This window comes from Margalitia sp. FSL K6-0131 (assembly GCF_038008735.1).
Lineage (GTDB): Bacteria > Bacillota > Bacilli > Bacillales > Bacillaceae_C > Margalitia > Margalitia shackletonii.
In genome coordinates this window covers 3,459,359-3,574,701 of sequence record NZ_JBBOZS010000001.1, presented here as the reverse complement: position 1 = coordinate 3,574,701, position 115,343 = coordinate 3,459,359, and the positions used below count along the sequence as shown (strand labels likewise).

Sequence of the window (115,343 nt, the reverse complement as noted above, 5' to 3'; positions counted from 1 at the left end):
AATTATGTTTTTGATTTCAACCAAACTAAGGAAAAAAATCCGTATGGCCTGGCAATATATGCGCTTAAAGCAATCAAAGCTTAATTCACATTTAAATGAAAGTATTCAAGGGATACGCGTAACACAGGCATTTACTCAGGAAAAGGAAAATATGGCGTTCTTTGATGGTGTCAATTATGAGAATTATGATGCTTGGAGAAATGCTACTAGAAGATCAGCCATGTTTAGACCGATGGTAGACCTTACAAATGCGGTTGGTTCAGCGGTTCTTATATGGTACGGTGTCCATTTAATTCAACATGACCAACTACAGTTGGGTGCCTTTGTATCTTTTGCCTTTTACTTAGGGATGTTCTGGCAGCCAATTTCTCGGATGGGGCAAGTATACAACCAGCTATTGCAAGCGATGGCATCCTCAGAGAGGATATTTGAATATATGGATGAGAAGCCGCTTGTAAATGAAAAAGGTAATGCGACTTCTTTAACAGACATTAAAGGTCACATTGTTTTTGAAAATGTTGAATTTGCATATGATACAAGACGTAAAGCATTAAATGGTATTAATCTTGAAATGAAGGCAGGGCAAACCATTGCACTTGTCGGCCACACTGGTTCTGGAAAAACAACTATTGCCAATCTAATCAGCCGGTTTTACGATCCAACCGCAGGAAGCGTGAAAATTGATGGTTATGATTTACGTGAGATTACATTGCGCAGTTTAAGAAATCAAATTAGTGTTGTACTTCAGGATACTTTTATCTTTTCCGGAACCATTATGGAAAACATAAAGTTTGGGCGTCCTGATGCAACAGATACAGAAGCAATAAATGCAGCTAAAGCAATTGGAGCTCATCATTTTATAGAAAAGCTTCCGAATGGATATGAAACACAGGTAGAGGAACGAGGAAACATCCTTTCCGTAGGGGAACGCCAATTATTATCATTCGCTCGTGCGTTACTTGCGGATCCGAAAATTATCATTTTAGATGAGGCAACAGCAAGTATTGATACGGAAACAGAAGTTCAAATTCAATCCGCATTAAGAACTTTATTAAAGGGGAGAACATCTGTTATCATTGCTCACCGTCTTTCAACGATTAGGGAAGCTGATAAGATCTTTGTTCTGGATCATGGAAACATAATCGAAGCGGGAAATCATGATGAACTTATGAAGCATCAAGGTGAATATTTCCGTTTGGTGAAAGCTCAATTTAAAGTATTAGAAGAAAAATAAGAGGCAAGAAGGAGAACGACTTCGGTTGTTCTCTTTTTTTGTGTAATTATTATACGTCTTAGGTCCTATTAAAAAATAAAGCTTGAGATTGTTATGCATTCTAACGATTTTTTTTAAGATAAGTATATCGAAAGGAGGAAATAACATGAAAAAGGTTTTGATGTTTAGTTTGGCGGTGATTTTAGCCATTGTCGCTTTAGCAAGCTTAGGTCACATCATTGGTCTTGCGATTAGCTTGGTTGTCGTCTATATCTCATTTAAACAATTTTTAAAATCCCATTCCTTCTGGGGTAAATTGCTTTGGGCTTTAATTGGTATTGCTGGCCTAAGTGCTGTATTAGCAAGCCTTCCAGCATTAGCAGGGATTTTGGCAATCTACTTACTCTATGTAGGATATAAACATTGGAAAAAAGATGAGAACGTAGAAGGGACAAAAGGCAATCCATTTGATAACTTTGATCGCCAATGGGATGAACTAAAGAATAAATTATCTTAAAGATGTAAAGGAGTAATGAAAATGACAAACCTATTAGAAAGAATCAAAAATACTGTAATGGCAGATTTACATGAAGTATTAGATAAAAAAGAACAAAAGAATCCAATCTCTCTCTTAAATCAATATTTAAGAGAGAGTGAAAATGAAACAAAAAAAGTCGCAGGCTTAATAGAGCGCCAGTACATGTTAAAGGAAGAATTTCTTAAAGAGTGGAAGCAAGCAGATTACTTAGCAGATAAGCGCAAAAAACAAGCGGAGGTAGCAAAATTAGCGAATGAGCCGGCACTGCATGAAATGGCCATCGAAGAAGAAGCACAGTACAGAGAGCAAGCTGATAAACTTCGCTTAGCTTATGAGCAAGCAGCTAATCAATTAGAAGAATTGGAACGTAAGCACCGTGAAATGAAACTTAGATTGAAAGATATGAACATTAAAAGATTGGAACTAATGGGCCGTGAAAATGTAATAAAGGTAAATGAAAAGATTCATCATGTTCTAGATGATTCTATAATGGGAAAAGCAGCATCCAGATTTGATGAAACAGAAAGGTATATGGAGCATCTTGAAGCACGCATTAATACTGGTTATGAAAAAAGCATGTTTGATGCTAGAATTGGGCAATTAGAAAAAAAGTTAAAAAGTCAAGAAATATCTGTTAATGAATAGAGTGTACATGGTAATATAATAAGGCAAACATATCTCCCTTTAATTAAAGGGAGATTACGTTATTTTTTATGAAAAGATCAGTCAAGAAGGCAAAAGGAGGGCAGCAAATGAGAAAACTATTTGAACATACATCCCTTTCTTGGATATTCATTGTTGCCGTTATTGGTATATTATTTGAAATATCATTTAGATCCGATTCTTTATTTACACTTGCTGTTGCCGCTATATTAATTTATTACGGGAAGAAAAAGGGCAAGTCTACTCTTGGCATGATTTGTTTTATTATTGGTATCTCCATCGCGTCTATTATTGTAATATCAACCTTCTTTTTTAAGTTTATTTTGTTATGTTTGCTTATCTTCTATTTATTTAACTATAGGAAAAAGAAAAAATTATCGAAAACGATAAAGGTTGAAACGATTGAACCATCAGCAGACAGAAAAATGTACAGAAAACAGCCACTTATAACCAATAAGCTGCTAGGCAGTCAGAAAGTAATAAATCATGTCTATGAATGGGACGATATCAATATTCAAACAGGGATTGGGGACACAGTTATTGATTTAAGTATGACCATGCTCCCGTTAGGAGAATCGGTTATTATCATAAGAGGAATTGTCGGCAACATCCAATTACTTATACCATATGATGTTGGATACTCCATCAATCACTCATCCCTAACTGGAAGCTTGAAGCTATTTGGAAAAGAAGAAAAATTATTGAACCAAAATGTAATATGCTACTCTGATAATTATTATGATGCATCGAGAAAAGTGAAAATTATCACTTCAATTTCCATTGGTGATATTGAGGTGAAACACATATGAGTATTCAAAGATCATTTTTATATTACTTTTGTTCCTTTTCAATTATCATTGCTGCATTTATAACCGTCATATATTGTATATCTGTTAAAACAGATTGGTATCAGGCCCTTTTCTTCACACAAATCTTTTTAATACCGGTAATTGTTTTCATCCTATTAACAAGTTTAATAGTAGGGGCAATTTTTGGAATAGTAATTGGATACTTTGTGAAAAAGAAAATTGAAGAAGTTGATTCCTATTTAGTGGAATTGGAAAAAGGGGATTTTCAATCTTCCTTATTCCCTAAAGAGAAACTAAAAGAAATTGCTTATTTGTACGAGCGGTTATCTGCTATTCAGAAACGGTTTGAGGATCAGGTAAAGGCCTCACAAAAATTAGCGAGTGAAAAAGCTGATTGGAGTGAGAAAATGAAACAGGAAGTGCTGTCTCAGGAAAGAAATCGCCTTGCAAGAGAGCTGCATGATTCCGTCAGTCAGCAATTGTTTGCTGCCAATATGTTATTATCAGCTATTAATCAAAATCCAAACCCTGATGCCTCTACGACAAGTAAACAGATGAAATTAGTAGAGGAAATCATTAGTGAATCCCAATCCGAAATGCGAGCGCTTCTTTTGCATTTAAGACCAATTCAATTGGAAGGAAAAGCATTAAAAGTAGGAATAGAGGAGCTGCTTCATGAATTAACCGCAAAGCTTCCGATGAAGGTAACATGGAAAATCGATAATGTTCATCTGGATAAAGGGGTAGAGGATCATTTATTCAGGATTGTCCAGGAATCGATTTCGAACACGCTTCGTCATGCAAAGGCGAAATTGCTAGAGCTTCATTTAATAAATCGTCAGCAATTTGTATTGTTAAAAATTATTGATAATGGTGTCGGATTTGAAATGGGAAAAGAAAAAGCGGGCTCATACGGATTACAAAATATTCGTGAAAGGGCAGCTGAAATAGGCGGAACAGTAAAAATGATTAGCTTTCGCGGGAAAGGAACAAGTATAGAAGTGAAAGTGCCAATCATTGATGCGGGAAGGATGGGATAAAATGATAAAAGTTTTATTAGTGGACGATCATGAAATGGTTAGAATAGGAGTTTCCGCTTTTTTATCCATTCAACAGGATATTGAAGTAGTAGGGGAAGCAGATAGTGGGGAAAAGGGCGTGGAGTTAGCGCTATCCTTACGCCCGGATATTATTTTAATGGATTTAGTAATGGGGGGCATGGATGGTATTGAAGCAACTAAAGGCATCATAAAGGAATGGCCGGAAGCAAAGATCATTATTGTTACTAGCTTTCTGGATGATGAAAAAGTTTATCCAGCATTAGAAGCAGGTGCTACAAGCTATATGTTGAAAACCTCTAAAGCAAGTGAAATTGCCGAAGCGGTTCGTTCCACATATGCGGGTCAATCGGTATTAGAGCCGCAGGTAACAGGGAAAATGATGATGAGAATGAAACAAGGAAACAAACGACCTCTCCATGAGGATTTAACAAATCGCGAAATCGAAATACTGCTATTAATGGCAGAAGGTAAGTCCAATCAAGAAATTGCGGATGAATTGTTTATTGCATTAAAGACCGTCAAAACACATGTTAGTAATATTCTTAGTAAGCTTGAGGTTCAAGATCGAACACAGGCCGTCATTTATGCATTTAAACATCAATTAATTAAGGAATCTTAATGAACGGTATTCCATTTTTTGTGACGGAATTGTATTAATTCTGCCATAATACTTATGCTTATTTCATCGGATCCTTCTGCGTGTATTTTTAATCCAATCGGGTAATGTATTTTCTGTTTCTGTGATCCATTAATCGTATTAAGTAATTTTTCTGTCCTTTTTTTTGAACCTAAAATACCAATATAATCGACCCGTTCGTATGGTAATTCCTCTAATATTTGTTTATCCCTTTGGAAGTGATGGTTCATTATTACAACAAAAGCTGCTTCGTTTATTGTATGATGCTGAAAAAAAGCAGAGGGATGTTCCGTAATAAGTTTTTCAGCTGTCGGGAAAAAATCGCGATTACAACGACTTTCACGCGGATCAATAACAGTCACTGAAAAATCCAAGCTGGAAGCAAGTTTAACTAGAGGTTCAGCATCATACCCGGCACCGAAAACATATAAACGGGTTTTGGGATTGTTCTTTTCAAGTAAAAAATCTTCCCCTTCGATGGTAACAATTTTTATTTTTTCGAAAGAGTGAATGAATTCTTGGATGGTTTTTTTTATATATGGATGGAATATCGCTTTTTCTCCCTCTTTAACTTGTTTGCCTTCATATGTAAAGAGGTAAGTTGCTTGCGGGCTTTCAGTCATCAGGGATTTTAAAGTAACCATATTTCTTCCGCTTAATAAATAGTTTTTCAATGTTGAAATGGCGAAATTGGAAAAAAGCGGTTCAATAAATACTTCAATTTTACCGTTACATCCAACACCCCATGTAAGGCCATCTTCATCTTGTAAATCATATATTACCCTTTTGCAGCGATTTTTCTTTATTACCTCCAAGGAATGAATGGCTAAATCATCTTCCAAGCAACCGGAACTTAGATTTCCGTACCTCTGTCCATCCTCCCAAAACAGCATTTTTGCACCTGCTTTTCGATAGGATGAGCCTTCAATACGAATGATGGTCGCCAATGCTAATCTCTCTTTTCCATTTGCCTCAATTTGCTCTAATACTCTGCATATATCATTCATGCTGTTCACCTCAAAATTTTAAAACTTTCTTTACTTTTAATGAGTATGCAAAAATGGAAAAGATTATTTTCTTTGGTACAATAGATATTATGAATGAAGAAATTTTTTCTTATTATTGTACTTTTTTAAGTAGTTGTTTTTGGGAAAGGGTGTAAAACATGAGTTTAGAGGTAATGGGAATCACAGCCCTTTGGATATTTTTATATGGCTATTTAATGGTTGCCTCCATTGATTTTGGAGCCGGTTTTTTTGCCTTTTATGGGAAATTGACAAAACAGGACCATATCATGAACCACTTGGTTAGAAGATATATTTCACCAGTTTGGGAAGTAACAAATGTCTTTTTTGTCTTTTTTCTAGTCGGATTAGTTGGATTTTTTCCGGATACTGCCTTTTACTTTGGAACGGCATTACTTATTCCGGGCAGTATTGCACTGTTGTTAATTGTAATTCGTGGTTCCTTTTATGCATTTGGAAACTACGGCTCAAAAGACAATATTATTTATTTGTTTGTATATGGGGCAACTGGTCTATTGATTCCTGCCTCCCTTTCCACTGCGTTAACAATATCTGAGGGAGGATTTCTTTCTCAAAAAGGTGTGCATGTAGATTTTTTGGCGAAACAATTATTTATGAGTCCATATTCCTGGAGTGTTGTTTTTCTTGCTATAGTTTCCGTTTTATTTATTAGTGCTGGATTTCTTACTTTTTATGCGGATCGAGCAAACGATATTCAAGCAAGGGAAATATTAAGAAAGTTTGCTTTATTTTGGAGCACTCCAACCATCATTGCAAGCTTTCTTGTTTTTATTGCTTTGCATGAACACAATAGTAAGCATTTTGAAAAGGCCATGCATATATGGTGGATGTTCGGACTATCGCTTGTCTTTTTTTTAATAGCGTCCTTTTTAATCTATAAACGAAAGTATTTTGGAACTGCGTTTATCATGATTATGCTTCAATTCTTTTTTGCCTTCTTCGGTTATGGGGCATCACATTTACCGTACATTCTCTATCCCTTTATTACTATTCATGCAAGTGTAACAAATCCATCGATGGGTACTGCGCTAATATTTGCTTTTATTGCAGGTCTATGCTTGCTCATCCCTGCGTTATATTTATTATTGAAGCTATTTTTATTTGATGCTGATTATAGTAAAAGGAAAAAGTAATCAAGGTTTAAGTTGAGAGAATTACTTCGGACCTTATTATTTGTAATACTAGAATAGTAGAAGAAATAGAAAAGGGGAAATGGATGTGAAGAAAGAATTTGTTGTTATTGGTTTAGGTCGATTTGGGGGAAGCATTTGTAAAACATTAATCGAACAAGGGATGGAAGTTTTAGTGATGGATCGTGACGAAGCTAGGATAGATGAATTTGCTTCTATTGCAACACACGCGGTTATTGCGGATTCTACAGATGAAACAGTTCTCAAAAGCTTAGGAATCCGTAATTTTGATCATGTGATAGTGGCAATCGGCGCGGATATTCAAGCAAGTATCCTTACAACATTAATGTTAAAAGAAATTGGGGTAAAAAGGGTTACTGTAAAGGCGCAAAATGATTATCATGCAAAAGTGCTGCGGAAAATCGGAGCAGATAATGTTGTCCATCCGGAAAGAGATATGGGAAAAAGAATAGCACATAATATCGTTTCAAAGAGTATTCTGGATTACATTGAGCTTTCTGAAAAATATAGCATAGTAGAAATTGCAGCTAATTATCATTTGGCTGGACATTCCATTCTCGATCTCAATATTCGAGCGAAATACGGTATTACGATAGTAGCTATAAGAAGAGGTTCAAACATCATCGTTTCTCCGCAAGCGGGAGATGTTATTGAGAGAGAAGATGTATTAATTGTCATAGGAGCAGTAGAGGATATTAATCGCTTTGAAAAGGACCTTCTGTTAGACAAATAAAAAAAATGGCAGCCCTGGCTGCCATTTCAGATTGTAGACAAAAGGGGTTCGGAATGGTCACATTCCGAACCCCTTTTGATTTTGTTCTTACTTTTTTACCTTTTTGGGTGTATGCTGACCTCTCTCATCCTCATCTACTAGGCCATTTCCGGACCTTTCCATATCCAGTTGGCCATTTTCTTCAAATTCATGGCAGCGAAAGTAAGCATCGCCTGCATCGACAATTTTTTAAGTCCCCTTAACGTTGTCCAACGCATACCATGCTTTTCTTTTGCGTCTGCAAATACACGCTCAATCGTTTCTTTGCGTTTCGCATATATCGTTTTTACCTCTTTGTGATGACGAAGATGATCTGCTTCCTCAAGGTACTCTTGCCAAATATGACGAGTCACTACTTTTTGATGATCCTTACTCTCCGTACATTGCGATAAAAATGGACAATTAGCGCAAATATGCTTAGAAGATTTGTATTCACGATACCCTTCTTTTGTCGTGGTAGAGTAATTCAATATCTCCCCTGATGGGCATATGTAACAATCATAGTATTCATCATATACGTACTCGTGTTTTCGGAAGAAACCTTCTTTTGTACGTGGTCTTGTATAAGGTAAAGCAGGTGTCATTTCGTTTTCGATTAAGTATTTCGTGATGGCCGGTGTTTTATAAGCTGCATCTGCCGCAACGGCATCGGGCTTTCCTACAATATCCATTACTTGTTCTACTAATGGTTCTAGGATTACGCTATCGTGGGTATTTCCTGGTGTCACCATATTTCCTAAAACAAATCCTTTGCGGTCAGAAGCTGCATGAAAAGAATAGGCGAACTGTTTAGTCCGTTCGTCTTTCACATAGTAACCACTCTCAGGATCTGTGGTACTTTCTTTTATTTCTTTTGTATCTTCTTTTTCAAATTTATCTGGTGGAAATGGCTTTTTTCCATGATCTTCCCGGTCTTGATTGATTTCTTCTTGGAGCTGTTCTTGATAGGCACGTGTTTCTTTTCGGACCACCTTTTTTTCGAATTTACGTTTATTCGCACTCGCTTTTACATGAGTGGAGTCGATAAAAACATGTTCTGCACTTATCAAATTCTTTTCCGCTGCTGTTTTTAGAATTCGATAGAAAATCTGTTCAAACAAATCGGTATCTTTAAAACGACGCTCATAGTTTTTTCCAAAGGTAGAGAAATGAGGGACTCTATCATAGAAACCATAACCAAGAAACCAGCGATAGGCCATATTCGTTTTTAATTCTTCAATCGTTTGACGCATCGAACGAATGCCAAATGTATATTGAATAAAGGTAAGTTTAATCAAGATCACGGGATCAATACTTGGGCGTCCAACTGCGGAATATGTTTCTTCCACTAAATCATAAATGAAAGAGAAATCAATCGCTGCCTCCATTTTTCGGACTAAATGATTTTCGGGAACCAACTGGTCTAAAGCGATCATTTCTACTTGATCACGTTGAATGGAATTATGTTTTGAAAGCATCTTCATCACCCCAAGTATTATTTCTATTTATATTTTAAAACAAAAAAGACTGTAGGCAAGCTCGATCTTCATCGAGTTTGTCTACAGTCTGAAATGGCAGCCCTGGCTGCCATTTTTTTGTGATCCTATAATTACACCTCCATAATAATAGGCATTATCATAGGACGACGCTTTGTTTTTTCGTATAAAAACGGTGCAAGCGTATCTGTTATTTCATTTTTTATTTCTGTCCACTGAGATGTTTTCCGTTCCATTACTTTATTCAAGTGCTTTGTGATAAGATTTTGAGCTTCATTAATTAAGTCACCAGATTCACGCATATAAACGAAGCCTCTAGAAATAATATCCGGTCCGGATGCAATTTTAAATTCATTCATATTAATGGAAACAACTACGACAACAAGTCCTTCTTCCGATAGGATTCTGCGGTCCCGCAACACAATATTTCCAATATCCCCTATACCATTTCCATCGATGTAAACATTACCGGAAGGGATTTTTCCTGCTACCTGAGCAACATCACTGCCAAGCGCAAGCACTTCACCATTGTCCATAATAAAGCAATTTTCTTCCGGAACACCACAATCTACTGCAAGTTGTGCATGCATTCTTTGCATACGGTATTCCCCGTGGATTGGCATAAAGAATTTTGGCTTAATTAATCTTAGCATTAGCTTTTGTTCTTGTTGTCCGCCATGACCAGAAGTATGGATATCATTTAAAGGTCCATAGATTACATCAGCACCAGCACGATAAAGTAAATTAATTGTTCTATTCACGCTAATGGTATTACCAGGAATAGGCGATGATGAAAAGACAACCGTATCACCAGGCTGGATTTGAATTTGTCGGTGTGTACCACCAGCAATCCGGGATAAGGCAGCCATTGGCTCCCCCTGACTTCCTGTACAAAGAATGGTTACTTTGTTTGCGGGCAGGCGATTAATTTGTCCTGCATCAATAAATGTATCCTTTGGGCATTGAATATAACCTAAATCATGCCCAATTTCAATTGCCGCCTCCATACTCCGGCCAAATACGGCAATTTTTCTGCCATTTGCTACTGCTGCTTGGGCAACCTGTTGAAGTCGATGAATATTAGATGCAAAAGTAGCAAAAATAATACGGCCATCGACCTTTCGGAAAATATCCTGTATGCTTTCTCCGACACGTCTTTCCGACATTGTAAAGTTTGGTACTTCACTATTGGTACTATCAGATAGAAGGCATAAGACTCCTTCTTTTCCGATTTCCGCCATTTTCGTCAAGTTTGCAGGCTCTCCAACAGGAGTAAAGTCAAATTTAAAATCTCCGGTATGAACAATGTTACCAGGTGGGGTTTTCACTACAATTCCATAAGAATCTGGAATACTATGAGTAGTTCTGAAAAAGGTTACAGATGTTTTTCTGAATTTGATAACATCATCCTCATGAATTTCGTGAAAGGTGGTTTGACGTAATAAACCGTGTTCTTCCAATTTATTTTTTAGCAGTCCAAGCGCCAGTTTTCCGCCATAAATTGGAATGTTTACTTGCCGAAGCAGATATGGAATTCCGCCAATATGATCCTCATGACCATGAGTAATAAACAATCCTTTTATCTTATCCACATTTTTTACTAAATAAGTATAGTCTGGAATTACATAGTCAATCCCCAGCAATTCATCTTCCGGAAACTTAATTCCAGCATCAATTAAGATAATTTCATCTTGGAACTGTACGCCATAAGTATTTTTTCCGATTTCCCCTAAACCGCCAAGGGCAAAAACCGCAGTTTGATCATTTTTTACAAATTTCATATAGTTACCTAATCTCCGTTACTTTAAAATATTCTTGCTGCTTCTCGTATTCATAGTACGGGCCTTCTACGCGTTGTACAAATTCGATATTAATTTGACGGTCTTTTAGTAATTGGCGGGCCTCACGTTCCGAATTTGCTTGTAAGAAAATTGTTTTTGTTTTTTCTCTAACAGGTACTTCATACTTATCTTCTTGATAATAAACTTTATACATCATCTTTCTTCTCTCCTAACTCCGAATCAATTGTAACTTTTTCTATTATATAAAAAGTTAACAAGATTTTATAGTTTTTTCATCATAAGTTTAAATGATGAAGGTAATTTATAAGGAATAAGTCCCTACTCGGGAGGGACAAATCATTATCCGATGTTTAGCAATTCTTTTCATACAAATTTTAGTATTCTGGCCGTTGTAATAGTCTTAATATCAATTCGTCAGGATATTTCTACTTATATATAATATCCATTTTAATAATGAATAATAGCGGAATGTTTTAAGAAAAACAGAACCTTATGCAATTTGTTTTTTCCTTAGCAAATCCTTCCATTGCTTTACTAGCTTTTTTCTTAGCCTTTTTAACATGGCGGTTCACTCCTACCTATTATTTTAATGAAATCTGCGGGAAAGTAAAGGCGGACAAGAATTTCTTATTGTTTATCGGAAATTATAAATTTAAGCATGTGTATACCTTTTGAAAAAAATTGACTACTGCTAGCATCAATGTCTATTTCCTTGGTCGCGTAGAAAACTACGAAATCCGTACGCAGAATGTCTAGGGCTCTTGGGCATTTGTTATTTATAGTATATGTAATAATACATGCTTCTTTCTTGGGTATTTTTGGATTGCATAGGGAAATTGACAAATAGGTAGGAAACATATAGGGTAAGATTCGGATAAAAAAATATATAAATGTTGAGAACGATAGATTGGGGTTTAAAAGAATGAACAAAATAGTTTTTTTTGATATTGACGGAACATTATTGGATCATGATAAAAACCTTCCAGCTTCCACGAAAGAAGCTATCTTTGAACTTAAGAAAAATGGTGTATATGTAGCGATTGCCACAGGAAGGGCGCCATTTATGTTTGAACATATTAGGAAGGACCTGGAAATTGAATCATATGTATGTTTCAATGGTCAATATGTTGTATTTGAAAATGAAGTAATATATAAAAATCCGCTAAAAACGAACTTATTGGAGTCCTTGGTTAACATTTCAAAATCCCGTCAACATCCCCTCGTTTTTTTAAATGAAAAAACCATGAAAGCGAATGTCCAATATGATGAATCTATAGTAACAAGTATGGAAAGTTTAAAATTAATGAAACCGGAATATGATCCGGATTTCTATAAAGACAAAGAAATATATCAGTCCTTACTTTTCTGCGAGGAAAAAGATGAAAACTATTATAGAGACCATTTTCCGGAAATATTATTTATTCGCTGGCATGAATTATCCATGGATGTCATTCCAAAAGGAGGTTCAAAAGCGGAAGGTATTAAGAAAATGATAGAAAGACTTGGCTTTAAACTTTCAGACGTTTTCGCTTTTGGAGACGGATTAAACGATATTGAAATGTTAAGTACAGTAGGTACAGGTGTGGCTATGGGAAATGCCACTGACATTGTAAAACAAAATGCTGATATGATAACCAATGATGTAGCAGAGGATGGGATTTTTAACGGATTGAAGAAGCTTCATTTAATATAAAGATATAAAAATAAAGCATTGCAAAGTTAATATATTTACCTAATAAATCCGATTTAGTCGGATTTTTTTTTGGTTTTTAAATCTATAAAAAGGTCTCGTAATTATGTCATATATTACAAAACGGATAATCTATCAAAAAGTCATATCTTCTAAAATGCTGCATAAATATGAAAAGAATCGACTTTACGAGAATTAGACAGCCTTCACTATTGCTAAAATTTAGAATTATTTATATAGTAAAAATGCACCGAATATAAGGAGGATAAGTCGTGGCAATGATTCGCTTCTGTATATTGTTAATGTGTCTGTGTGTGTGTTTAGCCGGATGTCAGACCAAACCAGAGGAAAAAATCTATCAAATTTTAGAAGATACGGTTTCGAAGGAAAAAGGATTTCAAAACCAGCAATCACCTTTAGCGAAGCTTGAATCAGAAGAAACAGCTATATTTGAACAAATAATTGACTTAGGTACGAAAGACTTTAAAAAAGTTGTAAAACTTTCAGATAAAGCGTTGTTAAATATTAAGGAAAGAAAAGAAAGAATGGATAAGGAACAAGCATCGATGCTATTGTCTCAAAAAGAATTTCTTAAAATGAAATCAGTAATGACAGAATTAAAGGATCAAAAGTTAAAGGATGAAGCTTCCCTTTTATATGATTTGATGGGAAAAAGATATGCAACACATGAAATGCTTTATAAAGCATATATGACCGGATTGGATGCTGACCAAAAATTATACGAGTTACTAAAACAAAAGGATGTTTCTTTAAATAATTTAGAAGCGCAAATAAATGCTACAAATGATTCATTCTCCTCAGTAATGAAGGCGAATAAAAAATTTAATAATGAAACCAAAATATATAATGAGAAGAAATTAGAATTTTATAAGCATGCAGGAATTGAGAAAAACAACTCATAAAGTAAAAACAGGGATGTTAATGCCCTGTTTTTTATTTTATAAAGGAAAAATTCATTATTATAGTACAGATACATTAATCTGACTAATACAGTTTTTAGTTTGTAATGGAGATAATTTAAAATGTTATGTTAGAAAAGTATTGTCTGTGTGGTTTAATTGATTGACTGGTTAGAAGTTTTGATGTAATCTATTAGAGGAATTAACAGATTGTATTAATAAGAAATGGATTTTTATTAATACAGTTTTTAGAATGTAAAGGTTTACTTCGTTAATACGTTTTTAACTATAAAAAAGGTTAGAAGAAAACATTATTTCATGGTGTTTTTGGGTAACCTATTTTTGTATGTTGTCCCACATATTAATAAGATAAATGGTTCATAAATTTACCCTAAAAAGGGATGTGCGGCTCATCTAAAACGTAATAACGGATAGTTAATACTTTAAACTATATTTTTTATAAGAAAGGAAGAGGTGACTTTAATATGGCTTCAACAAAAAAAGCACCATTAGACCCGAAAAAGACGCTCGAAAAGATTGAAGAGCAATTTGAGATGTTTCAGATCTTAAATGAAAATGGTGAAGTTGTAAATGAATCTGCAGTACCGGATTTATCAGATGAACAGCTTCAAGAATTAATGCGTCGTATGGTTTACTCTCGTATTCTTGATCAAAGATCTATTTCATTGAATAGACAAGGACGACTAGGCTTCGTAGCTCCGACTGCTGGACAAGAGGCTTCTCAAATCGCATCCCATTTTGCTTTAGAGAAAGAGGACTTTATTTTACCAGGTTATCGTGATGTGCCTCAAATAGTATGGCATGGTCTACCATTATATCAAGCTTTCTTATGGTCCCGCGGTCATGTTGGAGGAATGAAAATCCCTGAAGGTGTTAACGTTCTTCCTCCGCAAATTATTATCGGTGCTCAATATGTCCAAACAGCAGGTGTAGCACTAGGTATGAAAAAACGCAATAAAAAAGCAGTAGCGATTACATATACTGGTGACGGTGGATCATCTCAAGGTGACTTCTACGAAGGAATTAACTTTGCCGGTGCATTTAAAGCTCCTGCTATATTTGTTGTTCAAAATAACCAATTTGCTATCTCTACTCCACGGGAAAAGCAAACATCTGCTAAGACCATTGCACAAAAAGCTGTCGCTGCTGGTATTCCTGGACAATTAGTCGATGGTATGGATCCATTAGCAGTATATGTAGCAGTAAGAGATGCTCGCGAGCGTGCTATAAATGGCGAAGGTCCAACCTTGATTGAAACAATGTGTTATCGTTACGGTCCACATACAATGGCTGGAGATGATCCTACACGTTACCGTACATCTGAACAAGATAACGAGTGGGAGAAAAAAGATCCGATTGTACGTTTCCGCAAGTATTTGGAAAACAAAGGCTTATGGAGCGAAGAAAAAGAAAACGAAATTATCGAACAGGCAAAAGAAGATATTAAGGCTGCAATTAAGAAAGCCGACGATACTCCAAAACAAAAAGTTACAGATTTAATCTCTGTTATGTTTGAGGAGCTGCCTCATAATTTACAAGAACAGAATGAATTATATAAAGCAAAGGAGTCGAAATAAGCCATGGCGCAAATGACAATGATTCAAGCAATTACCGATGCATTACGCACAGAACTTAAGAATGATGAGAATGTATTGGTATTCGGTGAAGACGTTGGCGTTAACGGCGGCGTATTCCGTGCGACAGAAGGTCTTCAAAAAGAATTTGGAGAAGATAGAGTATTTGACACACCACTTGCAGAATCAGGTATTGGTGGTCTTGCAATTGGTTTGGCAACACAAGGTTATCGTCCTGTCCCAGAGATTCAATTCTTTGGATTTTTATATGAGGTAATCGATTCTGTAAACGGCCAAATGGCACGTTGGCGTTATCGTACTGGCGGCAGTATGAATGCACCTATTACGATTCGTTCTCCATTCGGAGGTGGTGTTCATACTCCTGAACTTCATGCAGATAGTTTAGAAGGTCTTGTAGCTTCACAACCAGGATTAAAAGTGGTTATTCCATCTTCACCATATGATGCAAAAGGACTTTTAATTTCTGCAATTCGTGATAACGATCCGGTTATCTTCTTAGAGCATATGAAGCTTTACCGTTCCTTCCGTCAAGAAGTTCCAGAAGGTGAATATACGATTCCGCTTGGTAAAGCAGAAGTGAAGCGTGAAGGGAAAGATCTATCTATTATTACTTATGGAGCAATGGTTCATGAATCCATAAAAGCTGCTGAAGAACTTGAAAAAGAAGGTTTCTCCGTAGAAGTTGTGGATTTACGAACTGTAAGCCCGCTTGATGTAGATACGATTATTGCTTCAGTAGAAAAGACAAATCGTGCCATTGTTGTCCAAGAAGCACAAAAACAAGCAGGTATTGCTGCAAATGTTGTAGCTGAAATTAACGAACGTGCTATTTTAAGTTTAGAAGCACCTGTATTACGTGTAGCTGCACCAGATACAGTATACCCATTCTCACAAGCAGAATCTGTTTGGCTTCCTAATCACAAAGATATTATGGAAACAGCTAAAAAAGTACTTACTTTTTAATATCAAATGCGAAAGCGCCTTGCTCATCCGCTAGCCGAAAGGCGCTGTAGCTAGTCGAGAATAAGATTATAGCCCTTCCTACAGAAGGGCTATGGACTTTAAAAATTTTACTATAGGAGGGTGAACAACATTGTCATTTGAATTTAGATTACCAGACATAGGTGAAGGTATTCATGAAGGTGAAATCGTTAAATGGTTTGTTAAACCAGGCGATAAAGTAAATGAAGATGATGTACTTTGTGAAGTACAAAATGATAAAGCAGTAGTGGAAATTCCATCTCCAGTTGCTGGAACTGTAGAGGAGGTTCTAGTAGAAGAAGGAACAGTGGCTATTGTCGGTGATGTACTTATTAAATTTGATGCCCCTGGCTATGAAGATTTGAAGTTTAAAGGTGATCACGGGGAAGAAGAAACAAAAACAGAAGAAAAGGCGGAACCTGCAAAGGCTGAGACTCCAGCTCCTGCTCCACAAGCAACTGCCGAAGCTTCTCAAACTGCGGAAGTGGACCCGAATCGTCGTGTTATTGCAATGCCTTCCGTTCGTAAATATGCTCGTGAAAAAGGTGTAGATATTCGTCTAGTAACTGGATCCGGAAATAATGGCCGTGTTCAAAAAGAAGATATCGATGCATTTGCTAGTGGTGGAAACCAAGCAGTAAGCACACAAGCTGAGGCACCACAAGCTGCAGAAGAAAAAGTTACTGCTGCAGCAGCACAAGTTGTAATTCCAGAAGGTGAATTCCCTGAAACTCGTGAAAAAATGAGCGGAATTCGTAAAGCAATTGCAAAAGCAATGGTGAATTCAAAACATACAGCTCCACATGTTACCTTAATGGATGAAGTAGATGTAACAAAACTAGTTGCACATCGTAAGAAATTCAAGGAAGTTGCTGCTGAAAAAGGTATTAAGCTTACATTCTTGCCTTACGTTGTAAAAGCACTTGTTAGTGCTCTACGTGAATTCCCTACTTTAAATACATCCATTGATGATGAAGCAGGCGAAATTATTCAAAAGCATTACTATAACATCGGTATCGCAGCAGATACAGATAAAGGTTTATTAGTTCCAGTGGTAAAAAATGCAGATCGTAAATCCGTATTTTCTATTTCAAGTGAAATTAATGAACTTGCTACAAAAGCGCGTGAAGGCAAATTAGCGCCAAATGAAATGAAGGGTGCTTCTTGTACCATTACGAATATTGGTTCTGCTGGTGGCCAGTGGTTTACTCCTGTTATCAACCATCCAGAGGTTGCTATTCTAGGAATTGGTCGAATTGCAGAAAAACCTGTAGTAAAAAATGGTGAAATTGTAGCCGCACCTGTGTTAGCATTATCATTGAGCTTTGATCATCGTATTATCGATGGAGCAACCGCTCAACATGCACTTAACCAAATCAAGCGCTTGTTGAACGATCCAGAATTATTACTAATGGAGGCGTAATAAAAAATGGTAGTTGGAGATTTCCCTATTGAAACAGAAACGATAGTAATCGGTGCAGGCCCTGGTGGATATGTTGCAGCAATTCGTGCAGCACAGCTTGGTCAAAAAGTAACAATTGTAGAAAAAGCAAATCTTGGTGGTGTATGCTTAAACATTGGATGTATTCCATCTAAGGCATTAATTAATGCAGGACACCGTTATGAAACAGCAAAGCATTCTGATGATATCGGTATTTCTGCTGAGAATGTAACAGTTGACTTTGCAAAGGTTCAAGAATGGAAGGGTTCCGTTGTTAATAAATTAACAAGCGGCGTAGAAGGCCTTTTAAAAGGAAACAAAGTAAATATTGTAAAAGGTGAAGCATATTTTGTAGATGCAAACACATTACGTGTAATGGATGAAAAATCTGCTCAAACCTATACATTTAAAAATGCGATTATCGCAACTGGTTCTCGTCCAATTGAGATTCCTACATTCAAATATTCAAAACGTGTAATCGATTCTACTGGTGCCCTTAACTTACCGGAAATTCCTAAGAAATTAGTGATTATCGGTGGCGGAGTTATCGGTGTGGAACTTGGTTCTGCATATGCTAACTTTGGTACAGAAGTAACGATTCTTGAAGGCAGCGCAGAGCTTTTCGCGGGTGCATTTGAAAAACAAATGACATCTATCGTATCTAAAAACTTGAAGAAAAAAGGTGCGGAAATCGTTACAAATGCAATGGCAAAAGGCGTTGTAGAAAACGAAGACGGTGTAGTTGTAACATATGAAGCTAAAGGCGAAGAAAAATCAGTAGAAGCAGATTATGTATTAGTTACAGTTGGTCGTCGTCCTAATACGGATGAAATGGGTCTAGAACAAGTTGGCGTTGAAATGGCAGAACGCGGTCTTATCAAAATTGATAAGCAATGCCGTACAAACGTTTCAAACATCTATGCAATTGGTGATATTGTTGCTGGTCCTGCACTAGCACATAAAGCATCATATGAAGGAAAAATTGCTGCAGAAGCAATTGCCGGACATCCTTCTGAAATCGATTATCTAGGCTTGCCAGCAGTTGTCTTCTCTGAGCCAGAGCTAGCTACTGTCGGTTATACTGAAAAGCAAGCTAAAGAAGAGGGTATTGAAGTTGTTGCAGCTAAATTCCCATTTGCTGCTAACGGACGTGCTCTTGCATTAAATAGTACAGATGGATTCTTAAAATTAGTTACTCGTAAAGAAGATGGCTTAGTTATCGGCGGTCAAGTAGCTGGAACTAGCGCATCTGATATGATCGCTGAAATCGGTCTGGCTATTGAAGCAGGAATGACTGCTGAAGATATTGCGATGACAATTCATGCGCATCCAACTTTAGGTGAAATCACAATGGAAGCTGCAGAAGTAGCGCTTGGAACACCAATTCATATCATTAAATAATTACAAATAAAAGCATCCTTTTGGATGCTTTTGTTTTTTTATCTAATCATGTCAATCCGGTTTTAAAATGGCCTTTAAAATGCATATAATAGGAATATTAATAGAATTTCATCTAAAATTCGATGGTGATAAAATGAAAAACTATGTTGCCTTTCTTTTTCAATTAATCGTGTGGAGCTGCTTTACTTTTGCAGAGTGGCTGTCGAATCGGGATCATTTATTATATAAAGTCCTCATGTTTCTTGTGTTTTTATATTTGGCCTTTTTACTAACCAGGATGATTGTTAAATCAAATAGAATGACCATTTTCATTACAATTGCGAGTTTATCCGCCTATTTTTTACTTCAGTTTTTCCTGCACCAAATGTTACCTTCCAGAATGGCTTTTTTATAACGGCTCTTTTCTTAAACTGTGTCGCCTTATATATGAAACTCTAGATAAAAACTGTTATTGTTCAAATGTGATGAGGCTTTGTAAGAAGGGATGCCCCGAGACAAAGTCAAATGTTGAATTTATTACTATTACGAAAAGCAACCATTGATAAGAAATTGCTTCATGTAATCGTAAATAAATATACCTATTTACCTAAATGTGTTATACAAATTACCCTTGAAATCCTCAATGTGATATATTATTATTGTTTTAGAAGGTAAAGCGTTTTCAATATTTCTGGAGAGGAAGAATGAAAATGGGAACTATTGTATGTCAATCTTGTAACACAGTAATCGATCATTTTGAGGATGAGAAGGTTAGTATTCTTTACTCTAATTGCTGTGAATGCTGTAATCATAGTGAGAAAAAAGAGGAATAACAAATATTCAAGAGAGTGTATAGAAGTACACTCTCTTTTTGTATAAAAAAACTCCCCATTAACGGGGAGAAAATTAGCGGATAGCTTTATACTCTTTTATGACTCTTAAGGTTTTTAGTTCGAAATCCTCCGGACCTTGAACAGGTAATCCAACCTCGATATTCTTTTGAATATATTTTAAATTATCCTCGGTAATGATTTCCCCTGGGATGAAAATTGGGATACCAGGAGGGTAGACCATAATAAATTCTGCACTTATTCTGCCGACGGATTCCTCAAAAGGAACGACTTCTGTTTCCGAATAAAATGCCTCTCGCGGAGATAATGCGAGCAAAGGAATATCGGGAAGCATTACTTCGATATGAACAGAACCGGCTAGATGAGAAAATTGTCTTGATAATTCTTGTAAGGCTGTAACTAGTATATTTGCTTCCTTCTCTGAGTCGCCTGGGGTAATTAAGCACAAAATATTATAAAGGTCTGATAATTCAACTTCAATATTATATACCTCACGAAGCCATTTTTCCGCATCAAATCCAGTAATGCCTAAATCCTTTACGGAAATAATCAGTTTGGTCGGGTCATAATCAAAAGTTGCTTTTGTTCCTAATATCTCTTTTCCTACGCAGTATAAATGATCAATTCCGTTGATTTGCTCACGAATCGAATTTGCCAGACGAATCGTTTGATCAATCAATTCTTTCCCCTCTGTTGCAAGTCTTCTTCGAGCTGCATCAAGGGAAGCTAATAAAATGTAAGAAGTCGATGTCGTTGTGAGCATACTTAAAATAGTCTGTACTCTGCTGACATTTACGAGCCCTTCGCGTACATTTAAAACGGAGCTTTGTGTTAAGGAACCACCAAGCTTATGTACACTTGTAGCTGCCATATCAGCCCCTGCCTGCATAGCTGATATAGGCAATTCCTCGTGAAAATGAATATGAACACCATGTGCCTCGTCAACAAGTACGGGAACTTGATAGGAATGGGCTATTTCCACTATCTTCTTTAAATCTGCAGCAACACCAAAATACGTCGGATTTATGACTAAAACACCTTTTGCATCTGGATTTTGCTGTAACGCTTTTGAAACGGATTCAGTAGTAATGCCATGGGAAATTCCTAACTTTGGATCAACTTCAGGATGAATAAACACAGGAGTTGCTCCAGAAAACACAATCGCCGACATAACAGACTTATGCACATTTCTTGGTACAATTATTTTTTCGCCAGGTCCACAAACGGCCATGACCATTGTCATAATGGCTCCACTTGTGCCCTGCACGGAAAAAAATGTATGATCCGCACCAAATGCCTCAGCAGCTAACCTTTGCGCTTTCATAATCATTCCTTTTGGTTGATGTAAATCATCAAGCGGAGAAATATTAATTAAATCGATAGATAATGCATTATCACCGATAAATTCTCGAAATTCAGGATCAATTCCGTTTCCTTTTTTATGGCCTGGAATATGGAATTGCACTGGGTTCTTTTTTGCATGTTCCATTAACCCAGAAAATAAAGGAGTTTCATATTGCGACAATTTGTTATGCACCTCTTTTAGTTGAAATAAATTTACTAATATCCCTATTTATTATTACACATAGATATTATTTGCTTTAATGAAAAAGGATAAAAAATAAATACATGGGCTGTTTTCGTAATAATTATCGCTTTTTGTAATAGGTTATAAATCCTAAGCAGGGCTTAGTTTCGGGGCATCTTTTCTGACAAAGATTATTTATTTTTAACCAAACCAGCCTGTTACCTAGGATTTCGTTTACAAAAGCAAAATAGTTTAAGAAAAGAGCCATTCATAAAACAAATGAATTATAGCATTTAACCTATGCTTTGCAAATAGTTACTTTATCCAAAAAGGAATTAATTATTATAATAGAGAAGTAAGTAAGGGAGGAAGGGAGTGTTTAGAATGAATTGGGAAACAAGAGTAACGAAAATACTTGGAATTAAATATCCTATTATACAAGGTGGATTAGCTTATCTTGCCTATGCTGAGCTGGCTGCTTCAGTTTCGAATGCAGGAGGTCTCGGACAAATTACAGCAATGTCATTAGAAAGTCCAGAAAAATTAAGGGAAGAGATTAAAAAAGTTAGGGAACTTACAAATAAACCTTTTGGTGTCAACTTCGCGATTGGTCAGCATGGCAGACCTTTTTCTCATTTTGTGGATGTGGCTATAGAAGAAAAGGTCCCTGTTGTTTCCGTTACAGGTGGGAATCCAACTCCTTTTTTCGAGCAATTAGAAGGAGTAGATGTAAAGAAACTAGTATTAGTCGCAGCTAAAAAGCAAGCTCAAAAGGCAGAAAAACTTGGTGCTGATGCAGTTATGGTAGTTGGAAATGAAGGGGGAGGGCATTTAGGAAAAGATGAAATCGGTACCTTTGTGCTCGTTCCACAGGTAGTGGACGCGGTAAGCATCCCTGTTATTGCATCAGGAGGAATAGGCGATGGCAGAGGGCTAATAGCAGCATTATGCTTAGGTGCAGAAGGAGTCGAAATGGGTACAAGATTTATTGCGACAAAGGAATGTGTCCATGCTTCTGATATATACAAGCAAGCATTAGTCGCAGGAGAAGAAACAGACACGGTTATCATAAAAAAATCGCTCGGTGCACCTGCTCGCGCAATCACAAATAGTTGGGCAGAGCGAATTCTTGATATTGAAAAGCAAGAAGGTGGGTATGAAGCTTTAAAAACCTACATAAGCGGTACAGCTAATAAGAATTTTATCTATAATGGAAAAATAGAGGAGGGCTTTGCATGGGCAGGGCAAGTCTTGGGACTTATTAAGGACGTGCCTACAGTTGCTGAGCTTTTTGAAAGAATGATAAAACAAGCGGAAAATATTCGCGAGAATTGGTCAAAATAAACAAATAGCATGGAAATAAGAAAGCTGGTGATGAAATGGAATATCAATATCCATTTGATACAGATTGGAGCACCCAGGAAGTAGTGGATGTTATCCAATTTTTTGAAACGATTGAAATGGCATACGAAAAGGGAATTGTTCGTGAAAAGTTAATGGAAAAATACAGACGATTTAAGGAAATCGTTCCCGGAAAAGCAGAGGAGAAAAAATACTGCAATGAATTTGAAAAAGAGAGTGGGTATTCTCCTTACCAGGTAATTAAAAAAATGAAGGAATTAGGACCTGGAAAGATTGTTAAAATGTAAACCGCAAAGCGAAAGCCTGCGGTTTTTTTGTGCCTATTTTATAGATTTTTTGTTTGTTACATCTTATAAAGGGGTACTAAAATATTAAAGGTATCCTGAATTTTATGTAAAAGCTGTTCACCGGACATTTTTACTGCTTGTTCTCTAGGAATATTTATACCGCAGAGAACTTCCGCTTTTTTTATGGTTTGCACTCTTTTAAATATCTGTAGTAAATCATTTGTACTCATTTCGTTCATAGGCGTAGCATCAGGCTTCATATGATCACCTGACCAAACAAATGAGGATGGTATCTCACTAATTATTTTATTGATATTCTTCTCAAATTTCTTGCCGTATTCGACTTTAGATGGTGATTCATATATAATTGCGAACCAAACAAATAAATGCGTATGCCACAATCCAATTTGGAAATGAGGAAGCATTTTATAGCCGCGATTATTATTAGCAAAGGCAACCCAAGTATCATTTGGCGGATTAATTGTTCTGCGCGCATGCTTTGCTACATGGGGAAACATTTCATCTCCGGTCAGAACACTTAAGGCTGGTGCAAAATGCTCACCTAGTAACTCTAACTTAGGTCTTAATGTAGAAATGAGCTTGTCCATCCTTGCTTCAAGTCCATCTATTAAAAATAAATCAAAGTCTTCGTTTGTAAAACCATTAAACTTCATTTGTTACACTCCTCTACACTATATGGCAATATTTTATCATATTCAGGCACCTGTCCGACAAAAATATCTAACGGTTTTTATTCTGGGTATAAACACATTTTTGTTGCAACCTTTTGCTTTAAACATACTATATCATAAGTAATATTTGAACAATTCGGTATCTGTGGGAGCGGTCTTTTCTTATAGGAATTTTTAAAAAAACTAAAAAGAAATGCAGCTGTTTATAAAGATGGAAGGAAGTGAATTTCATGAAACAAGTAATGGGTACAGCCAAAAAGAAAAAGCATGATCTTGAACGGATTGCAGTATTACGGCTAGAGCTTGATTATGAATTAGCGGTTCTTTATGAAGCAATGCAAGAAAATAATGAAGCAATTAAAACAAAATCGAAAATGAGACTAGAAAAAATTAGAGATGAACTTCTTAAAATGAAAGCTATTTAAGGAAAGTGGTTAAGATTTTTATTCTTTTCCTCATCTATTAGGATGGGGTTCGTTTTTGTGAGTATAGGTTGTAATGCAGTAAACTTGAAATAGAAATCATTTTCCATTAAGCTAAATTTACATTTATGTTAGTACGTTTGGAGGATTCATTGTGACGAATTGGGATCAAGTACATACAGATGTAATCGAATGGATAAAGGAAGCAGGTAATAAAATAACGGAATCCTTTACACATACCTTACAGATTCAAACAAAATCGGACAGAAATGATTTAGTGACAAATATCGATAAACAAATTGAACAATTTTTTATTAAAAAAATTCGTGAGAAATACCCTGAACATCTCATCTTGGGAGAAGAAGGATACGGGGAAAACGTACATAATACAGAAGGAACGATTTGGATTATTGATCCGATTGATGGTACAGTTAACTTTGTTCATCAGCAAAGAAATTTTTCGATTTCTATTGGGATTTATGAAAATGGAATTGGGAAATTAGGATATATTTACGATGTAGTACATAAGGAACTGTATCATGTTATTGCAGGTTCTGGTGCTTATTTTAATGGAAATCGATTGCCTAAGCTTCAAGAGCCGCAACTTTCCGATGCAATCGTTGGAATTAATGCAACATGGTTAATATCTAATAAACATGTCCCAGTTGAGAATTTACATAAGCTTGTAAGAGATGTTCGTTCTACAAGATCTCTGGGTTCTGCTGCGCTTGAAATGGCATATATTGCTACAGGACGTTTTGATGCTTACATAGCAATGCGCTTATCTCCTTGGGATTTTGCTGCAGGGAAAATGCTTGTAGAGGAGCTTGGTGGATCTATTACTACGGTAAAAGGAGAACCATTAAACATCTTGGAGGGAAGTACAGTGTTTGTAAGTAAACCTGGACTGCATCAAAAAATCTTACGAGATTATTTGCTAAAATAGGAGGAGGGTGAAAATGAGTTCACCCTCCTTTTGGTATTAAAGTCTTCCTTCTTCTCTCCATCTTTTCTTAGTTTTAAAACCAAATCCTAAGATAACCATTAATAATACGATGCAGCAGAAGACACCAATAATACTGCGTTCCCCAATGGCAACACCTATTCCCATCATCATCACTGCCGCACCTATAGCATAGAGTAAAAATACCCATTTAATATCTTTCACTTTATGATTTCCTCCTTATATACACAATTGTTAAGGGTAAAGATCATTTTTGTATCCATTCTCTATAATACAGAAAAAGTTTCTGCTTTTCTAGTCAGTGTGATATAATACATAGGTTGGAGATATACTAATAATGATCGTTTTAAAGGTCAGGAGGAACAACTTTGAATAGAAGAGAAGATTTACGTAATATAGCTATTATTGCTCACGTTGACCACGGTAAAACAACGCTTGTGGATCAGCTTTTAAAGCAATCTGGAACATTCCGATCAAATGAACAAGTGGCTGAACGTGCAATGGATTCCAATGATTTAGAAAGAGAAAGAGGCATTACCATCCTTGCCAAAAATACAGCCATTCAATATAAAGATAAAAAAATTAATATTATGGATACACCAGGACACGCTGATTTTGGCGGTGAAGTAGAACGTATTATGAAAATGGTTGACGGTGTATTGTTAGTAGTCGATGCATACGAAGGCTGTATGCCACAAACACGCTTCGTATTGAAAAAGGCTTTAGAACAAAATCTTACACCTATCGTTGTGGTGAATAAAATAGACCGTGATTTTGCTCGTCCAGAAGAAGTTGTTGATGAAGTTATCGAATTATTTATCGAATTAGATGCAAATGAAGATCAATTAGAATTCCCTGTTATTTATGCTTCTGGAATAAATGGAACAGCAAGCGACAACCCTAATCAACAGGATGAAAACATGCAGGTTCTATTTGACACCATTGTGGAACATATTCCGGCACCAATCGATAACCGTGAAGAGCCATTACAATTTCAAGTTGCTCTTTTAGATTATAATGACTATGTTGGCCGTATCGGAATCGGCCGCGTATTCCGCGGAACGATGAAGGTAGGAGAACAAGTAGCATTAATGAAATTAGATGGATCTGTGAAACAATTCAGAGTGACAAAATTATTCGGTTTCTTCGGATTGAAGCGTATGGAAATTGAAGAAGCATTTGCAGGAGACCTTGTCGCAGTTTCTGGTATGGAAGATATCAATGTTGGTGAAACAGTTTGTCCTGTCGATCATCAAGATGCACTTCCGCCGCTTCGAATTGATGAGCCTACATTACAAATGACGTTTATTGTAAATAACAGTCCTTTTGCAGGAAGAGAAGGAAAATTTGTTACAGCCCGTAAAATCGAAGAAAGATTACGTGCTCAATTACAAACAGATGTAAGTTTAAAAGTAGAAAATACGGATTCTCCTGATGCATGGGTAGTGTCTGGACGTGGGGAATTGCATCTTTCCATTTTAATTGAAAATATGCGCCGTGAAGGATTCGAACTTCAAGTTTCCAAACCTGAGGTTATTGTAAAGGTAATTGATGGTGTCCGTTGTGAGCCAATTGAACGCGTTCAAATTGATATACCTGAAGAAAATACAGGTGCTATTATTGAATCAATTGGATCCCGCAAAGGTGAAATGTTGGACATGATTAATAATGGAAATGGACAAGTTCGCTTAATCTTCAATGTTCCGGCAAGGGGCTTAATTGGATATACAACAGAGTTTATGACATTAACACGCGGATATGGTATTTTAAACCATACATTTGACAGTTACCAACCAATGCAACCTGGTAAAGTCGGCGGTCGTCATCAGGGTGTGCTTGTATCCATGGAAACAGGTAAAACAACTACTTATGGAATTATGCAAGTAGAGGATCGTGGAACTATATTTGTTGAACCGGGAACGGATATTTATGAAGGTATGATTGTCGGAGAAAATACCCGTGAAAATGATATTACTGTTAACATTACAAAAGTAAAACACGCAACAAATGTTCGTTCTGCTACAAAGGATCAAACATCTGTAATCAAGAAGCCTCGTATTATGTCCTTGGAAGAGGCATTAGAATATTTAAATGATGATGAATATTGTGAAGTAACTCCGGAATCCATTCGTTTACGTAAAAAAATATTAAATAAAAATGAACGTGAAAAAGCTGCAAAAAAACAAAAGTTTGCAGAAATGAAATAATTTTAAAATGTACCATCCATAAAATATGTTATGCTAAAAGATGTGGGAATGCTTTTCTCACATCTCTATTTACATATAAAAATAAGTAACAATTTGGCTCTTTTGAATAATTTTAATTGGAAAGGAGTACTAATCTTGCCAAGCACAGATGTACATGAAAGACTTTCTTTCTTTGCCTCCTTATATCGGGTTGACCAAAATCCAGAATTAGGGATGTGGCTGCTCTATCTGACTATTATTGCGCTCTGTATTTTAGTATTTAAGCTTGGATTTGCCAAAAAGCTGCCGATATTAAAATCAGCTGTTATTTACATTTTTTTAATCTTAGGTTGTACAATATTAACTTTTCTTGGGATATTTTTGCCGATTACAGAAGGGCTAGTTGTAGCAAGTCTAATTTTGATTATTTATAAAATTCGTCTGCACAACCAGAAAAAAGCAGAGGCACAAAAAAATATATAAAGACCCGAAAGATAGATTATCGGGTCTTTATTTGTCTTCAAGATGAGTTCCATCTTCTCTGGAAGCCAATCTTGCTAATGTTTTTTTAGTTATTCTTTCATGACACTCGTCACACATATATGTATGAATAGGGCGATTTTTTAAGCGTTTGGCAATTAGTGTGTCATCATCAATAGTTTCTACTTTATCACATAAAATGCATTTCACTTTCATTCCAGATACACCTCTAAGTTTTCTGCTCCCAGGATTAAATCCCTTTCAGTATACCATGATTCATCGTGAAAAGTTATTTTTTGTGTTCTGATTGTTCTTCTTGCTGGTTCTCTAATTTTTTCTCATTTTGCTTGTTTAAATTTTGTTTTGGTTTTTCTAATGCATTATCTGGTTTTTTCGCTGGGATAATATTTTTTGGAATTTCAGGCATCAGTCTCCCTGCAATATCTGCAAGCTCACGAATGATCCCTTGTCCTGGTTTACCATTTCGAATATCCCCAGCGATTTCCTTTAATCGGGCATTTATATCTGGATCAGCTACTACAATGGATTCTGCACCATATGGATCATGTTTAAGGCTTTCCGCAACGGAATACTTAATTGTTCCAACTTGTGAACGCTCAAGATTAGAATCTACGTCAATTCCTACAATCGCGTATTTTCCAAACACAACGGCGGTAGCATCTTTTACTCCATGTACGTTACTTGCTAATTGTACAAGTCTTTTCGAGATGACTTGTCCTGTTTGACGATCTACATTTTCGTTTTGATTATTTTTCATGGAAACAGGCTGAGGTGTGTTGTTTCGATTATTTTCAGCAACTCCATTCCTTTGTGAACACGAAGTTAACAATAGAAGCAGACCTATCAATAAACATATCTTTTGCAAAATTCAATACCTCCCACGGATGCCTTTATAGTAATAAGTGACTATAGGTTTTTAAACATATAAATAATCTAATAAGTTTAGAAGCATGTCTTTCAACTCCTATCGACTACCGGACTTCCGAGTCTTCTCCATACAATAAGGCTGCATCAGCTCCTGATCTACCTTGCTGTGTTTCCTAAATCTTGCGTTGAAGCCCCTTAAGGTGAAATTTGCACTTTAAATTTCAATAGTCTGTACGTCAATAAGAAAGGCGCTTCCACTTTTATATATATTGTGCAATTTTCTTCTATCTTTATTCGTTTATTCATATATTTTAGCAATGTCCGTCCACTTCTAATGAACCGGATGAAGAGAACAAACATAAGATAAATTAATCCAAAGAGGAGCAGGAGGCATCAATTTGAAAAAAATATATGTGTTAGATACTAATGTCTTGTTACAGGATCCATATGCTATTTTTTCTTTTGAAGATAATGAAATTGTCATTCCGGCAGTAGTTCTGGAGGAAGTTGATTCAAAGAAAAGGTATATGGATGAGATCGGCCGTAATGCAAGGCAGGTATCCAAATTGATAGACAGCTTTAGACAAGCAGGAAAGCTCCACGAAAAAATTCCGCTTGATAATGGTGGAGAGCTTCGAATTGAACTAAATCATCGCTCTTTTCATCAGCTTCAGGATATTTTCATCGAGAAAACGAATGACAATCGAATTTTGGCAGTAGCAAAAAATCTCTCTCTTGAAGAAGGTGCCAAGGAAAATGGAAAACAGGTTATTCTAGTTAGTAAAGATGCATTGGTCAGGGTAAAGGCAGATGCTTTAGGATTAGATGCAGAGGATTTTTTAAACGATCGCGTAGTTGAAATCGACCATATATATACTGGATTTTTAGAAATTCATATTAACATTGAGTTATTAAACCAATTTTATGAAACAGGAGAACTGCATTTATCAGAAATTACGAATCATCCATTTTATCCAAATCAATTTTTAATAATGAGGGATGCATTGGGAAGCTCTTCTTCAGCGATTGGTATGGTAGATAGATCGGGAAAGGTTGTGAAGAAATTAATTCACGCTTTTGATTCCGTTTGGGGAATAAAACCGAGAAATGTCCAGCAAACTATGGCGATAGAGCTGCTTTTCCGTACGGATATACCGCTCGTTACGATGATTGGGAAAGCGGGGACGGGAAAAACTTTGCTTGCTCTTGCAGCAGGTTTGATGCAAACAGAAGATTTACACACTTTTAAAAAGCTTCTAGTAGCGAGACCAATCGTTCCTGTAGGGAAGGATTTAGGATATCTGCCTGGAGAAAAACAGGAAAAGCTCCGCCCGTGGATGCAGCCGATTTATGATAACCTTGAGTATTTATTTAACACTAAAAAGCCAGGGGAACTAGACGCAATCTTGGCAGGTATGGGGTCCATTGAAGTAGAAGCATTAACATATATAAGAGGACGAAGTATTCCGGATCAGTTTATTATTATTGATGAAGCACAAAACCTAACGAGACACGAAGTAAAAACAATCCTAACAAGGGTGGGTGAAAGAAGTAAGATTGTGTTAATGGGTGACCCGGAGCAAATAGACCACCCTTACTTAGATGAATACAATAACGGTTTAACATATGTTCTCGAGAAATTTAAAGATGAAACTGTAGCAGGGCATATAAAATTGATGAAGGGTGAACGTTCCGGTCTTGCACAATTGGCAGCAGACATTTTATAGAACCGATATATAGTGTATGAAAAAAATAGGAAGATGTTCATAAAAAAGCAGAAGGTTACCCCTTCCGCTTTTTTACTTTCTATTATTCAATTCGAAAAGCGTTAACACTTTTTATAGGGTTGTCCTTGTTAGAACCATCTTCAAATAATATATGAATCGGACCATCTTCTAGTCGCTTACCTTCCTTTGAGAAAGCCGCTATAAACGAATATGCTTCTTCAATCGGAAAGCTGACATCTCCATTAGGTGTCTCAAGCACAAAGGTTGTACCATATGGTTCCGCAGTCTTAATAAATGGTGCAAGCTTCATTCCGAATGTTCCGGTTAATAATATTTCTTTTAAAAATCTTTTTTTAGGCTTTTGCTCTGAGGGAGGTGTAGCACCTTCTTTAATTTCACGATCAAAAAATTGCCCGACCTGTTTTGTATAATTTTCAAGCTCGTCAATTTCTGCTCTTTCAGAATCAAAATATGTATTTAAATCGATTTTACGATCATCAAAAATCCAAGTTCCTGCATCAAGTGTAATTGGATATTTTACTTTCCCTTTAAATGGTATAATCATCTTGTAATCCTCCTTCCTGCGATATAAAAATTATATCTTTTTCTGAACTAATTGTCACATTTAGTTGAACAATTTTAAGAACGGTAAAATACAAGGGGGTTGGAGGGGATTTCTTTCTTGCAATTAATACAATTTCTTAGTAAAATTTTTAAATAGGATTGTCTATTGTAAGGATCGGGGGGATCAAGTTGGCGTCTGATATTAAAGTAGATTACCGGGAAAAAGCCTATAATCTGTTGAAAATAGATGCAGAAAAAATATTGCGTTTAATAAAGGTCCAAATGGATAATTTGACGATGCCCCAATGTCCTTTATATGAAGAGGTATTGGATACACAAATGTTCGGCCTTTCCCGTGAAATAGATTTTGCAGTAAGATTGGGATTAGTGGATGAAAAGGATGGCAAGGAAATGCTCGATTCTTTAGAGAGAGAACTTACTGCGTTACATGATGCATTCACTAAAAAATAGGCATTTAAAAACTCAAACAAGTTTTTTGAATTTGTTTGAGTTTTTTTGATATTTACTTGCATTATACTTCATGAGTTTGTTTCCATATTGTTTGTTGCTTTTCGTAACTTGTTTTATATCATTAATATTAACTTGTTTTCGGGGCATCTTTTCTTAAATGGTTTATAATGGGTTTCCATCTTTAAAAGCAACATAGTTTTAGAAAAGAGCTTACATAACAAATATTCCCTTTTAATTTATCGCTTTTTAAAGAAGGATATTCTAACAATTTGAAGAATATCTTTATTAGACTAAAGGATTGGAAGGTTAATATGTTTAAAAAAATCTTAAAGTCGTTTGACTACTCCATTATCACCGTGTACATACTACTTTGTCTCTTTGGATTAGTAATGGTTTATAGTGCAAGCATGGTAACTGCAATTAGATTAGGGCAAAGCAGTGACTATTTTTATTTAAAACAATTAAAGAATATGATTCTATCACTATTTGCTTTCGGATTAACTGCGTTTTTGCCATATAAAATATATCAGTCGAATCGCTTTTTAGGAGGAATAATGCTCGCATCCATCCTAAGTTTACTGGCTATTTTTGTATTCGGACATATAGTTAACAATGCAAATAGTTGGTTAGTATTGGGATCAAGCAATATTCAGCCGTCGGAATTTGTAAAATTAAGTGTTATCATTTACTTATCAGCTGTGTATTCGAAAAAACAAACGTATATAGACCATTTTAATAAGGGGGTTGTTCCTCCACTTGCTTTTCTCATCTTCGTTTGTTTTCTTATTGTCATTCAGCCTGATACAGGAACCGCAGGGATAATCTTTTTAATAGGGATGACTATTATCATGTGCTCAGGCATGAAGTTTAAAACTTTGATGAAGCTATTTGGTGTCGGCCTTGTCATTTTAGCCATTCTTTCCCCGGTAGTGTTAATAGAAAAAGATAAAATATTTACACCTACAAAGATGGGACGAATCACTGGTTTTATGGATCCATTTGAATTATCACAAAAAGAGGGACATCAGCTTGTTAATTCATACTTTGCAATTGGATCAGGCGGGTTAAAAGGTCTGGGACTTGGTCAAAGTATTGAAAAGCTAGGATATCTTCCAGAGCCCCAAACTGATTTTATTATTGCTGTTATTGCAGAGGAGCTGGGGATATTCGGTGTAGCATTTGTGATAATTGGCTTAGCATATCTAGTATTAAGAGGGATCTATATAGGACTTAAATGCCGGGATACCTTTGGAAGTTTATTGTGTATAGGGATATCCAGTATGATTGCCATTCAAACGTTTATTAATTTGGGAGGAGCTGTGGGCCTAATTCCGATTACAGGTGTACCGCTTCCGTTTATTAGCTACGGTGGTTCCTCGCTTTTACTACTGTCATTATCTATAGGAATATTAGTAAATGTTTCTATGTTTATAAAATACGAGGAGAAGTATAAAAAGAAAAAAGATCAGCCAGCTGCTAGTAAACCAATTAAATACAAATACAATACATTTAAGGTTCACCAATGACAAATGCTAAAGCGCCTTTTTGATCGGCGTACGGATTTTGTAGTCTCTCACCTCGAGATAAAGCAAACACAGTGAGGAAGTTCACTTGCTATTGAAATTGCACTTTAAATTTCACCGAGTACAATTTGAATTGTAATTTTACATGATGTTTTACCCTCAGGGAGAAGACGGAGAAATCCGAAAGCCGATAGGCGCTTAAGCTAGACGTAGATAATTTTTTATTGGTTATCCACGTGAGGAAATTTGACATCAAAACGATCTTGCGAAGGAGAGAGGTATGATGAAAAGAATTGAAAAGGTATTGGTAGCAAATAGAGGAGAAATTGCAATCCGTGTATTTCGTGCATGTACGGAATTAAATATCCGTACTGTAGCTATATATTCGAAGGAAGATTTAGGCTCCTATCACCGTTATAAAGCGGATGAGGCTTATTTAGTTGGGGAAGGCAAGAAACCAATTGAGGCTTACTTGGACATTGAAGGGATTATTGATATTGCCAAAAAATCTAATGCAGATGCCATTCATCCCGGCTATGGATTTCTTTCGGAAAACATTGAGTTTGCTCGAAGATGTGAAGAAGAAGGAATCATATTCATTGGTCCTAAGACCGTCCATTTAGATATGTTCGGGGATAAAGTAAAGGCAAAAGAACAAGCGAAACGAGCAGAAATTCCGGTCATTCCTGGCAGCGATGGTCCTGTTAAAGATGTTGCGGAGGTCAAATCCTTCGTAAAAGAACACGGGCTTCCAATTATTATTAAAGCATCATTAGGCGGAGGCGGTCGCGGAATGAGGATCGTTAATAGTCTGCCTGAAGTAGAAGAGGCATACACACGCGCGAAATCAGAAGCAAAAGCTGCTTTTGGAAATGATGAAGTATACGTTGAGAAGTTTATCAATAACCCAAAACATATTGAAGTGCAAATCTTGGGGGACTGTGAAGGAAAGATTATTCATTTATTTGAACGCGATTGCTCTGTCCAACGACGCCATCAAAAGGTAGTGGAAGTTGCACCATGTGTATCACTCTCAGAGGATCTGCGTCAAAAAATATGTGAGTCAGCCGTTCGATTAATGAAAAATGTAAATTATGTTAATGCAGGTACAGTAGAATTTTTAGTTTCAGGGGATGATTTTTATTTCATCGAGGTGAACCCGAGGGTTCAGGTAGAGCATACGATTACGGAAATGATTACAGGCGTTGATATTGTTCAAACGCAAATTTTGATTGCTGAGGGACATTCATTACATGGGGATGTAGTCGGAATTCCCGAACAATCGAAACTAAAAATAAATGGGTTTGCCATTCAGTCCCGTGTGACGACAGAAGATCCTTTAAATAACTTTATGCCAGATACAGGGAAAATTATGGCTTATCGTTCTGGAGGCGGTTTTGGGGTACGTTTGGATGCAGGAAATGGTTTCCAAGGTGCTGAAATTACTCCTTATTATGACTCTTTACTTGTTAAGCTTTCTACATGGGGGTTGACTTTTAACCAAGCTGCATCCAAAATGGTCAGAAACTTACAGGAATTCCGAATTAGGGGAATCAAAACGAATATTCCGTTTCTTATAAATGTTGTTAAGCATGAAAAATTTATCAATGGACAATATGATACTTCTTTTATCGACACTACACCGGAGTTGTTTGATTTTCCAATAAGCAAAGACCGCGGGACGAAAATGCTAACTTATATTGGGACTGTCACCATTAATGGTTTTCCTGGAATTGAGAAGAAAGAGAAACCGCACTTTGCGAAACCACAAGTGCCGAAGCTATCCTATTCGTCTAATATTCCATCTGGAACGAAGCAAATATTAGATGAAAAAGGTGCTTCCGGTGTAATAGAATGGATAAAGTCGCAAAAACAAGTTCTATTAACCGATACAACTTTCCGGGATGCTCATCAGTCTTTACTTGCAACGAGGGTACGTACAAATGATCTGAAAAAAATTGCGGAGCCAACTTCAAAATTATTGCCAGAATTATTTTCTTTAGAAATGTGGGGAGGAGCTACATTTGATGTAGCGTATCGATTTTTGAAGGAAGATCCATGGCAGCGTTTGACAGAGCTTAGAGAGCGTATTCCTAACATATTATTTCAAATGCTTTTAAGAGCTTCCAATGCTGTTGGATATAAAAATTATCCTGATAATGTTATTCGCGAATTTGTGAAAGAATCTGCAGCTAAAGGGATCGATGTATTTCGCATTTTTGATAGCTTAAACTGGGTAAAAGGAATGGAAATTGCCATTGATGCAGTAAGACAAACCGGGAAAATAGCAGAAGCTTCCATTTGTTATACGGGAGACATTGAGGATCCTTCAAGAGTTAAGTATAACATTCAATACTATAAGGATTTAGCAAAGGAACTTGAATTGCAGGGTGCACATATTTTATGTATTAAGGATATGGCGGGATTATTAAAACCGCATGCCGCATATCGGCTAATTTCGGAACTAAAAGATGTGGTGAATATTCCGATTCATCTCCACACACATGATACAAGCGGCAACGGAATTTTTACTTATGCTAAAGCTATTGATGCAGGTGTGGATATTGTAGATGTAGCTATAAGCTCCATGTCTGGTCATACGTCCCAGCCAAGTATGAATACACTTTATTATGCACTTGAAGGAACAGAAAGAGTTCCTAATATTCCTATAAACGATGTTGAGTCACTATCAAATTATTGGGAAGATGTCCGAAAATACTATCGTGATTTTGAGAGCGGAATGAATGCTCCTCATACGGAAATTTACCAACACGAAATGCCAGGTGGGCAATATAGCAACTTACAGCAGCAAGCAAAAGCTGTTGGACTGGGTGATCGATGGGATGAAGTAAAGGAAATGTATGCAAAAGTAAATTTAATGTTTGGGGATATTGTAAAAGTTACTCCTTCTTCTAAAGTTGTCGGAGATATGGCGTTATTTATGGTTCAAAATGATTTAACCGAAGAGGACGTACTTACGAATGGTTCGAAAATAGACTTTCCTGATTCCGTTGTGGAATTATTTGAGGGTTACCTTGGACAGCCACATGGCGGTTTTCCGGTTGAGTTGCAAAAAGTAATATTGAAGGACAAGTTGCCAATCACTGTTCGACCTGGGGAATTATTAAAAAATGTAGATTTTGACGAATTGCAAGATACATTGGCAAAGGAAGTCGGTAGTAACGAAATAACCAAATTAGATACCTTATCATATGCCTTGTATCCGAAAGTGTTTTTAGATTACATGAAAACCGTTGAACAATTTGGGGATGTTTCAGTGATTGACACTCCGACTTTCTTTTATGGTATGAATATAGGCGAAGAAATAGAGGTTGAGATTGAAACAGGTAAAACCTTAATTGTTCAAATGCTATCGATCGGACAGCCAAGACCGGATGGCACAAGAATCATATATTTTGAATTAAACGGACAACCGCGTGAAGTCGTTATCCGCGATGAAAGTTTAAAATCTACTATTGTACAAAAGGTAAAAGCTAACCCTAAAAACGAAGAACAAATTGGTGCTACCATGCCGGGGACTGTCATTAAGGTCATTGTAAATAAAGGTGATAAAATACAAAAAGGGGATCACCTTATGATTACGGAAGCAATGAAAATGGAGACAACCGTGCAAGCGCCATTCTCCGGAATTGTGAAGGAGATTTATGCTGCTAACGGTGAATCAATTCAAACAGGTGACTTGTTGATTGAATTACAGAAAGCATGAGAAAAGCGGAAGCGCCGCAGCAAGGCAAAGTAAAAAAGTGCAGACACTTGTCTGCACTTTTTTACGTCGTTTTATTTACATGTTTGTGATGCTTAATGTAGTATTGGTTTCGGCTTACAAGCAAAAGGAAATAGCTTAAAAGTCCGAATAAACAGGATATAAACAAGGCATGAATTAATTCAATGTAAAGATTCCCTAAAGAAAATATTATAGATGCCCCTGCTAAAACCTGTAATAGTACAAGTGTAAAGGCAATAATCCAGCCCCAATATAAAATAGGCTGCTGTTTATAATTTTTAATCGCTATAATCATGATATAAGCAATCCATATAAAAATTAATGCAGCAGCACATCGATGTCCCATCTGAATCCATTGATGAATGTTTGTCGGAAGTAAAGTCGAATCATTAAAGCACAACGGCCAATCCAAACAAGTCAAACTTGACTTTGTATGGCGAACAAGGGCACCGGAATAAACAACTAGATAACTGTAAATCGTTACTCCAATAATGTGAAACTTCATCCTTCGGTCAATAATTAATTTAGCAGCATTGAATTTCTGATCGATTTCAAAAATTAGCATTGTCAATAAAAGGACTGAAGCAAACGAGATCAACGATATCCCAAAATGCAATGCAAGGACAAAGCTATTTTGACCCCAGACAACAGCTGCAGCCCCAATTAGTGCTTGCAGGACAAGGAAAAATAACGATAATACTACTAAAAACTTAGTTTCCCTTTTATCCCCTATCGCTTTCCAAGACCATATTCCCAATATTAATAGTACAATCCCGACACTGCCTGAAACCAATCGATGTGCAAATTCGATAATCGTTGCAGGTGTTAGCGGGCTCGGTATGATTTGACCATGGCACAGGGGCCAAGACCTTCCGCATCCCATTGAAGAGCCTGTCTTCGTCACTAAAGCTCCGCCGATTAAAACAAAGAGCATTCCGAGTGTTGTTAATACAGCGAGCCATTTTAATCCTCGATGCAATCTATACACCAACTTTCAATTAAAAATCATTATGTATTTATTTAAAATATTTATTTCTTAAGGCTCTTTTCATAAACTTTGTTGTTTTGCAGACGAATACCTTATAAAACTTCTTTGTGGTCATAGTGAACGTGGCACCCTGAAAATTAATTTATAAAGTAATGGTAGCAATTTACGAAAACAACACTTTAAAAGATAAACAGTTAATCCAAATAATAGATCAAGTTCACTTACTGATACTACATAAATAAGAAAAAAAAGACAACCGAAAATTTTGTTACAGCCATTATCATTCAAGAGATTATTCCCTTTTCTTTTTAAATAATCTACACAAAAAGTGGGAATAGTAACAAAGAATACAATAACGACACAATTTTGCCATAATTAAGTCAAAAAAAGTTCACAATAATCACAACAATTATGATTTAATATGATTCTGACGGCTTTTTTATGAAACAATGAATATAAAAAGTCTATTTATGATATTTTTGTGGTAAACTTTAAATGTCGGTTTTTCGGGCAATATTTTCCACTCGTTGGCTGTAAAAAAATGAACAATTAACGACAATTTGTGGAAATATAGAAATTACACAAGAAATTGTTTTATAGTAGAACTATATGTATATCTTAACAACTTGAGGGGAGGGAAAAAAATGTCCGACAGTCGTGTTATAACCGGTGTAGAAAAAACAGAAATTCCTGAGACAACCGCGTTAAAAGATTTTCTATCGTTAATTAAAATAGGAATCGTTAATTCAAATCTAATTACAACATTCACTGGATTGTGGTTAGCAATCGTATTTACAGATAAACATTTTTTTCAATCTCTTGATATTGTCTTTCTTGCATTGGTAGGTTCTGGTTTAATAATGGCAGGATCATGTGCATTAAATAATTATATTGATCGTGATATAGACCAAATCATGCACAGCAAAAGAGCAAGACCAACAGTAACAGGTAAGATTAGTGCTGGAAAAGTTTTAGCACTTGGACTTAGCTTCGTTATTATCGGATTGATTCTATTATTTATGACTTCCATTACTGCTGGAGTAATTGGTATAATTGGAGTTTTTAGTTATGTAGTTCTTTATACCATGTGGTCAAAACGATTATTTGTAAGCAACACGATCATTGGTAGTATTCCAGGAGCAGTGCCTCCATTAATTGGCTGGGCTGCAGTAGATCCTCATTTACATACAGTGGCCTGGATTATTTTCATATTAATGTTTATTTGGCAACCACCGCATTTTTACGCATTAGCGATGAAAAGATGTGAAGAGTATAGAGCAGCAGGTATTCCAATGCTGCCAGTTGTAAAAGGTTTCAAAACAACAAAAAATCATATGGTTGTTTGGGTTGCATGCTTGCTGCCGCTTCCATTTTTCCTATTTTCACTAGGATTGCCATTTGTTATTTTGGCTACTGCCTTCAATATCGGTTGGCTAGTACTAGGTTTATATGGTTATAAAATGAAAGATGATTTAAAATGGGCGAAGCTTATGTTTGTTTATTCGCTCAATTATTTAACCATATTATTTGTCGCAATGGTTATCCTAACTCTTATTAGATAGGGAATTCTTTCTTTAAAGAGAAATCCAAATATATTTTTTGTCCTTGTAAACTTATAAGACATAATAGAAAGAGGGGTTTGAAAAGGCTATGAAACAATGGCTGAGAAACGCGCGTTTAATGTCAGTGTTTGCTGTATTGGCGCTTGCTCTTTCCGGCTGTGGGAAACCATATTTATCTACCTTGGATCCAGCCGGTGAAGTTGCCAGGAAACAATATCATTTAATGATTTTGAGTACAGGCATCATGTTAATTGTAATAGCAGTAGTAGTCATTATTTATGTTACTGCACTAATTCGTTTCCGACGCAAAAAAGGAAAAGAAGATTATATTCCGAAACAAGTGGAAGGAAATCACGTATTAGAGATTATCTGGACTGTTATTCCAATCATTTTGCTACTAATTTTAGCAATTCCAGTTGTCGCAACCACCTTCAATTTAGGTGATACGAAGGCAATGGATAAAAAAGATAAAAACGGACATTCCAAAGTACTTGTTGTTAATGTGCGTGCAAATCTTTATTGGTGGGAATTTGAATATCCTGATGAAGGTATTATTACAAGCCAAACTTTAGTAATGCCAGAAAATGAGAAAGTATATTTCAACGTTAAATCTTCTGATGTAAAACACGCATTTTGGATTCCTGCGATTGGCGGGAAAATTGATGCAAACGTTGATAACGTAAATAAATTCTGGTTAGAAGTAGACAGTAAAAAAGCAAAAGAAGCAAACAATTTATTTTACGGTAAATGTGCTGAACTTTGCGGACCTTCTCATGGTTTAATGGATTTTAAAGTAAAAACAATGTCACAAGCAGATTTTGCAAGCTGGGTTGACAAAATGAAAGCAGATACAAATCCTACGCCTACAACGGCATTGGCTACTGATGGTGAAAATGTTTTCAAAAAATCATGTGCACAATGTCATGCTGTAACGCCAAATGACAAGAGACCTGCACAGGCACGTATGGCACCTAACTTAGCGACATTTGGTGAACGTGAGCGCGTTGCAGGTATTCTGGATCATAATAAAGAGAACCTAATAAAATGGATTAAAGATCCACAAGCCTATAAACCAGGTAATAAAATGCCAGCTTTCAAAGATCAGCTATCTGATCAAGATTTAGACGCATTAGCTGATTACCTAATGGGCTTAAAAGTGGAAAATCGTTAAAAGTTTTTAGGCACAAAAGGGAGGTTTAACTGTGAGTACTAAAGCTCAAAAGAAAGGTTTTGGTGCTACCATTTGGGACTACTTAACAACAGTAGACCATAAAAAGATTGCCATCCTTTATCTCATTGCGGGTGGATTGTTCTTTTTGATCGGTGGTATTGAAGCCATGATGATTCGTATCCAGCTTGCTATACCTGACAATAATTTTGTTAGTGCTGGCCTTTATAACGAAGTGCTGACCATGCACGGAACGACAATGATTTTCTTAGCCGCAATGCCATTGGTATTTGCGTTTATGAATGCTGTCATGCCACTTCAAATTGGTGCACGTGACGTTGCATTCCCATTCGTCAATTCATTAGGTTTTTGGTTCTTCTTTTTCGGGGGAGTATTCTTAAACTTATCATGGTTTTTAGGCGGAGCACCGGATGCAGGATGGACTTCTTATGCATCTTTATCCATTGATTCACCTGGTCATGGGATTGACTTTTATTCATTAGGTCTTCAGCTGTCCGGTTTTGGTACGTTAATGGGGGGAATTAACTTTCTTGTTACCATAATTAATATGCGTGCACCTGGTATGACCTATATGCGTATGCCTATGTTTACTTGGACAACATTTGTTACTTCTGCATTAATTTTATTTGCATTCCCTCCACTTACAGTTGGATTGTTCTTAATGACATTTGACCGTATGTTTGGGGCGCAGTTCTTTGATGTTGCCAGCGGAGGAAATACAATTATTTGGGAACATTTATTCTGGATCTTCGGACACCCGGAAGTATATATTTTAATTTTACCGGCATTCGGTATTTTCTCAGAAATTATTCCTGTATTTTCACGAAAAAGACTATTCGGATATTCTTCCATGGTTTTTGCAACAGTCTTAATCGGATTTTTAGGATTCATGGTATGGGCTCACCATATGTTTACAGTTGGTCTTGGGAATGTTGCAAACGCGATTTTTGCGGTAGCAACCATGACAATTGCCATCCCAACAGGTATGAAAATATTTAACTGGCTATTTACAATGTGGGGCGGAAATATTAAATTTACAACTCCAATGCTATGGTCTGCTGCATTTATTCCTTCCTTCTTAATGGGTGGGGTTACTGGAGTTATGTTAGCTGCAGCTCCAGCAGATTATCAATATCATGATACTTATTTCGTAGTTGCTCACTTTCACTACGTAATTGTTGGCGGGGTTGTATTTGCGATCATCGCTGGTACACAATTCTACTGGCCAAAAATGTTTGGAACCATGTTAAATGAAACACTAGGAAAAATTACATTCTGGACGTTCTTGATTGGTTTCCATTTAACGTTCTTTATTCAACATTTCCTTGGTTTACTAGGAATGCCACGTCGCGTTTGGAAATTCTTACCTAATCAAGGCTGGGATACAGCAAACCTTATAAGTTCAATCGGTGCTGCTTTTATGGCATTCGGTGTCATTGTAATGCTAATTAATATCGTCATTACTACTGTACAAAACAAACGTATCGGAAATGACCCTTGGGGAGATGGACGTACTCTTGAATGGGCAATCCCATCACCACCGCCATTCTATAATTTCAAACAGTTGCCACTTGTTCGCGGTGTAGATACATGGTGGATTGAAAAAATGGAAGGTAAGAAAGAGCTGACACCAGCTGAACCACTTGGTGATATACATATGCCAGATGCATCTATATTACCGGTTGTAATTTCAGGGGGATTATTTATAGCTGCTTTCGGAGCACTATATCATAGAGACCAAGGCAATACATGGGGACTTCCAGTTCTTATCATTGGAATTGCTATAGCATTATTAGGTATGTTAATTCGCTCTGTTAAGGATTATCATGGATTCCATATTCATAAAGAAGAACTTTTGGAAGATGATAAAGATAAGGGGGTTAAGGCATAATGCATGTAGAAGAACAATTCACGCCAAAAACTTGGCCTGAAGCGCCTGAAAAAGCAACCCTCGAAGCAAAAAATAAATTTTTAGGCTTTTGGCTATTCCTTGGTGGAGAAACTGTACTATTTGCTTCACTTTTCGCTACTTATATTGCCTTAAAGGATAAAGTACCTGATCCGTCAATGGCACATGCTAAAGACCTTTTTGAATTACCATTATCATTTTTAGCAACAATGTTACTATTAGTAAGCTCTATCACAAGTGTGTACGCAATGTATCACATGAAAAACTTTGCATTTAAAAAGATGCAAGCATGGTTACTAATTACGGTTCTATTAGGTGCTGGATTTCTTGGTACCGAGGTTTATGAGTTTCATCATTATGTAACCCATTTTCATCATACTTTTACAAGCAGTGCATTTGGTTCTGCATTTTATACATTAGTAGGTTTCCATGGAGGTCACGTTGCCTTTGGTCTTCTCTGGATTCTTACACTAATGCTTCGAAATTCTGGACGTGGTTTAAACCTATATAATGCACCTAAGTTCTATGTAGCAAGTTTATACTGGCATTTCATCGACGTTGTATGGGTTTTCATTTTCACTGTCGTATACTTAATGGGAATGGTGGGATAAGAATATGACGAATGAACAAGTAAAAACTGGTAACCCTCGAGTTGATTATGACTATCGTCGAAGAAAAAGTGCGGAGGAAATGAAATATCAAGTAGTTTCCTTTGCGTTAATGATTTTCTTAACATTAATCGCATTTGGAGCAGTTTACGCTGATTTTTCAAAGTGGTTTACGATTCCAATTATCTTATTACTTGCAATTGTGCAGGTAATCTTTCAACTGTATTATTTCATGCATATGAGTCATAAAGGCCATGAAGCTCCACAATTGTTTCTATTTTCAGGAGTTTTAGTTGCCTTCCTTACCATCCTAACTTTCAGTACGATTATTTGGTGGTAAGACAGAAATCCAGACTGCGGTCTGGATTTTTTGCATTAATGGAAATGTAATCAATCTGTCAATAACTAAAGTCAACACACGTTGAAGTCTCCATCCAACAAAAGTATAATGAAAGTTGAGCATTTAACTAAGTGAGGTGAGGATAATGGGAGCAATTAGTATTTTTGGTTTTCGAGCGCTGTGGAGTCCATTCTTTTTATTAACCATATTATTTATAACCGTATTGTATTTTCTAATTACAACTGTTTGGAGAAAACATTTTAAAAATAGTGAACCATTAAAGGTTAAACAAGCTACATACTTTATATTATCAATGGTTCTGTTATATGCGGTTAAGGGATCGCCGATTGATTTAATGGGCCATATTATGTTTTCTATGCACATGATTCAAATGTCGTTTCTAGTAATGATAATTGCACCATTGTTTATATTAGGCATCCCAAATTGGCTGTGGCTTTCTATTTTAGGGCTACCTGTTGTTAAACAAATATTTCGTTTTTTTACGAAGCCGGTCATTTCCGTCATCTTATTTAATGTATTCTTTTCCTTATATCACTTGCCATTTGTGTTTGATACAATTAAGAAAAGTGAGATTGAACATGGATTATATACTTTATTCTTGTTTATTTTAGCAGTATTTTTATGGTGGCCGATGATTAATAAGGTACCAGGACAAAATCAATTATCCGGTGTAAAAAAGGTTGCATATTTAATTACCAGTGCTATTCTCTTAACACCTGCTTGCGGTATTATCATATTTGCGGGTCATCCAATTTATCAAACCTATTCTGATAGCACCAGCTGGCTACAAGCAATGTCTTTATGTGTTCCTATGGATACATTGGCTAATTTAAATTTAAGCGGTCCAGAGCTTTTTTCACCACTTCCTGTATTAGAAGATCAGCAGTTGGGCGGAGTTATTATGAAAATCGTTCAAGAAATTGCGGATATTGTTATTCTTGGAAAAATCCTGTTTGAGTGGTTTAGAAAGGATCAGGAAGAAGCAGAGAAATTTACTGAAATGATGCTAGCAAATAAACCAGAACCAGTGAAGTAATTTATAGAAGACGCATGTTTCTTCTATATACATAATTTTGCTGAAAATAATTTTTGAGAGGACGAAATAATGTCATTACCTATTTTGCCAACTATAAGCACTTCTTGTATCGTTATTAGTGCAGTTTTTGTCGCTATTGGCTGGTCATTTATTAAGAAAAGAAAAACCCAGCAGCATATTAAAATGATGATAACGGCAGCAATATTTGCTCTTGTATTCTTCATTATTTATGCAACTAGAACGATATTTATCGGAAATACTTCTTTTGGTGGACCTGAAAACATTAAGATTTATTATACCATCTTTCTCATTTTCCACATTACTTTAGCAACGGTGGGGGCAGTTTTAGGTGTCATTTCTTTATGGTCAGGTTATAAAAAGAAATATCAATTTCATCGTAAATTAGGACCTTTTACAAGTAATGTTTGGTTCTTCACTGCCATTACTGGCGTCGTAGTTTATATGCTTTTATATGTCTTTTACCACGGAGGAGAAACCACCTCTATGATTAAAGCGATACTTGGAACTTAAAAAAACAGTTCAGGAAAATCCGAGGGCACTGAAAAAGTCCCCCTAATTAATGGAGAAAGGTATAATACCTCATAATCTGAGGGAATTATACCTTTTTTTGCTGTATAATTATAAGTATCAATTTCAAGTGGGTGGGTACTATGATACAAAATCAACAATCCATGATTCTAAGTCCTTATATGGGTATTTATGATTTAGTTGTTCCAAAGGATAATATGTTACGTAGACTAAATGACTTGGTCGATTTTTCTTTTGTTTATGATGAACTTAAGGAAAAATATTGCCATAATAATGGTCGAAACGCTATCGACCCTATTCGTATGTTCAAATATTTATTATTAAAGACCATCTATGACTTATCTGATGTTGACGTTGTCGAACGTTCAAAATACGACATGTCCTTTAAATATTTTCTTCATATGGCCCCGGAAGAGCCAGTAATGGAGCCAAGTTCTTTAACGAAGTTTCGAAAACTTCGTTTAAAAGATATAAACCTATTAGACATGCTTATTAATAAATCTGTAGAAATTGCCATCGAGAAAGAAATCATCAAAAGTAAATCCATTATCGTGGATGCCACCCATACAAAAGCTCGCTACAATCAGAAATCACCTAGAGAAATCCTAATGGATCGCTCTAAAAAGCTAAGAAAAGCTATTTATTCCATCGACGAAACGATGAAAGATAAATTTCCCGTTAAAAATACAACGGACGTCTTAGAAAATGAAATCGACTATTGTCAAAAACTCATGGATGTAATTGAAAAAGAGGACACCCTAACCCAGTATCCAAAGGTGAAAGAGCAGTTAAACCTTTTAAAAGAAACCGTTACCGACGATATTGAACACTTACAGATTTCCGAAGATAAAGATGCAAAAGTAGGTCATAAAACCGCTGATTCATCCTTTTTTGGTTATAAAACACACATTGCCATGTGCGAAGAAAGAATTATAACCTCCGCAACCGTTACGACTGGAGAAAAGAATGATGGAAAGCAATTAGAAACACTGATTGAAAAAAGTATCAAAGCTGGAATGAAAGTTGAAACGGTTATTGGTGATACAGCCTATTCAGAAAAAGGTAATATCGAATACACAAAAGAAAAGGAAATAAAATTAGTAGCCAAGTTAAACCCTTCTGTAACACAAGGTTTTCGAAAAAAAGAAGATGAATTTGAATTCAATAAAGATGCAGGGATGTATGTTTGTAAAGCTGGACATATGGCTATAAGGAAAGCGCGAGGAGGAAAAAAAGGAGTCGCTACTAATCAAGTGGACACATACTTCTTTGACATTGAAAAGTGTAAACGATGCCCTTTCAAAGAAGGGTGTTATAAAGAAGGGGCGAAAAGTAAGACTTACTCTGTAAGTATCAAATCAAATGATCATACCGAACAAGCAAAATTCCAAGAAAGTGATTATTTTAAGGAAAAATCAAAAGAACGATATAAAATAGAAGCTAAAAATAGCGAATTAAAACACAGACACGGGTACGATGTTGCGGAATCCTCGGGTCTAATTGGCATGGAATTACAAGGTGCCGTGACTATATTTACTGTGAATCTAAAAAGAATACTAAAACTAATGGATGCAAAATAATGGGGCAAAGACCCCTAAAATAATCAAAAAAGACGACACAACATTCGCTTTTTGAATGTTCATGTCGTCTTTTTCTATATTACAATTTAATTCTTTTGAAAAAATGAAGGATTTTCAGTGCCCTCGGAAAATCCTGAACTGTTTTTTATTCTGCAAATGCTTCCACTTCTTTTTTAATGTTTGCAAGGAGTTTCTCACATTGATTCACTAAATGTGTTGGATAGACTTCATCCTCACCATATTCTACTCCATGTGGGTAATAATATTTTCCTAAAATCGGCACCATCAATTGAATTACTGCATCAAAAGTATCGACATCTCCTTCGACAGCATAACCTTGCACTCGAAGATAATAAAGACCTTCTTTTACTTGAAATTTGCGATCATAGGAAACTCGTTCATAATCCCATTGCCCTGCACGTACCATTCCATGTCTTTCCATTACATCATCTAAGCGATTTAAGTCGATTTTAAATGTCTCAAGATTTGTATTTTCGAATCTCATTTTTTTACCTCCTAATAACAGTAAAGCATTTTCAATTATTAAAATGCGCAATTAGTCTCATGTTTAATAATAGTCCAAAATTTACTAACTTGCAATGTATACATTGTGAATTATACGACAATAGATGCGAACGAATAAACTCCAAGGGGTAGGATAAGTTATAACTGTTGGAAATCGCCAACTCTTTGATAGACAATAAGGAGGATTTTTACATGACACAGGTACGGGATATTATGACGAAAGAAGTGGAGACATGTTCACTCTTAGATACGATTCATGAGGTGGCATTAAAAATGAAAGAAGAAAATGTGGGTGCCATTCCCATTATCGATAATGAACGTCTAGTGGGCATGATTACAGATCGCGATATCGTTCTTCGCTGTGTAGCTGAAAGACAACCGTTTTCATCAAAGGTAGAAGAAGTAATGAGTACCAATTTATTTACCATTACGCCTGATACTACGACACAAGAAGCTGCGAGAATGATGGCACAGCATCAAATTCGACGACTGCCAGTGGTAGAAAAAAGTAAATTGGTTGGTATAGTTGCATTAGGCGATTTTGCTGTTCGCGATTTAACGGACCACCAAGCAGGAGAAGCACTATCTCAAATATCCGAAACCACAGAAGACCAATTAAACCATTAAATGGATGTACAAAGTGAACCTCTCATAAAATTGAGAGGTTTCTTACATTATCTTTACATAACTATTGTAATCTCCTTTTCATTAAATGCTATAATGAAGGTAAGGAATGAAATATTATAAGAATTTTTAATATAGATTAAATTCATCATGGAAGGAGGAACGAATGCTGCGTACTTTTATAAAAGTATTAATTGTTTTAGCAATTATTTTTATTATTAGTTTATATTTTCATTTACGTCCGGATAATGACAGCACAATTTTGAATGGTGATAATAGTTCACATCAACCAAAGAAGGATCCGGATAATCTGATTACAAAGCAGGAAACAGGGAAAAGCTACAAACGACCAGTAAAAGGAATTTCTACATTTATTGGTAAGAAGACAAACATCCTTATAAAAACGTATGGGAGACCTTCGAGAATAGACTCTTCGGCATATGATTACGACTGGTGGATTTATAATCATAATGACAAAAAGTATTTTCAGGCAGGGGTAGAGAACGGCAAGGTAGTTACTATTTTTGCAATTGGGAATGATTTAGGGATCCAACCATTTAGAATAGGGGAAAAGGTCGAGGACATTTATAAATCTATCTTATTAAATACTGAAATCCTTGTTAATTATAATAAAGGCTATTATCGTTTTGAATTATCCGAAGAGGATTTAAATATCCGTCCATTAATTAAATTGGGAGATATCTTTGCACAGCTTTCGTTAGATAAATTCACAGGTACATTATCAAGTATCAGGTTTATGAATAAGGAAACACTTATTAAACAAAGACCGTATGAAATGGTTTATCGGGGGGAGCTTATTAAGCCAAAAGAGCCGGATGATGCACAATGGAACGTTATTGAAAAAGGCAGTGAACAACAAATTTTTGACTTAACAAACATTATTCGTGAGAGATTTAAACTAAATAAGCTCGAATGGGACAGCAATGTAGCTCAAGTAGCATACCAACATAGTGAGGATATGTTCAAAGAACAATATTTTTCGCATGAATCCCCTAAATATGGAGATCTGGCAAAAAGATTGGAAACAGCACATGTTTTTTATCAATTAGCAGGAGAAAATATTGCAGCACAATATCTGGATGGACCGGCTGCCGTCGAAGGATGGTTAAACTCTGAAGGTCACAGGAAATCCTTACTTGAAAAAGGATTTACACATCTTGGTGTAGGGGTTTATCAGAAATACTATACTCAAAACTTCATTGAGAAAAGCTGGAAATAAATATGAATCCGAGCATTATGCTCGGATTTTCCATTTCAAAAGAAAAGAAAGTTTATTGCCATATTTATTAAACATGTTTAACCTATGTCCAGCGCATTCTTCGTCCTCGACGTGTTTCTTTCTCTCGCCTATGACTACTAATTGCGAACGCCAGAATTGCGGTCTTTTCGCATTTCTTATTTTTTAATAATAAAAAAAGTTGCAGTGCAATGGGCAATTTTTTTTCCGTTTTCACAATATGCAGAGCCTTCCATTACTAATGTTTTTGTTCCTTTATGAATAACCTTAGCAATTGTCTCCATTCTTTCTCCTTTTCCAGGTGCAATAAAGTGAATCGTTAAGTTCGATGTAACAGCCCCGTACCCATCAGGGAGTAAGGTATTAGCCAATGTCCCCATCACTGTATCCAAAACAGTTGTGGTTATACCGCCGTGGACTATACCAAGGGAATTTTCGGTCAAAGAATTGATTGGGATTGTTATTTTATATTCATTATCAGCTGGAGACTTCTCCATATTTAAGATGGCAGCAATATAGGAATCATTCCATTTTTGCTTTTTTCTTTGTACTCCTAATAAAAGCTGATGAATAACTTTTAGTTCATCTTCTGTAGCAACTTCCATACATTGATCAAATAGTTCCTGTATTTTTTGTTTTTCCATTTTGCTAATCCCTCTTGTTCATTAGTTTCAACTCTTCCAATAATAGCAAAAAAAGCCTTGTATGAAAACTTTTTCACCTTTTCTATGTGTTTATCATATTTTAGTATTATAACGTGCGTATGGTTTAGAGGTGAAAATATATGGCTTCAAAAAAACTTCACCCTTCAGTAGAAAAATTTAAGTCGTTTGTAAAAGAACATCCAGGGCTTATTAAGGAAGTTAGAAAGGGTGAACATACTTGGCAGGAATTATTTGAGGATTGGTATTTATTAGGGGAAGATGACCCTCGCTGGGAAACACACCAAAGTGAAAATTCCGAAGAATCAAATTCTAAAACAAAAACAAACAAAAAAAAGACTTCTAATACGGAAAAAGGCTGGATGAGCCAAATAGGCAATGTATTGCAAAAAATGGACCCGGATCAAATGGATCATCATATTCATAATATAAGTCAAGCCATTGCTGCTATTCAAGGGGTTTTAGCACAGTTTCAAGGTACATCTTCGGGTGGAGCACAAAATCAAAATACAACATCTGAAGTAAAAAATCCATTTTCATTCAGAAAAGATTAAAAATGGAGGGTTATTATGCGTTTAGAAATAATGGAATATATTCATTCTAATAATGAATTAAAACAATTTATTCGCGAACAGCCTATTTGGTATCGCAGACTAAGCAGACATCCAGAAGAATTGGAACGTTTTGAAATCACATCTTTGCACTATTTTAAAAGAACCATTCCTCATCGTATGGAAAAATTCACGAATGGAGTCCAAATGGCCTCTATGATGATGAACATGGTTCAAGCAATGTATACTCAAAGTTAAAAAGCACATTTTAATAAATGTGTTTTTTGTTGTAAGGAATAAACATAATTTTACCCAGGGGATAATTTAAACATCAACTCGTGAACTACCTAAGCATGGTTTCCTTTATCTCAGTCGAAAGCTCCGAAATCCGTAAACCGATTTGCAATGCGCTTTTGCATTTGTTCAAAAATATTGAGTAAAATTCCTTGATTTGATGAATGATAAAATCAAGGAGTGATGAAGATGAAAAAAATGATAGTCATCGTATTATCTTTGATTATATTAAGCGGCTGCAGACAAAACATACCGAAACCCGAGACGATAAATGTTAAAGCTTCTGAAGGAAATATAGTGAGTCAAGAGAAAAAGGAGGCTACCATACGACATTTTGTAAGGGGAAATGATTTATTTGTGGAATGCTTTGTTCCATATGTGTCATTTTCTGGATTGAAAAAAGGTCAACCTGCTAAAATCAAAGTTTATGTTGACGGTGAGTTTAAGGGGGATTATAACACCGCGGCATTTATTTTAAAGGACTTAAATAGCGGTATTCATTATGTAAGAGTAGATATAGTGAAACCAAATAATAAAAGTTTGGGGCTAAGTAAGAATTTCTATATTACTATTTAATTTGTTAGTTTTATAAGTGACTACTGTTAATTTATAGCTTATCTCCTATGTTTACACTTGTTCAGGAAGGGATGAAATGCGAGAGTCAGATATATTTAATAAAATTCGCTTGCCTGATAAAAACATGGTAAAATGATGTTGGAGGTGAGCATTTTGCTTGCAACTATCGAACGATTAGAAGTAATTTCAGAAGCGGAAAGCTTAGCAAAAATGATTTTACAATCAGAAGTCGCTTTAAAATATAGAAAATCATATTTTATGCTGAAAAACGATCCTGAGACGCAAAGAAAAATTAGTGCGTTTGTTCGAATGAAGGATTTATTTGAGGATGTACAAAGGTTTGGAAGATATCATCCGGACTATAAGAATATAAATCAAAAAACTCGTGAAGCGAAAAGGGAAATGGATTTAGATGAAAATGTGGCACGATTTCGCCAAGCGGAAAATGAGCTTCAGCAAATGTTAGATGAAATTAGTGTGATTGTTGGTAAATCCGTTTCGGAGCATATTAAAGTGCCTACCGGAAATCCATTCTTTGATTCTGGATCGGCATGCTCTGGTGGCTGTGGATCTGGTGGAAGCTGCGGGTGTTCAGCGTAGTCATGTGTCTGGAGATGGAAAAGGATTCAATTATGAAATAAATAGATTATATATAGGGATACTTAGGTATTCCTATTTTCTTTATGATAAAGGAATTTATAAGTTTTGTATCACAAAATTTATTGCAAAAATTTGGTCTTTGCCTAGCTCCAACTCCTAATGGATGAGCAAGCGCTTGAACTTTTCTTTATACTTTGAAATTTGCGCGTCTTTGAAATTTTATGGTAAACTTATGTGAATGAAAATAAGGGGATTTAAGATATGCATTCAGATAGACAAGGGTTAATTATATGGTTAAATAATTTAAAGCATGCCAAGTCACTAAGGAGATTCGGCAACATTCATTTCATTTCTAAAAAAATGAAATATGTCGTTTTATATTGCGATCGTGCTGAGATTGAAATGCTGGAGGAAAAGCTTGCTTCTTTTGGTTTTGTCCGTAAGGTGGAGCAATCGTACAAACCATTTTTAAAAACAGAATTCGAGAACTCAAAGCCGGATAAGGCAAAAGAATACGATTATAAAATCGGTATATAAACAACAGGTGAATTGCATCACCTGTTGTTTTTCATTGAAGCGGTTTAATAAAATGATTCATTCTTAGAATTCCAATTAAATACTGATAATATAATTCTTTTTCGGCGAAAAGAGTAGATGGTTTTACATCTAATTGAATGATTTTTTTATTTAATTGTTCTGCTGCCTCCTGATATAAATCATATCTCTTATTTCCCATAATGTTCGGATTTGGGATTCCTTCTCGACAAATATATAATGCTTGAAAATCCCCAGGATCAGTTGGCTGAAGAATGACCACTAATGAAGTAACTTCCTTGCCATTAATCGTCGTATTAAGCGCCAATAGATGTGCTAAACGGTGCTCATTACTCTTGGCCAATTCTATTAATTCATATATATCAGAATATCCTTCCCCAAGTTCAATAAAACGTTGTATCATGTATTTCCCACACTTTCTTATACTTTTCTTTGTAATACGTATAGCGAATAAGTTTACTATTAATGTATCATTGAAATATAAAAAAGAGAAGAAACAATTTATGAAAAAAACGAGGTAAGAAAATGCGGAAAAAAAGCAGCTGGAAATTAGCTGTTATTATCTTAACAGTCATAATAACTAGCGTAATATTTTTTCAGTGGAGAAGTTATTCATCGGGACAAAACAAAGAACAATCGAAAAAAGTAGATGCGGATTTTTCTATTAAACATCAAAATAATCAACTTACAATTCAACAAACTTTTCACCATTTAGCTCCTCAAACTTATGAGGTGGCTTTCCCAGTAAAAATAAATAATTTTAAGTGTACCACAGGTTCTGGAGAAAATTGTGAATGGGTAAATTCAAATAAATCTAAGCTGAAAATGAATAGCAATACTGTGACATTTACATATAAGCTAAATGTAGAACAAAATAGCAACTTCCTTGTGTTAAACAATTGGTTTATACATTTCAAAAAGTTAAAAATGGATAAAATTAAAATACAATTATCGGATAGCGAGTTTCAAAACGGAACCTGGATTTCGGGCGGGAAAAACATTGCATTTAAACATCTTGATTTTATTGATTATTATGTTTTTGCAGGTGCAGGAAAAGTTCCTACACTAATCTGGACGAATCACAAACTTTTAAAAATGCGAGTAAATGATTGGCTTACGGTATACCATGATAAGTCCGTTAACATTCCGGTTTTTCACTTTGACAAAATATATCGATTAAAAAACCATCAGCAAATATCAGTATATTTCACAAATGATAAACCAACTAGACAATTTGGTTCTCTTATCATGTTAAATCGTAAGGATGTTTCCAAACTAGAACCGATGATTGTACAATCGTATATAAATAATGAATTTCCAGATACTGAAAAATGGCTTAGGGATATTATTGCATCCTCGATCCTGAGAAAACCGTTGGGGAGCAAAAAAACTCAAAAAATGTATGGGGAGCTTGCACAAGCTTTAAAAGACAATGAACTTGATAAATGGATGAATGAAGTAATCAATCTTAAGAAAGAAAAAATACAGGCTAACGATTTAGATTTTCTGTTACAAAAGATAATAGGGTTGCGAACTTATTTCTTTCAGGAGAATAATCATGAAACTGATCATATCCAACCTATACAATTTCTGGACCCACATGTAGTAAAAATAGATGGACAACCTATAAAAGATCTAAAAATTATCTTTCAAAATGAAAAAAGACTATACCCTCTAGAAAAAACGATACTTGCGCTTGGGTATACTATAAATTTCTCAAAAAATGGTTCCATTATTGAAGTGGAAAAACCTAATCAGCAATTTCAATTCATTAAGAATAGTCATATATTTTATTATAATAATGAAAAATACGGTGTACTTAAGGATCCGATAATGGAGCTCCATCATCAATACTATATGGAGGAAAATTGGTTAAAACAGCTATTTAATGTATCTATAGATATCCATGATAAAGAGATTGTGTTATCTAATGTACCGAATTAAAAAACCCTGCAGGAATCCTGCAGGGTCCTTCTATATCCTATGTAAAGGACAGAAGGCAAAGGGAGAGGAGAAACCGGAGGAAGAACTTATGGGGAAACGTAAGTCTTCTCCGCGGTTGGCAACAACATCTAAAATGATGTCGCTAATAAAAGTATGACCAATGGCGGTAAATTTATACATTAACTTATCCAGTCGTGTGCAACTAAAGCTTTGGGTATGTTAATCAAGGATGACAATGCATTTTAAAGCCATAATTGCCTATCCCATTTTTTGCTTTTCCATCTATACGCATTATGGTAGGATAGTAAGGAAAAAATATTAAAAAATATATTGTGGTGAATAAAATGAGGGTTATCTCAGGAAGCTGTAAAGGGAAAAGTTTAAAATCCGTCCCTGGCAACCAGACAAGACCGACAACAGACAAAGTAAAAGAAGCAATATTTAATATGATAGGTCCTTATTTTTCTGGCGGAATTGGGTTAGATTTATTTGCGGGTAGCGGTGGATTAGGGATAGAGGCAATGAGCAGAGGGCTGGACAAGGTCATTTTTGTCGACCGTGATATACAGGCCTTTCAAACAGTAAAATCAAATATTAAACTATGCGGTTTCGAGGAGCAAAGCGAAATTTTCAGGAACGATTCTGAGCGTGCGTTAAAGGCATTGATAAAGAGGCAAATATCGTTTGATGTTATTTTCTTGGATCCCCCATATAAGAAACAAAAGCTGGTTGATTTGCTACAAATGATCAGTGATGCTAAAATGCTGAGTGAAAACGGTTCCATCGTATGTGAACATAGTTCTGATTTAGAATTGCCAAATTCCATTGGAGATTTTATTTCAGTTAAAACAGCGAAATATGGGATTATTGGACTTTCTATATTTCAATTAGATACATATAAGGGAGAGGAATTAGAATGACAAGCATTGCAGTTTGTCCAGGCAGTTTTGACCCTATCACAAATGGGCATTTAGATATCATTAAGAGAGGAGCCAGGGTTTTTGATAAAGTTTATGTAGTTATCTTAAATAATTCATCCAAAAACCCGCTTTTTTCTGTGGAAGAAAGAAAACACTTAATACAAGAAGTGACAGAAAGTATTCCAAATGTCATTGTCGATTCATTTCAAGGCTTACTTGTGGACTATGCTTCAAGTGTCAAAGCAAATGCCATAATTCGTGGCTTAAGAGCCGTATCCGATTTTGAATATGAAATGCAGATTACCTCTATGAACAGAGTACTCAATGAGAAAATTGAAACCTTTTTCATCATGACCAATAATCAGTATTCATTCCTCAGTTCCAGTATTGTTAAGGAAGCAGCAAAATATAACGGCCGTATATCGGACTTAGTTCCAAAAGCGGTGGAGGATGCTCTGCATTTGAAATATCAATATCGCAAGTAAATGCTGCACATCGTGCAGCATTTCTTCTATTTATTGAAACTCCTTTTATAATACAGAATTATATACAATAACAGAGCACCTATCGTGATAAGCGGTCCATAATGTATTCCCCAACGATATATGCCCTCTAAATGATGATGTTTTAAGACGTTTAAAAATACTGGAAGATTTGTTTGCTTTTCCGGATGAAAGAACCTTAAATAGATTGGCTTCCAAATAAAATAAGTGATGGTTGCTGCAATAAATCCATGCATGATTCTCGCAATAAAAAATGGTTTAAATCGGATGTCTGTCTGAGCAAGTATACTTGCCACTTGTGCTTGAATACTAAAGCCGCTAAATCCAAGAATAAAGCTTGTAATGACTACTTGCTGTAAAAGTGTTGAATGGACAACCTCACTTAATAATTTGCTTCCTAACGTAATTTCAAACAATCCGGCAATATATGGGATACTCAATGAAGTTGGGAAATGAATCGATAATAGTAGGTTTCCGATAATACTTGCCAAGAAAGATGTAATATGAAGATGAAATAATAGCCGATTTATTACCGAGAAAAGAATAATAAATCCGCCGATCATTAATAAAGTCTGAATAGAGGAATTAACGGCATCCCCTAACAGTTTGCCGATTGGCCGTTTATCTTCCATACGTGTTTTATGTAAGGCTCTTAAGGCATCCATTATTGGAATCTTTTTCTTTTCGTTTTTTACCTTTTCTTCACGAGAATACCCATAAAATCTCATAATTAATCCAACAATAATATTACCGGCATAATGAGCTATTGCAAAAATAATCCCTAAGTCTTTGTTGTGGAAAAAACCCACTGAAACTGCCACAAAAATAAACAATGGACTTGAATAATTTGTAAAGGAAACAAGTCTCTCTGCTTCGATCTGGGATAATTGTTTTTCCTGGCGAAGCCTTGCAGTGATTTTTGCACCTGCTGGGTTTCCCGAAGCCATTCCCATTGCAAGTGCGAATCCTCCGACTCCTGGTACCCGAAATAAAGGGCGCATTAATGGTTCAAGAATTACCCCAATAAAGTTGACTACTCCAAAGCCTATTAATAATTCGGAAATAACGAAAAAGGGAAAAAGGGAAGGAAATACAACTCCCCACCAAATATTCAATCCGTCAACCGATGCTTCAGATGTTACCTTCGGAAGAACAATCATGGATATAGCCATTAATGTTGCACTTGAAGCTAAAAAGACGGTTTTTAATCTTGACTTAAACAACCTTTGTCCCTCCCAAATAAATTTCTTATATTTCCATCTTTTATATAACACCGTTGCATTTTTAAAAGTATAAGTTTCTAGCTCAGCGCCTATCAGATAGCATATTTCACTGTCTCCTCCCTGCTAGTAGGAGCATCGACTCGTCCCTCGCCGTGTTTCCTAAATCAAATGTCGAAGACTATAAAATCCTTGCGCTTGTTGCTGAGGCGCTTCCGCTTTTCTTATTACTTGTCCCCATATAAATCAATATACTCATAGTTAAATATTTTAGACCATATTATATATTAAGTTCGAAATTCAATTTTTGAGTTTCAGCAGTTCTTCTACTTGAAAGGGGAATAAAAAATGGACAAACCGAAAATTGGTTTGGCATTAGGTTCGGGAGGAGCAAGGGGGTTTGCTCACTTAGGTGTTTTGAAAATTTTGGAGGAGAATAACATCCAGATTGATTATATAGCGGGGAGTAGTATGGGAGCACTCGTTGCCTCTTTTTATAGTATGGGGCATAATATCAATCATTTAATTAAACTTTCCCTTGCTTTTAAAAGAAAATTTTATATGGATTTTACTGTGCCAAAAATGGGCTTTATCAGTGGAAATCGGATAAAAGAATTCATCAAATTATTTACACACGGTAAAAATTTAGAGGATTTAAAGATTCCAGTAGCCGTTATTGCTACTGATCTTGTGAAAGGGGAAGAGGTAATTTTTATTAGTGGATCAATTGCAGATGCTGTCAGGGCAAGCATATCTATCCCTGGTATTTTTGTTCCTGTTAAAGAAAATGGAAAAATATTAGTAGATGGTGGAGTAATAGACCGTGTCCCTGTCTCTATTGTGAGGAAAATGGGCGCAGATATTGTTATTGGAGTTGATGTTACCTTCAGTAAAAAGGAAACGGAGATTACTAATATTTATGATGTGATAATGAAAAGTATTGATATATTACATATGGAGGCGATTAATAACAAGCAGCTGGGTTCCGACATATTAATCCAGCCGGATGTTTCCCAATATAGCTCCACAGCTTTTACAAATACAGGAGAAATTATTAAGATAGGGGAAGAGGAAACAACAAAGAAAATGCCAGAGATTATGAAAGTGTTGGAACAGTGGAAGGAGAGAAACTAAAGTGAGACGTAAGCTATGGTATCCAGTTACCTTGTTCATGGTTATCTTATTACTTGCTTTATCCTTTTTTCGGTTGCCATTTTATATCGAGAAACCAGGTATGGCACATGAACTAGACTCTATTGTACAGGTCCAGGGAGGTTATCCTGAAAAAGGAAAATTGATGTTAACCACTGTCCAATTAGGTAAAGCAAACATTTACAATTATCTTTTAGCAAAGGTAAAAAAATATGATGACATTGTTCCAGTCGATGAAGTAAAGGATCAGAATCAAACGGATGAAGAATATAATGTGTATCAACTGTATTTGATGGAAAGCTCCAAACATAATGCTATTCAAATTGCATATAAAAAGGCAAATAAACCGTATCACTTTGTATACAAGGGGGTATATGTTTTAGATGTTTACCCAAAAATGCCTGCCGCAAAAGTGTTCCAACCTGGAGATAGAATAGTTAAAGTAGACAATCATACCTTTTCATCCTCCGACCAGTTTATTCAATATATTGCAAAGAAACGCGTTGGAGATGTGGTTCAAGTTGGTTATGTTCGAAATAACGAAGAAAAAACGGGGAGAATTAGATTAGCTACCTTTAAGGCTAGTGGTGGAAAGGTAGGGATGGGCATCGGCTTAGTGGATGACAGAGAGCTAATATCAAAACCGAAAGTAACTCTCAAGACAGATAGTATTGGAGGTCCATCTGCTGGATTAATGTTTAGCTTGGAGATTTATAATCAATTAACGAAGCAGGATATTACAAGAGGATACAGCATTGCAGGTACTGGTACCATTGATCCTGACGGCAAAGTTGGGAGAATTGGCGGAATTGATAAAAAGGTAGTTGCGGCTGACAAGGAAAAAGCAGATATTTTCTTTGCTCCAGATGATGAAATAACCCCAGAAATGAAAAAAGCTATGCCAAATATAAAAACGAATTATCAAGAAGCATTACTCGCAGCTAAAGATATTGGAACAAAAATGAAAATTGTGCCGGTAAAATCTTTTGATGACGCCTTAACTTATCTGCAAAAGCTGCCGCAAAAAAACAGGTGAAAACGTGATCACCTGTTTTTTCATACCTGTATCGGTGGTTGAGAAAATTCCATTTTCAGAAGATGCTGCCTTGCAGGCTCTTTTAAGGCTAGGGCATAAACCTTGGATGCCTTGATATCTAATTGTAATGCCTCATTTTGGAAAGAAGAGAGCTTCGAAATAATAGGCAGGGATATATTTTTCTTATTTTCGTTTAAATAGATTCTTCCATTTTCGGTCATCCCAAGAAGGCGAATATATTCCGGATATTTACATTCATTTTTCATATCCGTCTTTTTGGTGTTCGTTAATATATGTACACACATCCTTTGAATTCTCGTCCATGTGTATCTTTTTGTTTTCACATTATTCATAAAATCATAGAAGCTTACTGATTTCTCGGCAGCTTTTAATAGCCGGTATTCGATCCCTTCTTCCACTTCATAAAATTCTGCAATTTCTTCATGTGTTAATGTAAGCAGCTTGAATTGTAAATATGGCCAGTACAGTTCCCATTGATGGAGGATTCCAAAAGTTTCTTGGTAATGGGAAATCTCGTTATAGGTTGCTGTAGGTATATATTGTTGAATCTTTGTTGTATCATTATCATCGAATATAGCTTTTCGAATAGCGGTAGCACTTGCAATCGTCGACGATGAAAACTCTTCATCATGGTAATTTGCGTTTTTTCTGGAAATAGTTAAGGCTTCCATCTTTGAATGTATATTGTTACGAGCTTTAACATATTGATATCCTAGTATATTGTTTGGTTTGGAAAGATCTAGATACTTCGCACCAAGTCCTAAGTCTTGGAAGCTTTTAGATAATGCAGAAGGGTAGCTATTTCCGGCTTGCATATATTTTTTTATATTGTCATTATACTGCTTTTTATTTATTTCTAAGATGTCAATAGTTCTTGAAAATGTATCAATCTCACCAGACTCACTTCCAAAACAAAAGCTTTGGCAGCCTAGGGCGTTTAAAAGATATACAGAGCCCAATGCAAAGATTTCCGCTTGTTGAACAGCAAACTTATAGGGAAGTTCAACAACCAGATCAATCCCTGATAGCAAAGCCATTTTTGTTCTTGCCCATTTGGAAACAATGGCAGGCTCTCCTCGCTGCAAAAAGTTTCCGCTCATTACCGCAATTACAATATCTGCATTTGAAGTTTCCTTCGATTGGGTAAAATGATATAAATGCCCGTTGTGAAATGGATTGTATTCAACGATAATTCCCGTGCTTTTCATAAATTCCTCCATGCTTATAGTGTAAAGATTGTTTTCTTATAGATGGTTAGTGTGAATGAAATATTGGTATATATTAAAGTTAATTTTATTTTATCATTAGTCTTGACAAAAACTTTAAATAATTTGCTTTTTATGGCATGTGTTTGCATTTTCTGCAAAACAGTATACAATACTATGGATAGATCTTACATAAAATTTCAAGTATGAACAAACGAATTATTTGAAGTTTTCCGTCTAGCTACAGCGCCTATCTGCTAGTGGATTTCTCTGTCTCTTACTTACGATAAGTCAATATCAGGTGAAAATGGTAGTTCAATTTTCAATAGCTCGTGAACTACCTCAGCACAGTTTCCTTTAGCTCGAGGTGAGTGACTAAGAAATCCATACGCCGATGGGCAAGGCGCTTTTGATTTTGTAAAGATAAAATATTGACAAAAGGTATGAGGAAAGCTATAATTACCTTTGTTGCCTTGGGGTGATTTACGTGAAATGGTCTACAATTCAGTTGCAAAAATATCGCGGCAAGAACATCGAATTAGATGAAATGATAGATGTTTCCGAGGATCTCATGAAAAGGGATCCACAGGTTCGTAACGCTTCTCCGATACATGTTACAGGTATTGCGAATGTTACATCTGAAAAAGTAACTTTTCAGCTTCATATAACGGGAACTCTGATCTTGCCTTGTTCAAGGACACTAAAAGATGTTCCATATCCAATCGATGTTGAATCTACTGAAGTTTTTTTACTGAAGCCTGAACAAACATTTGAAGATGATGAGGCTGAAGTTCACCAGCCTAGCGGTGAAATGATTGATTTGAAACCGATTATCACCGAATTACTTCTATTGGAAATTCCCATGCAAGTATTTAGTGAGGAAGCAAGTGATGATTCTAATCTTCCTTCCGGGAATGACTGGGAAGTAGTGATAGAAAACCAAGACAAACCTATTGAAGGCAAGGAACATGAGAAGATTGATCCTCGTCTTGCCGAATTAGCGAAATTCTTTGATAAAGAAGAATCTTGAAAAATGGAAGAACCAGCATTACTGGATCTTATATCAACAGTGATCTCTTTAAGGAGGTGGGAAGAATGGCTGTACCTTTTAGAAGAACATCCAAAACAGCAAAAAGAAAACGCCGTACACACTTTAAATTACAAGTACCTGGCATGGTTGAATGTCCAAGTTGTGGTGAAATGAAACTTGCTCACCGCGTATGTAAAGCGTGTGGAACATATAAAGGCAAGGATGTAGTAAACAACTAATTATTGTCATGTTTTTCGCTGAAAGTTATATCAGAATCTTTCAGTTGTAAAATATTACGAAAAAAAGGTGAAGAGACCATGGCTCTTCACCTTTTTTTTTGTTGCTTAGGAATTTATAACATTTCACATTGTGGATACCTCTTCGTTTTCTGCACCCATAGGATAAGCGGATTACTACTTCTCTTCCCTGCATCAGATGAAATTAGCACTTCAAATTTCACTCATTAGTTCGCCTTTGAGCAAGCGCCATGTACATTAGTTCATGACTAGTAAATTAGGATTGAAATGTTTGAAAATTTTATTCTTAAAATGTGAACTCAAGAATAGTCTATCTTTTCTATCAGTTGCATATTATGAATTAAGAAATCTTCCTATAGTAGTAGTATAATGCATGTCATTTTCAAGTTGCCTCTTAATGATTCAATGAATGTAGAAAATCCAAACCTACTTTGGGGAGTATATGTCATTAGCAATACTGTCTAATAAAGGAAATAGTAGGGGTTAAGTAATAGTGCCAATAAGTTGTTTTATTTCCTATTTGACAGTTAAAGCGATAATAAAAAAAGCTGGGAGGGGATTAGGTGTCTTCTACTCGACAGGATGCTTGGTCACATGATGAAGATTTATTATTAGCAGAGGTGGTCTTAAGACATATTCGTGAAGGAAGTACACAACTACAGGCGTTTGAAGAAGTTGGAAAGCAAATGAATCGCACCGCTGCGGCTTGTGGCTTTCGATGGAACTCATATGTCCGAAAACAATATAAATCCGGTATAGAATTAGCAAAGAAACAAAGAAAAGAAAGAAAGAGCAAATCAAGTGATCACCATGAAGAGCCAGCACAAATACCTCGCGTTGAAGTGGATAATACAAAATTGGATTTTGTGTCTAATTTAACGTTAAATGATGTAATTAAATATCTAGAAAATTTACAAGTATCTTATGATCAGGCTCAAAGGGATAAAGAAAGCTTAAGTAATGAGTTAAAGGAACTTCATAGTAAAATGGACCAATTGCAGCAAATGTATGAAGATCAGAAGAAAGAGTACAGTGAGTTGGAAAGGGATTACTCCTCTATGCTAGCAATTATGGAAAAGGCTAGACAGATGGCGCTCAAATAACGGTGAACAATGATGAGTCCCTACAAAAAACAAACAGCTGATTAGCTGTTTGTTTTTTGTAGGCTCACACCTTCAGGACACCATACTAAAGGATTTTGTCCTAAGTCTCTATTCATATCATAGTCTACAGTTTGGAAACCCATCTTTTCCCAAAATTCCTTTGATTTCATTCTCGAATTCGTCTTAATTGGAAGCCCGAAGCTTTTAGCAAAGTCAACAAGCGCTTTGCCAAAGCCTTTAAATTGATAGTTTGGCAATACTTCTAATTTCCATAATTCAAAATATGTTTGCTGTGGGTTAAAATAAAGATCATATTTTGCATCTTTTTGATAAAGACTCATGCGGGCAACAAGTTTGTCAGCAAAATAAATTCCATAGAATGGTGATTCCGAGTTATCTTCTATAATGTTTTCTTGGAGGTCTTCAAGCATAGATAATTCTTGGATACCATACTCTTTAAATTTTTTAAATTCTTCTAGTGTTTTATAGTTAACTTTTAATCTTTCTATTTTCACGGCTTCTTCCTCCTTTGTCATTAATGTTAAACGGCTGCAATTACAATGGTTAATCAGAAGAATAATGTAATGTTTGTATTTATGTATATTATATATTAATTATATACTAAAAGATGAAATTTTTCCGTTTTAAGTTTAGAAAGCGTTTGCAAAAAAGGAAGGAAAAAATAATTTTTTGTAGAAATTTATACATGTGATGTTATTTTGTTGGTTTTAAAACAAAATGAAAAGCACTTCATTCCGTTACAGAAGTACAATGAGATTTATTGAAAGGGGTTTTGCTATGAATAAGATTTTAATAGCAAATCGCGGAGAAATTGCATCTCGCATAATAAGAACTTGTAAGCAAATGGGGATTGAAACAGTAGCGATATATTCGGATGCGGATACTGACCTTCCATATGTGAAGGAAGCAGATAAGGCATTCTGTATTGGGGCGCCGCAGGTAAATAAATCCTACTTAAACATGGATTTAATTATCGATATCGCTTTAAAGGAAGGAGTTCAGGGAATACATCCCGGTTATGGATTACTATCCGAAAACAGTGTATTTGCACAAAAAGTAAGGGATAACGGAATAAAGTTTATTGGTCCAAACCCTAAGACAGTTGAAGAAATGGGCGATAAAATAAGTGCACGAAAAATAATGATTGCAGCGGGTGTTCCTGTTGTTCCAGGCAGTGTGAATGGATTGCAGAATATGGAGGAAGCTATAGCTTTTGCTGCTAGTATTGGTTATCCTGTTATGCTTAAAGCAAGCGGTGGTGGTGGCGGAATTGGAATGATTCGCTGTGAAAATGAGCAAGCGCTCAATCAACATTTCGAATCCACTAAAAATCGCGCAAAGGCTTACTTCGGATCAGATGGAGTATTTATCGAAAAATGCATCGACAACGCACGCCATATTGAGGTTCAAATCTTCGCGGATCAGCATGGCCAAGTAATTCACTTATTTGAACGAAACTGTTCCGTCCAGCGTAGAAATCAAAAGGTAATCGAAGAAGCAGGATCCCCTAAAGTTTCAAACGAAACAAAGGCAAAAATGTATGAAGCGGCGATAAAAGCAGCTAAGGCTGTTCATTATGAAAATGCGGGTACAGTAGAGTTTATTGTAGATGAGGAAGAAAACTTCTACTTTTTAGAAATGAATACACGCCTGCAAGTAGAGCACCCTGTAACGGAAATGGTTACAAACCTTGATTTAGTGAAGTGGCAAATTGACGTTGCACGTGGTGAAAAGCTTCCATTAACACAAAATGAAATAATGCATAACGGCCACGCAATCGAATTGAGAATTTATGCGGAAGATCCTAAAACATTTTATCCTTCACCTGGTACGATGACAACTCTTTTATGGGGAATTGAGGATGGAGTTAGAATTGACGGGGGATATGCCGAAGGATTAAAGATAACACCGTTTTATGATCCGATGATTGCTAAGTGTATTATCTATTCCGAAACAAGAGAAGATTGCATACAAAAAGCACAAAGGTTTTTACGGGAAACAAAAATTGAAGGCATTAAAACAAATATTCCTTTTATACAGGAAGTATTAAATAGTGAAGTGTTTCAAAATGGGTATTATTTTACTAACATCAGCGATAAATTAAAATCTATTAATCATTAAAAATTGGAGGAAAAAGACATGAAGGAAGTTTATGCATCAATGGCAGGTACAGTTTTAAATATATTTGTAAACAACGGTGATGATGTTACGGAAGGTCAAACAGTCATTATGCTGGAATCCATGAAAATGGAGATTCCGATGGATGCTGAAGTTGCTGGTAAAGTATCTGAGGTAAAGGTAAGCATTGGGGATTTTGTAAATGAAGGAGACGTATTACTAACATTAGAATAAGCATGATGGTTGAGGGGAGATGGAAACGATGACGAAAACTGCAGATTATTCATTGTCAGCATGGAAGGAAAAGATTAGTGCAGGCGGTCCTGAAAAATATCATGAAAAGTTAAAGAGCCAAAATAAGCTTTTTGTAAGGGATCGACTAGTAAGATTGTTTGATAATGGTGAATACGAAGAGGACGGTCTCTTTGCAAATTGCCAAGCGGAAGATTTACCAGCAGATGGGGTTGTAACAGCAATTGGGGCCATTAATGGTCAAACGGTATGTGTAATGGCAAATGATTCAACAGTAAAGGCAGGATCGTGGGGAGCCAGAACAGTTGAGAAAATCATTCGTATTCAAGAAACAGCAGAAAAGTTAAAAGTCCCGCTATTGTACTTAGTTGATTCCGCTGGTGCGCGCATTACCGATCAATTAGAAATGTTTCCGAACCGACGAGGTGCAGGGAGAATTTTTTACAATCAAGTAAAATTATCCGGAATGATACCTCAAATATGTTTATTGTTCGGACCTTCCGCCGCGGGTGGTGCCTACATTCCAGCATTTTGCGACATTGTCATTATGGTAGATAAAAATGCATCGATGTATCTAGGATCTCCGAGGATGGCGGAAAAGGTTATTGGGGAAAAGGTATCACTGGAGGAGATGGGCGGTGCGAGAATGCATTGTTCTGTCAGTGGTTGTGGAGATATGCTGGTACAATCAGAAGAGGAAGCAATTGATGCAGCACGCAAGTACTTAGGATACTTTCCTAAGAATTATACTGTGAAGCCAGGTTTGGTGGAAGCCGTCCAGCCTAAGACTGGCAGAAGTGTAGAAGAAATTATTCCGAAACACCAAAATGCTCCGTTTGATATGTATGAATGCATCGATTCACTGATTGATGAAGGTAGCTTTTTCGAAATTAAAAAGTTATTCGCACCAGAGCTAATTACAGGGTTAGCACGAATCGGTGGAAGAGCGGTAGGGATCATTGCAAATCAGCCTAAAGTGAAGGGCGGGGTTCTTTTTGTAGATTCTGCGGATAAAGCGGCTAAGTTTATCCAGCTGTGTGATGCCTTCCATATACCTCTGTTGTTTTTAGCGGATGTTCCGGGATTTATGATTGGTACAAAGGTGGAAAGAGCGGGGATTATTCGCCACGGTGCGAAATTAATTGCAGCAATGAGCTCTGCAACCGTTCCGAAAATTTCCGTTATTGTTCGGAAAGCATATGGTGCAGGACTTTACGCTATGGCTGGTCCGGCATTTGAACCAGATTGCTGTATTGCCTTGCCGACTGCACAAATAGCTGTTATGGGACCAGAGGCTGCTGTTAATGCAGTCTACTCTAATAAAATTCAGGCAATCGAAGACCCTAAAGAGAGAATAGCTTATGTTCAAGAAAAGCAGAAGGAATATCAGGAAACGATTGATATTTATAAGCTTGCCTCTGAATTGATTGTTGATGAAATTGTTGCTCCGAATGATTTGAGAAAAGTATTGATTAATCGATTCCATCTCTATGAAACAAAAGAATTAACCTTTAGTACACGTAAACACCCGGTATATCCTGTGTAATGTAAGCATGGAAATTAAAAGACCAAGTCTATGATTTGGTCTTTTGTTTGTCTTTAACGGACACTGGTTCCGCTATGTGTGACAAAATGAGTTAATTACTGAGTTTGGCGGACAGAGGGTCCCTTATTTGGTAAAAAACAGTGATTTCGTGGTGTTTTTTCCTAAATAACGGATCCTCTGTCTGGCTTACCCTTCAATGAAAGCTATTTTTTGAAAATAACGGATTCAGTGTCCGATAATTTTTTATACTTGCATTTCTTTTTTTCACACTATTATTATAATTTGTTACAATAGTATAAAAATGTAGTAAATTGAGGGATTTGAATGAAAATTGCGATTATCGGTGCGGGATCCATTGGACTTTTATTTGGCGGATATTTAGGGAAGAAAAATACGATTACGATGATGGTTAGAAATAAGGAGCAATCATATCATCTTGCAACAGAAGGAATTACTGTTGTCAAAGAAGATGTAAACTTCACAACTGCTGTAAATACACATGTACTTGGGGATACCTTAGGCGACATGGATTTAGTCATTGTAGCCGTCAAACAATATCATCTTTCCGGTATCAAACCGATTTTGAATAGCTTAAAACGCAATATTCCATTATTATTTTTGCAAAATGGAATGGGACATATTGAAATGTTGCAAGAACTGAATAGCGAAACGATATTAGTAGGATCGGTAGAGCATGGCGCTTTAAAAATAAATGAAAATACAGTTAAGCATAATGGAATTGGACAAACCAATTTTGCCTTATTTAGAGGGGAATATTCAAATGCAGAATCGCTAGTTTCTGAGGAAATACCGTCTTTTCCGTTTTCCTATCATCTTCATTGGGAGGAAGTGTTGGTTAAAAAGCTGATGATTAATGCGATTATTAATCCTTTAACAGCCGTTCTAAAAGTACAAAATGGACAGCTTATAACAAACTCCTACTTTTATACTTTATTAAAAGAATATTTCTATGAGCTACATTCCGTTTTTTCTTTTATGGACAAGCAATTAGTTTTCAATGAAATAATGAAAGTTTGCCGAAATACTAGTGAAAATAAGTCTTCCATGCTAAATGATATTCTACATAATCGACAAACCGAAATTGATGCCATTCTAGGCTATATCATAGGTAGGGCAAAATCAGAAAAAATCCAAGTGCCAATTACACGTACATTGTTTCAAATGGTGAAGGGAATGGAAGGAGGAAGCGGAGAATAGAATGGGAGTATTTCTTTCATGGGTTGCCGGAGTATTGATAATGATTCCTTTTATTGCCTATTTACTCGTTTTTTTTGTTGTAAAGCTTATAACAAATAACCATAAGAAAGCTGTTTCCTTCGCTATTGATATTACCACTTTTTTTCTTATATTATCGGTCAATGAACTTGTGCTTGTTATCTGGTCTTACTCCTTTTTGTGGGTAATCGTTCTGCTTTTGCTGCTTATAGCAATCGGCTTTGTATTTCTATATCGTTATATGCGAAATGAAATTATTTACTCGAAGGTTTTCAAAGGATTTTGGCGCTTTAATTTTCTGTTATTTTTTGCTGCTTATCTGATTCTGATGATTTATGGTTTAACACGAAGTGTGCTTGAATCAGTTGCCATGAATTAAAATGAAAATATTTTAAGCAATTTTTTTCTCTTTCCTGCATAATAATGCTATACTCTAACAAGATTAATATGGAAATTTATCATTTGTTTTATTAAGAAATTCAGAAAGGAAGAATCACCTTATGGATCTGGAAAATATCTTCATTCCAGCAACGAACCGTTTTGCTTCCCTTTACATAGAGCAACAGAAGCCTGTTAAAGACTTTTTTCATTATGACATAACAGACCAAAATGTTTTTGAGAAGCGTTATAAAGATATCCAATCACGTACATTTGAAAGAGAAAAACTTGCCGATTGCATTGAGACTTATATGAAGAATTTTTCACTTTCCAATGAAATAAAAGAGTCTCTTGACAAATTAAGACAGCCGGCATCCGTAGTAGTTATTGGAGGGCAGCAAGCCGGATTATTGACTGGACCACTCTATACCGTTCATAAACTCATTTCCATTATTCACCTTGCCAGGGAACAAGAACAAAAATTACAAGTCCCTGTAGTGCCGGTTTTCTGGATCGCGGGAGAAGATCACGATTACTTGGAAGTTAACCATGTTTTTGTGGAAAAAGACCGTTCCATTAATAAATTAAGTTATGCTGAAGGTCCGATTGATAAACGAATGGTTTCCGATGTGGAATTTGATCAAATCCATATGAAAAAATGGGTTAAGAAAGTATTCGAGCATTTCGGTGAAACAGAATATACAAACCAGCTGCTTCGAATGATGGAGAGCACTATTGATCAATCGAAAACATTTGTTGATTTTTTCTCAAACATAATCCTTAGCCTCTTTTCTAAATACGGTGTACTGCTTATTGATTCTGCAGATAAACAATTAAGAAAACTAGAGGTTCCATTTTTCAAACAGATTATTGAGCAAAGCAGTTCTATTACGGATTTAGTATTACAGCAGCAAGAATATATCCGTTCATTCGATTTTTCCAATACAATTGAGATTGGCAAGAATGCGGTTAATTTATTTTATTACGATGGGAAGGAAAGAATTTTATTAGATTACTTCCCGGAAGATGAGTGTTTTATTGGCAAAAACGAAAAAGCTAAGTTTACCAAAATGGAATTATTAACAGAGCTTGAGAATCATCCTGAACATTTTAGCAATAATGTGGTAACCAGACCGATGATGGAAGAATGGCTATTTCCAACCCTTGCTTTTATCGGGGGACCTGGAGAAATTGCGTACTGGGCAGAATTAAAGCTTGCCTTTGAGCATATGGGATTCGAAATGCCACCTGTGATTGCGAGATTAAATTTAACTATATTAGAACGCTCGATTGATGCGGATATGAAGGAATTGCAATTAGATACTGAAAAGACAGTTCGTGATGGAGTTGCGGACGAAAGAAATAAGTATTGGAATTCCGTAAAAGATGAAACATTGGACGGACTAGTACTGGAAGCAAGAGATTGGCTGGAAAATCAATATAGTCAAATTCTATCCAGAAGTGATAAAGGTATCGAACCCTTAATTGAGAAAAACTTATCTATCCATTTGCGTCAGCTTGAGTTTTTACAAAGGAAAATTAATGTAAATATTGAACAAAAGCATGACAACGTCTTAGAAGTATATGATCGCATCGAAAGAAGCTTAAAGCCAAATAACACCCCGCAGGAAAGGATTTGGAATATCTTTTACTTCATTAATAAATATGGCCAGACATTTATTGATGATCTATTATCCCTTCCGTATGAGTTTGATGGAACTCATAAATTAATACGATTGTAAACCAGTTTGAGATTTCAAACTGGTTTTTTTTATGAAAAAAACATAACAAAAAGCAGGAAATATTAAGGGTTTAGTATAATTTAAAAAATAGGTGGTGAAAAGTGGGGGAATGTGGTACATTTATTTTAGAAAGTGGGGGCTTGTTCTATGTTCATGGGGGAATACCAACACAACATTGATACAAAGGGACGAATCATTATTCCCGCCAAGTTTCGCGAGCTCTTAGGTGAGACGTTCGTTATCACTAGAGGACTTGATCGATGTTTATTTGGATACCCAATAGATGAATGGAAGCAAGTCGAAGAAAAACTAAAAGCCCTCCCACTGACGAAAAAAGATGCACGTGCTTTTACCCGTTTTTTCTTTTCTGGCGCTTCTGAGTGTGAATTGGACAAGCAAGGCAGAATCAATATCCCCACTCCGCTTGTTAGCTATGCCCAGTTAGAAAAAGAATGTGTTGTTTTAGGTGTTTCCAATCGAATTGAGATTTGGAGCAAGGAATTATGGGAAGACTATTTTGAGGAATCTGAAGAATCATTTGCAGAAATTGCTGAAAACATGATTGGGTTTGACATCTAAGACATAGAGGAGCAAATGATAATAGGGTGAATTTTCCCATGAATCGATTGGAAAGGTGAAGAAAATGTTTGAACATACAACAGTGCTATTAAAAGAAACCGTTGACGAATTAAATATTAAGCCAGATGGGATTTATGTAGACTGTACCTTAGGTGGTGCCGGCCATAGCCAATATTTGTTGTCTAAGCTTTCACCGCAAGGAAGACTAATTGCATTTGATCAAGATATTACAGCCATCAGGCATGCGAAAGAGAAATTAAAAGAATATGAAAACCAGGTAATTTTTATCAACAATAACTTTCAAAATATAAAGAGTGAACTTCAGCAAAGAGGAATCCAATCAGTTGATGGAATTTTATATGATTTGGGAGTTTCTTCTCCTCAATTGGATACCCCCGAACGAGGGTTCAGCTATCATCATGATGCACCGTTAGATATGCGAATGGACCTTAGTGGAGAAATATCAGCCTATGAGGTTGTGAACACTTGGTCATATGAAAAGTTAGTGAAAATATTTTTCAAATATGGCGAGGAAAAATTCTCGAAACAAATTGCCAGAAAAATAGAGGCTGCACGCGAGGATAAACCCATTCAAACAACAGGACAGCTTGTAGATTTAATTAAAGAAGGAATACCTGCACCTGCTAGAAGGAAGGGTGGACATCCTGCGAAAAGAGTCTTTCAGGCAATTCGAATTGCTGTAAACGATGAATTGGGTGTATTTGAAAAATCCCTGCAAGATGCAATTCAATTATTAAAACCAACTGGAAGAATTAGTGTCATTACTTTTCATTCATTAGAAGACCGCATTTGTAAAACGATTTTCAAGGAAGCGAGTCAAGGACCGCAACTGCCTCCTGGCATCCCGTTTGTACCTGATGAATACAAACCTCAATTAAAAATCATCACAAAAAAACCTATAGTGGCTAGCAGTGAGGAACTTGAACATAATAACCGATCACGATCTGCAAAGCTTCGTGTTGCTGAAAAACTTTAAAGTGAACTTCCAATTTTAAAGGGTTAGTTGAATCAATTTTAAATCGAAGGAGGAGAATAGCATGAGTAATTTAGCTAGAAAACAACCATATTTAGAACCGCAAAGACAACAAACTACCCAAACAAGACCACTGCCAAAACCGATACATACCCGTAAATCCATTACGTTAGGGGAGAAAATGCTAGGAATTTTGTTAATTGCATTTGTTGCAATTATGGCCGTTAAAATTATTTCTACTCAAGCTGCTATTTATAAGGTGAATAGAGATATTCAGGATAAACAATCCTCCATAGAGTCCCAGATAAAAGTCAATAATGATTTGCAAACGCAGGTAAGTGACTTAAGCCAATACGATCGAATTAAGAAAAAGGCGGAGAAGCTAGGTCTAAAATTAAACGAAAATAATGTCAAGGTTGTTGAAGGAAAATGAACAAAAAGAGAGTCAATATCAATAGAGGAGCAGGGGTATTATTTTTAATATTCGGTCTGCTCTTTTTTATCATTATTGTCCGATTTTTTACGATTCAAGTTTCTGGTAAAGTAGATGGGGTTGACCTTGCAGCTAAAGCAGCTAAGCAATATTTACAAATGGACAAAATTAAAGCAAATCGCGGAACCATTTATGATGATAAAGGAGAAATCATCGCGGAGGATACAGCATCCTACACACTTGGGGCTATTTTGGATAAAAAAATGACCACGGATCCTAAACATCCTCATCATGTGGTAGATCCGCAAATGACTGCCGAAAAGCTATCACAATATATTGATATGCCTGAAGAGGACATTTATAAAAGACTGACAAAAAAAGGACCATTTCAAGTTGAATTTGGCAAAGCGGGTAATGATATTTCCTTAGAAACAAAGAAAAAAATAGAGGCACTTAAATTACCCGGAATTATTTTTATCCCTGGATCTAAAAGATTTTATCCAAATGGAATATTTGCATCCCACCTAATAGGATATGTTTCTCAAAAAAATCCCGACGATCCTAATACGAAAATGGTTGGAAAAATGGGATTAGAACAAAGTTTTGATAAATATCTTCAAGGGACTGACGGAAAAGTTTCCTTTGAAGGAGATTTATGGGGTTATTTATTGCCTGGAGCCAAGAAAAAAGTACAAGCTCCAAAAAATGGCGATAATATTTATTTAACAATAGATAAAAAGATTCAAATTTTCATAGAGGATGCATTATCCAAAGTGGAGGAAAAATATAAGCCGAAAAATATGATTGCTATTGTGGCCGACCCGAAAACAGGCAAAATTTTAGGGATGGGACAAAGACCCACTTTTGATCCTATGACGAGAGATGGCATTGAAAAAGCGTGGAGCAATCAAGCTGTCGAGACATCGTATGAGCCAGGTTCTGTTATGAAAATTTTTACACTAGCCGCAGCGGTTCAGCAGGGAGTATTTAATCCCAATGCACAATATAAATCTGGTACATTTTATGTAAAAGGTGTTCCTAATCCAATCAGGGATTGGAACTACGGAGCGGGCTGGGGTACTATAACCTTTTTGCAAGGTCTTCAAAGATCATCGAATGTTGCTTTTGCTACGCTTTTAGATAAAATTGGTCAAGACACCTTCCGAACTTACTTAGATCGCTTCCATTTCGGTCAGCCAACAAATATTGGGCTCCCGAATGAAGCTTCAGGAAAAATACTTTATAATTGGCCAATTGAAAGATACACAACTACATTTGGTCAAGGGACAACTGTTACGGGAGTACAAATGATTCAAGCTGCTACGGCAATAGCGAATAATGGGAAAATGATGAAGCCTTATGTAGTGGATAAAATAGTTGATCCAAATAATGGGGAAGTCAAAAAAACGAAACCAGAGATAGTGGGGAATCCTGTAAGTGCGGCTACGGCTAAACAAGTCCGTAATTATCTTCGTACAGTGGTAACTGCGAAAGATGGAACTGGAAAATTGTATGAAATTCCTGGGTACGATGTCACTGGAAAAACAGGAACAGCCCAAATTCCCGGTCCTGATGGAAAGTATTTAAAAGGTTATGATGATTATATCTTTTCTTTTCTTGGCATGGCACCAAAGGATGATCCGAAGCTAATTGTATATGTAGCAGTCCAGCAACCACAATTAGATGAAAAAAATTATGAAAGCGGATCTGTTCCAGTGCAAATGATTTTTAACCCAGTTATGAAAAATAGTCTGCAATATTTAAATATAAAACCGGCTAAAATGACAGCAAACAAGGTAGCGAAGGTTCCTAATGTAACCAATATGAATACCAGTGATGCGCAGCAAAAACTTAAGGATACCGGATTGCAAGTTGTCGTTTTAGGAAAAGGCACGAATATAGTTGGCCAACTTCCTGCAAAAGGAACAGTCTTAATTCAGGGAGAGAAAATATTCCTTAAAACAGATAATAATCCTTCTGTCCCTAATATGACAAATTGGTCCAAACGGGATGTGATGAACGTTGCTAAAGTATTAGATTTAAAGCTTAATATGATAGGCGATGGGTATGTATGGAAACAAAATATTACGCCAAATTCGCCGATTCAAAAAGGTGATCTCCTTGTTGTAAATCTATTGCCAATGGATAAATTAATGGAGAAACAAGCCAAAAAAACGAGTCAAGAAAACAAAAATAAACAAAACCAAAATAAACAAGATTCAAGTGAAAATTCAGTATCACCACCGCTTGATTAACTTACAGCCCTTCTGATGGAAGGGCTGTTCTTTTTTTTTAGGTACAAGCATATATTTGAAGGGAAACTTGTCTTCCAGTGGGGAGGAAGAGCTGATTAGAGGAGGATAGTTTAATTGAAACGAGTATCCAATGTAACAGTTAGAAAACGATTGGTTATAACACTTCTAGTTGGTCTGTTAGTATTTGGAGTAATTGATGCGAGACTTGGATATGTGCAATTTTTTTCCGGAGATTGGCTAACTGCAAGGGCGAAAAATTTATGGAGCAGAGATATTACTTTTGAGCCGGAAAGAGGAAAAATTGTCGATCGAAATGGTGTTGCAATTGCTTCTAATCAAAGTGCACCGACAATCTATGTTATTCCTAGACAAATAGAGAATCCTGCAAATACCGCAGAAAAACTTGCAGCCGTTTTAAACGGTTCCAAGGAAAAAATTTATGAACAAATTACGAAGAAATCTAGCAAGGAAAGGCTTAAAGAAGGGAGAAAAATTTCTCCTGACTTAGCAAACAAAGTGCGGAAATTAAATTTAAAAGGCGTCTATATAGCGGAGGATTCCAAACGATACTATCCATTTGGCAGCTATTTATCACAAGTATTAGGGTTTACCGGAATTGACAATCAAGGATTAACCGGACTGGAATTGACCTATGATGATGAATTAAAAGGTAAAGTGGGGTCTGTACAATTTTATTCCGATGCAAAGGGAAAAAGAATGCCCAATATGTCTGATGATTATGTTCCTCCTGAAAACGGTTTAAATTTGAAATTAACAGTTGATACAAAAATTCAAACGATTATCGAACGTGAATTAAATAATGCAGAAAAGAAATATAATCCAGATGGCATCATAGCAATTGCGATGAATCCAAATACTGGAGAAATACTTGGTATGTCCAGTCGCCCAACATTCAATCCCGCAAAATATAAAAATGTCCCACAGGAAGTATATAATCGTAACCTGCCAATCTGGAGTACGTATGAGCCTGGTTCTACCTTCAAAATTATAACACTTGCTGCTGCTCTGCAGGAAGGAAAGGTTAATTTAGAGAAAGATACCTTCTTTGATCCTGGATATGTAAAAGTCGGCGGTGCTACTCTTCATTGTTGGAAACGTGGCGGCCACGGCAGTGAATCATTCTTAGAGGTGGTTCAAAATTCCTGTAACCCAGGATTTGTTGAGCTTGGAGAACGTTTAGGAAAAAATACTTTATTTAAATATATCCGTGAATTCGGCTTTGGACAAAAAACGGGAATTGATCTTTCGGGTGAGAGTTCAGGAATTTTATTCAACTTAAATAGAGTGGGCCCGGTTGAATTAGCGACAACTGCATTTGGACAAGGGGTCTCTGTCACGCCGATTCAGCAAGTTGCAGCAGTTTCTGCCGCGATTAACGGAGGAACGTTGTACCAGCCATATATAGCCAAGGAATTGGATGATCCTGCCACAGGTAAAGTAGTAATGAAGAAAACTCCGGTTGCAAAGCGAAAAGTAATTTCTGAAAAAACATCAAAAGAAATTCGTCATGCCTTGGAAACGGTAGTTGCACAGGGGACTGGAAAAAATGCCTATGTGGATTCTTACCGTATTGGCGGTAAAACAGGTACGGCTCAAAAGGCAAAAAACGGAAGATATTTAGAAAATAACTATGTTTTGTCTTTTGTAGGGTTCGCTCCTGCGGATGATCCGCAAATAGTAGTTTATTTTGCTATTGACAATCCGAAAAATACGTTACAATTTGGTGGTCAGACAGCAGCCCCAATAGCAGGAAACATCATTGGAGATAGCTTGCGTGCAATGGGAGTAAGCCCGCGGAAAAACCAAATTGAAAAAGAGATTAGCTATCCACAGGTGCCACTTGTTGAAGTCCCAGACTTAGTTGGCACTAGTAAAAAAGATTTTCTCGGCGTTGATGTAAATTTGAAGCTCGACATTAGTGGAAAAGGGGATACCGTTCTAAGGCAAGATCCTGAGCCCGGGAAGAAAGTGGAAATTGGCTCGACAGTCAGAGTATATATGCACTAAAAAGTAGGCGGCAAGCAATAATTGCCGCCTATTTTTAAGATAATAAATAATTTATATCATAAATAACATGAAATAATCGAAAAGCTGCATAGATTCATCATCATTTTTTTAGTAAAATAGAAACGATTGTTTATTTTAGAATCATGATCCTTAAATAAAACAATCAAATAAATAAGGCTTGCCAAGATAAGAAAGTTTGGGTTATAACTAACAGGTTAAGTTTATGTCTAGCGTAAGTAGCTATCGGCTAGCGTATTTCTATGTCTTCTCCTTACGATAAGTCAACATCGGATTCTGAAGGACCTTGACGTTTTTACTAAATCTTGCGTCGAAGACTACGAATTTGAAGCTGGCACTTCAAATTCACTCATCCGCACGCTATGGCGCTTACGCTTTTCTAATAGGAGATGAAAAGATGAAATTACATACACTTTTAAAGGTTTTACCATTTGTAAAACTTCCAAATGATAATCCGGATATTCAGGATATCGTTCAGGATAATCGAAAGGTTACACCAGGAAGCTTATTTATTTGTATAGAAGGACTCACGGTTGATGGACACCAGTTTGCAGAAGATGCAGCGAATAAAGGTGCTGTAGCAATATTATCTGAAAAGCCATTAAACGTGAACATTCCCGTCATTTTAGTTCCTAGCACGAAGAGAGCTATGGCCATCCTAGCAGACTACTTTTACGGACAGCCAACGAAAAAAATGCGGTTAATTGGTATCACTGGCACGAATGGGAAAACAACTACAAGCCATTTAATCGAGCAAATTTTTCGTGATGCAGGTGAAAAAACCGGGCTAATCGGTACCATGTATATGAAAATTACAGATACCATATTGGATACAAAAAATACGACTCCTGACAGTCTGACTTTGCAAAACACCTTCAAACAAATGCTAGATGAAGGAGTAAGCACTGCTGTGATGGAAGTTTCTTCTCATGCATTAGATCAGGGACGAGTATTTGGTTGTGATTATGACGTTGCTGTATTTACTAATATTACCCAAGACCATTTAGATTATCATCATACAATGGAAGCCTATTTAAGAGCAAAAAGTCTATTATTTGCACAGCTTGGAAATTCATACAGCCATGAACATCCTAAATTTGCTGTTTTAAATATGGACGATTCAGGATCAAAACAGATTCAAAAAGAAACAGCTGCACATATTGTAACTTATGGTATCGATAATCAGTCAGCTCAATTTTTAGCAAAAGACATTGAAATGAATTCTAAAGGTACATCATTTACATTAGTTTCCCCTGAAGGCGAAGCGAGAGTCCATCTTCAGCTAATCGGGAAATTTAGCATCTATAATATTTTAGCGGCCATTTCTGTTGGCTATGTATTAAACATCCCGCTGGATTCGATAATTCGATCGGTAGAAAAAGTGAAAGGTGTGTCAGGCAGATTTGAATTGGTTCAAGCTGGACAGGATTTCCCAATTATCGTGGATTACGCCCATACACCAGACAGCCTGGAAAATGTATTAAAAACCGTACAGCAATTTGCCAAAAAACGAATATTCGTTGTGGTAGGATGTGGAGGAGATCGTGATAGAACGAAACGCCCAATCATGGCAAAAATTGCATGTCAGTATGCAACAGACCCAATATTTACATCAGATAATCCAAGAAGTGAGAATCCGATGGAGATTATCAAAGAGATGGAGGAAGGAGTAGAAGGTCTTTCCTATGTAAAATTTGTCGATCGGAAAGAGGCAATTCAATATGCTATTCAGCATGCTTCAGAAGGTGATGTTGTGCTAATAGCAGGAAAGGGCCATGAAACGTATCAAATTATTGGAGATAAAATAAACGATTTTGATGACCGGGTTGTTGCTAGCGAAGCAGTTCAGGAGTGTAACAAATGATAACCATTACGGATTTGTATAATCTATTTCCCAATCATCGCGGGATAAATATGGAATCTATCGAATTTGATATCGTCTCCGTTTTTGATAATGGAGATTTAAAGAAAGGGTTATTTATACCGCTGGATTCAGAGCAAAAACTGGATAAAGCAATTGAATCAGGAGCCATTGCTGCCCTTTGGCCGCATGACAGAGAAATTCCATTCTTTACTCCCAATCATTTTCCGATTTTTATTATTGAAAATCCAATATTCGCTTTAAAACAGTTATGTGAACATTATATTTATAAAATTGAACAAGAAGAGTGTGAAAAAATGACTAAATTTGTTTTATTTAGTCCTGAACTTCTTAATAATCATCCATACACATATGATTTATCTGAAAAAGGTACAGGACACAGGTTGCAAGAAACAATTATGAAATTTGAAAAGGGGAGGGGATGAAAATGTTGTCACAGGTTATTTTCTTTACAATATTAATGGGATTCCTTATTACTGCATTACTTTCCCCGATTTTTATTCCGTTTTTAAGAAGGCTGAAATTTGGGCAAAGTATTCGTGAGGAAGGACCAAAATCCCATCAAAAGAAAAAAGGTACTCCGACGATGGGAGGGATTGTTTTCCTCATTTCGATAGTGGTTACAACCTTAGTTATGACCGGGAAGTTATTGGAGCCTTCCGTGAAAACATATTTACTATTATTAGTGACAATTGGATTTGGTGTTTTAGGCTTTTTAGACGATTTCATTAAAGTAGTTTTAAAGAGAAATCTAGGATTAACTTCTAAACAGAAGCTTTTAGGTCAAATTATTATTTCTGTTATATTTTATATTATTTTACGAGGATCCCACATATCGACAGATATCTCGATTCCATTCGTACATACCTCCCTCGATTTGGGATGGTTTTATCTAATCATGATTATTTTCTGGCTGGTAGGTTTCTCCAATGCCGTTAATTTAACAGATGGATTAGATGGTTTAGTTTCCGGTACAGCCGCAATTGCATTTGGTGCTATGGCAATACTTGCTTGGCATCAATCACAATATGATGTTGCAGTATTTTCTGTTGCCGTTGCAGGGGCACTGCTTGGATTTCTTGTCTTTAATGCAAATCCTGCCAAGGTATTTATGGGGGATACAGGTTCTTTAGCATTAGGAGGAGCATTAGCAACTGTTGCTATTTTAACTAAGCTGGAATTATTGCTTATTATTATTGGGTTTGTATTTGTGATGGAAACCTTGTCAGTTATATTGCAAGTTATTTCTTTCAAAACAACAGGAAAACGTATTTTTAAAATGAGTCCGTTACACCATCATTTTGAGCTTGTCGGTTGGTCGGAATGGCGAGTTGTGGTAACTTTTTGGGCTGTAGGATTATTATGTGCCATATTAGGCATTTATATTGAGGTGTGGTTGTAATTGAAAAATATTAAAGATTATCAGCATAAAAAAATACTTGTATTAGGCTTAGCAAAAAGCGGTGTCAGTGCAGCATCATTACTACATCATTTAGGTGCTTTTGTGACCGTAAATGACAAAGAGCCGCTTGAAAAAAACCCTGATGCTCAGGGGCTGCTTCAAGATGGGATAAAGGTTATTTGCGGAAGTCACCCTATAGAGCTTTTAGACGAAGGTTTTGAATTAATTGTAAAAAACCCGGGAATTCCGTATAGCAATCCTTTAGTGTCCGGAGCGATTCAGCGTGGGATTCCGGTTATTACTGAGGTAGAATTAGCCTATAAAATTTCTGAAGCTGAAATCGTTGCAATCACAGGTACTAATGGAAAGACGACTACAACAACGTTAATTTATGAAATATTAAAAGCAGATGAAAGAAAAAATCCTCTTATTGCAGGGAATATTGGTACCGTTGCTTCAAGTGTTGCCCAAAAGGCTACGGAAATGAATCAAATGGTAATAGAGCTATCTTCTTTTCAGTTGATGGGTATTCAAGAATTTAGGCCGCATATCGCGATTATTACGAATATTTATGAAGCCCATTTGGATTATCATGGTACGAGGGAAGAGTATGCAAAAGCAAAGGCCAATATTACAAAAAATCAAACAAAAAATGATTTCTTAATAGTGAATGACGATCAAAGTGAGTTAAAGGATTTAGTATCCTTCTCGAAGGCAAAGATTATTCCGTTCTCTACAACAAGATATATAGAAAATGGATGCAGTCTATATGATGGAGAGGTAGTATTTCTTGGTGAATCCATCATTTCTACGAGCGATATTGTCCTGCCGGGTGAACATAATTTGGAAAATATTTTATCTGCAGTTGCTGCGGTTAAACTTATGGGAGTAAGTAATGAAGCTATTCGAAAAGTATTAACAACATTTAAAGGTGTTAAGCATCGTACTCAGTTTGTTATGGAGCTTGAAGGCAGAAAATTTTACAACGATTCCAAGGCAACGAATATATTAGCTGCTTCCAGTGCTTTAAAGGCTTTTCAACAGCCTATCATCCTGCTTGCTGGAGGGCTTGATCGTGGTAATGGCTTTGCTGAATTAGTCCCCTCTTTAAAAAATGTAAAAGCTCTTATTACCTTTGGACAAACTGCTGAAAAAATAGAAGAGGCGGGACGTGCAGCTGGAATAGAATCTATTAAGCGTGTCGATAATGTGGAAAAGGCGGTGCCAGTGGCATATGAATTATCCAGCCCTGGAGATGTCATATTATTATCGCCAGCTTGTGCAAGCTGGGATCAATATAAAAGTTTTGAAATTCGAGGTGATATTTTTATTGATGCCGTGCATAAGTTAGTATAAGAGCTTGTACAATCAGGGTGAGCTTTTAGGTACTTACAACATGAACAGCACCTTCAGTGTATAAAATGAAGCTCGGTTAATGGTATTTTTACCAAAACCTAATGAAAAAGGCTCTAATATTTCACTGCTCGAGGTGTTGAAGTTGCCGTTAAAAAAATCAAATCCCGATTTTATCTTAATTATTGTGACATTGTCATTGTTAGCAATCGGCTTAATTATGGTATATAGTGCAAGTGCGATTTGGGCAAATTATAAATTTGACGATTCCTTTTATTTTGCAAAAAGGCAGCTATTATTTGCCGGTGTAGGGGTTATCGGCATGCTTTTTATCATGAATGTCGATTATTGGACTTGGAGAACTTGGGCGAAGCTTCTCCTAATCATTTGCTTTGCCTTATTAGTTCTTGTGTTGATTCCTGGGGTCGGTATGGAAAGAAATGGATCTAGAAGCTGGATTGGAGTAGGGGCATTTTCTATTCAACCTTCTGAATTTATAAAACTAGCGATGATTGCCTTTTTAGCAAAATTTCTTTCGGAAAATCAAAAATATATTACAACCTTAAAAAAAGGATTAGTACCCTCACTTGCACTTGTATTCCTAGCTTTTGGAATGATTATGCTGCAGCCGGATCTTGGAACAGGCACGGTAATGTTAGGGACTTGTATCATTATGATTTTTATTTCAGGAGCAAGGATTGCTCATTTTGCAGTATTAGGCTTAATGGGAGTGGCAGGTTTCGTCGCTTTAATTTTATCGGCTCCATATCGAATGGATAGGATTACATCCTTCATGGACCCTTGGAAAGATCCTCTAGGAACCGGATTTCAAATTATTCAATCCTTGTATGCGATTGGGCCGGGAGGATTATTTGGATTAGGATTGGGACAAAGCCGCCAAAAGTTTTTTTACTTGCCTGAGCCGCAGACAGATTTTATCTTTGCGATATTAGCAGAAGAGCTTGGATTTATAGGCGGCACATTAGTTTTATTGTTATTTGCTTTACTGCTGTGGAGAGGTATTCGTATTGCGTTAGGTGCTCCAGATCTTTATGGAAGTTTCCTTGCTGTAGGAATCATTTCCATGATTGCCATTCAAGTTATGATAAATGTTGGTGTAGTAACAGGACTAATGCCTGTTACGGGGATTACTCTTCCATTTTTAAGCTATGGAGGTTCCTCCTTAACTTTAATGTTATTCGCAGTTGGTGTGTTACTAAATATAAGTAGATATTCACGAATTTAGAAACCTTATTCCACGGGTTTCTTTTTTTGTCTTGCTACTGCGCGAGCACTTTAGCAGACTTCCGGCATCGTCCCAATGATAATTCAATATCGGCTACAGAATTACTTCACTGTAATTCCAAAATCTTGCGTTATAGATATAAAGAAAGTGGGTGATAAAAAGGATCTATCTCATTTCTTTTTTTACTTTTTATACAGTTCTTTATCATTCCTGTAAATATTCTTTTACTGTTCATGTTATCTGGTTTAGAATATAGTATTATAAGCTAAGCGGTATTTTTTATACCCCTTGCTCAAAAGTCAGTCATAAAGGAAATTGTCATACAACATGAGGTGAAAAAATGAAAATCATTATTAGCGGCGGTGGAACAGGAGGTCATATATATCCTGCCTTGGCCCTGATTCGAACAATAAAAAAAGAACATCCTGACACAGAATTTTTATATATAGGAACCGAAAAAGGATTGGAATCATCGATTGTAACAAGAGAGAATATTCCATTTAAGTCTATACATATAACAGGTTTTAAACGATCATTATCACTGGAAAATTTTAAAACTATAACACGTTTTCTCAAGGGAGTCCGTGAGTGTAAAAAGATGATAAAATCTTTTAAGCCCGACGTTGTAATAGGAACCGGTGGATATGTTTGCGGTCCTGTTGTTTATGCTGCAGCAAAACAAAAGGTACCAACCATTATTCATGAACAAAACAGTGTGCCCGGCCTGACAAATAAATTTTTAAGCAGATATGTTAATAAAGTCGCTACTTGTTTTGAAGATGCTGGAGAGTTTTTTCCGAAAGAAAAGGTTGTGCTTACAGGGAATCCACGTGCTTCTGAAGTAATTGGAGAAAGTAAGCCGGACATTCTTAAAAAGTATGGGTTACAACCTAACAAATCTACTGTTTTAATATTTGGAGGAAGCAGAGGGGCAAGGCCAATAAATGAGGCAGTGATAAGAAATCTTGCACAGTTTTCACAGAAATCCTATCAAGTCTTATATGTTACCGGGGACGTCCATTTTAGTGAGGTAGAAAAGGAGGTTTCCTTAATTGGCAGATCGGACAATATATCAGTTGTTCCGTTTATCCATGATATGCCGGAAGTATTGCGAGCAGTTGATTTAGTTGTGTCAAGGGCGGGAGCAACGACATTGGCTGAGTTAACAGCACTAGGACTGCCAAGTATTTTGATTCCAAGTCCATATGTAACAAATAATCACCAAGAAAAAAATGCAAGAGCACTTACTAAAACATGCGCGGCTACACTTGTATTGGAAAATGAATTATCGGGACCCAAGCTTTTGCAAGAAATCGATGGGATTTTGCTCAATATAGATAATAGGAACAAAATGAAAGACGCTGCAAAAAAACTAGGTATCCCAGATGCGTCCAACAGATTATTTAAGGTAATGAAAGAATTGGCAAAAACACATTAAACCAATTGAAAAAAGAAAACTTGGACGAATTTCCTCTCTTTTCACGAATAATTTACTATTATAAAATAATGGTAATTACAAAAGAGAAGGCACTTGTCTATCGACGTACAGACTGAAGAAAGCAGTCCTGAAAATTAGAACGTCGATAGACATGGGCTAGTCTAAAATAAAGTACACTATTTGCACTGTTTGGTTTATATAATATAGATCATTACAATACGGATAAACTTTTTCATAGGGAGGGGTGATAATGTAATGGGAAAAGGTAATGTAGTATCTTTGGAGGACCGTATTCCCAAATTAAAGGAACAGAGAAAAAGGAAAACCAATCGCAGGCTAATTTTTCTTCTTTCTGTTTTCTTTTTACTCATCATATGTGTCATCTACTTCCAATCGCCCTTAAGCCATGTTGGAAAAATTAGTATTAAAGGTAATTTTTCTGTTAGCAAAAAGTTAATTATCGAGAAAAGTGGTCTAACGTCAAAAACAAATATTTGGAACATGAAAAATCAAGAAATTGAAAAAAAAATATTGCAATTGCCTGAAATTAAATCAGTTGGGATAAAAAAAGTATTACCCAACAAGGTAGACATTGAAATTAAGGAGCATAAGCAAATTGCTTCCTTTGCAAATGGGACAGGCTTTACACCTGTTCTAGAAAATGGTGTCATTCTAAGCAATAACAGTTTAAAAGAATTTAATGGACCAATCTTAACGAACTTCCATAAAGGAAAATATTTGAAGCTAATGGCTGAACAACTTCAGCAATTACCTGCAGAAATTACGAATTCCATTTCTGAAATTCACTACGATCCCAATAAAACGGATTCATATCATATTCTTTTATATATGAATGATGGCTATGAAGTATCCGCAACCATGAGAACACTAGCTGATAAAATGGTTCACTACCCTTCTATCATTAGTCAACTGACTCCTAATGTAAAAGGGATTATCGATCTCGAAGTAGGTTCCTATTTTACACCTTTTAAATCGAAAGGGGATCAGAATGATGAGAAACAAGGCAGTGAAGGGTAAAAATATCATCCTCACACTTGTTATGCTCGTTTTAGGATTCATGCTTGCTTTCTCTTATAATCTGGCAAATAAAAAGGAACCAATCAGTTCTAAAATATCAGATCCCCAGTTTGCTAGAGAGAATGAACTGCGTAATGAATTAATACAACAACAAAAACAAAATAGGGCATTACAAAAAGATTTATTTACAAAGCAAAATAAAGTTCGCGCAATCGAAAAAGAGTTATCGAAGGAGGAGGAATCCTTTTTTCAAATAGCCGCGGATGCTGAAAAATATAGAATGTACCTTGGAAAAGTGAAGGTAGAAGGTAAAGGGGTGATTGTAACCCTTCAAGACGGTGAATATGACCCGAATAACGGGAATGTAAATAATTATTTAGTTCATGATTATCAGGTTTTTAAAGTAATCAATGAGCTATATATTGCCGGAGCATCCGCTATTGCTATTAACGGTCAAAGAATAATGCATGATTCCTATATCATTTGCAATGGTCCAGTCATTACAGTTGATGGAATTCAATTTCCTGCTCCGTTTAAAATATCCGCAATAGGTGATCCCAATGTCTTAACATCTGCCTTAACTATTACCGGGGGGATCAGGGACCAGCTAGTAAACGATAATATTTTGTTTACATTAGAAAAAAAGGATGACATTATAATGAATCCGATTCTAAGTGAATCTTAGACAGGAATAGGTGAAAAGGCTGTGAACCAAAAGGTAAAAATGAGCTTCACAATTATTACGGTTATTATTGGTTTTATGCTGGCAACTCAATTTGAAACAGTGAAAAAACCAAAGGAACGGGATACTCGTGATATATGGGAACTAAGAGATGCATTATTGAAGGAGCAGAAACTTCACTCGACACTATTGACTGAAATAAGATCAAACGATGAGCGGCTTGAAAAATACAAAACAAAAATGAAAGACAGCAAAGAGACTGCCTTAAATGAAACTTTGCAGGAATTAAAGGAGGAAGCAGGAGAAACAAACGTGATGGGTCCAGGAGTGCAAATCACTATTGTTCCTGTTAAAGAAGCCGAATTAATGGGGGAAGAAATCGATACTGTATCACCGGATCTTCTGAAGAGACTATTAAATGAGCTTAATATGTATGGAGCAAAAAATATTTCTATCAATAATGAACGAATAATCAATACCACAGTGATACGAGATATTAATGGTACTACTAAGGTAAATGGTCATTCCTTAAACAAATTTCCTGTAACTTTAAATATCATTACCCAAGATTTTCATTCAGCTCAAAAATTATTTAATCAAATGCAGTTTTCATCTACAATTGATGAATTTTTTGTCGATAATCTTAAAGTGAGCATATCTAAGCCAAAGAAAGTGATACATGTTTCAGCCTTCGACGATCCAATTATTATACGTTATATGCAATCTGCAAAATAATAAGAAAAGCAAAAGCGCTGCTGGTCTGGCGTACGGAGCACAGGAAGATTTGAAAGAAGAAAAGGAGTTGTAATAATGTGGCTGCCCGTTCTTGGTTTAATTATAGGGATTGCCTTAGGATTATTGTCAAATATCCAAATACCAGACGAGTATGCAAACTATCTTTCTATTGCTATTTTAGCAGGACTGGATACTTTATTTGGCGGTATTAGAGCATTTTTGCAGAATACATATGATTCAAAGGTATTCGTTTCAGGTTTCTTTTTTAATATAATTTTAGCAGCAAGTTTAGCTTTTCTAGGTGTCCATCTTGGTGTAGACTTATATTTGGCGGCAGTTTTTGCATTTGGCGTCCGCCTATTTCAAAATATTGCAGTCATAAGAAGAATTATTTTAACAAAATGGTCAGCGAAAAGTGAAAAAACTAAAAAAAATTAAACAATTTAAAAGGGAAATATTCACTTACGACGAATATTTGTATAGTATATATACTAATAGATGATAAAATAGACAATATAATTAATAGTTTATTGGATATGCTAGATTTGAAAAATGAACTACTTTTTAGGCAAAGGGAGGTGCCATTGTATGAACAACAATGAAATATATGTAAGTCTTGACATCGGTACGTCCACCGTTAAAGTAATAATTGGCGAAATGGTTAATGATTCATTAAATATCATCGGTGTAGGCAATGTAAAGTCTGAAGGAATTCGTAAGGGCTCCATTGTCGATATAGATGAAACAGTTCATTCGATTAAAAAGGCAGTTGAACAAGCAGAAAGAATGATAGGAATGAATATCGACCATGTTATTGTCGGTATTGCTGCCAACCATGTAATGCTGCAGCCTAGTCATGGAGTTGTTGCCGTTGCAAGTGAAAATCGGGAAATTTCTGATGAAGATGTAGCGAGAGTAATGGATGCTGCACAAGTAATTTCTATTGCACCGGAGAGGGAAATAATCAATGTCATTCCAAAGCAATTTATCGTAGATGGTTTAGATGAAATAAATGACCCTCGTGGTATGATAGGCGTAAGGTTGGAAATGGAGGGTACGATTGTAACAGGCTCCAAAACAAGTTTACATAATACTCTTAGATGCGTGGAACGAGCAGGTTTGAATATTACTGAAATAGTTTTACAACCATTGGCAGCAGGTGCTGTTTGCTTGTCAAAGGATGAAGTAAATTTAGGAGCTATTTTGGTTGATATTGGCGGAGGTTCTACAACACTCGCAGTATTTGAAAATGGAAATATTAAGAGCACAAGTGTCATACCTATTGGCGGAGATCATATTACGAAAGATTTATCGATCGTATTAAGAACTTCAACAGAAGATGCTGAAAAAATCAAGGTAAAGCATGGACATGCTTTCCGCAGTGATGCATCAGAAGAAGAAGTATTCAGTGTTCCAATAATCGGCAGTGACCAGCATCAACAATTTAACCAATTGGAAATTTCTGATATTATCGAAGCAAGATTGGAAGAAATATTTGAGTTTGTATTACAAGAGTTAAAACGAATGAATATTTATGATCTGCCTGGCGGAATTGTACTAACCGGCGGAACATCAAATATACCAGGTGTATTAGAACTGGCACAATCAGTCTTCCAAAATCGCGTTCGCATTGCAATTCCTGATTATATTGGGGTTCGTGAACCTCAATATACTACTGCAATTGGATTAATTAAATATGCATATCGAAATGCTAGATTACAAGGTCGAAATGTTAGTGCCTCACCTGTACAAATGGAACATCACGAAAAAAGACCTGTGAAGAAAACACAGTCAAAACCAAAAATAGAAAAACAACCAGAAGAGAAAATTTCCGCAAAGATGAAGAAATTCTTTGGATACTTTTTTGAGTAATAAGTTGTTTAACGGTAATTATTTTGTAAGTAAGCCTGAGTGAAGAATTTTTTGCTTCATCTCAATTCCTTTTTCTTATTTTGGGAATCCAAAGTAGAAATTGTGTCTTGGTGGAATATCGACGAATTAGGAGGAATTGTCATGTTGGAGTTCGATACGAATTTAGACTCTTTAGCAACGATAAAAGTCATTGGCGTAGGTGGCGGTGGAAATAACGCCGTAAATCGAATGATTGAAAATGATGTACAAGGTGTAGAATTTATTGCAGTAAACACAGATGCCCAAGCATTAAATCTGTCAAAAGCAGAATTAAGAATGCAAATTGGTGCAAAGCTTACGAGAGGGTTAGGTGCTGGCGCAAATCCTGAGGTAGGCAAGAAGGCAGCAGAAGAAAGCAAGGAGCAAATTGAAGAAGCATTAAGAGGTGCAGACATGGTTTTCGTCACTGCCGGCATGGGTGGTGGTACAGGTACTGGTGCAGCACCGGTAATAGCTCAGATTGCAAAGGATCTTGGTGCATTAACAGTGGGTGTTGTTACTCGTCCATTCTCTTTTGAAGGCCGTAAACGTTCAACACAAGCTACAGGCGGTATCTCGGCAATGAAAGAAGCGGTTGATACCTTAATTGTTATCCCAAATGATCGTTTATTGGAAATTGTGGATAAAAGTACACCGATGCTTGAAGCATTCCGTGAGGCTGATAATGTATTACGTCAAGGGGTTCAAGGTATTTCAGATTTAATTGCTACCCCTGGACTTATTAACCTTGACTTTGCCGACGTAAAAACCATTATGACTAATAAAGGATCTGCATTAATGGGAATTGGTGTGGCGACTGGAGAGAATAGAGCTGCTGAAGCGGCCAAAAAGGCAATTTCATCTCCGCTTCTTGAAAAATCGATTGATGGAGCACAAGGGGTACTAATGAACATTACAGGAGGGGTTAACCTAAGTCTGTATGAAGTTCAAGAGGCAGCAGATATTGTAGCCTCAGCATCCGATCAAGAAGTGAACATGATTTTTGGTTCTGTTATCAATGAGGATTTAAAAGACGAGATTGTTGTAACGGTCATTGCCACTGGATTTAATGAGGAAGCTCCTCCAATTAAACAACAGCGTCAAGGTTTTGGCCAAGTGAAGCCGTCCAATAATCCACCTTTAAAACGTGAGCCAAAACGGGAAGAAATACAGCAAGAGCCTGTTCGCAATACTACCCAACATGTTGAAGATACTCTTGATATCCCAACATTCCTAAGAAATAGAAATCGCAGATAAATAATTCTTAGATCAACAATGAAACCGGATGAGCTATTCATCCGGTTTTTTGTTGTAATAGGCGATTTAACCTATTTTTTATATTCTTCTCCTTACTTCTCCCGCAAAATTTATCACTGACAAAATTCGAATGAAACTTCGAAAAGTTCTTCTTTTTCACTTACAAGAAATGACATACTTTTAATAGGGATGTACGATATACTGTCGGTATTATAGTTTTACATGAGGCTCTTTTCTTAAATTTTATTGCTTTTGTAAAAGAAAGCGCCATAAATTTTCTCAATCTACTAAAGAAAAGTATCCATTTTTAAGAAAAGATGCATCGACGTTAAATTAAATTTGAATTTATAACAGTTACGAAATGCAATATTTTATAGGAATACCATCTATATGAAAATTAAAGGGGGGATATGTTATTGGTCGTTTACATGGATGTAGTATGGCTACTGAATTTATTAGTAGATAGCATGCTCCTTTGGCTGACAGCCATTATTTTAAAACGTCATGTAACAATATGGAGGATATTTATTGGCGGATTGATTGGCTCCATCCTTATCATAATGAGCATTACACCATATGCTCAATTTGCAGGAAAACCTCTCGTAAAGCTTGGATTCTCTGTCATAATGGTTTATTCCGTATTTGGTTTTAAACGCTTTAAATTTTTCTTTTCCAACTTATTAACCTTTTACTTTATGACTTTTTTAACAGGCGGTATTTTGATAGGAGTTCATTACTTTTTAAATTTTGATTTGGAAATGAATAAGGCTTTTTCGCTGGCCAGTATAAGAGGATTCGGAGATCCGATAAGCTGGATGTTTGTTATTTTTGGATTGCCAATTGCCTGGTATTTTGCAAAACAACGAATTACTACCTTTGAAATGACCAAAATCCAATTTGATCAACTCGTTGAAGTGGAAATAAACATCAATGGTTTACATATTGTATTGCCTGGTCTTGTCGATAGTGGTAACCAATTGCAAGATCCGATTTCCAAAGCTCCGGTTATGATCGTTTCTACCCAAACCTTACTTGAAAAGTTGCCTAATGAGATTATTGAGTTATCCGAAAATCATGAAAAGCTAATGGATGGCTCTATTCAATTAGATTCTGAGTGGTACGATAAAATTCGACTTATCCCTGCTAAAGCCGTAGGGAAAAACCATCAATTACTTGTTGCCTATAAACCGGATTCTCTACATATTCAAAATGAGAAAGGCAGCTGGAATGTACAAAAATCACTTATTTCCTTTACAAACCAAACGTTATCTAGTGATGACATCTTCCAGTGCATTGTTCATCCTAAAATGTTAACGGGAATTCCAATTCAGCACGCTTCCTAATTTTTAAATTTCAATAATTGTAATATTACTATACTCTCGAAACATTCAATTTAGAAGGAGGACATCCAATGAAAAATCTAAAAATTAAATTGTCCTATATGTGGTATAAATTATTAATCAAACTAGGCTTAAAGGCGGACGAAATTTATTACATTGGAGGAAGTGAAGCACTCCCTCCGCCATTAACAAAGGATGAAGAAGAAATTCTTCTTAAAAAGCTTCCAAGCGGAGATAAGGCTGCGCGATCCTTATTAATTGAGCGTAATCTAAGACTAGTTGTTTATATAGCACGCAAATTTGAAAATACAGGGATAAACATTGAGGATTTAATTAGTATTGGTACAATCGGCTTAATAAAAGCAGTGAATACTTTTAATCCGGAGAAAAAAATCAAGTTAGCAACTTATGCGTCCAGATGCATTGAAAATGAAATTCTTATGTATCTTAGGAGAAATAATAAAATCAGATCCGAAGTTTCCTTTGATGAACCTTTGAACATTGACTGGGACGGCAATGAATTATTATTATCTGATGTTTTAGGAACGGAAGAAGATATCATTACAAAAGATTTGGAAGCAAATGTAGATAAGAATCTTTTATTTAATGCTCTTCATCAACTGACAGATCGTGAAAAGCAAATTATGGAACTTCGCTTCGGACTACAGGGCGGTGAAGAAAAAACGCAAAAGGATGTAGCGGATATGCTCGGTATTTCCCAATCGTATATATCCCGTCTTGAAAAAAGAATCATCAAGAGACTTCGTAAAGAATTTAATAAGATGGTTTAAATTGGAGTACATTATTTGAACAGCACTACGATGGAAAAAATGATGATCTATATTGTGCTTTAAAATAATCAAGATAAAAATTTTTTTGCTAGTAAAGACTATAAAAATCAACCACTTTAAGCAAATATATGGAAGATGTAAGGGTTCATACAGTGCATAAATTTCCCACCTAAGGAGATACTTATTTTTGAACAGCAGCTCCTGCAAGGAGGGAAATGACTTGAAGCGAAATAAAGTAGAAATATGCGGTGTTGACACATCTAAGCTTCCTGTTTTGAAGAATGAGGAAATGAGAGAATTACTTAAACAAATGCATGCCGGCGATATGTATGCTAGAGAAAAACTCGTTAATGGAAATTTACGCCTTGTCCTCAGTGTAATTCAACGTTTTAATAATCGCGGGGAATATGTGGACGACCTATTTCAGGTTGGCTGCATCGGACTAATGAAATCCATTGATAACTTTGATTTAAGTCAAAATGTTAGATTCTCTACTTATGCAGTTCCAATGATTATTGGGGAAATACGCCGGTATTTGCGGGATAATAACCCAATCCGCGTTTCGCGTTCACTCCGAGATATTGCCTATAAAGCTCTTCAGGTACGGGAGAGGCTAATCAGTGAAACATCAAAGGAACCAACTGCAGAGGAAATTGCAAAAGTGTTAGAAGTTCCTCATGAGGAAATTGTATTTGCCCTTGATGCGATTCAAGATCCAGTTTCATTATTTGAACCGATATACAATGATGGCGGGGATCCTATTTTTGTAATGGATCAATTAAGTGATGAAAGAAATCGGGACAGTAATTGGATTGAAGAAATTGCATTACAAGAAGGGATGAGAAGATTAAACGACCGTGAGAAATTAATTATCCGAAAAAGGTTTTTTCAAGGTAAAACACAAATGGAAGTGGCAGAGGAAATTGGGATATCTCAAGCACAAGTATCACGTTTAGAAAAAGCTGCAATTAAATCCATGAATAAAAATATTCAATAAGAAAAGCGGTAGCGCCGCAGCTCTAGTATACGGTTTTCGTAGTCGCAGGCGGGCGAACGGAAATCTGCTCGGTAGTTCACGAGCCAGTGTAATTAGCACATCAAATTTCACAGAAGTAAAATTTGAAATGTAATTTTATCTGATGCTCTTATCCGAAAGACGAGCCGATAAGCTTCTTGCACTAAACAATGAAAAAGTAGGGTATTCTGGTACACAGGATACCCTACTTTTATTATATTCTGTTGTCCTTGGCATATATATATATTAATTGGATAATTGCCTTTAAGGAGAGGATAACGATGGTTCGTATATCTGATTTTCAAATAAAAGATGTTGTTAGCATTTCAGACGGACGCAAATTAGGGAATATCACGGATATCGATATTAATTTAGACAATGGAAAAATTGAAAGTATTGTAGTTGGAGGGACCGGAAAATTATTAAGCTTTTTTAATAAAGAAGAAGAATTGGTCATTCCCTGGAATAACATCGTAAAAATTGGTGAGGATGTAATCCTCGTAAGATTTAAAGAGCAAAAATATATGGGGCAGCAACAACTTCAAGAGCCAAAAAGTTAAAAACACCCGAGCGCATTCAGCGTATCTATGGTACACTATTGGAAAGTGAAGGTAAAACAGTACCTTCTTTTTTTATTTAAGGATTTTTTCTTTTTGTTGCTTTTAAAATCATAAAACTATATTTTTTTAATTCAAGTATAGAAATGGTAACCTTTTAAGAAAGAATGCACAGAAGATTAAACTTATAAGGTTTTTTACAAAATACGAAATAGCAACAAACTATACAGATACAGTCAGCTTAAATATAAATGGATGGAGTGTAATGGATATTGGAACCATTTATAAAACGAGAAAAAGAATACTTTTATATAAAAAATTGGACAGAAATTTCCCCTAGTATTATCGCTGGATTTACAACAAAACTGGGGGGGTTTAGCGAAGGTTTTGATGGTACTTTAAATTGTGGATTTCATGTTGGGGACAATCAAGAAACTGTAAGAAAGAATAGACAGCATTTAGCAGCGAAACTTCATTTTCCAACCGGTAAATGGGTGGGCTGTGAACAAACACATGGAATTCGTATTGCAGAAATAAACAGCGAGCAACAGGGAAAAGGTTCATTAGACTATGAAAGCAGCATGCAAGATACAGATGGGTTATATACGAGATTACCGGATACCCTTTTAACTTTATGTTACGCAGATTGTGTTCCAATTTACTTTTTTGCTGCTAATCATGATATGATTGGTATTGCACATGCAGGATGGAAAGGTACCGTAAAGGGAATTGCCAAGGAAATGATAGCGGAGTGGAATAAAAAAGGGATTGAACCATCAGAAATTATGGTGGCAATTGGACCGTCTATTTGTGAAAAATGTTATGTTGTCGATAATCGAGTAATAAAGGAAGTTGATACATGGTTATCTTCAGGAGATAATAAACCTTATAATGAAATTTCTTCTGGACAATATCAATTAAATTTAAGAAAATTAAACCAAATGATTCTTGAAAAATCAGGCATTTCATCTGAAAATATTTATATAACAAATCTATGTACAAGTTGCGATCACATGGAATTTTATTCTCATCGGCGTGACCGCGGCAATACAGGAAGAATGTTGGGCTTCATTGGCTTGAAAGGAAATGATGGAAGTGAAGGTTAGTGAAAATCTAACAATTATTCGGCAAAATATCGAGCAGGCTTGTAAAAGGACTGGACGCAATTCCAGTGAAGTAAAGATAATCGCCGTAACAAAATATGTAACTGCTGAAAGGGCAAAAGAGGCTTTTGATGCAGGCATTATTCACCTCGGTGAAAATCGGGATGAAGGCTTAATCGAAAAATGGAATTCCTTAGGGGATAGACCAACCTGGCATTTTATTGGAACATTACAATCACGAAAAGTTAAAAATATTATCGATAAGGTGTCTTATATCCATTCACTTGATCGGATTTCTTTAGCGAGAGAAATCAATAAAAGGTCAACTGAACGTATTCCATGTTTTATCCAAGTAAATGTATCAAAAGAAGAATCCAAGCATGGAATATCTGCAGCGTCTGTATTAGACTTTATTCAAGAACTAAAATCTTTTGAACATATATATATCGTCGGTTTAATGACGATGGCACCGTTAACAGATGATGAAACTGTCATTCGAAATACTTTTCGCGGGCTAAAACAGCTCCAACAAGAAGTACAAGCATTGAACCTAGACTATGCTCCATGCCAAGAGCTTTCGATGGGTATGTCGAATGATTATGAAATAGCAGTTGAAGAAGGAGCTACCTTCATAAGAATTGGAACATCATTAGTAGGCAGAGAATTTTAGGAGGTGTATGTAAATGGGTATAAAATCAAAAATTAAAACATTTTTTTTACTGGATGATGAATATGATGATATGGAAGAAGAAAAAATGGGACATGAAGTGGAACATGAGCCTGAACCAGCTCCAAGATATAATCAGTCTTCTTCAAAGCAAAACATTGTTAGTTTGCAAAGCGTCACAAAAGGTTCTAAAGTAGTATTAATTGAACCAAGAGTATATGCGGAGGCCCAAGAAATCGCAGATCATTTAAAAAATCGCAGATCTGTGGTGGTAAACCTTCAACGTATTCAGCATGATCAGGCGAAACGGATCATTGATTTTTTGAGCGGTACTGTCTATGCTATCGGCGGAGATATACAGCGCATTGGTAGTAATATATTTTTATGTACACCTGATAATGTAGAGGTATCCGGTAATATTTCAGAGTTAATTCAAGATACTAATTTTGATTCGAGGTGGTCCTAGAATAAATGAGTTTTATATTTTGGCTATTAATTGAGCTTCTAAACATTTATTCATATGTAGTAATTATTTATATATTTATGTCATGGTTTAATGCGCAGCAAACTTCTGTAGGAAATTTATTTGCCCGTATTTGTGAACCATATTTGGAACCATTCAGACGTATTATTCCGCCATTAGGAATGATTGATATCTCACCAATCGTTGCCTTGATTGTTTTACAATTAGCTCGTGCAGGAATTGGTCAAATACATGGTTGGTTAATGTAAAAGGGCTGCTGATTTGAGGCACCCCTTTTTATTTTCGAAATTGAGAGGATTATTATGAGTAATATTTATCAACATTTTAGACCAGATGAAAAAGAATTTATCGACCAAGTTTTGAATTGGCAGCAATTTGTAGAGGATTCTTATTCATCCAAACTAAGTGACTTTTTAGATCCTAGGCAGATACATATTGTAAAAACAATCATCGGCACTCATTCGCAAGTAAAATATGGTGAATTTGGCGGATATGATGGAGCAGAAAGAAAAAGGATGTTATTATATCCTGATTATCTGATACCAGAGAACAATGATTTCCAAACATCACTATTGGAAATAGTGTATCCGAGCAAATTTGTAACACTAAGCCATAGACAAGTTTTAGGCTCTTTAATGTCAATCGGTTTAAAAAGGGAAAAATTCGGTGATATATTAGTCCAAAATAACCGAATTCAATTTATTGTCCCTTCTGAAATGATAGATTATGTTAAGATGGAATTAAAGCAAATTGGAAAAAGCAAAATCCAATTAGTAGAGTTGCCTCTTAACCAAATTATTACTTCCAGCGAAGAGTGGAAGGAGCAATCCACTACGGTAAGTGCGTTGCGACTGGATGCCATTCTTTCCTCTGTTTATCCAATTTCTAGACAAAAGGCACAAACGCTTATTCAACATGGGCTTGTGAAGGTTAACTGGAAAGAAGTGGAACAAGTTTCGTTTGTTTGTGATGAAGGAGATGTTATTTCCGCTCGTGGATATGGACGAAGTAAAATCATTACAATCGAAGGTCAAACAAAAAAGGATAAATGGCGATTGAAAGTTGGAATATTAAAATAAGAAAAGAGGAAACTCCTTATAGGCGATAAACGCTGAAGTTAGACAAAGATAACCACTTGAAATACTTATATGAAAAAATTTATACATTCTTTTCATTTAAATGAAAAATTTGCAGGAAATTCCCCTAATACTGTCGAAATTCAGTATAATAAAATAAAGTGATCGATTTCTGAAAGATTGATCGGATTATACCTACAAAAATATAGATAACATAAAGTGGAGGTGGCATATATGCCTTTAACGCCTTTGGACATACATAATAAGGAGTTTAGCAGAGGGTTTCGCGGTTATGATGAAGATGAAGTAAATGAATTCCTAGACCAAATCATTAAAGACTATGAATTGCTTATTCGCGAAAAGAAAGAATTAGATGAAAAATTATCATCATCCAATGAACGGCTTGGTCACTTTACTAATATTGAGGAAACCTTGCATAAATCTATTATCGTTGCCCAGGAAGCAGCGGAAGAAGTTAAGGGAAATGCACAGAAAGAAGCAAAATTAATTATTCGTGAAGCGGAAAAAAATGCGGATCGAATAGTGAATGAGGCACTTTCTAAAGCCCGAAAGATAGCAATGGAAATCGAGGAGCTAAAAAAACAGTCTAAAGTATTTAGAACCCGATTTAAAATGCTAATCGAGGCTCAGCTAGATTTATTAAGAAATGATGACTGGGATAAATTAATGGAATTTGAAATTGATGCGACAGAATTAAATCTTGAAGAAGAAGTTAAATGAGAATGTACTCGCAAAAGTTTGTTATTTGTAAATAAATTCCTAATCCCGTACTAGTATAGATGAGGGACATCTTTTCGTACCATTCTAATAAATTCAATTCAAGATAACTTTATTTATGTAGCAGTTATTGATAATAAAACAACAAAGTTTGCGAAAAGAACCTCAAATAATCTTGACGGAATAAAAATTTGTCACATATAATAGAAAAATAATAGTTAAACGATGACAGGGACAGTAAAGTTATTTTTATCTTATTGAAGCGAGCCAAGGATAGTGGAAGCTTGGTATAAGCAATAACTGGAAGATCACCCTCGAGTTCTTGATTTGAAAACGCGGGAGCGCGCGTAAGTAAATGATGGCGTTCATTCACGTTACGAATGCATGAGTGGACAGTGGATACATTGTCTAGCAGGGTGGTACCGCGGGAAAACCTTCTCGTCCCTATTGGGATGAGAGGGTTTTTTTGTTGTTTATTTGTTAATAACTAATAAGAATTAAAATGTCACCGTGAATCTTTTTTGTAGGAGGAAAAATTGTGGAATATAAAGATACGTTATTAATGCCAAAAACGGATTTCCCTATGAGAGGAAATTTACCTAAAAGAGAACCTGAAATTCAGGAAAAGTGGGAAAGTATGAGCATTTATCAAAAGGTCCAAGAACGTACAAAAGGAAGGCCAATGTTTGTTCTTCATGATGGACCGCCATATGCTAATGGTGATCTTCATATGGGGCACGCTTTAAATAAAACTTTAAAGGATTTCATTGTCCGTTTTAAGTCTATGACAGGCTACAACGCACCATATGTACCAGGTTGGGATACACATGGATTACCTATTGAACAAGCATTAACGAATAAAGGTGTTAAAAGAAAAGAAATGTCTGTAGCAGAATTTCGCAAATTATGTGCTGAATATGCTTATGAACAAGTTGATAATCAACGTACTGCTTTTAAGCGCCTAGGTGTCCGCGGTGATTGGGAGAATCCGTATCTCACATTAAAACCCGAATATGAAGCACAGCAAATTAAAGTATTTGGTGAAATGGCGAAAAAGGGATATATCTATAAAGGACTTAAACCGGTATATTGGTCTCCGTCCAGTGAATCTGCCCTTGCGGAAGCTGAAATTGAATATAAAGATAAGCGCTCTGCATCCATCTATGTAGCATTTGAAGTGAAGGATGGTAAAGGTGTTTTAGAAAGCGGTACGAATATTATCATTTGGACAACAACACCATGGACCATTCCAGCAAACCTTGGAATTTCTGTCCATCCTGACCTAAAATATGTTGTGGTGGAAGTAAACAATCAAAAATATGTTGTTGCTGAAGCGCTATTAGAGGAAGTTACTTCTGTATTAGAATGGGAAAATCCACAAACTGTTAAAACCGTAGCAGGTAAGGATTTAGAATATATTATTGCCAAACATCCTTTATATGACAGAGATTCACTAGTCATGTTAGGGGAACATGTTACAACTGATTCCGGTACAGGATGTGTTCATACGGCTCCTGGTCATGGAGAAGACGACTTTATTGTTGGAAAAAAATACAATTTAGATGTTCTATGTCCAGTGGATGATAAAGGATATATGACTTCTGAAGCACCGGGATTTGAAGGTTTGTTCTATGATGAAGCAAATAAACCAATTACTCAGAAGCTGGAAGAAGTAGGAGCGTTATTAAAATTAAATTTCATCACGCACTCTTATCCGCATGATTGGCGTACAAAGAAACCGGTTATTTTCCGCGCAACAGCACAATGGTTTGCATCCATTGACGCATTCCGTGAAGAACTTCTTGAAGCAGTGAAAGAAGTGAAATGGGTTCCTGCTTGGGGAGAAACAAGATTATTTAATATGATTCGCGACCGTGGAGATTGGTGTATTTCCCGTCAGCGTGCATGGGGTGTGCCAATTCCGGTATTTTATGCAGAAAATGGAGATCCAATTATTACGGATGAAACAATCGAACATATCTCTAATTTATTCCGTGAACATGGATCAAATGTGTGGTTTGAAAGAGAGACAAAGGATTTATTACCTGAAGGATTTACACATCCAAGCAGTCCAAATGGTACATTTACGAAAGAAACGGATATTATGGATGTTTGGTTTGATTCAGGATCTTCTCATCAAGCCGTTTTAGTTGAACGTGATGAATTACAACGTCCAGCTGATTTATATTTAGAAGGCTCTGACCAATATCGCGGATGGTTTAATTCTTCTTTAACAACGGCTGTTGCAGTAACTGGAAAAGCTCCGTATAAAGGAATTTTAAGCCATGGATTCACTTTAGACGGTGAAGGCAGAAAAATGAGTAAATCTTTAGGCAATGTTATTTTACCGAGCAAGGTAATTAATCAACTGGGTGCTGATATTGTTCGTCTGTGGGTAGCATCTGTAGATTATCAATCAGATGTTCGGGTTTCTGATGCTATTTTGAAACAAGTATCAGAAGTATATCGCAAAATCCGTAATACATTCCGATTCTTGCTTGGAAACTTAAATGACTTTAATCCAAGCACGGACAGTATTTCATATGAGAAATTACGAGAAGTAGATCAATTCCTGCTTGTAAAATTAAATAAATTAGTGAAACATGTTCGCGCGTCTTATGAAAATTATGAGTTTGCCAGCATCTATCATGCTGTGAATAATTTCTGTACACTCGATTTAAGTTCTTTCTACTTAGATTTTGCTAAAGATGTTTTATATATTGAGGCAAAAGATAATTATGAGCGTCGTGCGATGCAAACAGTATTGTATGAATGTTTAACATCTCTTACTAAGCTTCTGTCACCAATCTTGCCTCATACAGCTGATGAAGTTTGGTCTTTCATCCCGGGTGTTGAGGAAGATAGTGTTCAATTAACAGATATGCCGGAGCCTAAAGAACTTGAAAATGCTAAAGAACTTGAGGGAAAATGGGATAAATTCTTAAATCTTCGCGATGATGTTTTAAAAGCTCTAGAAGAAGCACGAAATGAAAAAGTAATCGGTAAATCATTGTCGGCAAAAATTTCGTTGTATGTAAATAAGGATACAAAGGAATTGCTTGACAGCATCTCTGAGAACATGAAACAATTGTTCATCGTTTCCGGTTATGAAGTTGTCGGTGCATATGAGGAAGCTCCAGAAAATGCCGTTAAGCTTGAACATGCAGCGATTGTTGTCGAAAAAGCAGATGGTGAAACTTGTGAAAGATGCTGGGTTGTTACACCTAATGTAGGTCAAGATGAAAAGCATCCAACTCTATGCTTACGTTGCGCATCTGTTGTAGAAAAAGAATATATTTAAAAATGTTGCCTGACACCATGGAGGTGTCAGGCACTTATTTTCCAATGTTTAGTACATTTTGCAACAGTTACTCCCGAAAAACTTTTTATTGGTGGGTACACTAATGGATAACAAAACATTGGAGGGATGAATGTGAGTAATCAACATGATCAATTATTCTGTTTGCTGCAATCTTTAAAGGAAGAATTAACTGCATATACAACAAATAATGAAATGATTCAAACCCTCATCAAAGAAGAATTAAGTGATATTAATGTTGCTTTGTCAAAATGGAATACAGGTCAATTCGGCACTTGTGAAGAAAGTGGTGAATCAATACCAAGTAATTGGCTAGTTACTATACCTACACTAAAAAGCTCTGACGAATGGTATGAATTAAGGAATTATGTAAAAGTATCAATCCCATTTAATTAAGTGCTTTATGCATACGTGTGAACATGCAATATATTAAAAGAATAACTTTGATGAACATGTACTCATAAAGGATTAGACATTAAGGAAAAATACTAAATCTTCCCTAGGTCCATAGAGTATGCTAAAATTCTAAAGAAACATGTGTTCATTTGAGTATGACTCGAATGAATATAATACATATGGATTCGGGGGTAGCTTTTTCGTGGTTTATTATATTATCGCACTTTTTATTATTGCATTAGATCAATTTACTAAATGGCTTGTAGTAAAAAATATGGAATTTGGTGAAAGTATCCCTATCATAAAAAATATATTTTACATTACATCACACCGTAATCAGGGTGCTGCATGGGGAATTTTACAAGGACAAATGTGGCTCTTTTATTTAATAACAGTAGTAGTTGTCGTTGGAATCGTTTATTATATGCAAAAATATACCAAAGGAAAAGTACTATTGGGTATTAGCCTTGGCTTTATGCTTGGCGGAGCAATTGGAAATTTTATCGATAGGATTTTTAGAAAACAAGTGGTTGATTTTATCCATACGTATATTTTTGGATATGATTTTCCGATATTCAATATTGCAGATTCTGCATTGACGATTGGTGTGATTCTGTTAATTATCTACATGCTAATAGAAGAGTTCGGTTCAAAGGAGAAAACATATGGAAATAATGGAACACATCATTCAGGAAAATGAAAAAAACGAGAGAATCGATAAAGTTTTATCTGGCATTAATGATGAATGGTCCAGATCACAGGTTCAGCAATGGATTAAAGAGGGAAATGTATCTGTTAACGAAAATACTGTAAAATCAAATTACAAATGCAGTATTGGAGATAAAATTCTGATTAACATTCCTGAACCGCAAAATTTGGATGTTATTCCTGAAGAAATGAATCTTGACATTTATTATGAAGACAGCGATGTATTAGTCGTTAATAAGCCAAAAGGAATGGTAGTTCATCCTGCACCAGGTCATATGTCAGGAACATTAGTAAATGGTTTAATGGCGCATTGTAAGGATTTATCCGGGATTAATGGAATATTAAGACCGGGGATTGTTCATCGAATTGATAAAGATACATCAGGACTTTTAATGGTGGCGAAAAATGATTTAGCACATGAAAAGCTTGTCAATCAATTAGTGGAAAAATCAGTGACACGAAAATACTATGCGATTGTTCATGGAGTAATACCTCATGATTATGGGACTATTGATGCGCCAATTGGAAGAGATCCTGAGGATAGGCAAAGAATGACAGTAGTGGATAATGGAAAGCATGCCGTTACCCATTTTCGTGTATTAGAGAGATTTGATCAATATTCATATATCGAATGTGAATTGGAAACAGGAAGAACCCATCAAATTCGGGTACATATGAAATATATTGGTTTTCCACTTGCAGGAGATCCTAAGTACGGCCCAAGAAAGACTTTAGATATCGATGGGCAAGCGCTGCATGCTGGAGTATTAGGATTTGTGCATCCTAGGACAGAAGAATATATGGAATTTGAAGCCCCATTGCCAGAATACTTTTCACAGCTTTTACATGTTATTCGAAAATAATGATTGACATGTTTCGATAAAAAGGATAATCTATTAATAGTTAAATAAGCCCTTTAACCCAGTCCAGAGAGGCTGAGAAGGATACGGATAGAATTTATGTAGTAGGTAACGTATGCCCTCTCAGGTTAACATGAGAGGGTTTTGTCGTATCACTAAACAATGTTTCTTACGGGGTGATAATAGTGATTCAAAAAGCAGTCGTACTCGATGAACAAGCTATCAGTCGATCATTAACAAGAACTGCACATGAAATCATCGAAAAAAACAAAGGTATTGATGATTGTGTCCTGGTTGGCATCAAAACAAGAGGCATTCATATTGCTAAAAGATTAGCTGAAAGAATTGAGAAAATTGAAGGGCGACCAATTGTTGTAGGCGATCTTGATATAACGCTATACCGAGATGATCTGACAATCAAAACAAATGATGCGGAACCGGAAGTAAAAGGGTCGAATATTCCCGTTGATATTACAAATAAAAAAGTAATTCTCGTTGATGATGTATTATACACGGGAAGAACCGTAAGAGCTGCAATGGATGCTTTAATGGATATAGGCAGGCCATCACAAATTCAGCTTGCCGTCCTTGTAGACAGAGGTCATAGGGAGCTTCCAATTCGTGCTGATTTTATCGGGAAAAATATACCGACATCAAGCTCCGAAAAAATTGTGGTAGAGTTAATGGAAGTGGATGATTTAGATAAAGTAAGTATTTATGAAAATTAAATAGACCAACCTTTTAAAGACAGTCCTGTGAGGCTGACAAAGGTGGGATTTACGGGCAAAGCATGCCTGTTTGAATAACCCTCTTTGTAGCTGCACAGCTGTAAAGAGGGTTTTTTTATCACCATGATTTTATTCAACTTAAGAAAATACTCGAGGAGGAGTAAAAATGGGGAAGAACCAAGAAACTGTACTAGATATTCACGAAAAACCGGGATTTACTAAATGGGTTAGCTTAAGTATCCAACATCTTTTTGCCATGTTTGGTTCTACCGTACTCGTACCAATGCTAGTTGGATTAAGTCCTGCTGTTGCATTAGCATCAAGTGGTCTAGGGACATTAGCATATATTTTAATAACAAGAGGTCAGGTTCCAGCGTATTTAGGCTCCAGCTTTGCATTTATCGCTCCTCTAATTACAGCAAAAGCTGCAGGAGGTCCTGGAGCCGCGATGATGGGAACATTTCTTGCAGGTATTGCGTATGGTATTGTTGCCCTTATCATAGCGAAAGCGGGATATAAGTGGTTAATGAAACTTCTACCTCCGGTGGTGGTTGGTCCTGTGATAATCGTTATTGGGCTAGGAGTTGCCGGAACAGCTTGTAGTATGGCGATGTACAAGAACTATGGGGCAGCGGCACAGGATCTAATTTATAGTCCTAAACATATTGCCATCGCACTTTGCACATTAGCTATTACAATAGTAAGCTCCGCATTTTTAAAAGGATTTTTCCGTATCATACCTGTATTAATTGGTATTGTGGGTGGATATATTATCTCAATTTTTGCTGGAATTGTAGATTTTACACCTGTTATCAGAGCTCATTGGTTCGCGTTACCGGATTTAGTATTTCCTTTCGCTTCCTATAAACCTACATTCTCTTGGAGCATCTTTTTCTTAATGGTGCCTGTAGCAATCGTAACCTTATCTGAACACATTGGTCATCAGCTAGTTTTAAGTAAGGTTGTGGGTAAAGACTTAGTCGCAAAACCTGGTTTAGGCCCATCTATTCTTGGTGACGGGGTTTCTATCGTGATCGCATCTCTGATTGGTGCTCCCCCAACGACAACGTATGGTGAAAATATTGGGGTATTAGCAATTACAAAAGCATACAGTGTTTATGTAATCGGAGGGGCGGCGGTTTTTGCAATCTGCTTTAGCTTCATCGGAAAAATAAGTGCCCTATTAAGTACGATCCCTACATGTGTTATGGGTGGGGTATCCATCCTTCTCTTTGGAATTATCGCTTCCAGCGGTTTAAGAATGCTTGTTGACAATAAGGTTGATTTTAGTTTAAATCGAAACCTAATTATATCTTCGGTTATTTTAGTAATAGGTGTTGGTGGGGCATACTTAAAGCTTACAAAAGATATTCAGCTATCTAGTATGGCATTAGCTGCAATAATAGGAGTAATTTTAAATTTAATTCTACCTGGCAGACCAAAAGAAGATATGAACATGTTTGAAGAGGAACCAGTATAAGGAACCACCTTTTAAAATAAGTCCAGAGAGGCTTAAAAGGGTGTTTTAATGTGCATATGGAACGATTTATTAAACATATTCACATTATGTATAACACCCTGCTCTTGATTGAAGCAGGGTGTTTTTTTATAGGAGGGATAACAGTGAGGAATCTACTATCTATTACAGATCTTTCGATGGAAGAAATAAAAGAATTGTTAAAGGAAGCCGAATATTTTTCAAAAGGCGGGATATGGATACCAAAACAGCAAACCTTTGCCGTCAATATGTTTTATGAACCAAGCACCAGGACCAAAAGCAGCTTTGATGTTGCGGAGAAGAAATTAGGAATAGAGGTAATTCCTTTTGATGTGAATTTCTCAAGTGTCTCAAAGGGTGAATCACTTTATGATACAGTGAAGCTTTTTGAAGTAATAGGGGCAAATATTACGGTTATAAGACATCCAAAGGACCGTTACTATGATTCACTGATTGGCAAAATCAATATTCCAATTATAAATGGCGGAGATGGCTGTGGACAGCATCCAACACAATCTCTTCTTGATTTGTTTACGATTCAGCAAGAGTTTGGTGGATTTAAAGATCTGCAAGTTGCCATCATCGGTGACATAAGTCATAGCCGTGTTGCTAGGTCTAATAAGGATGCTTTAAGTAAGCTTGGGGCAAATGTAGTATTTTCTGGACCAGAGGAATGGTTTGATGAATCCTTCTTAAATACAGGAGATTATGTGAATATTGACAGGGCTGTAGAAGAGTCTGATGTCGTAATGCTTTTAAGAATTCAAAATGAACGACATCATCATACATCCAGTATGAGTGCAGAAGAGTACCACTTAAAATATGGCTTAACACTTGAAAGAGAAAGCCGTATGAAGCGCAACAGCATTATTATGCATCCGGCACCTGTTAACCGCAATGTGGAAATAGCGGATGAATTGGTGGAAGCGAAGCGCTCAAGAATTTTCAAACAAATGGAAAATGGAGTTTTTGTAAGAATGGCTGTACTGAAACAAATACTTGAGTGTGGGGGAAATTAAGATGAATTACTTATTGAAAAATGGGATGATCTTAACAGAAAATGGTGAAATGCAAAAATCAGATATTCGTATTAAGAGCGGAAAAATATATGAAGTCGGTACTCATTTAGAGAATCATGGAGAAAAAGAGATTTCTGCAGACTCCTATTTAGTTACTCCCGGTTTTCTAGATTTACATATTCATTTGCGTGAACCAGGCGGAGAGCATAAAGAAACGATTGATACTGGTACATTAGCGGCTGCAAAAGGCGGGTTTACCACCGTTGCGCCAATGCCAAACACAAAGCCCGTTCCTGACACCCCAGAACAGATGGAATGGCTGCATAAACGTATTAAGGAAACAGCCCACGTTCGAGTTCTGCCATATGCATCGATCACCATGAACCAGGCTGGAGACGAACTTACGGATTTTGCCGGATTAAAGAGAGCGGGTGCATTTGCATTTACAGATGATGGAGTAGGCGTTCAAACCGCTTCTGTCATGCATGAAGCGATGAAGCGTGCAGCCGCACAGGATATGGCCATTGTTGCACATTGTGAAGATAACTCCTTGATTTATGGAGGAGCATATCATGAAGGAGAGTTTACAAAAAAACATGGAATTTCCGGAATTCCTTCCATCTGTGAATCTGTACAAATAGCCAGAGATGTGCTGCTTGCTGAATCAACAAACTGTCATTATCATGTTTGCCATATTAGTACAAAAGAATCGGTCAGAGTGGTAAGGGAAGCAAAGAAGGCAGGGATTAAGGTAACGGCAGAGGTCACGCCGCATCACCTATTGCTTTGTGATGAAGATATTCCATCATTGGATACAAATTATAAAATGAATCCGCCGCTGAGAGGAAAAGCGGATCAAAAAGCATTAATCGAAGGACTATTAGATGGAACCATTGATTTTATTGCAACGGATCATGCTCCTCATGCAGCAGAGGAAAAAGCAAAAGGATACGCCTCAGCACCATTTGGAATTGTTGGATTGGAAACAGCTTTTCCGCTGCTTTATACAAACTTTGTAGAAAAAGGGATCTTTACATTAAAACAGCTTGTTGATTGGTTAACGATTAAACCAGCAGAAAGCTTTAAGCTGCCATATGGAACGTTAAAGATAGGCGCAAGCGCAGATATTATTTTACTAGATTTACAGAATGAAAAAACAATTGACCCAGCACAATTTTTATCAAAAGGTAAAAACACGCCATTTACAAACTGGAATTGTAAAGGATGGCCAGTAGCTACATTTGTAGATGGAGAATTAAAATGGTCTGACGGAGGTGCGTTTGAATGAAAAGACAATTAATTTTGGAAGACGGAACAGTATTGGTAGGAAATGCATTTGGAAGTGAAATCGAAACAGTGGGTGAAGTTGTTTTTACAACAGGGATGACTGGATACCAGGAAACCATTACAGATCCTTCCTTTTGCGGTCAAATTGTAACGTTAACCTATCCTTTAATCGGTAATTACGGAATTAATAGAGAAGACTTTGAATCTATTAATCCTGCTATAAAGGGTTTAATCGTTAAGGAAGCAGCAACATACCCGTCAAACTGGCGTAATGATATCAGTATCCATGAGTTTTTAGAACGAAAAGGCATTCCAGGTATTGAAGGAATTGATACCCGTAAGCTAACTCGTATCATTCGCAAATATGGAACATTAAAGGGTGCTATTTGCTCAACTAAGGAGAATCCGGAAGAAGTTATTGAACGTTTAAAACAAATAGAACTTCCTATAGATCAAGTAAAACAAGTATCTACTAAGAATCCTTATCCAAGTCCGGGAAGAGGACATAAAGTTGTCCTAGTTGATTTTGGTTCGAAGCATGGTATTTTAAGAGAATTAAATAATCGTGATTGTGATGTAACCGTTGTTCCATATCATACAACCGCTGAGGAAATTCTATCTCTTCACCCAGATGGGGTTATGCTATCCAATGGACCTGGGGATCCAAAAGATGTACCAGAAGCTATTAACATGGTCCGCGATTTATTAGGGAAAGTGCCTTTATTCGGAATTTGTTTAGGGCATCAATTATTTGCTCTAGCATGCGGTGCAGACACCTATAAATTGAAATTCGGCCATCGTGGTGCAAATCATCCTGTTAAAGATTTAAAAACAGGCAAAGTGGTCTTTACTTCTCAAAACCACGGATATGCCGTCGATGAAGCATCTATTCAACATACAGATTTGGAAATTACCCAGATTAATTTAAATGATCAAACGATAGAGGGGCTTAAGCATAAGAAATACAGTGCATTTACAGTTCAATACCACCCAGAAGCCTCACCTGGGCCGGAAGATTCTAATGAGCTTTTTGATGAATTTTTAAAACAAATGGATCAATGGAAAGGTAGTGTGAAGCAACATGCCTAAACGTACAGATATTAACAGTATATTAGTAATCGGATCCGGTCCGATCATCATCGGTCAAGCAGCAGAATTTGATTACGCAGGGACGCAAGCTTGTTTGGCATTAAAAGAAGAAGGATACCGTGTTATCCTTGTTAACTCCAATCCAGCAACCATTATGACAGATACAGAAATTGCGGATGTTGTTTATATTGAACCATTGACACTTGAATTCGTTAGCCGAATTATCTGTAAAGAAAGACCAGATGCTATTCTGCCAACTCTAGGGGGGCAGACGGGATTAAACATGGCAATGGAGCTTCATAAAGCGGGAATTTTAGAAGAATGCAAGGTGGAAATTTTAGGTACAAGACTATCCGCCATTGAGCAAGCAGAAGACAGAGAGCTTTTCCGTCAGCTTATGAATGACTTGAAGGAACCAGTCCCAGAAAGCGAAATTGTTCACACATTAGAGGAAGCAAAAGCCTTTGTAGAGCAAATTGGCTATCCTATCATTGTTAGACCTGCTTATACATTAGGCGGAACAGGCGGCGGTATTTGCGAAAATGAACATGAGTTAGAAGAAATTGTCAATAGCGGATTAAACAATAGTCCAGTGCACCAATGTTTAATAGAAAAAAGTATTGCCGGATATAAAGAAATTGAATATGAAGTAATGCGTGATGCAAATGACAACGCAATTGTTGTTTGTAACATGGAAAACATTGATCCTGTAGGAGTACATACAGGGGATTCCATCGTAGTTGCACCAAGCCAAACATTAAGTGATCGAGAATATCACATGCTTCGCAATGTATCTTTAAAAATTATTAGAGCATTAGGAATTGAAGGAGGCTGTAATGTTCAGCTTGCATTAGATCCAAATAGTTTCCAATACTACATTATTGAGGTTAATCCTCGTGTCAGCAGATCGTCTGCCCTTGCATCCAAAGCAACTGGATATCCAATCGCAAAGCTGGCAGCAAAAATCGCAGTCGGTTTAACACTGGATGAAATTATGAATCCTGTAACCGGAAAAACATATGCATGCTTTGAGCCTGCGCTTGATTATGTAGTAACAAAGATTCCACGCTTTCCATTTGATAAATTCGAATCTGCTAATCGCCGCCTTGGAACACAGATGAAGGCAACAGGGGAAGTAATGGCCATCGGCAGAAACTTCGAAGAATCTATATTAAAAGCAATTCGTTCTTTAGAGAGCAATGTGTATCATTTAGAACTGCCAGATGCAGAAAAGTTTGATATGGAAGTGATCGAAAAACGAATCCGAAAAGCAGGGGATGAAAGACTTTTCTATATAGGGGAAGCTATCCGCAGAGGCGTATCCATCGATGAGATTCATGCTTGGTGTAAAATTGATCTATTCTTCTTAAATAAAATCGAAAAGATAATTCAATTTGAAGCAACTTTACAGCAAGCACCATATGATACTGAATTAGCACATGAAGCGAAAAGACTTGGATTTTCCGACTATATACTAGCAAAATTGTGGAATGCAACGGAGAAAGATATTTACAAATGGAGAAAAGACAATCAGCTGTTGCCTGTATATAAAATGGTAGACACATGTGCAGCAGAATTTGAATCAGAAACTCCATATTATTATGGAACCTATGAAGAGGAAAATGAATCCATTGTAACAAATCGAAAAAGCGTTGTCGTACTTGGTTCCGGACCAATTAGAATCGGTCAGGGAGTGGAATTCGATTATGCTACGGTTCATTCTGTTTGGGCCATTCAAGAGGCAGGATATGAAGCAATTATCATCAATAATAACCCGGAAACTGTCTCCACTGACTTTAGTATATCGGATAAATTATATTTTGAACCTCTTACAATTGAGGATGTTATGCATATTGTCGATTTAGAAAAGCCGGAAGGGGTTATCGTACAATTTGGCGGTCAGACGGCTATTAATCTAGCACAAGCATTAGTAGAACGCGGTGTGAAAATACTGGGAACATCACTAGAAAGTCTTGATCAAGCAGAGAATCGTGACAAATTTGAGCAAGCGTTAATGGAGCTTAACATTCCTCAGCCTTTAGGAAAAACTGCATTTTCTGTAGAGGAAGCAGTGAAAATTGCAAGTGAAATCGGATATCCAGTATTAGTTCGGCCATCTTATGTTCTTGGTGGTCGTGCAATGGAAATTGTGTACCATGAAGCAGAATTGATACATTACATGACAAACGCAGTGAAGGTAAATCCTGAGCATCCAGTCCTTGTCGATCGATATTTAATAGGAAAGGAAATTGAGGTGGATGCCATTTCAGACGGTGAAAAAGTATTAATTCCGGGGATTATGGAGCATATCGAGCGGGCAGGCGTCCATTCAGGAGACTCCATAGCTGTTTATCCGTCACAAAGTATTTCCTTAAAAATGAAAGAAAAAATTGTCGAATATACGACAAAGCTTGCGAGAGGTTTAAAAATAATTGGATTGCTTAATATTCAATATGTTATTTCAGATGATGAGCTTTATGTAATAGAGGTTAATCCAAGATCAAGCCGGACAGTGCCGTTTTTAAGTAAAATTACAAATGTACCAATGGCTAATCTTGCTACAAAGGTCATATTAGGAATTCCATTACCTGACTTAGATTATGGAACTGGTTTGGTTCCTGAAAAAGAAGGCGTCTTTGTAAAAGTTCCTGTATTCTCATTTGCGAAGCTTAGAAGGGTAGACATTACACTTGGACCGGAAATGAAATCAACTGGAGAAGTAATGGGCAAAGATACCACCTTGGAAAAAGCATTATACAAAGGTCTTGTTGCAGCGGGGATGAAAATTCAAAACTATGGTACGGTTCTCTTAACGGTAGCTGATAAGGATAAAGAAGAAAGCCTGGAGCTTGCAAAACGATTTGCAAATATCGGTTATACACTACTTGCTACAAGCGGAACAGCGAACTTTATGAAGGAAAATGGAATAAAAGTGGATATTGTCGATAAAATCGGCGCAGATGGGGAAACCCTTCTTGATGTGATCAAAACTGGCAAGGTGCAGCTTGTGATTAATACATTAACAAAAGGCAAGCAGCCTGAACGTGACGGCTTCCGTATTCGCAGGGAGGCAGTAGAAAACGGAATTCCTTGTCTAACATCATTGGATACAGCTGAAGCCATTTTAAGAGTGTTAGAATCGATGACATTTTCAACAGAGCAAATGGCTCCCGCACAAAGAGAGAAAGAGAGTGTACTTGCATGATCAGACAAGAGGACATGACAATTGTTTCGCAAAAATTAATTGCCTCAAATATTTATGAACTTACTTTAAAAGGGGATCTTGTTGAGGAAATGGAACAACCGGGGCAATTTGTTCATATCCGTGTACATCAACATGTTTCACCACTTTTACGAAGACCAATCAGCATAGCGGCTATACGGAAGGATCTGCAAACGGTCACTTTAATTTACCGTGCAGAAGGCGATGGAACTTCCCTATTAGCAAAAAGCAGGAGCGGTGACAAGGTAAATGTAATGGGGCCATTAGGGAATGGCTTTCCGATTGATGACTTGGGAAAAGGACAAGTTGCATTGTTGGTAGGCGGAGGGATTGGGGTCCCTCCCTTATATGAACTATCTTTGCAGTTAAGAAACAAAGGGGTAGAAGTAATCCATGTCCTAGGGTTTGAATCTGTCGAAAAATCGTTTTACCTTGATCAATTCTCTGAATTAGGGAAAACCTTTGTAGCTACTGTAGACGGGTCCTTAGGTACAAAGGGTTTTGTTACGGATGTAATAGAAAAAGAAAAAATAGATTTTGAATGTCTATATTCATGTGGTCCCCTTCCGATGTTAAGAGCTTTGGAAGAAAGGTTTGCTACCAAGAAAGGTTATATATCTTTAGAGCAGAGAATGGGCTGCGGAATTGGAGCTTGTTTAGCGTGTGTATGTCATGTGGCGAACGATCCCACAATGAAAAAATATCAAAAAGTATGCAGTGACGGACCTGTTTTCAGAATGGGAGAGGTGATGATATGAATCCATTACAAATAGAATTACCTGGTCTCTCCTTAAAAAATCCCATTATGCCTGCATCAGGATGCTTTGGGTTCGGAAGAGAATACAGTCAATTTTATGATTTAAGTATGCTTGGCGCTATCATGATTAAGGCGACTACCTATGAGTCCAGATTCGGAAATGCTACGCCAAGAGTAGCTGAAACACCGGCGGGAATGTTGAATGCAATTGGTTTACAAAATCCCGGGCTGCAAGGGGTACTGACAAATGAACTTCCTTGGCTGGAACAATTCGATGTTCCGATTATCGCTAACGTTGCAGGTTCACAAGTAGAGGACTATGTAGAGGTTGCGAAGGAAATTTCAAAGGCACCAAATGTAAAAGCACTTGAATTGAATATTTCATGTCCAAATGTTAAAACGGGTGGAATTGCTTTTGGTACAATACCAGAAGTTGCTAGAGATTTAACAAAAAAAGTGAAGGATGTATCTGAGGTTCCCGTTTATGTGAAATTATCGCCAAATGTGACAAATATTGTAGAAATGGCTAAAGCAGTTGAGGATGCAGGTGCAGATGGATTAACGATGATTAATACTTTACTTGGGATGAGAATTGATATCCGTACCGGTCGCCCAATACTGGCAAATCGGACAGGTGGATTATCAGGACCAGCCATTAAGCCTGTTGCGATTCGAATGATATATGAGGTAAGTCAGCAAGTGAATATCCCAATTATTGGTATGGGCGGAATCCAACATGTGGATGATATTATAGAGTATTTTTATGCCGGTGCAAGTGCTGTGGCAATTGGAACTGCCAATTTTGTAGATCCTCTTATATGTCCGACATTAATTAAGGAACTGCCCGAAAAATTAGCGGAATTAAAAATCGATCATATTTCTGAAATAGTCGGAAGGAGTTGGAAAAGTGAAGTCATTTAAGCCGATTATTGCTCTAGATTTCCCAAATGAACAAGAGACACTCTCTTTTTTAAACCAGTTTCGAGAAGAAACACTTTACGTAAAGGTTGGAATGGAGCTTTACTATCAAACAGGTCCTAGTTTAATAGAACAATTAAAGAGTAGAGGACATCAGATATTTTTAGATTTAAAGTTGCATGATATTCCGAATACCGTTTACAGTGCGATGAAAGGGCTGGCGAAATTAGGGGTTGATATGGTCAATGTGCATGCTGCAGGTGGTGCTAATATGATGAAGGCCGCTCTTTCCGGATTAGAAGAAGGTACAGAACATGGGAAAGAGCGCCCTCTATTAATTGCTGTTACACAGTTAACCAGCACAAGCGAAGAGCAAATGAAGACAGAACAATTAATAAATACTTCACTGAATGAATCAATCCTTCATTATGCAAGACTTACTTTTGATTCAGGCTTAGATGGAGTTGTCTGTTCCGCATTAGAAGCGAAAATAATCGATCAGCATATTGGTTATCCGTTTATAAAGGTAACTCCTGGAATTAGACTTCACGGCGATAATCTGCATGATCAAAAGCGGGTAGTGACACCTGAAAAGGCTCGTGAATTGGGATCAAGCGCCATTGTTGTAGGCAGATCTATTACAAAATCGGATAATCCATACGAGACCTATATGAGCATAAAGAACACTTGGGAGGCAAAATAATGATGGATAAAAAATTAGTCGAGCAATTACTTGATATTGAAGCTGTTTTCCTAAGCCCTAATGAACCATTTACCTGGTCTTCCGGAATCAAATCCCCTATCTACTGTGACAATCGCTTAACATTGTCTTACCCACACTTGCGAAAAGAGATTGCTAAGGGATTAGCGGAAAAGATAAACATGCATTTTCCTAATGTAGATCTCATTGCTGGAACTGCAACTGCAGGAATTCCTCATGCCGCATGGGTAAGTGATTTAATGGAACTGCCTATGTGTTATGTACGTTCTAAAGCAAAAGGCCACGGAAAAGGAAATCAAATAGAGGGTAAGGTAGAAAAAGGACAAAGGGTTGTCGTGGTAGAGGATTTAATATCAACAGGCGGCAGTGTTATTACCGCTGTCCAAGCACTGCGCGAGGCAGGCTGCGAAGTAGTTGGAGTAGTTGCTATTTTTACTTATGAGCTTGAAAAAGGTAAACAACAATTAAATGAGTTCAACATAGAGCACCATTCTTTAACCAACTATTCCACACTATTAGATGTTGCGTTAGAAAGAAACATTATAACGGAAAATGATTTGGATACTTTAAAAGCATGGAGGAAAGACCCAGGTTCTTGGGGGAGTAATTAAATATAAAAAAGGTCAAAAGGCGTAAACTTATGCCTTTTGACCTTTTTTCATTTTCATAACCCTTTCGCTATCTGGAGTAACAAAAACGGTTTGCTGATGTTCATATGTTACAAACCCGGGTTTCGCTCCTGCAGGTTTTTTGACATAGCGTATTTTTGTGAAATCAACTGGTACAGAACTGGAATCCTTCGCTTTACTGTAATAAGCAGCAATCACTGCAGCCTCCAGAATTGTATCATCTGATGGATTTTTACTGCGAATGACAACATGTGACCCGGGAATATCCTTCGTATGCAGCCATATTTCATCTCTTGCGGCCACTTTATTTGTTAAATAGTCGTTTTGTTTATTATTTTTACCGACTAGTATTTCCGTGTCATCCGAAGAAAAATATTTTTCTAAAGAAATTTTCGGAAGCTTATTTTTTTGCCCTCTTTTTTGTTTTAGCTTCATATAGCCTTCTTCTGCCAGTTCCAGTCTAATTTCTTCAATGTCTCTCGGAGCAGCCGATTCAATTTGCTGTAACAAGCTTTCAAAATAAAGAATTTCTTTTTCCGCTATTTCAATTTGTTCCTGCACAACAATTAAAGCATTTTTTGCTTTCTGGTACCTTGAGAAATAACTTTGGGCATTTTCGGACGGTGTCTTTCTAGGATCTAACGGAATAAGTTCCGTTTTTCCATCTGCATCATAGTAATTTACGACCTCAATTTCCTTCATGCCTTTTGCAACTAAATATAGATTAGCTGTCAATAGTTCTCCATATAATTGAAATCGATCCGCATTTTTTGCATCATTTAAGGTATCCCTAAGTTTATCTATCTTCGTTTCATTTTTTGAAATCTCATTTTTAATAAAACGTTCTAAATCATGTGCTTGCTGCTTCACTCTGTCTCGTTCGGCTTTGCCAAAATAAAAATGATCCAACATGATACTTAAAGTTGGGAATGTCTTTATTTCACCATTCAAAAAGGAAATGGGAAAAAGATAAAAGCTTTCTTTTTCTTTTCCAGTTATGATAGTCGGCTCATAATGATGTTTTTTTAGAATAGACATTACATCGATAAAAGCAGCCGGCAGAGTCAATCTGTTTGCTATTTTTGCCCTATGTATGATTTCAGAACTAAGAAGTGGTGAGATTCCTGAAAAGTGTTGGACAAGCTGTTTATCCAATCTTCCGTTATTAAAATCAATTACACGTTGAATATCCGC

General features: G+C 36.3%; 113 protein-coding genes and 1 other annotated feature (2 of these 114 running past the window's edge). Of the genes, 95 read left to right on the top strand and 18 right to left on the bottom strand.

Annotation, left to right across the window (positions count from 1 at the left end):
* The 6 genes from NSQ59_RS17510 to NSQ59_RS17485 form a co-directional block, all read left to right on the top strand.
* Positions 1 to 1,234 carry the 3' portion of an ABC transporter ATP-binding protein gene (locus tag NSQ59_RS17510; RefSeq protein ID WP_152982426.1) on the top strand. Its footprint begins 557 nt before the window's first position, so only the last 1,234 of its 1,791 coding nucleotides appear in the window; the start codon falls outside the window, past its left edge; the stop codon is at positions 1,232 to 1,234.
* Between the two features lie 145 nt (positions 1,235 to 1,379).
* Positions 1,380 to 1,730, top strand: a complete 351-nt coding sequence (locus NSQ59_RS17505; RefSeq protein WP_055740574.1) for a lmo0954 family membrane protein — start codon at positions 1,380 to 1,382, stop codon at positions 1,728 to 1,730.
* Positions 1,731 to 1,751: 21 nt separating this feature from the next.
* Entirely contained in the window at positions 1,752 to 2,396 is a 645-nt protein-coding gene (locus NSQ59_RS17500) for a PspA/IM30 family protein (protein WP_055740573.1), read from the top strand.
* Between the two features lie 107 nt (positions 2,397 to 2,503).
* The gene (gene liaF / locus NSQ59_RS17495; protein WP_055740572.1) at positions 2,504 to 3,223 is read left to right on the top strand and encodes a cell wall-active antibiotics response protein LiaF; all 720 of its coding nucleotides are present in this window, start codon (positions 2,504 to 2,506) and stop codon (positions 3,221 to 3,223) included.
* On the top strand, positions 3,220 to 4,263 hold the full coding sequence (locus NSQ59_RS17490; RefSeq protein WP_055740571.1) for a sensor histidine kinase: 1,044 nt from the start codon (positions 3,220 to 3,222) through the stop codon (positions 4,261 to 4,263). Before liaF ends, NSQ59_RS17490 begins: the two co-directional genes overlap by 4 nt.
* Before the next feature lies 1 nt (position 4,264).
* Positions 4,265 to 4,903: a response regulator gene (locus NSQ59_RS17485; RefSeq protein WP_055740570.1), complete on the top strand. Its 639-nt coding sequence runs from the start codon at positions 4,265 to 4,267 to the stop codon at positions 4,901 to 4,903.
* Here the strand turns inward: NSQ59_RS17485 and NSQ59_RS17480 are convergent.
* A complete protein-coding gene (locus NSQ59_RS17480) occupies positions 4,900 to 5,928 on the bottom strand; it encodes an XdhC family protein (protein WP_055740569.1) in 1,029 nt (342 codons plus the stop codon). The two genes, NSQ59_RS17485 and NSQ59_RS17480, sit on opposite strands and share 4 nt — an antisense overlap.
* Before the next feature lie 158 nt (positions 5,929 to 6,086).
* On the opposite strand from NSQ59_RS17480, the gene NSQ59_RS17475 reads away from it, so the two are divergent.
* Together NSQ59_RS17475 and NSQ59_RS17470 are read left to right on the top strand one after the other, a co-directional pair.
* Complete coding sequence (locus tag NSQ59_RS17475; protein ID WP_055740568.1) at positions 6,087 to 7,100, top strand: cytochrome d ubiquinol oxidase subunit II; 1,014 nt, start codon at positions 6,087 to 6,089, stop codon at positions 7,098 to 7,100.
* Between the two features lie 85 nt (positions 7,101 to 7,185).
* On the top strand, positions 7,186 to 7,851 hold the full coding sequence (locus NSQ59_RS17470) for a potassium channel family protein (RefSeq protein ID WP_055740567.1): 666 nt from the start codon (positions 7,186 to 7,188) through the stop codon (positions 7,849 to 7,851).
* Positions 7,852 to 7,988: 137 nt separating this feature from the next.
* Here the strand turns inward: NSQ59_RS17470 and NSQ59_RS17465 are convergent, their stop codons facing one another.
* The 3 genes from NSQ59_RS17465 to NSQ59_RS17455 form a co-directional block, all read right to left on the bottom strand.
* Positions 7,989 to 9,347 (bottom strand): IS1182 family transposase, encoded by a 1,359-nt coding sequence (locus NSQ59_RS17465; protein WP_055742329.1) that lies wholly within the window; start codon positions 9,345 to 9,347, stop codon positions 7,989 to 7,991.
* A gap of 131 nt (positions 9,348 to 9,478) precedes the next feature.
* The gene (gene rnjA / locus NSQ59_RS17460; protein WP_055740566.1) at positions 9,479 to 11,146 is read right to left on the bottom strand and encodes a ribonuclease J1; all 1,668 of its coding nucleotides are present in this window, start codon (positions 11,144 to 11,146) and stop codon (positions 9,479 to 9,481) included.
* Positions 11,147 to 11,150: 4 nt separating this feature from the next.
* Positions 11,151 to 11,363: a DNA-dependent RNA polymerase subunit epsilon gene (locus NSQ59_RS17455; RefSeq protein ID WP_055740565.1), complete on the bottom strand. Its 213-nt coding sequence runs from the start codon at positions 11,361 to 11,363 to the stop codon at positions 11,151 to 11,153.
* Positions 11,364 to 12,089: 726 nt separating this feature from the next.
* Between NSQ59_RS17455 and NSQ59_RS17450 the strand changes: the two genes are divergently transcribed.
* From NSQ59_RS17450 to NSQ59_RS17420, 7 genes are all read left to right on the top strand, one after another.
* On the top strand, positions 12,090 to 12,860 hold the full coding sequence (locus tag NSQ59_RS17450) for a Cof-type HAD-IIB family hydrolase (protein WP_055740563.1): 771 nt from the start codon (positions 12,090 to 12,092) through the stop codon (positions 12,858 to 12,860).
* 275 nt (positions 12,861 to 13,135) lie between these two features.
* Entirely contained in the window at positions 13,136 to 13,780 is a 645-nt protein-coding gene (locus NSQ59_RS17445) for a YkyA family protein (RefSeq protein ID WP_340833174.1), read from the top strand.
* A 482-nt stretch (positions 13,781 to 14,262) separates the two neighbouring features.
* Entirely contained in the window at positions 14,263 to 15,375 is a 1,113-nt protein-coding gene (pdhA, locus tag NSQ59_RS17440; RefSeq protein ID WP_055740562.1) for a pyruvate dehydrogenase (acetyl-transferring) E1 component subunit alpha, read from the top strand.
* A 3-nt stretch (positions 15,376 to 15,378) separates the two neighbouring features.
* Complete coding sequence (locus NSQ59_RS17435; RefSeq protein WP_055740561.1) at positions 15,379 to 16,356, top strand: alpha-ketoacid dehydrogenase subunit beta; 978 nt, start codon at positions 15,379 to 15,381, stop codon at positions 16,354 to 16,356.
* Between the two features lie 130 nt (positions 16,357 to 16,486).
* Positions 16,487 to 17,797 (top strand): dihydrolipoamide acetyltransferase family protein, encoded by a 1,311-nt coding sequence (locus NSQ59_RS17430; RefSeq protein WP_055740560.1) that lies wholly within the window; start codon positions 16,487 to 16,489, stop codon positions 17,795 to 17,797.
* Between the two features lie 6 nt (positions 17,798 to 17,803).
* Positions 17,804 to 19,216, top strand: coding sequence for a dihydrolipoyl dehydrogenase (lpdA, locus tag NSQ59_RS17425; RefSeq protein WP_055740559.1), 1,413 nt, complete (start codon positions 17,804 to 17,806; stop codon positions 19,214 to 19,216).
* Between the two features lie 689 nt (positions 19,217 to 19,905).
* Entirely contained in the window at positions 19,906 to 20,028 is a 123-nt protein-coding gene (locus NSQ59_RS17420; protein WP_083489456.1) for a GapA-binding peptide SR1P, read from the top strand.
* Positions 20,029 to 20,101: 73 nt separating this feature from the next.
* On the opposite strand, the gene NSQ59_RS17415 is transcribed toward NSQ59_RS17420, so the two are convergent.
* Positions 20,102 to 21,571 (bottom strand): aminotransferase class I/II-fold pyridoxal phosphate-dependent enzyme, encoded by a 1,470-nt coding sequence (locus NSQ59_RS17415; protein ID WP_055740558.1) that lies wholly within the window; start codon positions 21,569 to 21,571, stop codon positions 20,102 to 20,104.
* A gap of 387 nt (positions 21,572 to 21,958) precedes the next feature.
* Between NSQ59_RS17415 and NSQ59_RS17410 the strand changes: the two genes are divergently transcribed.
* Positions 21,959 to 22,918, top strand: coding sequence for an NAD(P)H-dependent flavin oxidoreductase (locus NSQ59_RS17410; RefSeq protein ID WP_055740557.1), 960 nt, complete (start codon positions 21,959 to 21,961; stop codon positions 22,916 to 22,918).
* Positions 22,919 to 22,953: 35 nt separating this feature from the next.
* A complete protein-coding gene (locus NSQ59_RS17405) occupies positions 22,954 to 23,223 on the top strand; it encodes a UPF0223 family protein (protein ID WP_055740556.1) in 270 nt (89 codons plus the stop codon).
* A 56-nt stretch (positions 23,224 to 23,279) separates the two neighbouring features.
* Here the strand turns inward: NSQ59_RS17405 and NSQ59_RS17400 are convergent, their stop codons facing one another.
* A complete protein-coding gene (locus tag NSQ59_RS17400; RefSeq protein WP_055740555.1) occupies positions 23,280 to 23,897 on the bottom strand; it encodes a DUF1054 domain-containing protein in 618 nt (205 codons plus the stop codon).
* 248 nt (positions 23,898 to 24,145) lie between these two features.
* Here NSQ59_RS17400 and NSQ59_RS17395 point away from each other — a divergent pair, with 248 nt between their 5' ends.
* On the top strand, positions 24,146 to 24,340 hold the full coding sequence (locus NSQ59_RS17395) for a hypothetical protein (protein ID WP_055740554.1): 195 nt from the start codon (positions 24,146 to 24,148) through the stop codon (positions 24,338 to 24,340).
* A 148-nt stretch (positions 24,341 to 24,488) separates the two neighbouring features.
* Positions 24,489 to 25,283 carry an inositol monophosphatase family protein gene (locus NSQ59_RS17390; RefSeq protein WP_200915623.1) on the top strand — a complete coding sequence of 265 codons (795 nt, stop codon included), beginning with the start codon at positions 24,489 to 24,491 and terminating at the stop codon, positions 25,281 to 25,283.
* A 36-nt stretch (positions 25,284 to 25,319) separates the two neighbouring features.
* Here NSQ59_RS17390 and NSQ59_RS17385 read toward each other — a convergent pair whose 3' ends face one another.
* A complete protein-coding gene (locus NSQ59_RS17385; protein ID WP_055740552.1) occupies positions 25,320 to 25,505 on the bottom strand; it encodes a YlaF family protein in 186 nt (61 codons plus the stop codon).
* Positions 25,506 to 25,669: 164 nt separating this feature from the next.
* Between NSQ59_RS17385 and typA the strand changes: the two genes are divergently transcribed.
* Positions 25,670 to 27,508: a translational GTPase TypA gene (typA, locus tag NSQ59_RS17380; RefSeq protein WP_055740551.1), complete on the top strand. Its 1,839-nt coding sequence runs from the start codon at positions 25,670 to 25,672 to the stop codon at positions 27,506 to 27,508.
* A gap of 135 nt (positions 27,509 to 27,643) precedes the next feature.
* Positions 27,644 to 27,970 (top strand): YlaH-like family protein, encoded by a 327-nt coding sequence (locus NSQ59_RS17375; protein ID WP_055740550.1) that lies wholly within the window; start codon positions 27,644 to 27,646, stop codon positions 27,968 to 27,970.
* A 27-nt stretch (positions 27,971 to 27,997) separates the two neighbouring features.
* Here the strand turns inward: NSQ59_RS17375 and NSQ59_RS17370 are convergent, their stop codons facing one another.
* Complete coding sequence (locus NSQ59_RS17370) at positions 27,998 to 28,183, bottom strand: YlaI family protein (RefSeq protein ID WP_055740549.1); 186 nt, start codon at positions 28,181 to 28,183, stop codon at positions 27,998 to 28,000.
* A gap of 73 nt (positions 28,184 to 28,256) precedes the next feature.
* Positions 28,257 to 28,853: a YhcN/YlaJ family sporulation lipoprotein gene (locus NSQ59_RS17365; protein WP_340832350.1), complete on the bottom strand. Its 597-nt coding sequence runs from the start codon at positions 28,851 to 28,853 to the stop codon at positions 28,257 to 28,259.
* A 400-nt stretch (positions 28,854 to 29,253) separates the two neighbouring features.
* Between NSQ59_RS17365 and NSQ59_RS17360 the strand changes: the two genes are divergently transcribed.
* Complete coding sequence (locus NSQ59_RS17360) at positions 29,254 to 30,582, top strand: PhoH family protein (protein WP_055740547.1); 1,329 nt, start codon at positions 29,254 to 29,256, stop codon at positions 30,580 to 30,582.
* Between the two features lie 82 nt (positions 30,583 to 30,664).
* On the opposite strand, the gene NSQ59_RS17355 is transcribed toward NSQ59_RS17360, so the two are convergent.
* Positions 30,665 to 31,147: a hypothetical protein gene (locus tag NSQ59_RS17355; RefSeq protein WP_055740546.1), complete on the bottom strand. Its 483-nt coding sequence runs from the start codon at positions 31,145 to 31,147 to the stop codon at positions 30,665 to 30,667.
* Positions 31,148 to 31,335: 188 nt separating this feature from the next.
* Between NSQ59_RS17355 and NSQ59_RS17350 the strand changes: the two genes are divergently transcribed.
* From NSQ59_RS17350 to pyc, 3 genes are all read left to right on the top strand, one after another.
* Positions 31,336 to 31,617, top strand: a complete 282-nt coding sequence (locus tag NSQ59_RS17350) for a YlaN family protein (RefSeq protein ID WP_055740545.1) — start codon at positions 31,336 to 31,338, stop codon at positions 31,615 to 31,617.
* A 311-nt stretch (positions 31,618 to 31,928) separates the two neighbouring features.
* Entirely contained in the window at positions 31,929 to 33,143 is a 1,215-nt protein-coding gene (locus NSQ59_RS17345; protein ID WP_055740544.1) for an FtsW/RodA/SpoVE family cell cycle protein, read from the top strand.
* A gap of 280 nt (positions 33,144 to 33,423) precedes the next feature.
* Complete coding sequence (gene pyc / locus NSQ59_RS17340; protein WP_055740543.1) at positions 33,424 to 36,867, top strand: pyruvate carboxylase; 3,444 nt, start codon at positions 33,424 to 33,426, stop codon at positions 36,865 to 36,867.
* A gap of 61 nt (positions 36,868 to 36,928) precedes the next feature.
* Here pyc and NSQ59_RS17335 read toward each other — a convergent pair whose 3' ends face one another.
* Positions 36,929 to 37,864, bottom strand: coding sequence for a COX15/CtaA family protein (locus NSQ59_RS17335; RefSeq protein WP_055740542.1), 936 nt, complete (start codon positions 37,862 to 37,864; stop codon positions 36,929 to 36,931).
* A gap of 653 nt (positions 37,865 to 38,517) precedes the next feature.
* Here NSQ59_RS17335 and cyoE point away from each other — a divergent pair.
* The 8 genes from cyoE to NSQ59_RS17295 all read left to right on the top strand — a co-directional run bounded on the left by cyoE (position 38,518) and on the right by NSQ59_RS17295 (position 46,667).
* On the top strand, positions 38,518 to 39,435 hold the full coding sequence (gene cyoE, locus NSQ59_RS17330; RefSeq protein WP_055740541.1) for a heme o synthase: 918 nt from the start codon (positions 38,518 to 38,520) through the stop codon (positions 39,433 to 39,435).
* An 88-nt stretch (positions 39,436 to 39,523) separates the two neighbouring features.
* Entirely contained in the window at positions 39,524 to 40,606 is a 1,083-nt protein-coding gene (gene coxB / locus NSQ59_RS17325; protein WP_055740540.1) for a cytochrome c oxidase subunit II, read from the top strand.
* 31 nt (positions 40,607 to 40,637) lie between these two features.
* Positions 40,638 to 42,515, top strand: coding sequence for a cytochrome c oxidase subunit I (gene ctaD / locus NSQ59_RS17320; protein ID WP_055740539.1), 1,878 nt, complete (start codon positions 40,638 to 40,640; stop codon positions 42,513 to 42,515).
* A complete protein-coding gene (locus NSQ59_RS17315) occupies positions 42,515 to 43,144 on the top strand; it encodes a cytochrome (ubi)quinol oxidase subunit III (RefSeq protein WP_055740538.1) in 630 nt (209 codons plus the stop codon). The genes ctaD and NSQ59_RS17315 overlap by 1 nt, the downstream gene beginning before the upstream one ends.
* 4 nt (positions 43,145 to 43,148) lie before the next feature.
* Positions 43,149 to 43,481, top strand: coding sequence for a cytochrome c oxidase subunit IVB (ctaF, locus tag NSQ59_RS17310; RefSeq protein WP_055740537.1), 333 nt, complete (start codon positions 43,149 to 43,151; stop codon positions 43,479 to 43,481).
* A gap of 145 nt (positions 43,482 to 43,626) precedes the next feature.
* The gene (gene ctaG / locus NSQ59_RS17305) at positions 43,627 to 44,538 is read left to right on the top strand and encodes a cytochrome c oxidase assembly factor CtaG (protein WP_055740536.1); all 912 of its coding nucleotides are present in this window, start codon (positions 43,627 to 43,629) and stop codon (positions 44,536 to 44,538) included.
* A 69-nt stretch (positions 44,539 to 44,607) separates the two neighbouring features.
* Positions 44,608 to 45,069, top strand: coding sequence for a DUF420 domain-containing protein (locus NSQ59_RS17300; protein ID WP_055740535.1), 462 nt, complete (start codon positions 44,608 to 44,610; stop codon positions 45,067 to 45,069).
* A 140-nt stretch (positions 45,070 to 45,209) separates the two neighbouring features.
* Positions 45,210 to 46,667 (top strand): IS1182 family transposase, encoded by a 1,458-nt coding sequence (locus NSQ59_RS17295; RefSeq protein ID WP_340830316.1) that lies wholly within the window; start codon positions 45,210 to 45,212, stop codon positions 46,665 to 46,667.
* Positions 46,668 to 46,812: 145 nt separating this feature from the next.
* Here NSQ59_RS17295 and NSQ59_RS17290 read toward each other — a convergent pair whose 3' ends face one another.
* Complete coding sequence (locus tag NSQ59_RS17290) at positions 46,813 to 47,172, bottom strand: YugN family protein (RefSeq protein WP_055740534.1); 360 nt, start codon at positions 47,170 to 47,172, stop codon at positions 46,813 to 46,815.
* A gap of 212 nt (positions 47,173 to 47,384) precedes the next feature.
* Here NSQ59_RS17290 and NSQ59_RS17285 point away from each other — a divergent pair, with 212 nt between their 5' ends.
* Both NSQ59_RS17285 and NSQ59_RS17280 read left to right on the top strand, forming a co-directional pair.
* Positions 47,385 to 47,819: a CBS domain-containing protein gene (locus NSQ59_RS17285; protein ID WP_055740533.1), complete on the top strand. Its 435-nt coding sequence runs from the start codon at positions 47,385 to 47,387 to the stop codon at positions 47,817 to 47,819.
* A gap of 166 nt (positions 47,820 to 47,985) precedes the next feature.
* Positions 47,986 to 49,056 carry a CAP domain-containing protein gene (locus tag NSQ59_RS17280; RefSeq protein ID WP_437177118.1) on the top strand — a complete coding sequence of 357 codons (1,071 nt, stop codon included), beginning with the start codon at positions 47,986 to 47,988 and terminating at the stop codon, positions 49,054 to 49,056.
* Positions 49,057 to 49,232: 176 nt separating this feature from the next.
* Here the strand turns inward: NSQ59_RS17280 and NSQ59_RS17275 are convergent, their stop codons facing one another.
* On the bottom strand, positions 49,233 to 49,718 hold the full coding sequence (locus NSQ59_RS17275) for a PaaI family thioesterase (protein ID WP_055740532.1): 486 nt from the start codon (positions 49,716 to 49,718) through the stop codon (positions 49,233 to 49,235).
* Positions 49,719 to 49,858: 140 nt separating this feature from the next.
* Here NSQ59_RS17275 and NSQ59_RS17270 point away from each other — a divergent pair, with 140 nt between their 5' ends.
* The 5 genes from NSQ59_RS17270 (at position 49,859) to NSQ59_RS17250 (ending at position 52,294) form a co-directional block, all read left to right on the top strand.
* Positions 49,859 to 50,290 (top strand): YlbD family protein, encoded by a 432-nt coding sequence (locus tag NSQ59_RS17270; protein WP_055740531.1) that lies wholly within the window; start codon positions 49,859 to 49,861, stop codon positions 50,288 to 50,290.
* Positions 50,291 to 50,305: 15 nt separating this feature from the next.
* Positions 50,306 to 50,545 (top strand): YlbE-like family protein, encoded by a 240-nt coding sequence (locus NSQ59_RS17265; protein WP_055740530.1) that lies wholly within the window; start codon positions 50,306 to 50,308, stop codon positions 50,543 to 50,545.
* Between the two features lie 225 nt (positions 50,546 to 50,770).
* Positions 50,771 to 51,157 carry a hypothetical protein gene (locus tag NSQ59_RS17260; RefSeq protein ID WP_055740529.1) on the top strand — a complete coding sequence of 129 codons (387 nt, stop codon included), beginning with the start codon at positions 50,771 to 50,773 and terminating at the stop codon, positions 51,155 to 51,157.
* A gap of 153 nt (positions 51,158 to 51,310) precedes the next feature.
* The gene (locus NSQ59_RS17255; protein ID WP_055740528.1) at positions 51,311 to 51,757 is read left to right on the top strand and encodes a YlbF family regulator; all 447 of its coding nucleotides are present in this window, start codon (positions 51,311 to 51,313) and stop codon (positions 51,755 to 51,757) included.
* Positions 51,758 to 52,018: 261 nt separating this feature from the next.
* On the top strand, positions 52,019 to 52,294 hold the full coding sequence (locus NSQ59_RS17250) for a YlbG family protein (protein WP_055740527.1): 276 nt from the start codon (positions 52,019 to 52,021) through the stop codon (positions 52,292 to 52,294).
* 31 nt (positions 52,295 to 52,325) lie between these two features.
* Here NSQ59_RS17250 and NSQ59_RS17245 read toward each other — a convergent pair whose 3' ends face one another.
* Positions 52,326 to 52,715 (bottom strand): DUF7147 family protein, encoded by a 390-nt coding sequence (locus tag NSQ59_RS17245; protein ID WP_055740526.1) that lies wholly within the window; start codon positions 52,713 to 52,715, stop codon positions 52,326 to 52,328.
* A gap of 122 nt (positions 52,716 to 52,837) precedes the next feature.
* Here NSQ59_RS17245 and NSQ59_RS17240 point away from each other — a divergent pair, with 122 nt between their 5' ends.
* The 3 genes from NSQ59_RS17240 to coaD all read left to right on the top strand — a co-directional run bounded on the left by NSQ59_RS17240 (position 52,838) and on the right by coaD (position 55,661).
* Complete coding sequence (locus NSQ59_RS17240) at positions 52,838 to 54,256, top strand: hypothetical protein (protein WP_055740525.1); 1,419 nt, start codon at positions 52,838 to 52,840, stop codon at positions 54,254 to 54,256.
* Positions 54,257 to 54,600: 344 nt separating this feature from the next.
* Positions 54,601 to 55,176, top strand: a complete 576-nt coding sequence (rsmD, locus tag NSQ59_RS17235) for a 16S rRNA (guanine(966)-N(2))-methyltransferase RsmD (protein WP_055740524.1) — start codon at positions 54,601 to 54,603, stop codon at positions 55,174 to 55,176.
* Positions 55,173 to 55,661 carry a pantetheine-phosphate adenylyltransferase gene (gene coaD / locus NSQ59_RS17230; protein ID WP_055740523.1) on the top strand — a complete coding sequence of 163 codons (489 nt, stop codon included), beginning with the start codon at positions 55,173 to 55,175 and terminating at the stop codon, positions 55,659 to 55,661. Before rsmD ends, coaD begins: the two co-directional genes overlap by 4 nt.
* Positions 55,662 to 55,687: 26 nt before the next feature.
* On the opposite strand, the gene ylbJ is transcribed toward coaD, so the two are convergent.
* A complete protein-coding gene (gene ylbJ, locus NSQ59_RS17225) occupies positions 55,688 to 56,902 on the bottom strand; it encodes a sporulation integral membrane protein YlbJ (protein ID WP_055740522.1) in 1,215 nt (404 codons plus the stop codon).
* A gap of 345 nt (positions 56,903 to 57,247) precedes the next feature.
* Between ylbJ and NSQ59_RS17220 the strand changes: the two genes are divergently transcribed.
* Both NSQ59_RS17220 and NSQ59_RS17215 read left to right on the top strand, forming a co-directional pair.
* Entirely contained in the window at positions 57,248 to 58,033 is a 786-nt protein-coding gene (locus NSQ59_RS17220; protein ID WP_055740521.1) for a patatin-like phospholipase family protein, read from the top strand.
* Position 58,034: 1 nt separating this feature from the next.
* Positions 58,035 to 59,087, top strand: coding sequence for a SepM family pheromone-processing serine protease (locus NSQ59_RS17215; RefSeq protein WP_280513064.1), 1,053 nt, complete (start codon positions 58,035 to 58,037; stop codon positions 59,085 to 59,087).
* A gap of 20 nt (positions 59,088 to 59,107) precedes the next feature.
* Here NSQ59_RS17215 and NSQ59_RS17210 read toward each other — a convergent pair whose 3' ends face one another.
* Positions 59,108 to 60,316 (bottom strand): nucleotidyltransferase, encoded by a 1,209-nt coding sequence (locus NSQ59_RS17210; protein ID WP_055740520.1) that lies wholly within the window; start codon positions 60,314 to 60,316, stop codon positions 59,108 to 59,110.
* Between the two features lie 484 nt (positions 60,317 to 60,800).
* On the opposite strand from NSQ59_RS17210, the gene NSQ59_RS17205 reads away from it, so the two are divergent.
* From NSQ59_RS17205 to NSQ59_RS17195, 3 genes are all read left to right on the top strand, one after another.
* Positions 60,801 to 61,343 (top strand): YceD family protein, encoded by a 543-nt coding sequence (locus tag NSQ59_RS17205; protein WP_055740519.1) that lies wholly within the window; start codon positions 60,801 to 60,803, stop codon positions 61,341 to 61,343.
* 65 nt (positions 61,344 to 61,408) lie between these two features.
* Positions 61,409 to 61,582 carry a 50S ribosomal protein L32 gene (gene rpmF / locus NSQ59_RS17200; protein ID WP_055740518.1) on the top strand — a complete coding sequence of 58 codons (174 nt, stop codon included), beginning with the start codon at positions 61,409 to 61,411 and terminating at the stop codon, positions 61,580 to 61,582.
* A 581-nt stretch (positions 61,583 to 62,163) separates the two neighbouring features.
* Positions 62,164 to 62,703 (top strand): RsfA family transcriptional regulator, encoded by a 540-nt coding sequence (locus NSQ59_RS17195; RefSeq protein ID WP_055740517.1) that lies wholly within the window; start codon positions 62,164 to 62,166, stop codon positions 62,701 to 62,703.
* A 41-nt stretch (positions 62,704 to 62,744) separates the two neighbouring features.
* Here NSQ59_RS17195 and NSQ59_RS17190 read toward each other — a convergent pair whose 3' ends face one another.
* Positions 62,745 to 63,239: an N-acetyltransferase gene (locus NSQ59_RS17190; RefSeq protein WP_055740516.1), complete on the bottom strand. Its 495-nt coding sequence runs from the start codon at positions 63,237 to 63,239 to the stop codon at positions 62,745 to 62,747.
* A gap of 262 nt (positions 63,240 to 63,501) precedes the next feature.
* Here NSQ59_RS17190 and NSQ59_RS17185 point away from each other — a divergent pair, with 262 nt between their 5' ends.
* The 47 genes from NSQ59_RS17185 to pyrE all read left to right on the top strand — a co-directional run bounded on the left by NSQ59_RS17185 (position 63,502) and on the right by pyrE (position 114,131).
* The gene (locus NSQ59_RS17185; protein ID WP_055740515.1) at positions 63,502 to 64,845 is read left to right on the top strand and encodes an acetyl-CoA carboxylase biotin carboxylase subunit; all 1,344 of its coding nucleotides are present in this window, start codon (positions 63,502 to 63,504) and stop codon (positions 64,843 to 64,845) included.
* Positions 64,846 to 64,863: 18 nt separating this feature from the next.
* Positions 64,864 to 65,076 (top strand): acetyl-CoA carboxylase biotin carboxyl carrier protein subunit, encoded by a 213-nt coding sequence (locus NSQ59_RS17180; RefSeq protein WP_055740514.1) that lies wholly within the window; start codon positions 64,864 to 64,866, stop codon positions 65,074 to 65,076.
* Between the two features lie 28 nt (positions 65,077 to 65,104).
* Positions 65,105 to 66,640 (top strand): acyl-CoA carboxylase subunit beta, encoded by a 1,536-nt coding sequence (locus NSQ59_RS17175; protein ID WP_152982391.1) that lies wholly within the window; start codon positions 65,105 to 65,107, stop codon positions 66,638 to 66,640.
* Positions 66,641 to 66,964: 324 nt separating this feature from the next.
* Entirely contained in the window at positions 66,965 to 67,858 is an 894-nt protein-coding gene (locus NSQ59_RS17170) for a 2-dehydropantoate 2-reductase (protein WP_055740512.1), read from the top strand.
* Between the two features lies 1 nt (position 67,859).
* Positions 67,860 to 68,255, top strand: coding sequence for a DUF3397 domain-containing protein (locus tag NSQ59_RS17165; protein WP_055740511.1), 396 nt, complete (start codon positions 67,860 to 67,862; stop codon positions 68,253 to 68,255).
* A gap of 121 nt (positions 68,256 to 68,376) precedes the next feature.
* Positions 68,377 to 69,996 (top strand): bacillithiol biosynthesis cysteine-adding enzyme BshC, encoded by a 1,620-nt coding sequence (gene bshC / locus NSQ59_RS17160; protein ID WP_055740510.1) that lies wholly within the window; start codon positions 68,377 to 68,379, stop codon positions 69,994 to 69,996.
* A 147-nt stretch (positions 69,997 to 70,143) separates the two neighbouring features.
* On the top strand, positions 70,144 to 70,575 hold the full coding sequence (mraZ, locus tag NSQ59_RS17155) for a division/cell wall cluster transcriptional repressor MraZ (RefSeq protein WP_055740509.1): 432 nt from the start codon (positions 70,144 to 70,146) through the stop codon (positions 70,573 to 70,575).
* A gap of 64 nt (positions 70,576 to 70,639) precedes the next feature.
* Positions 70,640 to 71,572 carry a 16S rRNA (cytosine(1402)-N(4))-methyltransferase RsmH gene (gene rsmH, locus NSQ59_RS17150; protein ID WP_055740508.1) on the top strand — a complete coding sequence of 311 codons (933 nt, stop codon included), beginning with the start codon at positions 70,640 to 70,642 and terminating at the stop codon, positions 71,570 to 71,572.
* Positions 71,573 to 71,633: 61 nt separating this feature from the next.
* Positions 71,634 to 72,002, top strand: a complete 369-nt coding sequence (ftsL, locus tag NSQ59_RS17145) for a cell division protein FtsL (protein WP_055740507.1) — start codon at positions 71,634 to 71,636, stop codon at positions 72,000 to 72,002.
* Complete coding sequence (locus NSQ59_RS17140; RefSeq protein WP_055740506.1) at positions 71,999 to 74,257, top strand: penicillin-binding protein; 2,259 nt, start codon at positions 71,999 to 72,001, stop codon at positions 74,255 to 74,257. The genes ftsL and NSQ59_RS17140 overlap by 4 nt, the downstream gene beginning before the upstream one ends.
* A 114-nt stretch (positions 74,258 to 74,371) precedes the next feature.
* Positions 74,372 to 76,285, top strand: a complete 1,914-nt coding sequence (locus NSQ59_RS17135) for a stage V sporulation protein D (RefSeq protein WP_055740505.1) — start codon at positions 74,372 to 74,374, stop codon at positions 76,283 to 76,285.
* A gap of 415 nt (positions 76,286 to 76,700) precedes the next feature.
* On the top strand, positions 76,701 to 78,167 hold the full coding sequence (locus tag NSQ59_RS17130) for a UDP-N-acetylmuramoyl-L-alanyl-D-glutamate--2,6-diaminopimelate ligase (RefSeq protein ID WP_055740504.1): 1,467 nt from the start codon (positions 76,701 to 76,703) through the stop codon (positions 78,165 to 78,167).
* On the top strand, positions 78,164 to 78,610 hold the full coding sequence (locus tag NSQ59_RS17125; protein WP_055740503.1) for a hypothetical protein: 447 nt from the start codon (positions 78,164 to 78,166) through the stop codon (positions 78,608 to 78,610). The genes NSQ59_RS17130 and NSQ59_RS17125 overlap by 4 nt, the downstream gene beginning before the upstream one ends.
* A 2-nt stretch (positions 78,611 to 78,612) precedes the next feature.
* On the top strand, positions 78,613 to 79,587 hold the full coding sequence (gene mraY, locus NSQ59_RS17120) for a phospho-N-acetylmuramoyl-pentapeptide-transferase (protein WP_055740502.1): 975 nt from the start codon (positions 78,613 to 78,615) through the stop codon (positions 79,585 to 79,587).
* Positions 79,588 to 80,943, top strand: a complete 1,356-nt coding sequence (murD, locus tag NSQ59_RS17115; RefSeq protein WP_055740501.1) for a UDP-N-acetylmuramoyl-L-alanine--D-glutamate ligase — start codon at positions 79,588 to 79,590, stop codon at positions 80,941 to 80,943.
* Positions 80,944 to 81,085: 142 nt separating this feature from the next.
* Complete coding sequence (gene spoVE, locus NSQ59_RS17110) at positions 81,086 to 82,186, top strand: stage V sporulation protein E (protein ID WP_055741257.1); 1,101 nt, start codon at positions 81,086 to 81,088, stop codon at positions 82,184 to 82,186.
* A 340-nt stretch (positions 82,187 to 82,526) separates the two neighbouring features.
* Complete coding sequence (murG, locus tag NSQ59_RS17105; RefSeq protein WP_055740500.1) at positions 82,527 to 83,624, top strand: undecaprenyldiphospho-muramoylpentapeptide beta-N-acetylglucosaminyltransferase; 1,098 nt, start codon at positions 82,527 to 82,529, stop codon at positions 83,622 to 83,624.
* A 255-nt stretch (positions 83,625 to 83,879) separates the two neighbouring features.
* Positions 83,880 to 84,662: a cell division protein FtsQ/DivIB gene (locus tag NSQ59_RS17100; RefSeq protein WP_055740499.1), complete on the top strand. Its 783-nt coding sequence runs from the start codon at positions 83,880 to 83,882 to the stop codon at positions 84,660 to 84,662.
* Positions 84,634 to 85,347, top strand: coding sequence for a DUF881 domain-containing protein (locus tag NSQ59_RS17095; protein WP_055740498.1), 714 nt, complete (start codon positions 84,634 to 84,636; stop codon positions 85,345 to 85,347). Before NSQ59_RS17100 ends, NSQ59_RS17095 begins: the two co-directional genes overlap by 29 nt.
* Before the next feature lie 21 nt (positions 85,348 to 85,368).
* Positions 85,369 to 86,079, top strand: coding sequence for a DUF881 domain-containing protein (locus NSQ59_RS17090; RefSeq protein ID WP_340832348.1), 711 nt, complete (start codon positions 85,369 to 85,371; stop codon positions 86,077 to 86,079).
* 75 nt (positions 86,080 to 86,154) lie between these two features.
* Complete coding sequence (locus tag NSQ59_RS17085; RefSeq protein WP_055740496.1) at positions 86,155 to 86,517, top strand: small basic family protein; 363 nt, start codon at positions 86,155 to 86,157, stop codon at positions 86,515 to 86,517.
* A 150-nt stretch (positions 86,518 to 86,667) separates the two neighbouring features.
* Complete coding sequence (gene ftsA, locus NSQ59_RS17080; protein WP_055740495.1) at positions 86,668 to 87,951, top strand: cell division protein FtsA; 1,284 nt, start codon at positions 86,668 to 86,670, stop codon at positions 87,949 to 87,951.
* A 141-nt stretch (positions 87,952 to 88,092) separates the two neighbouring features.
* On the top strand, positions 88,093 to 89,226 hold the full coding sequence (gene ftsZ / locus NSQ59_RS17075) for a cell division protein FtsZ (RefSeq protein ID WP_055740494.1): 1,134 nt from the start codon (positions 88,093 to 88,095) through the stop codon (positions 89,224 to 89,226).
* A 410-nt stretch (positions 89,227 to 89,636) separates the two neighbouring features.
* Positions 89,637 to 90,569 carry a sigma-E processing peptidase SpoIIGA gene (gene spoIIGA / locus NSQ59_RS17070; protein WP_321198412.1) on the top strand — a complete coding sequence of 311 codons (933 nt, stop codon included), beginning with the start codon at positions 89,637 to 89,639 and terminating at the stop codon, positions 90,567 to 90,569.
* Between the two features lie 68 nt (positions 90,570 to 90,637).
* Positions 90,638 to 91,357, top strand: coding sequence for an RNA polymerase sporulation sigma factor SigE (gene sigE / locus NSQ59_RS17065; protein ID WP_055740492.1), 720 nt, complete (start codon positions 90,638 to 90,640; stop codon positions 91,355 to 91,357).
* Between the two features lie 220 nt (positions 91,358 to 91,577).
* Positions 91,578 to 92,354: an RNA polymerase sporulation sigma factor SigG gene (sigG, locus tag NSQ59_RS17060; RefSeq protein ID WP_055740491.1), complete on the top strand. Its 777-nt coding sequence runs from the start codon at positions 91,578 to 91,580 to the stop codon at positions 92,352 to 92,354.
* A gap of 299 nt (positions 92,355 to 92,653) precedes the next feature.
* A complete protein-coding gene (locus tag NSQ59_RS17055; RefSeq protein ID WP_055740490.1) occupies positions 92,654 to 92,932 on the top strand; it encodes a YlmC/YmxH family sporulation protein in 279 nt (92 codons plus the stop codon).
* Positions 92,933 to 93,201: 269 nt separating this feature from the next.
* Entirely contained in the window at positions 93,202 to 94,035 is an 834-nt protein-coding gene (gene pgeF / locus NSQ59_RS17050) for a peptidoglycan editing factor PgeF (protein WP_055740489.1), read from the top strand.
* Positions 94,025 to 94,702 carry a YggS family pyridoxal phosphate-dependent enzyme gene (locus NSQ59_RS17045; RefSeq protein ID WP_083489455.1) on the top strand — a complete coding sequence of 226 codons (678 nt, stop codon included), beginning with the start codon at positions 94,025 to 94,027 and terminating at the stop codon, positions 94,700 to 94,702. The genes pgeF and NSQ59_RS17045 overlap by 11 nt, the downstream gene beginning before the upstream one ends.
* Before the next feature lie 13 nt (positions 94,703 to 94,715).
* A complete protein-coding gene (locus tag NSQ59_RS17040; protein ID WP_055740488.1) occupies positions 94,716 to 95,165 on the top strand; it encodes a cell division protein SepF in 450 nt (149 codons plus the stop codon).
* A 5-nt stretch (positions 95,166 to 95,170) separates the two neighbouring features.
* Positions 95,171 to 95,431 (top strand): YggT family protein, encoded by a 261-nt coding sequence (locus NSQ59_RS17035; protein ID WP_055740487.1) that lies wholly within the window; start codon positions 95,171 to 95,173, stop codon positions 95,429 to 95,431.
* A gap of 54 nt (positions 95,432 to 95,485) precedes the next feature.
* Positions 95,486 to 96,262, top strand: a complete 777-nt coding sequence (locus NSQ59_RS17030; RefSeq protein ID WP_055740486.1) for a YlmH family RNA-binding protein — start codon at positions 95,486 to 95,488, stop codon at positions 96,260 to 96,262.
* 231 nt (positions 96,263 to 96,493) lie between these two features.
* Entirely contained in the window at positions 96,494 to 97,000 is a 507-nt protein-coding gene (locus NSQ59_RS17025; RefSeq protein ID WP_055740485.1) for a DivIVA domain-containing protein, read from the top strand.
* A gap of 213 nt (positions 97,001 to 97,213) precedes the next feature.
* Positions 97,214 to 97,446: a binding site (T-box leader), on the top strand.
* An 89-nt stretch (positions 97,447 to 97,535) separates the two neighbouring features.
* Positions 97,536 to 100,298: an isoleucine--tRNA ligase gene (ileS, locus tag NSQ59_RS17020; protein WP_055740484.1), complete on the top strand. Its 2,763-nt coding sequence runs from the start codon at positions 97,536 to 97,538 to the stop codon at positions 100,296 to 100,298.
* Between the two features lie 132 nt (positions 100,299 to 100,430).
* The gene (locus NSQ59_RS17015; RefSeq protein WP_055740483.1) at positions 100,431 to 100,712 is read left to right on the top strand and encodes a hypothetical protein; all 282 of its coding nucleotides are present in this window, start codon (positions 100,431 to 100,433) and stop codon (positions 100,710 to 100,712) included.
* Between the two features lie 202 nt (positions 100,713 to 100,914).
* On the top strand, positions 100,915 to 101,412 hold the full coding sequence (gene lspA / locus NSQ59_RS17010) for a signal peptidase II (protein ID WP_055740482.1): 498 nt from the start codon (positions 100,915 to 100,917) through the stop codon (positions 101,410 to 101,412).
* Positions 101,378 to 102,283 carry an RluA family pseudouridine synthase gene (locus NSQ59_RS17005; protein ID WP_055740481.1) on the top strand — a complete coding sequence of 302 codons (906 nt, stop codon included), beginning with the start codon at positions 101,378 to 101,380 and terminating at the stop codon, positions 102,281 to 102,283. The genes lspA and NSQ59_RS17005 overlap by 35 nt, the downstream gene beginning before the upstream one ends.
* Before the next feature lie 185 nt (positions 102,284 to 102,468).
* A complete protein-coding gene (pyrR, locus tag NSQ59_RS17000; RefSeq protein WP_055741255.1) occupies positions 102,469 to 103,008 on the top strand; it encodes a bifunctional pyr operon transcriptional regulator/uracil phosphoribosyltransferase PyrR in 540 nt (179 codons plus the stop codon).
* 166 nt (positions 103,009 to 103,174) lie between these two features.
* Positions 103,175 to 104,488, top strand: a complete 1,314-nt coding sequence (locus tag NSQ59_RS16995; protein ID WP_055740480.1) for a solute carrier family 23 protein — start codon at positions 103,175 to 103,177, stop codon at positions 104,486 to 104,488.
* Between the two features lie 143 nt (positions 104,489 to 104,631).
* Positions 104,632 to 105,525, top strand: a complete 894-nt coding sequence (locus tag NSQ59_RS16990; protein ID WP_055740479.1) for an aspartate carbamoyltransferase catalytic subunit — start codon at positions 104,632 to 104,634, stop codon at positions 105,523 to 105,525.
* A 1-nt stretch (position 105,526) separates the two neighbouring features.
* Positions 105,527 to 106,813: a dihydroorotase gene (locus tag NSQ59_RS16985; protein WP_055740478.1), complete on the top strand. Its 1,287-nt coding sequence runs from the start codon at positions 105,527 to 105,529 to the stop codon at positions 106,811 to 106,813.
* Positions 106,810 to 107,901: a carbamoyl phosphate synthase small subunit gene (locus NSQ59_RS16980; RefSeq protein ID WP_055740477.1), complete on the top strand. Its 1,092-nt coding sequence runs from the start codon at positions 106,810 to 106,812 to the stop codon at positions 107,899 to 107,901. The genes NSQ59_RS16985 and NSQ59_RS16980 overlap by 4 nt, the downstream gene beginning before the upstream one ends.
* Positions 107,894 to 111,106, top strand: coding sequence for a carbamoyl-phosphate synthase large subunit (carB, locus tag NSQ59_RS16975; RefSeq protein ID WP_055740476.1), 3,213 nt, complete (start codon positions 107,894 to 107,896; stop codon positions 111,104 to 111,106). Before NSQ59_RS16980 ends, carB begins: the two co-directional genes overlap by 8 nt.
* Positions 111,103 to 111,882 carry a dihydroorotate dehydrogenase electron transfer subunit gene (locus NSQ59_RS16970; RefSeq protein WP_340832347.1) on the top strand — a complete coding sequence of 260 codons (780 nt, stop codon included), beginning with the start codon at positions 111,103 to 111,105 and terminating at the stop codon, positions 111,880 to 111,882. The genes carB and NSQ59_RS16970 overlap by 4 nt, the downstream gene beginning before the upstream one ends.
* Positions 111,879 to 112,802: a dihydroorotate dehydrogenase gene (locus tag NSQ59_RS16965; RefSeq protein WP_055740474.1), complete on the top strand. Its 924-nt coding sequence runs from the start codon at positions 111,879 to 111,881 to the stop codon at positions 112,800 to 112,802. The genes NSQ59_RS16970 and NSQ59_RS16965 overlap by 4 nt, the downstream gene beginning before the upstream one ends.
* Positions 112,789 to 113,502, top strand: coding sequence for an orotidine-5'-phosphate decarboxylase (gene pyrF / locus NSQ59_RS16960; protein ID WP_055740473.1), 714 nt, complete (start codon positions 112,789 to 112,791; stop codon positions 113,500 to 113,502). The genes NSQ59_RS16965 and pyrF overlap by 14 nt, the downstream gene beginning before the upstream one ends.
* Positions 113,503 to 113,504: 2 nt before the next feature.
* Positions 113,505 to 114,131, top strand: a complete 627-nt coding sequence (gene pyrE / locus NSQ59_RS16955) for an orotate phosphoribosyltransferase (protein WP_055741254.1) — start codon at positions 113,505 to 113,507, stop codon at positions 114,129 to 114,131.
* Between the two features lie 27 nt (positions 114,132 to 114,158).
* On the opposite strand, the gene NSQ59_RS16950 is transcribed toward pyrE, so the two are convergent.
* Positions 114,159 to 115,343, bottom strand: partial view of an Rqc2 family fibronectin-binding protein gene (locus NSQ59_RS16950; protein ID WP_055740472.1) — the 3' portion only. 534 nt of this gene lie beyond the right edge of the window; the window shows 1,185 of its 1,719 coding nt (coding positions 535-1,719); the start codon falls outside the window, past its right edge; its stop codon occupies positions 114,159 to 114,161.

Coding starts and splice junctions, on each gene's coding strand:
- NSQ59_RS17275 (WP_055740532.1), bottom strand. CDS start 49,718: ATGGAAAAACAAAAAATACAGGAACTATTTGATCAATGTATGGAAGTT.
- NSQ59_RS17315 (WP_055740538.1), top strand. CDS start 42,515: ATGCATGTAGAAGAACAATTCACGCCAAAAACTTGGCCTGAAGCGCCT.
- NSQ59_RS17395 (WP_055740554.1), top strand. CDS start 24,146: ATGAAACAAGTAATGGGTACAGCCAAAAAGAAAAAGCATGATCTTGAA.
- NSQ59_RS17400 (WP_055740555.1), bottom strand. CDS start 23,897: ATGAAGTTTAATGGTTTTACAAACGAAGACTTTGATTTATTTTTAATA.
- ftsZ (WP_055740494.1), top strand. CDS start 88,093: ATGTTGGAGTTCGATACGAATTTAGACTCTTTAGCAACGATAAAAGTC.
- liaF (WP_055740572.1), top strand. CDS start 2,504: ATGAGAAAACTATTTGAACATACATCCCTTTCTTGGATATTCATTGTT.
- rpmF (WP_055740518.1), top strand. CDS start 61,409: ATGGCTGTACCTTTTAGAAGAACATCCAAAACAGCAAAAAGAAAACGC.
- NSQ59_RS17450 (WP_055740563.1), top strand. CDS start 12,090: ATGAACAAAATAGTTTTTTTTGATATTGACGGAACATTATTGGATCAT.
- spoIIGA (WP_321198412.1), top strand. CDS start 89,637: ATGTTATTGGTCGTTTACATGGATGTAGTATGGCTACTGAATTTATTA.
- sigE (WP_055740492.1), top strand. CDS start 90,638: ATGAAAAATCTAAAAATTAAATTGTCCTATATGTGGTATAAATTATTA.
- mraY (WP_055740502.1), top strand. CDS start 78,613: ATGTTGTCACAGGTTATTTTCTTTACAATATTAATGGGATTCCTTATT.
- NSQ59_RS16995 (WP_055740480.1), top strand. CDS start 103,175: ATGGGGAAGAACCAAGAAACTGTACTAGATATTCACGAAAAACCGGGA.
- pyc (WP_055740543.1), top strand. CDS start 33,424: ATGAAAAGAATTGAAAAGGTATTGGTAGCAAATAGAGGAGAAATTGCA.
- NSQ59_RS17260 (WP_055740529.1), top strand. CDS start 50,771: ATGAAAAAAATGATAGTCATCGTATTATCTTTGATTATATTAAGCGGC.
- NSQ59_RS17035 (WP_055740487.1), top strand. CDS start 95,171: ATGAGTTTTATATTTTGGCTATTAATTGAGCTTCTAAACATTTATTCA.
- NSQ59_RS17100 (WP_055740499.1), top strand. CDS start 83,880: ATGGGAAAAGGTAATGTAGTATCTTTGGAGGACCGTATTCCCAAATTA.
- NSQ59_RS17125 (WP_055740503.1), top strand. CDS start 78,164: ATGATAACCATTACGGATTTGTATAATCTATTTCCCAATCATCGCGGG.
- NSQ59_RS17265 (WP_055740530.1), top strand. CDS start 50,306: ATGCGTTTAGAAATAATGGAATATATTCATTCTAATAATGAATTAAAA.
- NSQ59_RS17420 (WP_083489456.1), top strand. CDS start 19,906: ATGGGAACTATTGTATGTCAATCTTGTAACACAGTAATCGATCATTTT.
- coxB (WP_055740540.1), top strand. CDS start 39,524: ATGAAACAATGGCTGAGAAACGCGCGTTTAATGTCAGTGTTTGCTGTA.
- NSQ59_RS17465 (WP_055742329.1), bottom strand. CDS start 9,347: ATGCTTTCAAAACATAATTCCATTCAACGTGATCAAGTAGAAATGATC.
- NSQ59_RS17175 (WP_152982391.1), top strand. CDS start 65,105: ATGACGAAAACTGCAGATTATTCATTGTCAGCATGGAAGGAAAAGATT.
- ctaF (WP_055740537.1), top strand. CDS start 43,149: ATGACGAATGAACAAGTAAAAACTGGTAACCCTCGAGTTGATTATGAC.
- NSQ59_RS17485 (WP_055740570.1), top strand. CDS start 4,265: ATGATAAAAGTTTTATTAGTGGACGATCATGAAATGGTTAGAATAGGA.
- NSQ59_RS17290 (WP_055740534.1), bottom strand. CDS start 47,172: ATGAGATTCGAAAATACAAATCTTGAGACATTTAAAATCGACTTAAAT.
- NSQ59_RS17165 (WP_055740511.1), top strand. CDS start 67,860: ATGGGAGTATTTCTTTCATGGGTTGCCGGAGTATTGATAATGATTCCT.
- NSQ59_RS17005 (WP_055740481.1), top strand. CDS start 101,378: ATGGAAATAATGGAACACATCATTCAGGAAAATGAAAAAAACGAGAGA.
- NSQ59_RS17170 (WP_055740512.1), top strand. CDS start 66,965: ATGAAAATTGCGATTATCGGTGCGGGATCCATTGGACTTTTATTTGGC.
- NSQ59_RS17140 (WP_055740506.1), top strand. CDS start 71,999: ATGAACAAAAAGAGAGTCAATATCAATAGAGGAGCAGGGGTATTATTT.
- NSQ59_RS17370 (WP_055740549.1), bottom strand. CDS start 28,183: ATGAAAGTGAAATGCATTTTATGTGATAAAGTAGAAACTATTGATGAT.
- NSQ59_RS17030 (WP_055740486.1), top strand. CDS start 95,486: ATGAGTAATATTTATCAACATTTTAGACCAGATGAAAAAGAATTTATC.
- NSQ59_RS17345 (WP_055740544.1), top strand. CDS start 31,929: ATGTTTAAAAAAATCTTAAAGTCGTTTGACTACTCCATTATCACCGTG.
- NSQ59_RS17490 (WP_055740571.1), top strand. CDS start 3,220: ATGAGTATTCAAAGATCATTTTTATATTACTTTTGTTCCTTTTCAATT.
- NSQ59_RS17210 (WP_055740520.1), bottom strand. CDS start 60,316: ATGAAAAGCACGGGAATTATCGTTGAATACAATCCATTTCACAACGGG.
- NSQ59_RS17435 (WP_055740561.1), top strand. CDS start 15,379: ATGGCGCAAATGACAATGATTCAAGCAATTACCGATGCATTACGCACA.
- NSQ59_RS17480 (WP_055740569.1), bottom strand. CDS start 5,928: ATGAATGATATATGCAGAGTATTAGAGCAAATTGAGGCAAATGGAAAA.
- NSQ59_RS16970 (WP_340832347.1), top strand. CDS start 111,103: ATGATCAGACAAGAGGACATGACAATTGTTTCGCAAAAATTAATTGCC.
- NSQ59_RS17270 (WP_055740531.1), top strand. CDS start 49,859: ATGGCTTCAAAAAAACTTCACCCTTCAGTAGAAAAATTTAAGTCGTTT.
- pyrE (WP_055741254.1), top strand. CDS start 113,505: ATGGATAAAAAATTAGTCGAGCAATTACTTGATATTGAAGCTGTTTTC.
- NSQ59_RS16985 (WP_055740478.1), top strand. CDS start 105,527: ATGAATTACTTATTGAAAAATGGGATGATCTTAACAGAAAATGGTGAA.
- NSQ59_RS17240 (WP_055740525.1), top strand. CDS start 52,838: ATGCGGAAAAAAAGCAGCTGGAAATTAGCTGTTATTATCTTAACAGTC.
- NSQ59_RS17285 (WP_055740533.1), top strand. CDS start 47,385: ATGACACAGGTACGGGATATTATGACGAAAGAAGTGGAGACATGTTCA.
- rnjA (WP_055740566.1), bottom strand. CDS start 11,146: ATGAAATTTGTAAAAAATGATCAAACTGCGGTTTTTGCCCTTGGCGGT.
- NSQ59_RS17405 (WP_055740556.1), top strand. CDS start 22,954: ATGGAATATCAATATCCATTTGATACAGATTGGAGCACCCAGGAAGTA.
- NSQ59_RS17055 (WP_055740490.1), top strand. CDS start 92,654: ATGGTTCGTATATCTGATTTTCAAATAAAAGATGTTGTTAGCATTTCA.
- NSQ59_RS16965 (WP_055740474.1), top strand. CDS start 111,879: ATGAATCCATTACAAATAGAATTACCTGGTCTCTCCTTAAAAAATCCC.
- NSQ59_RS17220 (WP_055740521.1), top strand. CDS start 57,248: ATGGACAAACCGAAAATTGGTTTGGCATTAGGTTCGGGAGGAGCAAGG.
- NSQ59_RS17355 (WP_055740546.1), bottom strand. CDS start 31,147: ATGATTATACCATTTAAAGGGAAAGTAAAATATCCAATTACACTTGAT.
- NSQ59_RS17085 (WP_055740496.1), top strand. CDS start 86,155: ATGTGGCTGCCCGTTCTTGGTTTAATTATAGGGATTGCCTTAGGATTA.
- NSQ59_RS17190 (WP_055740516.1), bottom strand. CDS start 63,239: ATGACAAAGGAGGAAGAAGCCGTGAAAATAGAAAGATTAAAAGTTAAC.
- NSQ59_RS17455 (WP_055740565.1), bottom strand. CDS start 11,363: ATGATGTATAAAGTTTATTATCAAGAAGATAAGTATGAAGTACCTGTT.
- NSQ59_RS17295 (WP_340830316.1), top strand. CDS start 45,210: ATGATACAAAATCAACAATCCATGATTCTAAGTCCTTATATGGGTATT.
- lpdA (WP_055740559.1), top strand. CDS start 17,804: ATGGTAGTTGGAGATTTCCCTATTGAAACAGAAACGATAGTAATCGGT.
- NSQ59_RS17250 (WP_055740527.1), top strand. CDS start 52,019: ATGCATTCAGATAGACAAGGGTTAATTATATGGTTAAATAATTTAAAG.
- cyoE (WP_055740541.1), top strand. CDS start 38,518: ATGTCCGACAGTCGTGTTATAACCGGTGTAGAAAAAACAGAAATTCCT.
- carB (WP_055740476.1), top strand. CDS start 107,894: ATGCCTAAACGTACAGATATTAACAGTATATTAGTAATCGGATCCGGT.
- ftsL (WP_055740507.1), top strand. CDS start 71,634: ATGAGTAATTTAGCTAGAAAACAACCATATTTAGAACCGCAAAGACAA.
- bshC (WP_055740510.1), top strand. CDS start 68,377: ATGGATCTGGAAAATATCTTCATTCCAGCAACGAACCGTTTTGCTTCC.
- NSQ59_RS16980 (WP_055740477.1), top strand. CDS start 106,810: ATGAAAAGACAATTAATTTTGGAAGACGGAACAGTATTGGTAGGAAAT.
- NSQ59_RS17445 (WP_340833174.1), top strand. CDS start 13,136: ATGATTCGCTTCTGTATATTGTTAATGTGTCTGTGTGTGTGTTTAGCC.
- rsmH (WP_055740508.1), top strand. CDS start 70,640: ATGTTTGAACATACAACAGTGCTATTAAAAGAAACCGTTGACGAATTA.
- ctaG (WP_055740536.1), top strand. CDS start 43,627: ATGGGAGCAATTAGTATTTTTGGTTTTCGAGCGCTGTGGAGTCCATTC.
- NSQ59_RS17130 (WP_055740504.1), top strand. CDS start 76,701: ATGAAATTACATACACTTTTAAAGGTTTTACCATTTGTAAAACTTCCA.
- rsmD (WP_055740524.1), top strand. CDS start 54,601: ATGAGGGTTATCTCAGGAAGCTGTAAAGGGAAAAGTTTAAAATCCGTC.
- NSQ59_RS17185 (WP_055740515.1), top strand. CDS start 63,502: ATGAATAAGATTTTAATAGCAAATCGCGGAGAAATTGCATCTCGCATA.
- NSQ59_RS17505 (WP_055740574.1), top strand. CDS start 1,380: ATGAAAAAGGTTTTGATGTTTAGTTTGGCGGTGATTTTAGCCATTGTC.
- NSQ59_RS17040 (WP_055740488.1), top strand. CDS start 94,716: ATGGGTATAAAATCAAAAATTAAAACATTTTTTTTACTGGATGATGAA.
- NSQ59_RS17180 (WP_055740514.1), top strand. CDS start 64,864: ATGAAGGAAGTTTATGCATCAATGGCAGGTACAGTTTTAAATATATTT.
- NSQ59_RS17095 (WP_055740498.1), top strand. CDS start 84,634: ATGATGAGAAACAAGGCAGTGAAGGGTAAAAATATCATCCTCACACTT.
- NSQ59_RS17500 (WP_055740573.1), top strand. CDS start 1,752: ATGACAAACCTATTAGAAAGAATCAAAAATACTGTAATGGCAGATTTA.
- NSQ59_RS17245 (WP_055740526.1), bottom strand. CDS start 52,715: ATGATACAACGTTTTATTGAACTTGGGGAAGGATATTCTGATATATAT.
- coaD (WP_055740523.1), top strand. CDS start 55,173: ATGACAAGCATTGCAGTTTGTCCAGGCAGTTTTGACCCTATCACAAAT.
- NSQ59_RS17025 (WP_055740485.1), top strand. CDS start 96,494: ATGCCTTTAACGCCTTTGGACATACATAATAAGGAGTTTAGCAGAGGG.
- pdhA (WP_055740562.1), top strand. CDS start 14,263: ATGGCTTCAACAAAAAAAGCACCATTAGACCCGAAAAAGACGCTCGAA.
- mraZ (WP_055740509.1), top strand. CDS start 70,144: ATGTTCATGGGGGAATACCAACACAACATTGATACAAAGGGACGAATC.
- murG (WP_055740500.1), top strand. CDS start 82,527: ATGAAAATCATTATTAGCGGCGGTGGAACAGGAGGTCATATATATCCT.
- NSQ59_RS17410 (WP_055740557.1), top strand. CDS start 21,959: ATGAATTGGGAAACAAGAGTAACGAAAATACTTGGAATTAAATATCCT.
- NSQ59_RS17300 (WP_055740535.1), top strand. CDS start 44,608: ATGTCATTACCTATTTTGCCAACTATAAGCACTTCTTGTATCGTTATT.
- ftsA (WP_055740495.1), top strand. CDS start 86,668: ATGAACAACAATGAAATATATGTAAGTCTTGACATCGGTACGTCCACC.
- NSQ59_RS17475 (WP_055740568.1), top strand. CDS start 6,087: ATGAGTTTAGAGGTAATGGGAATCACAGCCCTTTGGATATTTTTATAT.